The sequence below is a fragment of the Paenibacillus alkalitolerans genome, assembly GCF_016482785.1.
Taxonomy (GTDB): domain Bacteria; phylum Bacillota; class Bacilli; order Paenibacillales; family YIM-B00363; genus Paenibacillus_AE; species Paenibacillus_AE alkalitolerans.
Genome location: NZ_JAEMXM010000011.1, coordinates 56,914 through 172,256 on the forward strand (window position 1 = coordinate 56,914; position 115,343 = coordinate 172,256).

Annotated in this window: 119 protein-coding genes (2 of these 119 only partly in view); 110 read left to right on the forward strand and 9 right to left on the reverse strand. The window is 55.1% G+C overall.

Annotation, left to right across the window (positions count from 1 at the left end; all coding sequences use genetic code 11):
* From JET16_RS17240 to rsmB, 12 genes are all read left to right on the forward strand, one after another.
* A protein-coding gene (locus tag JET16_RS17240) for a calcium-translocating P-type ATPase, SERCA-type (protein ID WP_199617819.1) crosses the window boundary here: on the forward strand, positions 1–1,723 show its 3' portion. The gene continues 1,073 nt to the left of window position 1, outside the view; only the last 1,723 of its 2,796 coding nucleotides appear in the window; its start codon lies beyond the left edge, outside the window; the stop codon is at positions 1,721–1,723.
* Positions 1,724–1,856: 133 nt separating this feature from the next.
* Entirely contained in the window at positions 1,857–2,696 is an 840-nt protein-coding gene (gene dapF, locus JET16_RS17245; protein WP_199617821.1) for a diaminopimelate epimerase, read from the forward strand.
* Positions 2,693–4,606 carry a bifunctional homocysteine S-methyltransferase/methylenetetrahydrofolate reductase gene (locus JET16_RS17250; RefSeq protein WP_199617823.1) on the forward strand — a complete coding sequence of 638 codons (1,914 nt, stop codon included), beginning with the start codon at positions 2,693–2,695 and terminating at the stop codon, positions 4,604–4,606. The genes dapF and JET16_RS17250 overlap by 4 nt, the downstream gene beginning before the upstream one ends.
* Before the next feature lie 22 nt (positions 4,607–4,628).
* Positions 4,629–5,519, forward strand: a complete 891-nt coding sequence (locus tag JET16_RS17255; RefSeq protein ID WP_199617825.1) for a YicC/YloC family endoribonuclease — start codon at positions 4,629–4,631, stop codon at positions 5,517–5,519.
* An 89-nt stretch (positions 5,520–5,608) separates the two neighbouring features.
* Complete coding sequence (gene remA / locus JET16_RS17260; protein WP_199617827.1) at positions 5,609–5,869, forward strand: extracellular matrix/biofilm regulator RemA; 261 nt, start codon at positions 5,609–5,611, stop codon at positions 5,867–5,869.
* Between the two features lie 58 nt (positions 5,870–5,927).
* Positions 5,928–6,536, forward strand: a complete 609-nt coding sequence (gene gmk / locus JET16_RS17265) for a guanylate kinase (protein ID WP_199617829.1) — start codon at positions 5,928–5,930, stop codon at positions 6,534–6,536.
* A gap of 3 nt (positions 6,537–6,539) precedes the next feature.
* Positions 6,540–6,752 (forward strand): DNA-directed RNA polymerase subunit omega, encoded by a 213-nt coding sequence (gene rpoZ / locus JET16_RS17270; RefSeq protein ID WP_199617830.1) that lies wholly within the window; start codon positions 6,540–6,542, stop codon positions 6,750–6,752.
* 50 nt (positions 6,753–6,802) lie between these two features.
* A complete protein-coding gene (coaBC, locus tag JET16_RS17275) occupies positions 6,803–8,023 on the forward strand; it encodes a bifunctional phosphopantothenoylcysteine decarboxylase/phosphopantothenate--cysteine ligase CoaBC (protein WP_199617831.1) in 1,221 nt (406 codons plus the stop codon).
* Positions 8,020–10,476, forward strand: a complete 2,457-nt coding sequence (gene priA, locus JET16_RS17280) for a primosomal protein N' (RefSeq protein ID WP_199617832.1) — start codon at positions 8,020–8,022, stop codon at positions 10,474–10,476. Before coaBC ends, priA begins: the two co-directional genes overlap by 4 nt.
* Before the next feature lie 39 nt (positions 10,477–10,515).
* Positions 10,516–10,998, forward strand: coding sequence for a peptide deformylase (def, locus tag JET16_RS17285; RefSeq protein WP_199617834.1), 483 nt, complete (start codon positions 10,516–10,518; stop codon positions 10,996–10,998).
* Entirely contained in the window at positions 10,995–11,966 is a 972-nt protein-coding gene (gene fmt, locus JET16_RS17290; RefSeq protein WP_199617836.1) for a methionyl-tRNA formyltransferase, read from the forward strand. Before def ends, fmt begins: the two co-directional genes overlap by 4 nt.
* Positions 11,963–13,339, forward strand: a complete 1,377-nt coding sequence (gene rsmB / locus JET16_RS17295; protein WP_199617838.1) for a 16S rRNA (cytosine(967)-C(5))-methyltransferase RsmB — start codon at positions 11,963–11,965, stop codon at positions 13,337–13,339. Before fmt ends, rsmB begins: the two co-directional genes overlap by 4 nt.
* Before the next feature lie 185 nt (positions 13,340–13,524).
* On the opposite strand, the gene JET16_RS17300 is transcribed toward rsmB, so the two are convergent.
* Entirely contained in the window at positions 13,525–14,670 is a 1,146-nt protein-coding gene (locus tag JET16_RS17300) for an RNA-guided endonuclease InsQ/TnpB family protein (RefSeq protein ID WP_199617840.1), read from the reverse strand.
* 223 nt (positions 14,671–14,893) lie between these two features.
* On the opposite strand from JET16_RS17300, the gene rlmN reads away from it, so the two are divergent.
* The 6 genes from rlmN (at position 14,894) to spoVM (ending at position 20,621) form a co-directional block, all read left to right on the forward strand.
* A complete protein-coding gene (rlmN, locus tag JET16_RS17305; protein ID WP_199617842.1) occupies positions 14,894–15,964 on the forward strand; it encodes a 23S rRNA (adenine(2503)-C(2))-methyltransferase RlmN in 1,071 nt (356 codons plus the stop codon).
* A gap of 5 nt (positions 15,965–15,969) precedes the next feature.
* Entirely contained in the window at positions 15,970–16,704 is a 735-nt protein-coding gene (locus tag JET16_RS17310) for a Stp1/IreP family PP2C-type Ser/Thr phosphatase (protein ID WP_199617844.1), read from the forward strand.
* Between the two features lie 30 nt (positions 16,705–16,734).
* The gene (gene pknB, locus JET16_RS17315) at positions 16,735–18,825 is read left to right on the forward strand and encodes a Stk1 family PASTA domain-containing Ser/Thr kinase (protein ID WP_199617846.1); all 2,091 of its coding nucleotides are present in this window, start codon (positions 16,735–16,737) and stop codon (positions 18,823–18,825) included.
* A 4-nt stretch (positions 18,826–18,829) separates the two neighbouring features.
* The gene (gene rsgA / locus JET16_RS17320; protein WP_199617848.1) at positions 18,830–19,741 is read left to right on the forward strand and encodes a ribosome small subunit-dependent GTPase A; all 912 of its coding nucleotides are present in this window, start codon (positions 18,830–18,832) and stop codon (positions 19,739–19,741) included.
* Position 19,742: 1 nt separating this feature from the next.
* The gene (rpe, locus tag JET16_RS17325; RefSeq protein ID WP_199617850.1) at positions 19,743–20,405 is read left to right on the forward strand and encodes a ribulose-phosphate 3-epimerase; all 663 of its coding nucleotides are present in this window, start codon (positions 19,743–19,745) and stop codon (positions 20,403–20,405) included.
* Positions 20,406–20,540: 135 nt separating this feature from the next.
* Positions 20,541–20,621 (forward strand): stage V sporulation protein SpoVM, encoded by an 81-nt coding sequence (spoVM, locus tag JET16_RS17330; protein WP_138196790.1) that lies wholly within the window; start codon positions 20,541–20,543, stop codon positions 20,619–20,621.
* A 188-nt stretch (positions 20,622–20,809) separates the two neighbouring features.
* Here the strand turns inward: spoVM and rpmB are convergent, their stop codons facing one another.
* Entirely contained in the window at positions 20,810–20,998 is a 189-nt protein-coding gene (gene rpmB / locus JET16_RS17335; RefSeq protein WP_199617852.1) for a 50S ribosomal protein L28, read from the reverse strand.
* A 162-nt stretch (positions 20,999–21,160) separates the two neighbouring features.
* On the opposite strand from rpmB, the gene JET16_RS17340 reads away from it, so the two are divergent.
* From JET16_RS17340 to coaD, 9 genes are all read left to right on the forward strand, one after another.
* The gene (locus JET16_RS17340) at positions 21,161–21,520 is read left to right on the forward strand and encodes an Asp23/Gls24 family envelope stress response protein (RefSeq protein ID WP_199617854.1); all 360 of its coding nucleotides are present in this window, start codon (positions 21,161–21,163) and stop codon (positions 21,518–21,520) included.
* A gap of 16 nt (positions 21,521–21,536) precedes the next feature.
* A complete protein-coding gene (locus tag JET16_RS17345) occupies positions 21,537–23,288 on the forward strand; it encodes a DAK2 domain-containing protein (protein ID WP_199617856.1) in 1,752 nt (583 codons plus the stop codon).
* A 37-nt stretch (positions 23,289–23,325) separates the two neighbouring features.
* Positions 23,326–24,183 (forward strand): DegV family protein, encoded by an 858-nt coding sequence (locus JET16_RS17350; protein WP_199617858.1) that lies wholly within the window; start codon positions 23,326–23,328, stop codon positions 24,181–24,183.
* Complete coding sequence (gene recG, locus JET16_RS17355) at positions 24,183–26,234, forward strand: ATP-dependent DNA helicase RecG (protein ID WP_233531800.1); 2,052 nt, start codon at positions 24,183–24,185, stop codon at positions 26,232–26,234. The genes JET16_RS17350 and recG overlap by 1 nt, the downstream gene beginning before the upstream one ends.
* Before the next feature lie 886 nt (positions 26,235–27,120).
* Positions 27,121–27,411: a stage VI sporulation protein F gene (locus JET16_RS17360; RefSeq protein WP_199617860.1), complete on the forward strand. Its 291-nt coding sequence runs from the start codon at positions 27,121–27,123 to the stop codon at positions 27,409–27,411.
* A 120-nt stretch (positions 27,412–27,531) separates the two neighbouring features.
* A complete protein-coding gene (locus tag JET16_RS17365) occupies positions 27,532–28,812 on the forward strand; it encodes a DNA polymerase IV (RefSeq protein ID WP_199618057.1) in 1,281 nt (426 codons plus the stop codon).
* Between the two features lie 27 nt (positions 28,813–28,839).
* Complete coding sequence (locus tag JET16_RS17370; RefSeq protein WP_199617862.1) at positions 28,840–29,223, forward strand: YolD-like family protein; 384 nt, start codon at positions 28,840–28,842, stop codon at positions 29,221–29,223.
* A 286-nt stretch (positions 29,224–29,509) separates the two neighbouring features.
* Entirely contained in the window at positions 29,510–30,187 is a 678-nt protein-coding gene (rsmD, locus tag JET16_RS17375; RefSeq protein WP_199618059.1) for a 16S rRNA (guanine(966)-N(2))-methyltransferase RsmD, read from the forward strand.
* A complete protein-coding gene (coaD, locus tag JET16_RS17380) occupies positions 30,184–30,690 on the forward strand; it encodes a pantetheine-phosphate adenylyltransferase (protein WP_233531781.1) in 507 nt (168 codons plus the stop codon). Before rsmD ends, coaD begins: the two co-directional genes overlap by 4 nt.
* Here coaD and JET16_RS17385 read toward each other — a convergent pair.
* A complete protein-coding gene (locus JET16_RS17385; RefSeq protein WP_199617864.1) occupies positions 30,637–31,965 on the reverse strand; it encodes a nucleoside recognition domain-containing protein in 1,329 nt (442 codons plus the stop codon). The genes coaD and JET16_RS17385 overlap by 54 nt on opposite strands.
* An 88-nt stretch (positions 31,966–32,053) precedes the next feature.
* Between JET16_RS17385 and JET16_RS17390 the strand changes: the two genes are divergently transcribed.
* Positions 32,054–33,118: a SepM family pheromone-processing serine protease gene (locus JET16_RS17390; RefSeq protein ID WP_199617866.1), complete on the forward strand. Its 1,065-nt coding sequence runs from the start codon at positions 32,054–32,056 to the stop codon at positions 33,116–33,118.
* Here the strand turns inward: JET16_RS17390 and JET16_RS17395 are convergent.
* The 4 genes from JET16_RS17395 to JET16_RS17410 form a co-directional block, all read right to left on the reverse strand.
* Complete coding sequence (locus tag JET16_RS17395) at positions 33,073–34,371, reverse strand: nucleotidyltransferase (protein WP_199617868.1); 1,299 nt, start codon at positions 34,369–34,371, stop codon at positions 33,073–33,075. The two genes, JET16_RS17390 and JET16_RS17395, sit on opposite strands and share 46 nt — an antisense overlap.
* Positions 34,372–34,563: 192 nt before the next feature.
* A complete protein-coding gene (gene tatC, locus JET16_RS17400) occupies positions 34,564–35,295 on the reverse strand; it encodes a twin-arginine translocase subunit TatC (protein WP_199617870.1) in 732 nt (243 codons plus the stop codon).
* A gap of 23 nt (positions 35,296–35,318) precedes the next feature.
* Entirely contained in the window at positions 35,319–35,540 is a 222-nt protein-coding gene (tatA, locus tag JET16_RS17405) for a twin-arginine translocase TatA/TatE family subunit (protein ID WP_199617873.1), read from the reverse strand.
* Between the two features lie 137 nt (positions 35,541–35,677).
* Positions 35,678–37,351: a PhoX family protein gene (locus JET16_RS17410; protein ID WP_199617875.1), complete on the reverse strand. Its 1,674-nt coding sequence runs from the start codon at positions 37,349–37,351 to the stop codon at positions 35,678–35,680.
* Positions 37,352–37,473: 122 nt separating this feature from the next.
* On the opposite strand from JET16_RS17410, the gene JET16_RS17415 reads away from it, so the two are divergent.
* From JET16_RS17415 to ftsY, 13 genes are all read left to right on the forward strand, one after another.
* The gene (locus JET16_RS17415; RefSeq protein ID WP_233531783.1) at positions 37,474–38,091 is read left to right on the forward strand and encodes a histidine phosphatase family protein; all 618 of its coding nucleotides are present in this window, start codon (positions 37,474–37,476) and stop codon (positions 38,089–38,091) included.
* Between the two features lie 93 nt (positions 38,092–38,184).
* On the forward strand, positions 38,185–38,685 hold the full coding sequence (locus JET16_RS17420) for a YceD family protein (protein WP_199617877.1): 501 nt from the start codon (positions 38,185–38,187) through the stop codon (positions 38,683–38,685).
* A 39-nt stretch (positions 38,686–38,724) separates the two neighbouring features.
* Positions 38,725–38,901: a 50S ribosomal protein L32 gene (gene rpmF / locus JET16_RS17425; RefSeq protein WP_199617879.1), complete on the forward strand. Its 177-nt coding sequence runs from the start codon at positions 38,725–38,727 to the stop codon at positions 38,899–38,901.
* 128 nt (positions 38,902–39,029) lie between these two features.
* Positions 39,030–39,626: a transcription factor FapR gene (gene fapR, locus JET16_RS17430; protein ID WP_199617881.1), complete on the forward strand. Its 597-nt coding sequence runs from the start codon at positions 39,030–39,032 to the stop codon at positions 39,624–39,626.
* A complete protein-coding gene (gene plsX / locus JET16_RS17435) occupies positions 39,610–40,608 on the forward strand; it encodes a phosphate acyltransferase PlsX (RefSeq protein ID WP_199617883.1) in 999 nt (332 codons plus the stop codon). Before fapR ends, plsX begins: the two co-directional genes overlap by 17 nt.
* 1 nt (position 40,609) lies before the next feature.
* Positions 40,610–41,599: a beta-ketoacyl-ACP synthase III gene (locus JET16_RS17440; RefSeq protein WP_199617885.1), complete on the forward strand. Its 990-nt coding sequence runs from the start codon at positions 40,610–40,612 to the stop codon at positions 41,597–41,599.
* Positions 41,600–41,641: 42 nt separating this feature from the next.
* On the forward strand, positions 41,642–42,586 hold the full coding sequence (gene fabD / locus JET16_RS17445; protein ID WP_199617887.1) for an ACP S-malonyltransferase: 945 nt from the start codon (positions 41,642–41,644) through the stop codon (positions 42,584–42,586).
* Positions 42,587–42,654: 68 nt separating this feature from the next.
* On the forward strand, positions 42,655–43,395 hold the full coding sequence (fabG, locus tag JET16_RS17450; RefSeq protein ID WP_199617889.1) for a 3-oxoacyl-[acyl-carrier-protein] reductase: 741 nt from the start codon (positions 42,655–42,657) through the stop codon (positions 43,393–43,395).
* A gap of 86 nt (positions 43,396–43,481) precedes the next feature.
* On the forward strand, positions 43,482–43,715 hold the full coding sequence (acpP, locus tag JET16_RS17455; RefSeq protein ID WP_199617891.1) for an acyl carrier protein: 234 nt from the start codon (positions 43,482–43,484) through the stop codon (positions 43,713–43,715).
* A gap of 128 nt (positions 43,716–43,843) precedes the next feature.
* The gene (fabF, locus tag JET16_RS17460; RefSeq protein WP_199617893.1) at positions 43,844–45,082 is read left to right on the forward strand and encodes a beta-ketoacyl-ACP synthase II; all 1,239 of its coding nucleotides are present in this window, start codon (positions 43,844–43,846) and stop codon (positions 45,080–45,082) included.
* 14 nt (positions 45,083–45,096) lie between these two features.
* The gene (gene rnc, locus JET16_RS17465) at positions 45,097–45,804 is read left to right on the forward strand and encodes a ribonuclease III (RefSeq protein ID WP_199617895.1); all 708 of its coding nucleotides are present in this window, start codon (positions 45,097–45,099) and stop codon (positions 45,802–45,804) included.
* A gap of 667 nt (positions 45,805–46,471) precedes the next feature.
* Positions 46,472–50,044 (forward strand): chromosome segregation protein SMC, encoded by a 3,573-nt coding sequence (gene smc / locus JET16_RS17470; protein WP_199617897.1) that lies wholly within the window; start codon positions 46,472–46,474, stop codon positions 50,042–50,044.
* A 52-nt stretch (positions 50,045–50,096) separates the two neighbouring features.
* Complete coding sequence (ftsY, locus tag JET16_RS17475; protein WP_199617899.1) at positions 50,097–51,098, forward strand: signal recognition particle-docking protein FtsY; 1,002 nt, start codon at positions 50,097–50,099, stop codon at positions 51,096–51,098.
* A 724-nt stretch (positions 51,099–51,822) separates the two neighbouring features.
* Here ftsY and bioA read toward each other — a convergent pair.
* On the reverse strand, positions 51,823–53,175 hold the full coding sequence (bioA, locus tag JET16_RS17480) for an adenosylmethionine--8-amino-7-oxononanoate transaminase (protein ID WP_199617901.1): 1,353 nt from the start codon (positions 53,173–53,175) through the stop codon (positions 51,823–51,825).
* Positions 53,176–53,388: 213 nt separating this feature from the next.
* On the opposite strand from bioA, the gene JET16_RS17485 reads away from it, so the two are divergent.
* From JET16_RS17485 to JET16_RS17555, 15 genes are all read left to right on the forward strand, one after another.
* Positions 53,389–53,778 (forward strand): putative DNA-binding protein, encoded by a 390-nt coding sequence (locus JET16_RS17485; RefSeq protein WP_199617903.1) that lies wholly within the window; start codon positions 53,389–53,391, stop codon positions 53,776–53,778.
* Positions 53,779–53,818: 40 nt separating this feature from the next.
* Entirely contained in the window at positions 53,819–55,192 is a 1,374-nt protein-coding gene (gene ffh / locus JET16_RS17490; RefSeq protein WP_199617905.1) for a signal recognition particle protein, read from the forward strand.
* A 54-nt stretch (positions 55,193–55,246) separates the two neighbouring features.
* Positions 55,247–55,519, forward strand: coding sequence for a 30S ribosomal protein S16 (gene rpsP / locus JET16_RS17495; protein ID WP_199617907.1), 273 nt, complete (start codon positions 55,247–55,249; stop codon positions 55,517–55,519).
* Between the two features lie 23 nt (positions 55,520–55,542).
* The gene (locus JET16_RS17500) at positions 55,543–55,773 is read left to right on the forward strand and encodes a KH domain-containing protein (RefSeq protein WP_199617909.1); all 231 of its coding nucleotides are present in this window, start codon (positions 55,543–55,545) and stop codon (positions 55,771–55,773) included.
* 74 nt (positions 55,774–55,847) lie between these two features.
* A complete protein-coding gene (gene rimM / locus JET16_RS17505) occupies positions 55,848–56,372 on the forward strand; it encodes a ribosome maturation factor RimM (RefSeq protein ID WP_199617911.1) in 525 nt (174 codons plus the stop codon).
* On the forward strand, positions 56,369–57,112 hold the full coding sequence (trmD, locus tag JET16_RS17510; protein WP_199617913.1) for a tRNA (guanosine(37)-N1)-methyltransferase TrmD: 744 nt from the start codon (positions 56,369–56,371) through the stop codon (positions 57,110–57,112). Before rimM ends, trmD begins: the two co-directional genes overlap by 4 nt.
* Positions 57,113–57,270: 158 nt before the next feature.
* Positions 57,271–57,615: a 50S ribosomal protein L19 gene (gene rplS, locus JET16_RS17515; RefSeq protein WP_199617915.1), complete on the forward strand. Its 345-nt coding sequence runs from the start codon at positions 57,271–57,273 to the stop codon at positions 57,613–57,615.
* A 66-nt stretch (positions 57,616–57,681) separates the two neighbouring features.
* Complete coding sequence (gene lepB / locus JET16_RS17520) at positions 57,682–58,299, forward strand: signal peptidase I (protein WP_199617917.1); 618 nt, start codon at positions 57,682–57,684, stop codon at positions 58,297–58,299.
* A 24-nt stretch (positions 58,300–58,323) separates the two neighbouring features.
* Complete coding sequence (gene ylqF / locus JET16_RS17525) at positions 58,324–59,184, forward strand: ribosome biogenesis GTPase YlqF (protein ID WP_199617919.1); 861 nt, start codon at positions 58,324–58,326, stop codon at positions 59,182–59,184.
* A gap of 31 nt (positions 59,185–59,215) precedes the next feature.
* Positions 59,216–60,052 carry an MBL fold metallo-hydrolase gene (locus tag JET16_RS17530; RefSeq protein WP_199617921.1) on the forward strand — a complete coding sequence of 279 codons (837 nt, stop codon included), beginning with the start codon at positions 59,216–59,218 and terminating at the stop codon, positions 60,050–60,052.
* Positions 60,053–60,427: 375 nt separating this feature from the next.
* On the forward strand, positions 60,428–61,177 hold the full coding sequence (gene pyrH, locus JET16_RS17535) for a UMP kinase (protein ID WP_199618065.1): 750 nt from the start codon (positions 60,428–60,430) through the stop codon (positions 61,175–61,177).
* 82 nt (positions 61,178–61,259) lie between these two features.
* Entirely contained in the window at positions 61,260–61,877 is a 618-nt protein-coding gene (locus tag JET16_RS17540; protein ID WP_199617923.1) for a ribonuclease HII, read from the forward strand.
* A gap of 61 nt (positions 61,878–61,938) precedes the next feature.
* The gene (locus JET16_RS17545) at positions 61,939–63,786 is read left to right on the forward strand and encodes a hypothetical protein (protein ID WP_199617925.1); all 1,848 of its coding nucleotides are present in this window, start codon (positions 61,939–61,941) and stop codon (positions 63,784–63,786) included.
* Positions 63,783–64,106 carry an EscU/YscU/HrcU family type III secretion system export apparatus switch protein gene (locus tag JET16_RS17550; protein ID WP_199617927.1) on the forward strand — a complete coding sequence of 108 codons (324 nt, stop codon included), beginning with the start codon at positions 63,783–63,785 and terminating at the stop codon, positions 64,104–64,106. Before JET16_RS17545 ends, JET16_RS17550 begins: the two co-directional genes overlap by 4 nt.
* The gene (locus tag JET16_RS17555; RefSeq protein ID WP_199617929.1) at positions 64,103–64,474 is read left to right on the forward strand and encodes a YraN family protein; all 372 of its coding nucleotides are present in this window, start codon (positions 64,103–64,105) and stop codon (positions 64,472–64,474) included. Before JET16_RS17550 ends, JET16_RS17555 begins: the two co-directional genes overlap by 4 nt.
* A gap of 88 nt (positions 64,475–64,562) precedes the next feature.
* On the opposite strand, the gene JET16_RS17560 is transcribed toward JET16_RS17555, so the two are convergent.
* The gene (locus JET16_RS17560; protein WP_199617931.1) at positions 64,563–66,155 is read right to left on the reverse strand and encodes a YifB family Mg chelatase-like AAA ATPase; all 1,593 of its coding nucleotides are present in this window, start codon (positions 66,153–66,155) and stop codon (positions 64,563–64,565) included.
* A gap of 390 nt (positions 66,156–66,545) precedes the next feature.
* Between JET16_RS17560 and sucC the strand changes: the two genes are divergently transcribed.
* From sucC to rseP, 54 genes are all read left to right on the forward strand, one after another.
* The gene (gene sucC, locus JET16_RS17565; RefSeq protein WP_199617933.1) at positions 66,546–67,706 is read left to right on the forward strand and encodes an ADP-forming succinate--CoA ligase subunit beta; all 1,161 of its coding nucleotides are present in this window, start codon (positions 66,546–66,548) and stop codon (positions 67,704–67,706) included.
* A gap of 38 nt (positions 67,707–67,744) precedes the next feature.
* Complete coding sequence (gene sucD, locus JET16_RS17570; RefSeq protein WP_199617935.1) at positions 67,745–68,677, forward strand: succinate--CoA ligase subunit alpha; 933 nt, start codon at positions 67,745–67,747, stop codon at positions 68,675–68,677.
* Between the two features lie 103 nt (positions 68,678–68,780).
* Positions 68,781–69,866 (forward strand): DNA-processing protein DprA, encoded by a 1,086-nt coding sequence (gene dprA, locus JET16_RS17575; RefSeq protein WP_233531789.1) that lies wholly within the window; start codon positions 68,781–68,783, stop codon positions 69,864–69,866.
* 21 nt (positions 69,867–69,887) lie between these two features.
* Complete coding sequence (gene topA / locus JET16_RS17580) at positions 69,888–71,981, forward strand: type I DNA topoisomerase (RefSeq protein ID WP_199617937.1); 2,094 nt, start codon at positions 69,888–69,890, stop codon at positions 71,979–71,981.
* Positions 71,982–72,018: 37 nt separating this feature from the next.
* Positions 72,019–73,353, forward strand: a complete 1,335-nt coding sequence (gene trmFO, locus JET16_RS17585; RefSeq protein ID WP_199618069.1) for an FADH(2)-oxidizing methylenetetrahydrofolate--tRNA-(uracil(54)-C(5))-methyltransferase TrmFO — start codon at positions 72,019–72,021, stop codon at positions 73,351–73,353.
* Positions 73,354–73,428: 75 nt separating this feature from the next.
* On the forward strand, positions 73,429–74,334 hold the full coding sequence (gene xerC, locus JET16_RS17590) for a tyrosine recombinase XerC (RefSeq protein WP_199617939.1): 906 nt from the start codon (positions 73,429–73,431) through the stop codon (positions 74,332–74,334).
* A gap of 31 nt (positions 74,335–74,365) precedes the next feature.
* Positions 74,366–74,917 carry an ATP-dependent protease subunit HslV gene (hslV, locus tag JET16_RS17595; RefSeq protein ID WP_199617941.1) on the forward strand — a complete coding sequence of 184 codons (552 nt, stop codon included), beginning with the start codon at positions 74,366–74,368 and terminating at the stop codon, positions 74,915–74,917.
* Between the two features lie 5 nt (positions 74,918–74,922).
* Positions 74,923–76,329, forward strand: a complete 1,407-nt coding sequence (gene hslU, locus JET16_RS17600; RefSeq protein ID WP_199617943.1) for an ATP-dependent protease ATPase subunit HslU — start codon at positions 74,923–74,925, stop codon at positions 76,327–76,329.
* 23 nt (positions 76,330–76,352) lie between these two features.
* Positions 76,353–77,132, forward strand: coding sequence for a GTP-sensing pleiotropic transcriptional regulator CodY (codY, locus tag JET16_RS17605; protein WP_199617945.1), 780 nt, complete (start codon positions 76,353–76,355; stop codon positions 77,130–77,132).
* Between the two features lie 218 nt (positions 77,133–77,350).
* Positions 77,351–77,758: a flagellar basal body rod protein FlgB gene (gene flgB / locus JET16_RS17610; RefSeq protein WP_325176715.1), complete on the forward strand. Its 408-nt coding sequence runs from the start codon at positions 77,351–77,353 to the stop codon at positions 77,756–77,758.
* Entirely contained in the window at positions 77,758–78,207 is a 450-nt protein-coding gene (gene flgC / locus JET16_RS17615; protein WP_199617949.1) for a flagellar basal body rod protein FlgC, read from the forward strand. The genes flgB and flgC overlap by 1 nt, the downstream gene beginning before the upstream one ends.
* A 23-nt stretch (positions 78,208–78,230) precedes the next feature.
* Positions 78,231–78,548, forward strand: coding sequence for a flagellar hook-basal body complex protein FliE (gene fliE, locus JET16_RS17620; protein WP_407673161.1), 318 nt, complete (start codon positions 78,231–78,233; stop codon positions 78,546–78,548).
* 48 nt (positions 78,549–78,596) lie between these two features.
* The gene (gene fliF / locus JET16_RS17625) at positions 78,597–80,195 is read left to right on the forward strand and encodes a flagellar basal-body MS-ring/collar protein FliF (RefSeq protein WP_199617951.1); all 1,599 of its coding nucleotides are present in this window, start codon (positions 78,597–78,599) and stop codon (positions 80,193–80,195) included.
* 12 nt (positions 80,196–80,207) lie between these two features.
* Positions 80,208–81,230 (forward strand): flagellar motor switch protein FliG, encoded by a 1,023-nt coding sequence (fliG, locus tag JET16_RS17630; RefSeq protein ID WP_199617953.1) that lies wholly within the window; start codon positions 80,208–80,210, stop codon positions 81,228–81,230.
* Complete coding sequence (gene fliH, locus JET16_RS17635) at positions 81,223–82,047, forward strand: flagellar assembly protein FliH (protein ID WP_199617955.1); 825 nt, start codon at positions 81,223–81,225, stop codon at positions 82,045–82,047. Before fliG ends, fliH begins: the two co-directional genes overlap by 8 nt.
* Entirely contained in the window at positions 82,044–83,378 is a 1,335-nt protein-coding gene (gene fliI, locus JET16_RS17640) for a flagellar protein export ATPase FliI (protein WP_325176716.1), read from the forward strand. Before fliH ends, fliI begins: the two co-directional genes overlap by 4 nt.
* A gap of 8 nt (positions 83,379–83,386) precedes the next feature.
* The gene (gene fliJ, locus JET16_RS17645) at positions 83,387–83,824 is read left to right on the forward strand and encodes a flagellar export protein FliJ (protein ID WP_199617957.1); all 438 of its coding nucleotides are present in this window, start codon (positions 83,387–83,389) and stop codon (positions 83,822–83,824) included.
* Between the two features lie 37 nt (positions 83,825–83,861).
* Positions 83,862–84,776, forward strand: a complete 915-nt coding sequence (locus JET16_RS17650; RefSeq protein ID WP_199617959.1) for a hypothetical protein — start codon at positions 83,862–83,864, stop codon at positions 84,774–84,776.
* 48 nt (positions 84,777–84,824) lie between these two features.
* The gene (locus JET16_RS17655) at positions 84,825–86,306 is read left to right on the forward strand and encodes a flagellar hook-length control protein FliK (protein ID WP_199617961.1); all 1,482 of its coding nucleotides are present in this window, start codon (positions 84,825–84,827) and stop codon (positions 86,304–86,306) included.
* Positions 86,307–86,324: 18 nt separating this feature from the next.
* Complete coding sequence (locus tag JET16_RS17660; protein WP_199617963.1) at positions 86,325–86,783, forward strand: flagellar hook capping FlgD N-terminal domain-containing protein; 459 nt, start codon at positions 86,325–86,327, stop codon at positions 86,781–86,783.
* The gene (locus JET16_RS17665; protein ID WP_199617965.1) at positions 86,780–87,166 is read left to right on the forward strand and encodes a TIGR02530 family flagellar biosynthesis protein; all 387 of its coding nucleotides are present in this window, start codon (positions 86,780–86,782) and stop codon (positions 87,164–87,166) included. The genes JET16_RS17660 and JET16_RS17665 overlap by 4 nt, the downstream gene beginning before the upstream one ends.
* An 81-nt stretch (positions 87,167–87,247) precedes the next feature.
* Entirely contained in the window at positions 87,248–88,066 is an 819-nt protein-coding gene (gene flgG, locus JET16_RS17670; protein WP_199617967.1) for a flagellar basal body rod protein FlgG, read from the forward strand.
* An 80-nt stretch (positions 88,067–88,146) separates the two neighbouring features.
* Positions 88,147–88,371, forward strand: coding sequence for a flagellar FlbD family protein (locus JET16_RS17675; RefSeq protein WP_199617969.1), 225 nt, complete (start codon positions 88,147–88,149; stop codon positions 88,369–88,371).
* A gap of 5 nt (positions 88,372–88,376) precedes the next feature.
* Entirely contained in the window at positions 88,377–88,847 is a 471-nt protein-coding gene (locus tag JET16_RS17680) for a flagellar basal body-associated FliL family protein (protein WP_233531813.1), read from the forward strand.
* 47 nt (positions 88,848–88,894) lie between these two features.
* On the forward strand, positions 88,895–89,893 hold the full coding sequence (gene fliM, locus JET16_RS17685; protein WP_199617973.1) for a flagellar motor switch protein FliM: 999 nt from the start codon (positions 88,895–88,897) through the stop codon (positions 89,891–89,893).
* Positions 89,883–91,145, forward strand: a complete 1,263-nt coding sequence (fliY, locus tag JET16_RS17690) for a flagellar motor switch phosphatase FliY (protein ID WP_199617975.1) — start codon at positions 89,883–89,885, stop codon at positions 91,143–91,145. The genes fliM and fliY overlap by 11 nt, the downstream gene beginning before the upstream one ends.
* Positions 91,146–91,232: 87 nt before the next feature.
* Positions 91,233–91,595, forward strand: coding sequence for a response regulator (locus JET16_RS17695; RefSeq protein ID WP_199617977.1), 363 nt, complete (start codon positions 91,233–91,235; stop codon positions 91,593–91,595).
* 9 nt (positions 91,596–91,604) lie between these two features.
* Positions 91,605–92,186, forward strand: a complete 582-nt coding sequence (locus JET16_RS17700; protein ID WP_199617979.1) for a flagellar biosynthetic protein FliO — start codon at positions 91,605–91,607, stop codon at positions 92,184–92,186.
* Entirely contained in the window at positions 92,183–92,935 is a 753-nt protein-coding gene (fliP, locus tag JET16_RS17705) for a flagellar type III secretion system pore protein FliP (RefSeq protein ID WP_199617981.1), read from the forward strand. The genes JET16_RS17700 and fliP overlap by 4 nt, the downstream gene beginning before the upstream one ends.
* A gap of 22 nt (positions 92,936–92,957) precedes the next feature.
* On the forward strand, positions 92,958–93,227 hold the full coding sequence (gene fliQ, locus JET16_RS17710; RefSeq protein ID WP_199617983.1) for a flagellar biosynthesis protein FliQ: 270 nt from the start codon (positions 92,958–92,960) through the stop codon (positions 93,225–93,227).
* Positions 93,228–93,238: 11 nt separating this feature from the next.
* A complete protein-coding gene (gene fliR / locus JET16_RS17715) occupies positions 93,239–94,024 on the forward strand; it encodes a flagellar biosynthetic protein FliR (protein WP_199617985.1) in 786 nt (261 codons plus the stop codon).
* A 55-nt stretch (positions 94,025–94,079) separates the two neighbouring features.
* Positions 94,080–95,138 carry a flagellar biosynthesis protein FlhB gene (gene flhB, locus JET16_RS17720; RefSeq protein ID WP_199618075.1) on the forward strand — a complete coding sequence of 353 codons (1,059 nt, stop codon included), beginning with the start codon at positions 94,080–94,082 and terminating at the stop codon, positions 95,136–95,138.
* 36 nt (positions 95,139–95,174) lie between these two features.
* Positions 95,175–97,208, forward strand: coding sequence for a flagellar biosynthesis protein FlhA (gene flhA / locus JET16_RS17725; protein ID WP_199617987.1), 2,034 nt, complete (start codon positions 95,175–95,177; stop codon positions 97,206–97,208).
* Complete coding sequence (gene flhF, locus JET16_RS17730) at positions 97,205–98,500, forward strand: flagellar biosynthesis protein FlhF (protein ID WP_199617988.1); 1,296 nt, start codon at positions 97,205–97,207, stop codon at positions 98,498–98,500. The genes flhA and flhF overlap by 4 nt, the downstream gene beginning before the upstream one ends.
* The gene (locus tag JET16_RS17735; RefSeq protein ID WP_199617990.1) at positions 98,493–99,398 is read left to right on the forward strand and encodes a MinD/ParA family protein; all 906 of its coding nucleotides are present in this window, start codon (positions 98,493–98,495) and stop codon (positions 99,396–99,398) included. Before flhF ends, JET16_RS17735 begins: the two co-directional genes overlap by 8 nt.
* 49 nt (positions 99,399–99,447) lie before the next feature.
* Positions 99,448–100,551, forward strand: a complete 1,104-nt coding sequence (locus JET16_RS17740) for a protein-glutamate methylesterase/protein-glutamine glutaminase (protein WP_199617992.1) — start codon at positions 99,448–99,450, stop codon at positions 100,549–100,551.
* Positions 100,552–100,553: 2 nt separating this feature from the next.
* Positions 100,554–102,626: a chemotaxis protein CheW gene (locus tag JET16_RS17745; RefSeq protein ID WP_199617994.1), complete on the forward strand. Its 2,073-nt coding sequence runs from the start codon at positions 100,554–100,556 to the stop codon at positions 102,624–102,626.
* Positions 102,627–102,661: 35 nt separating this feature from the next.
* A complete protein-coding gene (locus JET16_RS17750; protein ID WP_199617996.1) occupies positions 102,662–103,132 on the forward strand; it encodes a chemotaxis protein CheW in 471 nt (156 codons plus the stop codon).
* A complete protein-coding gene (locus JET16_RS17755; protein ID WP_199617998.1) occupies positions 103,129–103,746 on the forward strand; it encodes a chemotaxis protein CheC in 618 nt (205 codons plus the stop codon). Before JET16_RS17750 ends, JET16_RS17755 begins: the two co-directional genes overlap by 4 nt.
* Entirely contained in the window at positions 103,743–104,240 is a 498-nt protein-coding gene (locus tag JET16_RS17760; RefSeq protein ID WP_199618000.1) for a chemotaxis protein CheD, read from the forward strand. Before JET16_RS17755 ends, JET16_RS17760 begins: the two co-directional genes overlap by 4 nt.
* 3 nt (positions 104,241–104,243) lie before the next feature.
* Positions 104,244–104,630, forward strand: coding sequence for a hypothetical protein (locus tag JET16_RS17765; RefSeq protein WP_199618002.1), 387 nt, complete (start codon positions 104,244–104,246; stop codon positions 104,628–104,630).
* Positions 104,631–104,646: 16 nt separating this feature from the next.
* Positions 104,647–105,438, forward strand: a complete 792-nt coding sequence (locus tag JET16_RS17770) for a FliA/WhiG family RNA polymerase sigma factor (protein WP_199618004.1) — start codon at positions 104,647–104,649, stop codon at positions 105,436–105,438.
* Between the two features lie 28 nt (positions 105,439–105,466).
* Positions 105,467–106,879, forward strand: coding sequence for a DUF342 domain-containing protein (locus JET16_RS17775; protein ID WP_199618006.1), 1,413 nt, complete (start codon positions 105,467–105,469; stop codon positions 106,877–106,879).
* Between the two features lie 55 nt (positions 106,880–106,934).
* Complete coding sequence (locus JET16_RS17780) at positions 106,935–107,249, forward strand: hypothetical protein (RefSeq protein ID WP_199618008.1); 315 nt, start codon at positions 106,935–106,937, stop codon at positions 107,247–107,249.
* A gap of 25 nt (positions 107,250–107,274) precedes the next feature.
* The gene (locus tag JET16_RS17785; protein WP_199618010.1) at positions 107,275–107,838 is read left to right on the forward strand and encodes a DUF6115 domain-containing protein; all 564 of its coding nucleotides are present in this window, start codon (positions 107,275–107,277) and stop codon (positions 107,836–107,838) included.
* Entirely contained in the window at positions 107,825–108,298 is a 474-nt protein-coding gene (locus tag JET16_RS17790) for a hypothetical protein (RefSeq protein ID WP_199618012.1), read from the forward strand. The genes JET16_RS17785 and JET16_RS17790 overlap by 14 nt, the downstream gene beginning before the upstream one ends.
* Before the next feature lie 159 nt (positions 108,299–108,457).
* Positions 108,458–109,156, forward strand: a complete 699-nt coding sequence (gene rpsB / locus JET16_RS17795; RefSeq protein WP_199618014.1) for a 30S ribosomal protein S2 — start codon at positions 108,458–108,460, stop codon at positions 109,154–109,156.
* A gap of 176 nt (positions 109,157–109,332) precedes the next feature.
* Positions 109,333–109,986 (forward strand): translation elongation factor Ts, encoded by a 654-nt coding sequence (gene tsf, locus JET16_RS17800; RefSeq protein ID WP_199618016.1) that lies wholly within the window; start codon positions 109,333–109,335, stop codon positions 109,984–109,986.
* A 195-nt stretch (positions 109,987–110,181) separates the two neighbouring features.
* Positions 110,182–110,904, forward strand: coding sequence for a UMP kinase (pyrH, locus tag JET16_RS17805; RefSeq protein WP_199618018.1), 723 nt, complete (start codon positions 110,182–110,184; stop codon positions 110,902–110,904).
* 3 nt (positions 110,905–110,907) lie between these two features.
* On the forward strand, positions 110,908–111,462 hold the full coding sequence (frr, locus tag JET16_RS17810) for a ribosome recycling factor (RefSeq protein WP_199618020.1): 555 nt from the start codon (positions 110,908–110,910) through the stop codon (positions 111,460–111,462).
* A 69-nt stretch (positions 111,463–111,531) separates the two neighbouring features.
* Positions 111,532–112,296 (forward strand): isoprenyl transferase, encoded by a 765-nt coding sequence (locus JET16_RS17815; protein WP_199618022.1) that lies wholly within the window; start codon positions 111,532–111,534, stop codon positions 112,294–112,296.
* A 22-nt stretch (positions 112,297–112,318) separates the two neighbouring features.
* On the forward strand, positions 112,319–113,116 hold the full coding sequence (locus tag JET16_RS17820; RefSeq protein ID WP_199618024.1) for a phosphatidate cytidylyltransferase: 798 nt from the start codon (positions 112,319–112,321) through the stop codon (positions 113,114–113,116).
* Positions 113,117–113,262: 146 nt separating this feature from the next.
* A complete protein-coding gene (locus JET16_RS17825) occupies positions 113,263–114,408 on the forward strand; it encodes a 1-deoxy-D-xylulose-5-phosphate reductoisomerase (RefSeq protein WP_199618077.1) in 1,146 nt (381 codons plus the stop codon).
* Positions 114,409–114,541: 133 nt separating this feature from the next.
* A protein-coding gene (rseP, locus tag JET16_RS17830) for an RIP metalloprotease RseP (protein ID WP_199618079.1) crosses the window boundary here: on the forward strand, positions 114,542–115,343 show its 5' portion. 479 nt of this gene lie beyond the right edge of the window; only the first 802 of its 1,281 coding nucleotides appear in the window; the start codon lies at positions 114,542–114,544; its stop codon lies off the right edge, out of view.

The following is a 115,343-nucleotide window of genomic DNA, read 5'->3' on the forward strand; positions in this document are numbered from 1 at the left end:
TGAGCCCTCGGGTGAAATCATAAACAGCGGAGACAAGAGCGATCCGCGCGACGACAGCATGCTCCGCAGATTGCTTCAAATATCGGTGCTGTGCAACAACTCGGAGCTGGTCGAAGAGCAAGTGGAGACGAATGAGAAGAAGAAGAAGAAGAAAAAAGGAAAAGTAACGATTAAAAATATTTGGGGCATCAAAGGCGATCCGACGGAAGGAGCGTTAATGGTGCTCGGCGCGAAAGCGGGCGTAACGCGGAGCAGCTTGGAAGGCTTGTATCGACGCGTAACGGAATTTCCGTTCGATTCCGAACGCAAGAGGATGTCCGTCGTTGTCGAGCATCAGGGCGGCCGCTTGCTCTGCGTGAAAGGAGCGCCCGACGTGCTTCTTGAAAAATGCAGTTACGTGCTTTGGGACGGCAAGCTGGTGCCGTTCACAGGGACCTTAAAGTCCAAGGTAATGGAAGCCAACGAGTCGTTCGCCGCTTCCGCGCTTCGCGTCCTCGGTCTTGCTTACAGGGATCTTAAGTCGTCGGAAAACGTATCCGCGTATGAAGAGGCTGAGCGGAACCTCGTATTCGTCGGATTGACCGGGATGATCGACCCCCCGCGCCGGGAAGCGAAGGAAGCGATTGTCACCTGCCGGCGGGCAGGCATCAAAACCGTAATGATCACGGGCGACCACCAGACGACGGCCGAAGCGATCGCGGATCAGTTGGGCATGATCCCCAAAGGCGGGAAGACAATCAGCGGCCAGCAGCTGTCCGCTATGTCCGACGATCAATTGGACCGGGTCGTCGACGATATTTTCGTTTATGCCCGCGTATCTCCCGAACACAAGTTACGGATCGTGAAATCGCTGCAGCGGCGCGGTCATGTCGCCGCTATGACGGGCGACGGGGTGAACGACGCGCCGGCGATCAAAGCGGCGGACATCGGTATCGCAATGGGCATTACGGGGACCGACGTATCGAAAGAAGCGTCTTCGCTCGTGTTAAGCGACGACAATTTTGCCACCATCGTCGCCGCCATCGAAGAAGGCCGCGGCATTTACGAGAACATCCGGAAGTTCATCCGTTACTTGCTCGCATCGAACGTGGGTGAAATATTGACGATGTTCATCGCCATGATGGCCGGCATGCCGCTTCCGCTCGTTCCGATACAAATATTGTGGGTGAATCTCGTCACAGACGGCTTACCCGCGATGGCGCTGGGCGTCGATCAGCCGGAGGCCGATCTCATGGAGCATAAGCCGCGGGGAGCCAAAGAAAATATATTCGCCCGCCGTTTGGGGTGGAAAATCATTTCCCGCGGCGTTCTGATCGGCATATGCACGCTCATTCCGTTCTGGATCGTACTGCAGCAAACCGGCGGGGACGCGGAGTCGCTGACGAAAGCGCAAACCGTGGCGTTCGCAACGCTAGTCATGGCGCAATTGATCCATGTATTCGACTGCAGGAGCTCGCGCTCCATCTTTCACCGCAACCTCTTTGAAAACAAATATTTGGTGCTGGCGGTGTTATCGTCCTTGCTTCTTCTACTCGGAGTCCTTTATATTGAAGCGCTGCAGCCGATCTTTAAGACGGTTCCGATCGGTTTGACGGAATGGGCGCTTGTGCTCGTATTCGCCGCCATCCCGACCTTGTTCTTCGGAGTGGGCAGCCTTCTGTCCAAACCGAAAAAGAAGCGCACCATTCGTTACGGTTCGAACGCGGGAGTTGCGGCGCGCTGAAGAAAATGGATATCCCGTTTTTCATATAAATCCGATAGAAACGCTATGCGTTTATCCTCTTTTGCGGTATGATATTGGCTAACCAATACGTGCCCCAAGAGGGGTTTTCTGTTTTTGCAATGGGGGATGGAAGATGAATTTTGTGAAAATGCACGGCCTGGGCAACGATTTTATCGTATGTGAGGAGCGCGAGGCGCCGGAAAATGCAAGCGAGCTCGCCGTTCGTTTGTGCGATCGTCATTTCGGCATCGGCGCCGACGGGCTCGTCTATATATTGCCGTCCGAAGCGGCGGACGCGAAGATGAGAATATTTAACGCCGACGGAACGGAAGCGGAGCAGTGCGGAAACGCCGTCCGGTGCGTCGCCAAATATGTGTGGGAACGCAATCCCGGCAATGGCGGAGACGGGCAATTAACGATCGAAACGAAAGGCGCCGGAGTGCAAAGCGTGCGCGTGTTTACGGAGGCGGGGAAAGCTGTGCGCGTTCGGGTCGATATGGGAAAGCCGGTATTGACCGGGTTGGACATTCCGACAACGATCGCGGCGGACCAAGTCGTGAACCGGACGTTGGAAATCGGCGGACACAGGTTTCTATTTACCGCGGTTTCCATGGGCAATCCGCATTGCGTCATTCCTGTCGATGATGCGGCGGCTTTCGATGTGAATTACTGGGGGCCGAAGCTGGAACGCCACGAATGGTTCCCGAACCGGACGAACGTTGAGTTTGTTACAGTGGAGAGGCCCGACCGTGCGGTCATGCGCGTATGGGAACGGGGAGCCGGGCAGACGCTCGCCTGCGGCACCGGCGCTTGCGCCGTATTGGTTGCGGGCGTTCTAGGAGGCACAATGGCAAGATCGGGAACGGTGTCGCTTGCCGGCGGGGATTTGCATATCGAATGGGACGAAGAGACGGGTCGCGTCTTTATGACCGGAGAGGCGGAGGAAGTGTATAAGGGGCGGTTGATTGTATGAAGAAAACAAATTTGCTCGATGCGTTGAAACATGAAGTGCTCGTAGGGGACGGCGCGCTGGGAACGTTTCTATATCAGCTCGGATTTCCCGTCGGCATCTCCTATGAGGAGCTGAATATAACCAGGCCGGATGTCATTCAAGACATCCATCGTCAATACCTGGAAGCCGGCGCTACAGTCATTGAAACGAACACATTTTCAGCCAACAGCGAGAAGCTGTCCAAATTCGGATTGGAAAACGAAGTGGAGCACATCAACCGCGCGGGCGTGGCCGCGGCGCGTGCCGCGGTCGGCGACGGCGCGTACGTTCTCGGCGCGGTGGGCTCCATTCGCGCAGGCAAACGGGGCAATGTAAGCGATTCGATCGTGCAAGAAGCGTTCCGGGGTCAGCTGGAGGCGCTCACCGACTCCGATATCGACGGAATCATGCTCGAGACGTTCTATGACGTGAAAGAGGCGCTCATCGCCCTTCGTTTGGCCAGGAAGCTGACGGACACGCCGGTCGTTTGCCAATTGGCGATCGAGACGGGAGGCGCTACTCAAGACGGTGTACCGCTGCAGCAAGCGTTTCGCATGCTGCGTGACGAAGGAGCGGATGTTGTCGGCTTTAATTGCCGGATCGGACCGTACGGCATTATCCGTTTGCTGGAGGGAATGGATCGGGCGGCACTCGAGCCGATATCCGTCTTCCCGAACGCCGGGCTTCCGGCCTATGTGGACGGACGATTTTCGTATCCGGCGGGACCCGAATATTTCGCGGAGAGCGCCCTGACGCTCGCCCGCCTCGGGGTGCGGATGATCGGAGGATGCTGCGGGACGACGCCTGAACATATTAAAGCCGTGAGCGAAGCGCTTCGGCATTTTCGGCCTAAGGAAGACGTCACACAACCGGAGGCGGCCAAGAAGCGGTCGGTCTCCCCCGCCATTGAAGTAAAAGGCGGCATCGGCAGCGATCGGTTGCAAAAGGAACAAACGCCGGATGATGAGCCGACGATTACAGATCTTGTGTCGAGGCGGCATACCGTTATCGTGGAGCTCGATCCTCCCCGGGATCTCAACATCGATAAATTTATGCGGGGAGCCGAGGCATTGAAGCAGGCCGGCGTCGACGCCATAACGATGGCGGACAATTCGCTTGCGATGACGCGAATGAGCAACTTGGCTCTCGGCTTCTTGCTCAAGGACAAGCTTGGCGTCCGGCCGCTCGTGCATATCGCGTGCCGCGACCGCAATTTGATCGGAACGCAATCTCATTTGATGGGGCTTCATGCGCTCGGTATCGATCACGTGCTCGCCGTAACGGGCGACCCTGCACGGTTCGGGGATTTGCCGGGCTCCAGCTCGGTTTACGATTTGACGTCTTTCGAGATCATTCGCATGATTAAGCAGTTGAACGACGGAATCGCATTTTCCGGCAAGCCTTTAAAGCAAAAAGCGAACTTTACGGTTGCCGCCGCTTTAAATCCGAACGTAAAGCATCTGAACAAAGCGGTGGAACGTTTGGAACGGAAAATAGAGGCGGGCGCCGATTATATCATGACGCAGCCGGTGTACGACCCGGCTCTCATCGAGCGGTTGCATGAAGCGACGAAGCATTTGAGCATTCCTATTTTTATCGGAATTATGCCGTTTACAAACGGACGGAACGCGGAATATTTGCATAACGAAGTGCCGGGCATCACCCTTTCGGAAGACGTACGCCGGCGGATGTCGGGATTGGAAGGGGAAGACGGTCGGCGCGTTTCGCTGGAAATATCGAAAGAGCTGCTGGATGTGGCGATGGAACGTTTTAAAGGCATTTATCTTATTACTCCTTTCATGGCATACGAAATGACCGCAGAGCTTACAAAATATGTGTGGGAACAAACGAAACGCCGTTTTCCACTTGTACCCACTATGGAAATCAAGTAATATATGAAAATGGAGTGAGAGCATGCTGCGAAGCATGACCGGTTACGGACAATCGATCCGCTCTTCGGAGCTGTATTCGTTCACGGTGGATATGAAGTCCGTGAACCACCGGCACCTCGATATTGTTTTTCGTATGCCAAGGGAATGGCAGCATGCGGAAGATCGGCTGCGCCGCCTCATACAGAAGGGGCTTCACCGCGGCCGAATCGACGTGTTCGTTGCGGCGGAGCGCATTGCCGGCCGTCCGCGCAAAGCCGTCATTGATTGGACGCTCGCCGAAGCGTATCGCGATGCGGGACGACAATTGACCGAAAGGCTTCAATTGCCGGCCGCGCGGGCGCTAAGCGTGAAAGATTTCTTAGCGTTCCCCGACGTGGTGCGGTTCGAAGAAGAGACGGACCCCGAACAAGGAACCGAAGAGCTGCTCGCATGCGCGGAAGAAGCGCTCGGCCGGCTGATCGCCATGAGGGAAGCGGAAGGGCGGTATTTGGCTGAAGATATCCGTCGCAAGAGCGCCGGCATCTCCGGAATCGTCGGCCGGATGGAACAGTTGGCGCCGGTCGTCGTTGAGGAGTACCGCTCCCGTTTGCAATCCAAATTGGAACAGTGGCTCGACGCGGAATCGGCGGGGGCCGTCGATCCGGGGCGGATTGCGATGGAGGCTGCCGTCTTCGCGGAACGGGCGGGCATCGACGAAGAATTGACGAGGTTGAAAAGCCATGCCGAACAATGCGCGGCTTTGACCGGCGGCGAAACGCCCGCCGGACGCAAACTCGATTTTTTGCTTCAAGAGATGAACCGCGAAGCGAACACGATCGGCTCGAAAGCGAATCACCTCGGGCTTTCCAATCTGGTTGTCGAGCTCAAATCGGAAATTGAAAAATTGCGCGAACAAGCGCAAAATATAGAATAATTATTCAAACCTTACGTACGGCGGTACGGTATGAGCCGCATCGGACAGGGCAACACTGCCTATTATTGAGGTGTTGAGGGGGAACCATCATGGCTATTAAACTTATAAACATCGGTTTCGGCAATATCGTTTCCGCAAATCGCATTATTTCCATCGTCAGCCCGGAATCGGCGCCGATCAAACGTATCATTCAAGAAGCGCGGGACCGTCACATGTTAATTGACGCCACTTACGGCCGAAGAACAAGAGCCGTGATCATCACCGACAGCGATCACGTCATCCTGTCAGCCGTACAGCCTGAAACCGTAGCTCATCGATTGTCCAACAAAGATGAAGACCACGACGAATAAGCATATGGCTGCTGCCGGTATATTGCACACCACCTTAAACAAAGCTGAGGAGCATTTCATGAAGAAAGGCTTATTGCTCGTCCTCTCCGGACCGTCCGGCGTAGGCAAGGGCACGCTGTGCGATCGTCTGCGCCAACTGTCGCCGGAACTCGTATATTCCGTGTCCGCCACAACCCGCGCTCCGCGCTCGGGAGAAGTGGAAGGGAAAAATTACTTCTTCACTTCCCGCGAACGCTTTCAGTCGATGATTGCGGAAGGAGAGCTGTTGGAATGGGCGGAATACGTGGGCAACTATTACGGAACGCCGAGAAGATTCGTGGAAGAAACCATCGCCGAAGGACGCGACGTCATTCTTGAAATCGATGTGCAAGGCGCAATGCAAGTGAAAGAACGTTTTCCCGAAGCGGTATTTATTTTTGTTCTTCCCCCGTCCCTGGAAGAGTTGCAGAACCGGATTCAAAGCCGCGGCACCGAAACGGAGAGCGCGATCCGCTCGCGGATGCAGGTGGCCGCGGACGAGATGAGGCTGATGGAACATTACGACTACGCCGTAGTAAACGATGTGATCGATCTCGCCTGCGCGCGGGTTCAAAGCATCATTACTGCGGAGCATTGCAAGCGGGAGCGAATGCTCCCCGCAGTTAAATCCTGGTTAAACGAGGTGTAAGAGATGTTGTATCCGTCGATTGATAAGCTGGTGGAAAAAGCCGAAAGCAAATATTTGCTCGTCGTTGCCGCTTCGAAGCGGGCGCGCACATTGCGCGACGGCGCGAAAAGCCAATTAAAGAGTCCGCGATCTCACAAGTACGTGGGCGTCGCGTTGGAAGAAATCCACCTCGATTTCATCAAGCACGAAAAGACAAATAAAGAAAGCGCGAAATAATGACGACAACCCTTGCGGTTGTTATTTTTTTCTCGGGGGAGTGAGTGGCGTTGCTGCAAGGAAAAACGATTGTATTAGGGATAACCGGCGGCATTGCGGCCTATAAAGCGGCGGCGGTATGCAGCAAGCTTTCGCAAAGCGGCGCCGACGTGCGCGTCGTAATGACAGAATCGGCGACAAAGTTCATCGCCCCGCTTACGTTTCAAGCGATTTCCCGCAATCGCGTCATCGTCGATACGTTCGATGAAGAAGACCCGTCGGTCATAGCTCACATCGATCTCGCGGACCGGGCGGATGCCGTTGTCATCGCGCCTGCCACCGCTAATTTTCTGGCCAAGACGGCGCTCGGATTAGGCGACGACATGTTAAGCACGACGCTGCTCGCCACACGCGCGCCGATTCTCGTCGCTCCCGCAATGAACGTTCATATGTACGCCCATGTTACCGTTCAAACGCACATGGAGCAGCTTCGAGCGCGCGGCGTCCGGTTTGTCGAGCCCGGGGAAGGGTTCCTGGCCTGCGGTTATACGGGCAAAGGGCGGCTGGCGGAGCCGGAGCACATCGTGGACGAGCTTATGCGAATGTTCAAGATGAAAAGCGAGCTTTCCGGCAAAAAGGTGCTGGTCACGGCGGGAGCTACGGTTGAGCGGATCGACCCCGTCCGATATTTGACGAACGATTCTTCAGGGAAAATGGGCTTCGCCGTCGCGGCCGCCGCCCGGGACCGGGGCGCCCGAGTCACGGTCATTGCGGGAAGGACAAGCGTAGAGCCTCCATCCGGCGTCGACGTCATCCGTGTGGAATCGGCGGAAGAGATGCTCCATGCGGCGCTGTCGAAATTCGGCGACGCGGATATTGTCGTCAAAGCGGCCGCGGTGGCGGACTATCGTCCCGTGCGTACGGAACAGAAAAAAATCAAGAAGTCGGAGCAGCATCTTTCTCTGGAATTGGAAAGAACGACCGACATTTTGAAAGAGTTGGGCAACCGGAAGACGCATCAAGTGTTGGTCGGTTTCGCTGCGGAAACTCATGAGCTGGAGCGGCAAGCGATGGCCAAAATCGCGTCCAAGCGCTGCGATCTCGTTGTGGCCAACGATGTGACGATACCGGGTGCGGGCTTTTCCGCAGATACGAACGAAGTTTCGATATTCGATACGAACGGATTGGTTGAAAAGCTGCCACTTCAATCGAAGCGCGACGCAGCCGAACGAATCGTTACGTTGGCGGCCGGCTTGCTTGCGGAGCGCAGCGGGGGGAAGCAGGGACGATGATCGCGAATGTCGTCGTTGACGTCTCCGCGCGTGAAACCGACCGCCCGTTCAGCTATACGGTGCCGGAGCCGCTGCGTCCTCTTGTCCGTCCCGGGGTCCGGGTCGGCGTGCCGTTCGGACCGCGCCTGCTTCACGGGTTTGTCGTGTCCGTCGCCGAAACGTGCGACACGCCGGCGGATAAATTGCGTCCGCTGAAGACGGTGCTTGATATAAAGCCGCCGATTACTCCGGAATTGTTGGAATTGTCGGCGTGGATGAGCCGGAAATATGTTTGTACGCTTCACACGGCGCTTTCCGCCGTACTGCCCGGCGCGCTAAAGACAAAAACCGAGACCGTTTACCGGCTTGCCGCGGAATCGCCGGACAGCGGCGGACAATGGCCGGGGGAAATCCGGGATATCGCGGCGTATGTCGAGCGCAAAGGCTCGGCAAAAGAAGAAGAGTTGATGAAAGCGTTCGGAGACCGCATGCAATTGCTCGCACGGGCGGTTGAGCTGGGCGTGCTTATCGAGGAAAGACAAGTAAGGGATCTTGCCCGCAAGAAGACCGCCTTGTTTGTGACGCCCGCGCAGCCTGCGGAACGATTGCGGGAAGGCGCGTCGGAGATCGGGGCGAAAGCTCCGAAACAAGCGGACATCTTGCTGCGGCTGTCCGACTGCGCCGATCCCGTTCCTCTCGCGGATTTGCTGCGCGACACGGGCGCGAGCGCGGCAGCGGTCCGTTCGCTTGAATCGAAAGGCTTCGTCCGCGTGGCGGAAACGGAGGTCGCACGCGATCCGTACGGCAACCGCCGGTTCGAAAAGTCGAATGCGCTGCCTCTGACCGCAACGCAAGCGAAGGCGCTCGAACCGATACGAGCCGCCGTGTCCGCTACCCGGCATGAAGCGTTTCTGCTTCACGGCGTAACGGGCAGCGGCAAGACGGAAGTGTATCTGCAGGCGATGCAAGCGTGCTTGGACGCCGGCCGGGAAGCGATATTGCTCGTTCCCGAAATCGCTTTGACGCCGCAAACCGTCGACGCCTTCAAAGGGCGGTTCGGCGATGACGTCGCGGTGATGCATTCGCGGCTGTCGCAAGGAGAACGGTACGACGAATGGAGAAAGATGGCTGAGAAGAAAGTCCGCATTGCCATCGGGGCGCGTTCGGCCGTGTTTGCTCCATTTACGAACATCGGACTTATCATTATTGACGAGGAACACGAATCTTCCTATAAGCAAGAAGAGTCTCCCAAATATCACGCGAGGGATGTCGCGCTGGAGCGCGGGAAGAGGCATGGAGCCGCCGTCGTGCTCGGATCGGCCACCCCTTCGTTGGAGACGTATATGGCGGCTCACCGCGGCCGTTATACGTTGTTGGAAATGCAAGAGAGGGTGGCGGGAAGGCCTCTGCCCAAAGTGCGGGTGGTCGATATGCGGTCGGAATTGAAGGACGGCAACCGCGCCATGTTCTCCCGCCCTCTGAAAGAGGCGCTTGAGGCCAGGCTTGCGAAGGGCGAACAGTCGGTGCTGCTGCTCAACCGCCGCGGTTACGCAACGTTCGTGCTTTGCCGGTCGTGCGGATACACCGCCCAATGCCCTCATTGCGACATCACGCTTACATACCATCGGACGAGCCGGCATTCGCGGTGCCATTATTGCGGGTACGCGGAGCGGGAAACATCCGTTTGCCCCGGCTGCGGAAGCGAGCATATCAGACAGTTCGGGGCCGGGACGCAGCGTGTGGAAGAGGAGCTCGCGAAGCTGTTTCCGGGGATACGGACGATCCGCATGGATGTCGATACGACCGCGGCGAAAGGCGCTCACGAGAAGCTGCTTTCGCAGTTCCGCAACCGGCAAGGCGACGTGCTGCTCGGCACGCAGATGGTTGCCAAAGGCTTGGATTTTCCGTACGTCACGCTCGTAGGAGTCATCAGCGCGGACACGGTGCTTCGGATTCCGGATTTCCGCGCGGCGGAACGAACGTTTCAATTGCTGACCCAGGTTGCCGGCAGAGCGGGAAGACACACGCTGCCCGGGGAAGTGATCGTACAGACGTACACGCCGGACCATTACAGCATCGTTCACGCATCGCAGCACGATTACCGCTCGTTCGCTCGGAGGGAATTGACGATTCGGAGAGAACTGGGCTACCCGCCGTACCGGCGGCTCGCATTGGCGACTTTGTCCCACGAAGACGTGTCGAAGCTTGTCCGCGCAAGCGAAGGCTTCGCCTCCGAAATCCGCTCGAGGTTTCGTCTCACGGCTTGGGATGGAGAACCCCCCGAGCTATTGGGTCCGGTTCCTTCGCCGATTCCGAAGCTGAAAGATAGATATCGGTTTCAATGCATGGTAAAATATCGGGGAGAATCTGCGGCAATCGACGCTTTGCGGGAAGCGGCCGATGCGTTTCGCGACGAGATGCGAAAATCAAAACTTAGCATACAACTGGATGTCGACCCGCAAATGCTGATGTGATCATATACTAGTGTCAAACGGAAGGAAGGAGCATCTCCTATGGCAATACGCATCATTGTGAAACATCCGGACCCGGTGCTGCGGGAAAAGGCGAAACCGGTCCCTCAAGTAACCCCGAATATCCAAAAGCTTCTGACCGATATGGCGGATACGATGTACGACGCACCCGGCGTCGGTCTCGCCGCTCCGCAAATCGGCATCTCCAAGCGGGTCATCGTGGTGGATATCGGAGACGAGCACGGTCTGATCGAATTGGTCAATCCGGAAATCGTCGAAGCGGACGGCGAACAAATCGGCCCCGAGGGTTGCTTGAGCATACCGGGCCTCCAAGGCGACGTGCGCCGTAAAAACCGCGTGAAGGTGAAAGGGCTGGACCGCAACGGGAACGAAATCGTCGTCGACGGCGAAGGATATCTTGCGCGCGCGCTTCAGCACGAAATCGACCATCTGGACGGTATTCTGTATGTCGATATTGCCGATCGCGTTTACGAACCGAAGGAAGAGGAAGAAGAAGGAGCATGACGTTGACGCAATCCCCAACGATCGTATTTATGGGCACGCCACAGTTCGCCGTCCCCTGTCTGCGCGCCTTGATCGAAGCCGGCTATACCGTCGCGGCCGTCGTGACGCAGCCCGACCGGCCGGTCGGCCGCAAGCGGGTGCTCACGCCTACGCCTGTGAAGGAAGAGGCGCTGCGTCACGGCATCCCCGTACTTCAGCCGCATAAGATGCGCGCCCCCGAAGCGGTGGCGGAGCTTGCCGCTTTCCGGCCCGATCTCATTGTGACCGCCGCGTACGGTCAACTGCTGCCTAAAGCGGTGCTCGACTTGCCGCAGTACGGCTGCATCAATGTGCACGGTTCGCTGCTCCCGAAATACAGGGGAGGAGCTCCGATCCAGCGCGCCGTCATGAACGGGGAGACGGTGACAGGCGTGACGATCATGTATATGGCCGAAGGATTGGATACGGGGGATATGATCTCCAAAGCTGAAGTCCCGATTGCGCCGGAGGACGACTCCGGCTCCATGTACGATAAGTTAAGCGAGGCAGGTGCCGGGCTGCTCGTTCCTACGGTGGCAGCGATCCTTACCGGCACCGCCGACCGTGTGCCGCAGAATGATGCGGATGCGACGTACGCTCCGAATTTATCGAGAGACGACGAACGCATCGATTGGAGGCGCGCCGCAGCCGAAATTCATAATCAGGTCCGCGGCTTGTCGCCCCGTCCCGGAGCTTTCACAACTTGGAATCAAGATGTTTTTAAAGTATGGCGCACCGCGATTTCCGCACGAAAGGCCGCGGAAACCGCCGCTGCTGAGCCGGGCACCGTTGTCGCTCTCGATGCGAGCGGCATTCATGTGGCGGCAGGAGGCGGAGTGCTCGTGTTGACCCAAGTGCAGCCCGCCGGCAAGAAAGCGATGCCCGCATCGGAATTTTTGAAGAGCGGCCAGTTGAAAGCCGGAGACCGGTTTGGGGGGGAGGAAGCGTGAACCGTTCCCGCCCTCCGCGCGTTCCCGGCGCCAGAGAGCTCGCCCTGCAAGCGCTGCTTGCGGTAGATACGGAGGGGGCATACAGCAACCTCGCTCTCAACGACGTCCTGCAGAAGCACCGTCCGGAGCCGAAGGAAGCCGCGCTCGCCACCGAGTTAGTGTACGGAACGATTCAGCGCCGCAATACGCTGGATGCGGTGCTGAACCGTTATATAAATAAAGGGATGGAGAAGCTGCAGCCATGGGTGCGCAGCTTGTTTCGTTTAAGCGCCTATCAACTGTTGTATTTGGACCGGGTACCGACGCATGCCGCCGTAAGCGAGGCTGTGGAAATCGCCAAGCGCAGAGGGCATCAAGGCATCAGCGGCATGGTGAACGCCGTGCTGCGCAACATTGTCCGCAATCCCGGCGCGCTTGAGCCTCCCGAGCGGCTGTCCCCCAGCGAGCGGATATCGTTCGTGCACTCTCACCCCGAATGGCTCGTTCGCCGATGGATCGAACAATTCGGGGAAGAGACCGCTTCGCGCATCGCCGAAGCAAACAACGAGCCGCCGCACGTCAGCGTCAGGGCGAACGTGCTGAAAAATTCGAGGGACGATCTGCTGGAACGTTTCATCCGCTCGGGGTTGGAAGCCCGTCCGTCCGAAGCGAGCCCCGCCGGCATCGTAGTGAAGGGGGCGGGCAATATGGCTCACTCGGACTGGTATAAGGAAGGGCTTTGCACAATTCAGGACGAGAGCTCGATGCTCGTCGCCGCCGTCGCGGATCCCGCTCCGGGTGCCCGCGTCTTGGATTGCTGCGCCGCGCCCGGAGGTAAGACGACCCATCTGGCCGAGTTGATGGGAGGAACGGGAACGGTCGTTTCGTGCGACATTCATCCTCATAAGAGAGAACTGATCGAAACCAACGTCCGCCGCCTCGGGCTCGCCAACGTCGAGACCCATACGGAGGACGCAACGCGGCTGGCGGACAAGTTTCCGGAAGAAAGCTTCGATTGCGTGCTGTTGGACGCTCCGTGCTCCGGCTTCGGCGTCATCCGCCGCAAACCGGATATCAAGTGGACGAAGACGCCGGAGGACGTCGGCGAGATCGCCCGAATCCAAAGCGACATCCTCCACAGCGTCCATCGCTTGGTGAAGCCGGGCGGCGTACTCGTCTACAGCACTTGCACATTGGAGGCGGAAGAGAACGAGCGTCAGATGGAACGGTTTTTGGCGGCGTTCCCCGAATTCCGTCCCGATGCTTCGATGCCGGGCACTATTCCGCAGATCGTGCTCGACACTTGTTCGGCAGGAGAAGGACAGCTGCGGGTGCTGCCGCATCATTTCGGCTCGGACGGATTTTTCATCGCCAGGCTGAGGAGACGGTCCTAAGCAAACAAGCATGTGGTGAACCTCCCCCACCTATAGAGGGTCGGGGCTTCTGAATAGCGTATAGGTTTCTGCCACCTGAGGTGTCAGTTATAGACAACGTGTTCAAAGGAACGGTGACAGACCCGACGTTCATTCAGCAACACGGTATACCCGCGGCCCGGTCCAAGGCATCTACTACTTCTTGCTTACGCAATCCGTAGATACTTGATTCGTTGGATTTGAGTCATCATCGGTTTGATTTCGCCGTATTTGTAGACAGACAATATATTACATCCACCGTGGATATCGCGGTGTTGTATGTATCCACAGGAACAGCGATAAATTCTACCCGATGGCTTTCGTTTACAGGTGCAGACAGGACATGTCTGTGTCGTGTTTCGCTCATCCTGTTTGGCGATCGCGATCCCATGTGCATGCAGTTTGTACTTCATATATTCGTACTGCTTGCCAAACTGCCACTGACTCATACGTTGATTGTGCTTTCTAGAGCGAACCCGTTTTCCGATCCTCCTTCTCTTTTTGTTTGATCGGTTTCGTTGCACGCCCTCCACATCGCCGACGACAACTTCTTGCTGAAGCTGACGCTCGCTTTTGGACAGAACATAATGGAGAGCGCGGCGGTACTTTCTCCATTGTCGGCTGCCTCTCGTGCACTTGGCCATCTTGCGGCGCAGCTCTTTCATCTTCTTGTTTCGCAGCCGTTTGACACTGCGCAGCTTGCGTCCGGTCACGATCAATGCCTCTCCATCTTCCGTGACGCATGCAACGGAATGGATTTCTCCGGGGTCTACGGCAGCGATTCGCGTTCCTTTCGCCATGGCAGGCTGGATGCCATCGTCATAGGAAATGGCTAACTGTAATCCGCGATCATAGATCAGTTCGATCTCTTTGATCACACCGTTTGGAACGCGCTTGACCCATACGACAATCGGCTTCTGCCGCTTGCATTGATAAATACCCGGACTGAGTTCGATACGCCCGTTGTCGTGTACTGTAAATCCTTGAGCCGCCCATTTCGTCGGAAAATGCTTCTTCGTTTTGTATGGATATCGGATGTGCGAATGACCCTTTTGTTTGGCTTTATGCGCATTGTCTCTCGCATGCAGATACTTGTGACAAACCGCTTGGATGCTCTGGCTGTGGATGGGATATTTCCCTTTGGTCGCTTTTTGCAGTTGTGTTTTATCGATCCATTCTCCGTGCTCCAAGAAGTGACTTTTGGCGAAGTGCAGACAATCGTTCCAAACATGTGCGGAGATGCGATTGCACGTAAACAGTCGGTCCAGGTCCTCTGAACTGGCATGGAACGACGTTTTCAAGACTCGAATCACATGACCCCTCCTTTACTAGAACATTTGTTTGGTTTTATTATACCATACATATGTTCGTGTTTGGAGGGGGAGAAGTGAAAACAATCCAAATATTTATCACTGCATTTTATCCAGAAGGCAACGATTCATCCCACTACCTTTAGAGGAGTGGGATGAATCGTTGCGATATGTTAAAATGTCGAAAGACAGATTACAATAGAGGTAAAAGTTAGGCAGGGATCCGATGAAAAAGACAGAGCAGCCGGGAAAACCGTTTATTTACGACTATACGCTGGAAGCGCTGCAGGAGTGGGTCAAGGAGAACGGCGAACCCGCCTTTCGCGCCGGACAAATTTACGATTGGCTCTACGTGAAGCGGGCAACCTCGTTCGACGAAATGAGCAACCTGCCCAAGGGACTGCGCGAGAAGCTGGACGCGCAATTCCAACTCAGCGCATTGTCCGAAATCACGAAGCTGGAGTCGAAAGACGGGACGATCAAGTTTTTGTTCGGCTTATGGGACAACAATGCGATCGAAACCGTCATCATGCGCCACAATTACGGCATCAGCATTTGCGTAACGACGCAAGTGGGCTGCAGAATCGGATGCACGTTCTGCGCTTCCACGCTTGGCGGGCTGAAGCGCAATTTAAGCGCGGGCGAAATAACCGCCCAAGTCGTTTACGCGCAAAAGCTGCTCGACGCCACGAACGAACGGGTCAGTTCCATCGTGGTAATGGGCTCGGGGGAACCTTTTGAAAACTACGACGCTTTGAAAGTGTTCCTGCAAACAATGATCCACGAGAAGGCTTTGAATATCGGGCAGCGTCACATTACGGTGTCGACGAGCGGCATTGTGCCGGGGATGTATGCGTTCGCGGATTGGAACACCCAAATCAATCTGGCGATTTCGATCCATGCGCCCAACGACGAGCTGCGCTCGAAGCTGATGCCGGTCAACCGCAGATTTCCGTTCGCGGAAGTGATGAATGCTTGCCGCTATTACATCGAGAAAACCGGAAGACGCATCACGTTCGAATACGCGCTCATCAACGGCGTGAACGACCGTCCGGAGCACGCGGAGGAGCTCGGCGACGTGCTGTCGAGCATGCTGTGCCACGTCAACTTGATTCCGGTCAACTACGTTCCGGAGCGCGAGCATTACGAACGGACGCCTCGAGAGGATATATTCAATTTCAAACGCATTCTCGAGAAAAAGGGCGTCAACACGACGATCCGCAGAGAACAAGGCCACGATATCGCGGCTGCATGCGGACAGTTGCGCGCCAAGCATATGGAGTCGACCGCGAGGTGAATGACATGTTAAAATCAGCCCAAAAATCGGACGTCGGCCTCGGTCGCAGCGTGAACGAGGACCGGGCCGTCGTGAAAGCCGATGTCGGCGGATGGACGCTTGCGATCGTTGCCGACGGAATGGGCGGCCATCAGGCCGGGGACACGGCAAGCCAACTTACGGTGGAGCTCGTCCAAGACGAGCTTCAGCGTCTGGACGGCGGGACTGCGGCTGGGGACTGGGCGGAATGTTTGAAGACGGCCATAAGAAAAGCCAATGCCAAAGTATACGAGATCGCATCGAAAAAAGAGCATTACCACGGAATGGGAACGACGCTCACCGTTGCGTTGGCCGACAGCGAACAGCTGTTGATCGGGCACATCGGCGATTCCCGCGCTTACTTGATCAACCGCGTTACCGTCACACAGCTTACGGAAGATCATACGCTTGTCAACGAGCTTGTCAAGAGCGGCCAGATTACGGCCGAAGAGGCGTTGATACATCCGAGACGAAATGTGGTGACGAGGGCGCTCGGTACCGATTCCGACGTCGAAATCGATATTTCGAAGGTGTCCTGGACTGCCGGAGATACGCTTCTTCTATGCAGCGACGGATTGTCCAACACGGTCGGATACGCCGAGATGCTCGAAACGCTCAACAGCGACGCGCCGCTTGACGAGAAAGCGGAGCGGCTCGTGGCGAGGGCGCTTGACGCGGGCGGCGACGACAATATTACGGTGGTGCTTTTGTCCAATGAATAATCATTTTTGCAAGAAACGAGGTGAAACCGGATGATCGGCACGCGACTGGCCGGAAGATACGAAATATTGGAACGGGTCGGAGGCGGCGGCATGGCGCTTGTATACAAAGCGCACGATACGCTGCTGCACCGAAACGTCGCAGTGAAAGTGCTCCGGCAGCAGTACGTCCATGATGAAGAATTTGTCCGCCGGTTTCGCAGGGAAGCGCAATCCGCCGCATCGCTGTCCCATTCGAACGTTGTCAGCGTATACGATGTGGGGCAAGAGGGCGAGACGCATTTTATCGTTATGGAATATGTGGAAGGCTGCAATTTGAACGATATCATCAAAGAGCAAGCGCCTTTGCAGGTGGACCGGGCGGTGCATATCGCCACGCAAATTTGCGACGCGCTGGGGTCCGCGCACGCCAACGGCATCATTCATCGCGATATTAAACCGCACAATATATTAATCGGAAAAAACGGCCGCATTAAAGTTACCGATTTCGGCATTGCGAGAGCGGCTACATCTTCATCCATCACTCAAACCGGTTCCGTTATCGGCTCCGTTCATTATTTTTCGCCCGAACACGCGAAGGGCGTGTCCGCCGGGGAAAAGTCGGACTTATATTCTTTAGGTATCGTGTTGTATCAAATGTTGACCGGTAAATTGCCGTTTTTGGGCGAGAGCCCGATTTCCGTTGCGCTGAAGCATCTGCAAGAAGACGTCGAAGAGCCCCGGGCGGTCAATCCGATGATCCCTCAAAGCGTCGAAAATATCATATTGAAGGCGATGCGGAAAAGTCCGGAGGAGCGTTACAGCACTGCGGGAGAAATGCTCCGCGATTTGGAGACGTGCCTTTCCCCGCAGCGGCTTAACGAGCCGAAATGGACGTACTCGAGCGACGGAGACGATGAGGAAGCGACGCGCGTCATGCCTGCGCTTCGGGTGGATGGGCAGAGCGGCGCGGGCGATGAGCTTCGGGCTTCCGCCGACGCGCCGGTTTGGCGCAACGGCAAATATGAGGACCCCGAAGAGGAAAAACGGTCTAATCCATGGATTAAACCGATCATATGGTTTGCCGTTCTTCTTGTGATGCTTGGGGGAGCATGGTACGGCGTGAAGGCGCTTCAAGAAATTCTGATCATACCGGAAGTGACAGTGCCGGACGTTACCGGCTGGCCTTTGGAAGACGCAAAAGAAAGACTGGAAGAAGTAGGTCTGGTCGTTGCGCAACCGATTGCTGAAGAACCGAGTCGGGATGTTGCCCTCAATCACGTGATCCGTCAAGACAAAAAAGATCCGGACACGGCGAAAGTAAACACGACGATCCGCCTTGTGGTAAGCACAGGGATAGAGATGGTTACGATTCCTCCGTTGGAAGGGAAAACGAAATCGGAAGCCGTCACCGCTTTGACCGATCTCGGGATCCCGGAGCTGAACATAGAGACGAAAGAGGAGTTTGACGACCGGCCGGCAGGAGAGGTAATCGAGCAGTTTCCGAGCGCGAACGATTCCGTCGACCCGATGACGGATTCGGTAACGCTGAAAATAAGCAAAGGGCCGGATACGGTGCCGATGCCCGATTTGATCGGCAAAACTGTCGATGAAGCCGAGGCGCTGTTGGAGAAGGAAGGCTTAACGCTGAAGAAAGAAAACATTGTTGAAGAACCAGCTTATTATCCGGCCGGGAAAGTATATGAACAATTTCCTTATAAACCGGGAAATCCGGTCAAGCCGCCGGGAGAAGAGATCATGATATATGTCAGCACCGGCCTTCCCGATGAAGCGCGCGTGACGACTTACAAAGTAACCGTCGGTCCGCGGCAGGAAGGTGCGGAAAGCGAAATCCGCATCGTCGTCAGCGACGCTATGGGCGACCGGAAGGAAGCGGCAAAGCGCAAAGTGAAACAGCAAGAGACATTCTCGTTCGATGTCGTCACGTCGCCGTCGAAGAACGCCGTTATCGAAGTGTTCCAGGACGACGTGAAGAACAACCACATTACATGGACCTACCAACAAGCAGGGGAGGCGGGAGGCAATGCCTCTTCCGGCGAAACGGCGGAAGAGACGCAGCCCGAACACCAGCCTGAGGGCGAACAACAATCCGACGATGAAATAACGGTACCGGGGGGCTTGTGATCGAATGCTAGGCGGCATGATCGTCAAAGCGTTAAGCGGATTTTACTACGTGAAGCGTGACGACGGCGACGAAGTCATCCAGTGCAGAGCCAGAGGCTTATTTAGAAAGCAAAGCGTTACTCCGCTTGTCGGCGACCGCGTCATGATCGAGTTATCGGATGACGGCAGCGACGGGACGGTGATTGACGTGCTGCCTCGGGACACTGAGCTGGTTCGTCCGCCGATCGCAAACGTCGATACGGCGCTGCTCGTATTTTCCGTCGCCGAGCCGGCACTGAATTTGCAGCTGCTGGACAAGTTTTTGGCGCATGCCGAATTGGCGCGTCTGCACCCGGTCATCTGCCTCACGAAGGCGGATTTGCTGGAAGGGGACGATGACGAAACCGCCGGCCTTCGCGCGCAATTGGAGTCCGTTCAATCGTTGTACGAGGCGATCGGCTATCCGGTCTACTTCACAAGCTCCCGCGCCGCATCCGGCATCGGCAAGCTGCTTGGCGTGCTGGACGGGCGGGTCACGGTATTCGCCGGACAATCGGGCGTAGGGAAGTCCTCTTTGTTAAACCGCCTCGTTCCGGGATTAACTCTCGAGACGAATGAAATCAGCCGCAAGCTCGGCCGGGGGAAGCATACGACGCGCCACGTGGAGCTGTTTCGTCTTGGAGAGCGCGGTTTGGTGGCCGATACGCCCGGATTTTCGCAGCTTGAATTTCCGGAGATGGAACCCGAGCGGTTGTCCGGCGCGTTCCCGGAGATGGCCGCGCTCGCGCAGGAGTGCAAATTCCGCGGCTGCCTTCACAGGAGCGAACCGGGCTGCCGTGTGCGGGAAGCGTTGGGCTCGGGCGAAATCGCATCGTCCCGTTACGAACATTACGACGTATTCTTGACGGAGATCAAGGAACGGAAGCGGAGGTACTGATATGGCCATTATAGCGCCGTCGCTCTTGGCGGCTAATTTCGCCGCGCTTGCCGACGAGGTGAGCGAGGTGGAAGCGGGAGGCGCCGATTGGCTTCATTTGGACGTGATGGACGGACATTTTGTGCCGAACATTACGTTCGGTCCATTGGTCATTGAAGCGCTGCGCCCTCGGACTTCCCTGTTTATGGACGTCCACTTGATGATAGAGCGCCCGGACGCGTACATTCAGCAATTTGCGGCTGCCGGCGCGGATCTGATAACGGTGCATGCGGAGGCGTGCGTACATCTTCACCGCACCGTTCAAGTGATTAAAGATCACGGGGCGAAAGCGGGTGTGGCCGTCAACCCGGGTACGCCCGCGGAATGGATTTTGCCCGTTCTTCCGGATGTCGATCTCGTGTTGGTGATGACCGTGAACCCTGGATTCGGCGGCCAATCGTTCATCCCGTCGACATTGGACAAAATCGCGCAAGTTCGAAGATGGATCGGAGAGCGGGGACTTCAGGGCCGGGTGGAGATTGAAGTGGACGGCGGCATCGCCGAACAAACCGCCAAAGCGGCGACCGATGCCGGGGCGTCGGTGCTTGTCGCCGGCAGCTCCGTATTCGGGAAGAAGGACAGGCAGGCGGCGATTGCCGCGCTCCGTTCCGCGGTACAAGGCTAACGTTGAAGTTTTTCTTTACCTCCGTGCAAAAATAGGCACATTTAGCGGATTCCGTGAATACAATAAGCTATAAACACTGTACAAAGGGTACGTGGCGGTGTGCGAGCGGCGGAATCTTTGCGAGGAGGGGTAGACATGAAGTTCTATACAATCAAACTACCTAAATTCTTAGGCGGCTTCGTCAAAACGTTGTTGAACGCGTTTAACAAAAACTGATGTTCGTTATTGTTGCGTCGGATCGGCATGAGGACAGGCTGAGGGAGTTTGAGGCGTATAAGGTAAAAGCACCCGGGGGGTGCTTTTTGTCTTGCAATTGCGAACAATAAGAAAACCTCTTTCGAGTTATAAAGAAATCGCCCCGTTTCCAAAATCGAAACAGAGCGATTTCCGCTTATTACCCATAATTATACACGGGTTACCTTACCGGATTTCAATGCGCGAGTGCTTACATAAACGCGCTTCGGCTTACCGTTCACGAGAATCCGAACTTTCTGTACGTTAACGCCCCAAGAGCGGCGGTTGCGATTATTCGCGTGAGAAACGTGGTTTCCCGTTCCCGGGGCTTTGCCGGTCACGAAACATTTGCGAGCCATTACACACACCACCCTTCCGTGGCAAACATACCTAAAAGTATAGCACATGCCAAAAGTGCGCGTCAATGCGATCAAATGCGAGAAATCGGATTTATTTCTGCGAATATATATAGTACAATGAGGTTCAGTCCATAATATGACATATCAAAGGAGAGGTAGAAGATGCCCATTCAAATCGAAACGGACAGAGGGAAAATACACGTAACTGACGAAGTCATCGCCACCATCGCCGGGTCCGCCGCATTGGAATGTTATGGACTTGTGGGCATGGCCTCCAAGAACAAGCTGAAGGACGGACTTGCGGAGCTGCTGCGAAGGGAAAATCTCGGCCGGGGCGTCGATGTCCGGCGCGAAGCGGACGTCGTTCATATTGACTTATACATTGTGGTCAGCTACGGAACCAAAATATCCGAGGTTGCCCATAACATTCAAGCGAAAGTAAAATACGTATTGAACGATATCGTTGGTCTGCATGTTGATTTCGTAAATATTATCGTGCAAGGTGTTCGCGTTTCATCATAAGGAAGGAGAATGACTTTTGAGTAAGCGCTTTATTGACGGTACGGAATTTACGGCGATGGTGTTTGCGGCTGCCGAACGCCTGAATGCGGGAGTGCAGCGGGTGAACGCTTTGAACGTGTTTCCCGTGCCGGACGGGGATACCGGGACGAATATGAATTTGACCCTGACCTCCGGAGTGGACGAACTTCGGAAACGGCCTTCCGTGCGGATCGGCCAAGCGGCGGAAACGCTTGCAAGAGGGTTGTTGATGGGGGCGCGCGGCAACTCGGGCGTCATTCTCTCCCAATTGTTCCGCGGTTTTGCCAAAAGCGTATCCGCTCTCGAGAAAGCAAGCTCAACAGAATTCGCCCAAGCGCTGCAGCAAGGCGTGGAAACGGCGTATGCCGCCGTTGTTAGGCCTGTGGAAGGAACGATTCTTACCGTTTCGAAGGAAGCGGCGAAAGCCGCGGTTAACTCCGCGCGCCGAACGGCCGAAGTGGATGCGGTTATGCGGGACACGCTTAAAGCCGCTAATGAAGCGCTGGCGCGCACGCCGGAGCTTCTTCCCGTGCTCAAGCAGGTCGGAGTCGTCGATTCCGGCGGACAAGGCCTCGTTCTTGTTTATGAAGGATTTCTTGCCGCGCTGACAGGAGAGGCGATAGACGGTCCGCCTATGCAGGACGGCAACGCCAAGACGGATTATTCGGTAATACCGGCGGAAGTTCTTCAGAAGGCTAAGAAATCGGACTTCGTTCCCGTGCAGGCGCATATGGAAACGGAATCGATCGAACACGGGTATTGCACGGAATTTATCGTTCGTTTGACACCAGGAGGCAGAATTCCCGGTTTAACGTTCGACGAACCGGATTTCAGACGCGAATTGGAAACAATGGGCGATTCTCTCTTGGTCGTCGCAGACGAAGATTTGGTCAAAATTCACATTCATGCGGAATATCCCGGCGAAGTAATGAATTTCGCGATGCAATACGGCGATCTTACCCGCATTAAGATAGAAAACATGCGTGAGCAGCATTCTCATATCATCTCGCAGGACTACGGAGTTCCTGCGGCCGTTGCGGCCGTATCGGGCGGGGCGCAAGCGGAAGACGCGAATCTCAAGACGGCGCCGAAGAAGCCGTACGGCATGATTGTGGTGGCCGCGGGCGAAGGGTTGTCGGAAATCTTTACGAGCCTCGGCGTCGATTACGTGCTCGCCGGCGGCCAAACGATGAATCCGAGCACGGAAGACATTCTTAACGCGGTGGAGCAAGTGAATGCGGAGCATATTTTCGTGTTCCCCAATAACTCGAATATCATCATGGCCGCGGGACAAGCGAGGGATTTGGCCGAAACGCCCGTATTCGTCATTCCGACCAAGTCGATTCAACAAGGACTGGCCGCCGTATTGGCGTTCCAGGAAAACGAAGACGTCGACCGAAATGCGCAAATGATGGAGCAAGCGGCAAAACGCGTCAAATCCGGACAAGTGACGCATGCGGTGAGAGATACGTCCATCGATGACATTGAAATCCGCGAAGGGGAATATATCGGCATTCTTGACGGGAAAATCGTCGTGTCGAATCCGGATTTGTTCACCTCGTGCTCGGAGCTGCTCCGGTCCATGCTGGAAGGCGGCGAAGAAATCGTCTCCATCATTACGGGCGCGGATGCGGAGGACGCCGTTACCGATCAACTGGCCGAATTCATGAGGAAGCAATATCCGAATGCGGAATTCGAGCTGCTTCCGGGCGGTCAGCCGGTATATTCGTATCTGTTTTCAGCAGAATGACTGCAATATCTATTGACTCGTAACGAGGTGAACCTGAATGGCTAACGTGAGGATCGTCGTCGACAGTACGGCGGACATCCCCCTTGAGGAACGGCGGCGCTTAGGTATTGAAATGGTGCCGCTTAAAGTCCATTTCGGCAAGGAAACGTATTTGGATTCCGTAACGATTACATCCGAGCAGTTCTTCGATAAGCTTGCCGCGGCGAAAGATATGCCGACCACCTCGCAGCCGTCGCCGGCGGATTTTCTGGAAACGTACAAGAAGCTGTTGGAGGAGCCGGATACCGCTATTATTTCAATACATCTGTCTTCTGCGTTCAGCGGAACGTACCAATCGGCCGTGCTTGCGAAATCGCTGCTCGGGACGGAAGCCGACATACGAATCGTCGATTCCAAGAGCGCTTCTCTCGGCTTCGGATTGTTGGCGATGGCGGCGGCGGAGGCGGTGCAATCGGGCAAAGATATAGACCATTGCATGCGTCTGATCGAAACGTTGAAAGCCAATACGCGTCTGTATTTCTTAGTGGACACGCTCGAATATTTGCACCGGAACGGCCGCATCGGCAAAGCATCGGCTGTGTTCGGCTCGCTGCTGAACATTAAACCTATTCTTTCCATCGACAACGAAGGGATGATCTATCCCGTCGATAAAGTCCGGGGCAGCAAGAAGGCGATGAACCGGATCGTCGAACTGTTTCAGAACGATTTTTCCGGCAAAGAAGTGGATGTGACTATCGTGCATGCGAACGCCGTGCCCGCCGGTCAACAATTCGAAGCGGTGTTGCGGGAACATTTTTCGGTTCGGAACACGTCCTATTACACGCTTGGGCCTGTTATCGGCACTCACGTAGGTCCGGGAACGCTTGGAGTGTTCGTAACCGCCGTATTATCATGATGCAAGACGTTTTTCAAATCCCGGTGGATCAGGTGCGCGGTATCGGCGAAAGCAAAGCCCGCGATCTGGTGTCCCTCGGGATTGTTTCTGTCGGCGATCTTTTGGAGTTTTTTCCGCATCGCTACGAGGATTTTCGCATCAGGGATTTGACGGAGGTTGCAGACGGCGACCGTGCGACTGTGGCTGCCGTCGTCATCGGCGAGCCTTTCGTTCAGATGTTCGGCCGTAAAAAATCGCGCATGGTGTGCAAAGCCGCGGCCGGGACGGTTACTTTCACGGCGGTTTGGTTCAACCAGCACTATTTAAAGGACAGGCTTACGTACGGAACGGAAGCGGTCATGACGGGGAAATGGGACCGCAACCGCAGGCAGCTGACCGTATCCGCGTGTGAATTTGCGAATTCGAGAAACCCGCGGGCGGGCACTGTGAAACCGGTGTATACCGTAGGCGGCGAGTTCACGCAAGCATGGATGCAAAAGATCGTGTCGACGGCGCTTGAGCAATTCGGAGCGATGATCCCGGAGACGCTGCCTGAAGAGTTGGTCGTGAAATACCGGTTTATGCCGAGAAGAGAAGCGATTACGGCGATTCATCAGCCTGCTGACGCCAATTCCGGCCTGGAGGCGCGGAGAAGGCTTGTATATGAGGAATTGTTCTTGTTCCAGCTGAAATTGCAGGCGTACCGCGCGATGACGCACCGCAGAAAGGACGGCGTCGCGCACCGCTTCGACCGGGAGGAAGTGAGGCGGTTCGCGCGGGCGCTGCCTTTCGAGCTGACGGACGCACAGAAGCGGGTGATCGCCGATATTTTGCGGGATATGGAAGCGCCCCACAGCATGAACCGGTTGCTGCAGGGCGATGTCGGCTCGGGCAAAACGGTTGTCGCGGCCGTAGCATTGTACGCATGCGTGAAAGGCGGATTGCAGGGTGCGCTGATGGTTCCGACGGAAATATTGGCGGAACAGCATGCGCGGTCGGTCGCCCGGTTGTTCGAAGGGTTCGGTGTGGAAGTCGCTCTGCTGACCGGATCGCTAACGGACCGGCAGCGGCGCGACGTGCTGGCGGGGCTGCAGAGCGGTCTGATCGATATCGTTGTCGGCACGCACGCGCTCATCCAAGAGGATGTGTACTTTCGCGGGCTTGGTCTTGTCGTCACGGACGAGCAGCACCGGTTCGGCGTTCAGCAGCGAAGCGTCCTTCGGAGGAAAGGGTTGAATCCCGACGTGCTTACGATGACGGCGACTCCGATCCCGCGAACGCTGGCGATCACCGCCTTCGGCGATATGGACGTCTCCACTTTGGACGAGCTGCCGAAAGGGCGGCTGCCGATCAAGACGTACTGGGTGAAGCACGACGCGATGGACCGCGTATTGGGCCTCATCCGGCGGGAGCTCGATGCGGGGCGCCAAGCGTATGTTATTTGCCCGCTCATTGAAGAATCGGACAAGCTCGATTTCGAGAACGCGCTCGATATGTTTGCGCGCCTGCATGGCGTGTTCGGTCCCGAGGCGGTCGGTTTGCTGCACGGACGGTTGCCGGCGTCTGATAAAGAGGACGTCATGAAGCGGTTTTCTTCGCGCCAGGTGGGCGTGTTGGTGTCGACCACCGTCGTCGAAGTCGGCGTGGATGTGCCGAACGCCTCGGTGATGGTGGTGTACGACGCCGAGCGGTTCGGCTTGTCGCAGCTCCACCAGCTTCGGGGCCGCGTCGGCCGTGGCGAGCACCAGTCGTATTGCGTGCTGGTCGCCGATCCGAAATCGGAGCAAGGCCGCGAGCGGATGCGCGTCATGACGGAGACGAACGACGGCTTCGAGGTGGCCCGCCGGGATTTGGAGCTTCGGGGGCCCGGCGATTTCTTCGGGACGAAGCAAAGCGGCGCGCCGGAGTTTCGTTTGGCGGATCCGTCGGCCGATTTTGCCCTGCTGGAGGCGGCCCGCGACGACGCGGCCGCGCTGGTGCGCGACGGGGAGTTCTGGACGGCGGCGGCATATGCGCATTTGCGCTCTTTCTTGCTGCGGCAGCAGATGTTCCAGGGCGAACTGTTGGATTAAGCCGCCTTTCGATCCGTTTCGGGCGGCAGGCAAGCACTGCGCAGCTTTAGGGTCAGAAATGGACCCTAATTCGCTGCATAGGTGCAGATTTTGACCCTAATTTACCGTGAGGAGGGTAGCCGCGGGGCGGATAAGACCCGAAATTGCCCTTACGCTCGTGTCTTGCTGACCGTCGACGGATATTTTGCAAGGTATAAGCTCAGAAACTGGCCTTATTCGTTCGGATACGGTCAATTTTTGAGCTTATTTGTTAGGGCTCCTTCATGGGAGAGGAGAAACCGGACGAAGAGCTTTTAGGAAATGTAACTCTTTTTGCTCCGGAAGAAAATGTTCAAGGGCGAATTGTTGGATTGAGGGTATTGACCCTATTTCGATATATGTAGCGGGAGGGATGTTTTTGCTCATGCTGCTTCTCGACGTCAGTATTGTTAGAACTGCTCTTGCCGCGTAACGTTCTTCAAACACTTTAGGGTCACCAAAGCCTCGTATGACGCGTGTGACCGCTTCTTGACTTGCTCCCCCTCGCTTGCTTTACTCCCGTGAACGGTTGCAGAGACCGTTAATACGGCCTTTCTCTTTCTGTACGACGCTAAGAACGGTTCATAAGATCGTTAGTGAACGCCCTGCACCCGGATTTTGCCCTATTTTCTTGTTTTCGGACGTTATTAAGAACCTTTCCGACCGTTACTTTTCGAATTTCACCTAAAAATTTCCAAATGGGCGGTCATTTTCATCCTTAAGGGTATCAGCCTTGTTGATGCGTGCCGCCCCGGCTCATGCGAGTTAGTCTCTTTTTCCCGTGTCCAGGCAGTTTACGCATCCATCCCTCATACAATAATGAATGACTTCCCGGCACGAGGGATCCGGGGATCTAGGAGGAGAGAGTATGCCCGGCTACGAGAAATACGGGATCAGCGTCGAGCTGGTCGAACGCGTGAAGGCCAAGATGAAAGATCCGGTCGTCAAGGAACGAGTGAAAACGGTCCTCAACAACGTTACGAAAGTCGATTTGCAAGATCGCGCCAAGGTCCGGAAGCTGCTGGGATTGACGTCCAAAGCGCTCGGCGAGAAATTGAGCGAGCAGCAGGCGGACAACGTCGTGCGTTTCGTGCTGGCGCAAAAAATCGATCCGAACAATGCGCTGCACTTGATCAAATTGTGGAATATGTTTCGATAACCGCGTTTGGGGATGGATAGGAATATACGTTCGGTGTATAATAGGAATAAAAGCCGAACATATATTCCTGTTTTTTGTTTTCGGCGGATTCGATATGGCCAGGTGATGTCCATGACGATGATGATCGGCGGCGGCGGCTCGCCGCTCCCGGAGGGCGCCGGGAAGAAGCGGGGAAAGCCTCGCGTCGTAATAATGGCCGACATGCAAAGTTTTTACGCCAGCGTAGAGAAGGCGAGCCGCCCGGAGTACGCGAACCGGCCAGTCGTCGTTGCGGGCGACCCGAAGCTTCGCTCCGGGATCGTGCTTGCGGCGTGCCCCCTCGCGAAGCGGCGGGGCGTAACGACGGCGGAGAGGCTCGGAGAAGCGATGAACAAGTGCGCGGATCTCGTTGTGCTGCGCCCCCGCATGCAGACGTACATCAACGTGTCGATGCAAATTACGCGCATTTTGGAGCGGTATGCGGACGCCGTGGAGCCGTTCTCCATCGACGAGCAGTTTTGCGAGTTGACGGGGAGCCTCCACCTGCACGGCGAGCTGAAGCAGACGGCGCTGCGCATTCAGCGCGACATAAGCGAGAAGACCGGCGTGTTCGCGCGCATCGGCATCAGCGACAACAAGGTGCTTGCGAAGATGGCGTGCGATCAGTTCGCGAAGAAGAATGCCGAGGGCGTGTTCCATTTGCCTCAAGCGCTGGTGCAGGAGAACCTGTGGCCGCTGCCGGTGCAAGGCTTGTTCGGGGTAGGCAGCCGTATGATGCGCCATCTGAACCGGATGGGTATATACACGATCGGCGATCTCGCCCGTACGCCGCTCGACGCGTTGAAGCGGCGCTGGGGCATCAACGGCGAGGTGCTGTGGCGCATCGCGAACGGAATCGACGATTCGCCGGTGACGCCGGGCACGCATGACGGGGCGCAGCAGGCGATCGGGCACGGCATGACGCTGCCCCGCGATTACGGAGACAAGCGCGACATAGAGACGGTGCTGCTCGAGCTTTCGGAGGAAGTATGCCGCCGGTGCCGCTTTCGGGGCGTCATGGGCCGCGTGTTGTCGGTCGGCTGCACGGGGGGCGGCTTCGAATTCGGGTTCTCCCGCCAGACGACGCTGCTGCAGCCGACGCACGTCACGAATCACGTCTACCGCGCGGCGGTCGGGCTGTTCCATCAGTTTTGGAACGGTCAGCCCGTGCGGCAGCTTTATATCGCGCTCGGCGGCCTTGTCCGCGACGACGTGTACCAGCTCGAGTTCGACGACGAGCGCGAGACGTACCGGGCATTGGAGCTCGCTACAGACGAAATCAAAGACCGGTTCGGCGTCTCGGCGATCGTCCGCGCCGTCTCGGCGGGCTCGGGCGGCCAAGCGTACGGGCGCGCCGCGAAGATCGGAGGACATTACAAATAACGCATCCAAGAAAGGAACGATCGAGACATGACCCAACGCGGCAAAAAATTGCGCGGCAACGGCATCTGGGAGGCGTCGCGCATGATGCTCCCCCAACATAAAGACGCGATTCGCAGCCACCGCACCGGGCTGAAGGCCAGGCCTAAGCCGGAGCTCGACGAACAGCGCATGGAGGAGCTGTCCTTGGCGCTTGCCGAGGCGCTCGAATGCGGCGCGGACACCGCCGTCACGGTATACGGCGTCTACGAAGACGAGACGAGCGTGGGGGTGGTGGAGAAGATCGACCCGATCGGCCGCTACGTAAAGCTCGTCGGCGAGCAGGAGACCGTGTGGATTCCGTTCGGGGACATCGTTCATGTGGCGCTGCTCAAGTCAAAGCCGCGTATGCGCGGCGGCAAGCAGGCGCATTGACGCCCGGACGGCATAGGCTGTCCGGGCTTTTCTATGAACAAAACAAAAAACCGCAACCCCGTAAATCAACGGCCGTTGCGGATATCAAATATTCGAGCCTCGTCTCGCGACGAGGCTCTTCATGGGAGAGGAGAAACCGGACGAAGAGCTTATGGGGAAACGTAAGTCTTCTCCGCGGTTGTCTACGACATACGAGATGTCGTTACCTACATGATTGCCGAATTCGGAATATATATACATGTGCGGCGGAACATTTTTCACTAAAGGCGAATTTATGTTACGATGAATCGAGAAACAACCGACACGGGTACAGCAATCGGAGGAAGCCGCAGTGAGAGTCATATCGGGCAGTGCGAAAGGAAGACCGCTGAAGGCGGTACCGGGAACGGGGACGCGGCCGACGACGGATAAAGTGAAAGAGGCGCTGTTCAGCATGATCGGTCCGTATTTCGACGGAGGAGAGGCGCTCGATCTGTTCGCCGGAAGCGGCGGGCTCGGCATAGAGGCGTTAAGCCGGGGAATGGACAAGGCTGTGTTTATCGATATCGATAAGAAGAGCGTGGACACGATCCGGGATAATGTACAAGCCGCAAAGGTGGAGGAGCGAACGGAAATATTCCGCTCCGAAGCTGCGAAAGCGCTGCGCGCGCTCGCGAAGAGGAGCAAAGCGTTCGATCTTGTCTTTCTCGATCCGCCTTACCGGATGAAGGATATACCGGACTATCTCGCGTATATGGAGGAGAACGGCCTCGTTCGCGACGGCGCGACCATCGTCGTCGAACACGAGGCGTCCTTCGAATACCCCGAGGAAATTTGCTCGTTCAGGCTGAGAAGACGCGCGCAGTACGGAGATACTGCCGTCAGCCTTTACGTATTTCGCCCGGGTCCGTCTGGGCAACATATGGTTCAAGAGGATGAGGTCGGGCAAAAAGCGGCGGCAGAACAGGAGATGGAACGCAAATGACGAAGGCGGAAGAACGAGGTATGAAAATCGCGGTTTACCCGGGAAGCTTCGACCCGGTTACATACGGTCATCTGGATATTATTCACAGAGCGGCCAAACAATTCGACCGGTTGATCGTGGCGGTGCTGAACAACACGTCGAAAAATCCGCTCTTTTCATTGGAAGAGAGGAAGCGGCTGCTTGCCGACGTGACGAAAGACTTGCCCAATGTGGAAGTCGACGGGTTTCGCGATCTGCTTATCAACTATATGAAACAAAGGAAAGCCCATGTTCTCGTGCGCGGCTTGCGAGCCGTGTCGGATTTCGAACATGAGCTGCAGATGGCGTCTATGAACCACAAATTGAGTGAAGATATCGAAACGTTCTTTATGATGACGAATCCGGCCTATTCGTTCCTGAGCTCGAGCATTGTGAAGGAAATCGCCAAGTTTCACGGTCCGATATCGGATTTAGTTCCTCCTGAAGTCGAACAGGCCCTTCGGGAGAAAAACGCGAACAAATAAAGACAATCCGGTTGCTGCGAGAAGGAACAGCGCCATCAGTTTCAAAGAACCGCCGTACTGCGGCCAGACGGTAACGATTTCGGCCGCATCGGGAACAATGGAATCCGGCAGAGGGGAAAACGCCGTCTCCCCGGCCGAGCCCGGAAACAGCCAACGCCGCATCGGCTCCCAGAGAACGAACGTTACGATTATGGAGAGCGCCGAATGCAATATCCGGGCGGCCAGGAACGGCGTATACCGCAAGTCGGTGCCGGCGATCAAGCTCTTCACTTGGGCGTGAACCGACAGCCCTCCCCAGCCGATAATCGAGCTTAGAATCGCCGCGCCCCATACGCCGGCGTCGCCGCTTTGGCTGATGCTGTACGCGCCCAGATGCACTTCAAACAGAGCGGTAATCGCTCCCTCGGACAGCTGCGGCGGCATTCCCCACGGTATAAGAAGCGCTTGGACGACGAGCTGCAAGCCGCCGGTGACGCCGGAGACGGACAATAGCTTCAGCAAAACCGAAAACAAGATCATAAACCCTCCGATGACGAGCAGCGACTGCACGGAGGAGCCGACCGCTTCACCAAGCAGTTTGCCGATGGTGCGGCCGTCTTGCCGCTGCGCCATGAGCATGCTGTCGAGCATCCGGCGCGGAAGGGCAGGCCTCAGTCTTCTCCGCAAAAGCAGCATCGCTTCCTCTTCGGGAGAGGTGGCCGGAAGCGGAGGACGGCGGCTCCTCCCGTACATCCGTTCCGCGGCCGGCAAGACGATGCGGGCGGTAATGAGGCCCGTAATAAGCGCGGACACAAGATGAATAATGATAAGCGGCAAACCTAATTCCGCATGGCCCCAAAATCCGACCGCGACGACGCTGGTCAGAAATACGGGGCTGCACAGATGGGATAACGCAAGAAGGCGGTTCCCTTCCTGCCGGCTGACGAGGCCTTGTTTCCGAAGGTCGGCCGCCGCTTTCGCTCCTGCCGGGAAGCCGATCGTAAAGCTCATTGCAACGGCCCAGCCCCCGGCGCCGGGCAGCCGAAACAGCAGCCTCATGAGCGGCTCCAGCAGTACGCCGACGGCGTGGATCATCCCGAGGCCAAGCAATAATTCGGACAGGATAAAGAACGGGAGCAGCGCCGGAAACACGAACTCCCACCATACTTGCAAACCGGAAAGAGAAGCGGTGAACGCTTCGGAAGGGAAAGCGATGATCATGCCGACAAGCGTTACCGCCGAAATTCCGAACAGAGCGGACATCCATCTGCTGTTTCCGATGACCGTATCATCCATGCGAGAGCCGCCCCCGATCCAGTGGTAGAATGGTACATGTGTACGCTTGGACGCATTCGTTTAGACCAAGCCCCGGCAGGAGAGGAGCGTGGTTCATTTGCAACGCCGGCATCTTGGGCTTGATAATACGCGATCGTTTTTGCTCGGTCTCGCCGCTTCCGTCATCGCCGTTATTTTGTTGGCGTTAGTGCCGGTGCCTTACGTCGTATACGAGCCGGGCACGGCGGAAGACGTTCGGCCGATGGTGAAAGTCGCGGGAGCGAAGGACAAAGAAGAAGGAGCATTCGTGCTGACGACGGTTGAGGTCACCTTCGCCAACGTGTTCAAGTTTGTGGCGGCGGGGTTCAATCCTAATGCGCAATTGTTCCGGCAAGAAGATATTTTGCGCGGGCGTACGAGGAACGATTACTCCGCCAGGCAGAAGCTGACGATGAGAACGTCGCAGTCGAACGCCATCGAGGCGGCATATAACGCAATACACATTCCTTATGAGGTGAAGGATTCGGCCATCGTCGTTACGAACATCGTACCGGGAACGGGAGCGGAAGGAGTGCTGCGTCCGGGCGACGCGCTGCTTGCGTTGAACGGGAAACAAATCCGCTCCGCAGACGACGTGCCGGCATCGATAGAAGGTTTAAGCGACGGGGATAAAATTACGGTGAAATTCAAACGCGGCGATGCAACGCGGGAAGAGGAAATACAATTGACACCATTGCCCGGCTCCGAGCCTCCGCGCTCCGGTATCGGAATCGGTTATGCCGCATTGCAGCGAGTCGTAAGCGCCGATCCGGCAAAACAGGCCGATATCGCGGTTGGCCATATCGGAGGGCCTTCGGCCGGACTGATGTTTTCCCTTGAAATTGTAAACCGATTGACGGCCGGCGATATTACGAGAGGCCGCATCGTTGCCGGAACCGGAGAAATTACGCCGAAAGGGGAAGTATTGCCGATCGGCGGCGTGCGGCATAAAGTAGTGGCGGCCGATCGGGAACGTGCGGCGGTGTTTTTCGTTCCCGCGGACAATGCGGCCGAGGCGGAGAAGAAAGCCCGCGACATCGGCAGCGGCATGGCGATCGTCCCGGTATCGACCATCCAAGACGCGCTTCGCTATTTGGAGTCGTTGGAGCCGGAGGCTTCCGCGGAAGGCGGTTGAACGGGGGAGGCGTAGAAATCGCCGTTCCAATCGGTTGCATCGGCGCATGCCGACGCCGCGGAAGGATAGCCAAGCACATAGGCTGCCGTCGCCGCGGTATCGAGCGAGAGCATCGGGTGCGCGTCCCGACGACCGACGCCGGTCAGCACCGGGACGCGCGCCGTTCGTTTCATCCGCTTCAACAGCGCGCGCCCGCGCTCCGAAAACCCCAGCACCCTGAGATAGGGAACGCCATTACGCAGCGTATCGGGGCAAAATTGATCTTTCCTGTGCTCCAAATAGATCGAGGTCAACATGCGCTGCAGTTTCGTTCTCGTGTAGCGCTTTGTTTTAAGCGCCTCCAGCAAGCGCTCCACCGTTGCCGGCCGATCGAGCGCGGAGAGCGCTTTTTTGATGCGGTATTCGAGCCCTTCCGTCACTTCGCGATAAGCCGCGAGCTGCTCGGCCGGTTGAACCAGCAGCCGGTGAAGGAGCGGGAGGCGGTACCGTTCCCAGTGAACGGGTCCTCTTCCTTCATCGATTTCACGCTGCAGCACCGCCAACGTTGTATTTGGTACGTAAGAAGCGATCTCGCATAGCGAATCGCGATCCGGTCGTTCGGAGCGCAGGAGCAGCTTTCGGATGGCGGTCGCGCTTGCAATCGATTCGTCGGAGATGTCGGCTTGCGAGTAGCCCGCCTTTACTCGTTGAATCGTGTATGGCCGGATGGCGCTGCCCATGCGAAACAACGAGAGCAAGTAGTGAAAGCCCAATGAATTGTTCGGTTGGGCCAGAAGGCGCGCCGTCTCCTGATCCGCGGACAGCGTCTGCACGGCGGAAGCGTATGCGGCAGGATACGGAACGCCTTTCTTCAATTGCTCGCGAATGATGTCCCGGAATATGTCCGGCTCATCCCGCATCCGTTCGGCGACGGCCATCAGTGCGTCGGCATCCCCGAGCTCGCTCCCGAAACAGACGGCATCGACGACGCCGGTCGCTTCCAGCGCCGAAATCGCGCCGAAGGCGAACCATTCCGCCGGCTGTGTGCTGTAAGCGACAGGAAGCTCAATAACGAGATCGATTCCGGCCGCGACGGCCATCTCCGTCCGAGCGCGTTTGGACACGAGCGCCGGCTCCCCCCGTTGAAGCCAATTGCCGCTCATCACCGCAACGATCGTCTCCGCCCCCGTGGCGCGGATCGTCTGTTCCAGATGATAGGCATGTCCGTTATGAAAAGGATTATATTCCACCACAATGCCCGCCGTTATTCCCATATGTCCCTATCCGTCCTTCGCGGCGAAAAATTTATATATAGATTAACATATTGATGATATCAACAAGAAGATGGGGAAAAAATGACCGTTATTAACGCCTTTACCCGCAGGATTCCGCGATAGGACGTAATAACGGTCATTTTAGTGAACTTATATATTCGGTACAGCGCTTGAAACCGGCTTTCGCGACCATCACAATTTGGCAGCCGCGTCCAGTCTTGCTTGCCTTCTGACATATACGAAACGCGATAATCCGACGCTGATTTCATACAGAAGAAATAACGGGACGATGACGAGCACGTCCGACACGATATCGGGCGGAGTTATGGTAACGGCGACGATCGTCAAGACGAAATAAGCAAGCTTCCGCGCTTTGGCAAGCCGGACCGGATTCAATATGCCGAGCGTCGTCAAAAACATGACGACAACCGGCATTTCGAACAAAACGCCGAACGGTACGGTCATGTTGATCATAAACCGGAAGTATTTTTCCGCCGTATAATTCGTTTCGAAGGTGCCGGCGGCCAAGCCGTTCAAGAAAGAGAGAACCATCGGATAGATGACGAAATAGCCGAACGATATGCCGATTACGAACAGCACGGCCAGCGCAGGGATGTATGCCAGCGACGCCCGCCGCTCGGTCGGCTTCAAACCGGGCACGACGAAACGCCAAATTTGGTAGCCTGCGACCGGGATCGTTACCGCTATGGCGAATACGCCGGCAATCATGAGATATACCCATAGCACATCGGTGGGACCCAGCGTTTGCAGTTTCGTGTCCAAATCGCGGGTCAGCCACTTATATATTTGTTCTACATAAATAAAAGCACCACAAAGGGCGGCCAGAAAGACGCCCAGTGTGATGAGAATCCGCTTGCGCAATTCCGCAAGATGCTCCGTGAGATGCAGCTCTTGTTCTGTCATCTTTTCCCCCGGGTAATGAAGGTTTACTTATTGTCCGCGGACAATTGGCCTTGCGGCTTGTCCGCTTTGTCTTCGTCTTTGTCTTTGTCGCCGCCCGACACCAAATCGCGGGTAGCCGACTTGAATTCGCTTAGCGTGCGTCCGAATGCGCGGCCGAGCTCCGGCAATTTCGACGGACCGAAAATAATGAGCGCAATAATCAAGATTAATATCAAGCCGGGGATGCCTATACTTCCGAATGGCATATGCTGCACAACTCCCTCTAATAAAGATGGTACGCGAAAAGCGGCAAGACCGCCTTCCGCGTAAAGTTTCAAAGGTCAAACAAGCCAAAACACTCGTACTGGACATTATACCAAAATGAAGATCGAAAGTGTATCCGTTAACCGAATTTGAACCCGCTGATCGCAACAACGCCGCAGCGCGCTTTCTTATCGCCCGGACGGTGCGGCCACAAGCTGGTCGGGTTGTTCAAGTCTTCGGTCATTTCCCCCGGATGCTGCACCGACAAGAACAATGTTCTTTCGTCCGGAGTAAAGAACGGGCCGGTCAACTCGCTGTCGACAGGTCCGGAAGCGAACTGCATCGCTTCGCCCATGTGCTTGCCCGTCGTCGGGATTACGAAGAGGCCGTTGTTCATGAAGGATTTGTACACGCCTTTGTTATGGCTGCTTGTGGAGATGTCAGTCACGACCCACAGGTTGCCGTTCGAATCAAACGCCAGGTTGTCCGGGGAGCTGAAGCCGGATTGGCGGCCGCCGGCGGCAAAGATTTCGAAATCAAACCCGAGAGAGCCAAGGTCATTTTCATTTTCGAAGATGCGGGTAATGTGGCCGTGGATGTTGCCGTGAGTATCGTTATTCGTATGGCAGATAAACACGGTGTTGTCAAACGGCGAGATCTCGATATCTTCAGGACGGTCGGTAGGTGTTCCTCCGACAAGAAGCGCAGCTTCATGGCAATTGACGACGACGTCGGCTTGGCTCTTGAATTTAGCCTGAAGCTCTTCGCGAGTGTCTTTCACGCCGTAAGGCGCTTTAAATTTCTCGCTTGCCAGCACCTTGGATACCGCTTCGTAAGTCACTGCAACCCATGCGCCTTTCTTCAGATTAGCGACGTATAGCGTGCCGTTCTCCAGCAGTGCGGAGTTTGCGCGTCCCTTGGAAGGGTCATATTTGCCGTTGCTGATAAACTTGTAAACACAAGCGTCTTTCTTGTCGTCGCCCATATACACGACGACACGCTTGTCCGCCGTTAAGCCCATAGCGGTATTCTCGTGATTGAATCGGCCGAGGGCGGTATGCTTCTTCAAAAATTTGCCGTCAAACGGATCGACTTCCACAACCCAGCCGTAATGCGATTCCGGCAAATTGTTTTCCTCTGCCGTATCGATGAAGTTTTCTTCGCAGGACAGCACGGTGTTCCAGAACGTCACGCCGCCTGAGCAGTTCGCGAACGTGCCTTGCGCGGTAGTAGCGTTATTCATCGCGGCGGAGCCCTTCGCAGGTCCGGTTACGTCGAACTTCGTGAAGCCGGTGATGCGGCGCGCGTGCTTCGAAGACGTGTCCATCTTCCAAACGCCGTCTTTATCTTGATACACCTCGATCACGGACATGCCCTGATAATACAAATCCTTTTCCTTCTGCTCTTTCGTCTTCCCGCTGTCCGCGATCGGACCTAACAAGAACATATTCGTATATTCGTGATTTGTAACCAGCAGCCCGCGCGTATTCGAGCCGTCAATCGGGAAGAATGCATTGTAGTCGGCGCCTTGACCGAATTTTTCGCCGGCTTTGTTGATGACGTCGTCAAATGCGGCCACAACGTCGTACCTGAAGCCTTCAGGCAATACCAGCTTGTCCTCTTTAGAAGGTTGGATGGGCTTGAAATAACCGCTTACTTTGTTCGTCTTGAAGCCGAACAGGTGATCGGCGGCCGGAGACATGGCGGATGCTTTGCCTTCCAATACGCCAAGCCCTGCGGAAGCTGCTGCCAGCGCTGCCGCGCCCGTTCCCAAGTAAGACAAAAATGTGCGGCGATCCAGTTTCTTTTCCATATTTACACTCCCATGCAAATAATATTTTACAGGGTGAATCATATGGTTCGAATGTTTTCGCAGCGTTAATCGCATATTAAGGTTTTGTAAATGTACATTTGCGGCAAACAAGGAGATCACCGATGAGAAGTGTCTGTTGCACCGTGTTTCTCGCTTTGCTCATGCTTTTATCGACACAATCGGCGGAGGCGGAAATCAGCCCTTCATTAATAAACGCTATGCGCGAGGGCGGTTATATTCTATATGTCAGACATGGAGAAGCGACGGCAGGAGCCGATCTACCGATCATCGTCTTCAGCGATTGTTCGACGCAAAGAAATTTGTCGGAGCCGGGCAGGAGGCAAGCTGCGGCATACGGGAAGGCGCTTCGCAGCCTAAACATCCACCTCGATTTACCGGTATCCGCGAGTCCCTTTTGCCGTACAAGGGAAACTGCCGGATTGGCATTCGGCGAACAAAATGTCCGAGTCGATGACTTCTGGATTAATATCTATAGATTAAGCCGCGGACTTCCTTCTGCTGAGCAAGAAAGTGTGCTGAATGCTCTCACAACGGTGCTGGAAATGAAGCCGCCTGAAGGTAAAAACAAAGTGATCGTCGCCCACAGTTTCCCGCGAGGATTGGCGCTCGGTCACATTCCAAATATGGGTACGGTTGTGATAAAGCCGCTCGGGCGGGGAAACGGATATGAGGTTGCAGCCGAAATATCATTCGAGGAGTTGGAGGAGTTCGTCAGATAAACTCTTGCATGCTGACAAGCGCGACATACTTTTTGTTGACAACGAGCAAACTGAATGGATATAATAGTCTTTGTTTGTTTGGGGTGATCGCACGTGATCTTGAATTTACGCGAACTGGCTTCGAAGGACGGTCCGGTTCAACTCCACGGTATGCTGGATATGTCCGAGCTCGTTTCCGGACGCAGGGACATTCGCATCGAAGAGCCGGTGAAAGCCGACTTGACTGCGCTATGGGATGCGGGACTGGCGAAGGTGGAAGGGACGTTGAAGGCGAAGCTTGAGCTCGTTTGCTCTAAGTGTCTGAAGGCGTTCACCGAGGACATCGGATATCCGGTCGGAGAGATGTTTACGCAGCAGCGCAGCATCGCGGACAAAGACGAGGACGTCCATCTCGTGCACGATGAGCGCGTGGACTTGGTTCCTCATCTGAAGGACTCGCTTCTAGTCCAACTGCCGCTTGCACCCTCGTGCGACACGGCGTGCGAAGGGTTATGCCCCGTTTGCGGAACCGATCGCAATGCGCAATCTTGCGATTGCGAACAGGAAACGATTGATCCCCGATTGGCGGGATTGAAAGATTTTTTTAATCGATAATTATGAGACGAGAGAGCACTCTTGCAAGGAGGTGGGAACATGGCAGTACCATTTACGAAGACGTCCAAACAGCGCAAAAACAAGCGCCGGACCCATTTCAAATTGGAAGTCCCGGGCATGGTGAAATGCGACCATTGCGGCGAATTGAAATTGGCCCATCACGTTTGCAAAGTGTGCGGAACATACAAATCGCGCGATATCGTAAAGCAAGGCTAATAAACGAATGAAAAGCATCTCGCAGACGAGGTGCTTTTTTTGTTGTCATATGTACACCAAGTACTATATACTGCTATTAGGACTTGGTACTAATCCCAGCGTGGTTGGAGGTGGCCCCCATCGAACGATTGCCGAAACCGGTGCGGCAGGAACGGCTGAAGGAACGCATCCGGACAAACCCTTTCATTACGGATGAAGAATTGTCGCTGCAATTCGGAGTCAGCATTCAGACGGTGCGGCTGGACCGGATGGAGCTCGGCATCCCGGAAGTGCGGGAACGCATTAAACTAATGGCCGCAGAATCCCAGGGGGTGGCGAAATCGCTGGGAATGGATGAAGTGATCGGTGAAGTCATCGACCTCCAGCTTGACAAATTCGGCATATCCATTCTCGAGATCGGGAAGGAGCATGTTTTCGCGCGTACAAAAATTGCCCGGGGGCACCATATATTTGCACAGGCAAATTCTCTGGCGGTGGCCATAATCGACGATGAAGTGGCGTTGACCGCTTCAGCCGACATCCGCTTCATTCGGCCGGTCCGGCTGGGAGAGCGGTGCGTGGCCAAAGCGTACGTCCGCTCTGCGCCCGGGGACAAGGGGAAAGCGAAAGTGGAATTATTTACATACGTTGGCGACGAACTTGTATTTCAAGGACATTTCGTAATTTATCGGTCCGCCAAACATACGGAGGAGAAAGGAGCGGCGGAAAATGCGGATATCCGTTGACGCGTTCGGCGGCGATCATTCGCCGGAAGCGGCCGTGGAAGGAGCCGTTGCGGCGGCGAAAGAATGGCCTGACGTGACGATTACGCTTGTCGGAGACGAAGCCCGGATCCGCGGGCTGCTTTCGGAAGCGTCCGCTCCGTCGAACGTTCATGTCCGGCATGCGCCGGAAGTCATAGCCCCGGATGAAGAACCGGTTCGCGCCGTGCGGAGAAAGAAGGATTCATCGATGGTTGCGGCGGCCGCCATGGTCCGTGAGGGCGAGGCGGACGCGTTCATTTCCGCGGGAAATACCGGAGCGCTAATGGCTTCGGGGCTTCTCGTCGTCGGCAGGCTTTCCGGAATCGAACGTCCTGCGCTTGCGCCGATGATTCCGACGATGGACGGCACGGGCGTATTGGCGCTCGACCTGGGAGCGAATATGGACGCGACGGCGGAGCAGCTTACGCAATATGCCGTAATGGGCAGCATATATCGCCGCAACGTGCACGGGATCGATGAACCGCGCGTCGGCTTGCTCAACGTCGGCACGGAGCCCGGCAAAGGCAACGAACTGACGAAGGCTGCGTATCCGCTGCTGGAGCAAGCGCCGATCCGCTTCGTGGGCAACGTGGAGGCGCGCGACGTACTTAACGGGGTCTGCGATGTGCTCGTATGCGACGGGTTCGTCGGCAACGTGCTGCTCAAAGCGCTCGAAGGAACGGCGTCCGCCGTATTCTCGGCGCTGAAGACGGAATTCACCCGAAATACGATTACTAAACTGGCTGCCGCGGTGCTGCGTCCGGGTCTTCGGTCATTTCGGGACAAACTGGATTATAAGGAACACGGAGCGGCGCCGATGCTGGGGCTTTCCGGTTTGGTGATGAAATGCCACGGCTCGAGCGACGCCCGTGCGATAAAGAACGCCGTCAGGCAAACGCGGCTTGCGATTGCGAAGGATGTAGTCGGCACGATCGCCGCGGAGCTTGGGAAAGGGGAAAAGTAACATGATCGGAAGACCGGTGGGTGTGCATGGAACGGGCAAATACGTGCCCGAGCGCATATTGACGAATCAAGATTTGGAACAGATGGTGGAAACGAACGACGAATGGATCGTTACGCGGACCGGCATTAAGGAACGGCGTATCGCATCCGAGCAAGAGGCCGCTTCCGATCTGGCGTATGAAGCGTCCAGGATCGCATTGGAGAACGCGGGGATCGGCCCGGAGCGGCTCGGATTGATTATCGTCTCGACAATGACTCCCGACGTGGCGTGTCCGTCGACTGCCTGCATATTGCAGGAGCGGCTCGGCGCGAAGAACGCGGCCGCGTTCGATTTGTCGGCCGCTTGCTCCGGCTTCGTGTACGGGCTTGCAAACGGGGCGAATTTCATCGCTTCCGGCATGTATGATTACGTGCTTGTGGTAGGGTCCGAAGTGCTGTCGCGCGTGACCGATTATACGGATCGGAATACATGCATCTTGTTCGGCGACGGCGCGGGCGCGGTTGTACTCGGCCCGACGGAAGAAGGACGAGGTTTCCTCTCTTTCGAGCTCGGCGCCGACGGCTCCGGAGGGTCGCTGCTACGCGGAGGCTGCGTCGGAGGCTCGCGCTACCCTAAGGAATCCGATTTGCCGGAAGGAATGACGCCGCACATCTGGCAAAACGGGCGGGAAGTGTTTAAGTTCGCCGTGCGCATCATGGAAACGCTCACGGAAAGCGTGCTTGCGAAAGCCGGGAAGACGAAGCGCGATATCGATCTGCTCGTTCCGCACCAGGCGAACATCCGGATTATCCACGCGGCGATGGAGAAGCTGGAGCTTTCGGAAGATCAAGTGATGATCAACGTCGACCGCTACGGCAACATCTCGGCGGCGACAATCCCGATCGCCCTTGCGGAAGCGGTGGAAGAGGGCCGTGTGAAGAAAGGCGACACCGTCGTGCTCGTCGGCTTCGGAGGCGGGCTCACGTGGGGCGGCGCGGTGTTGACTTGGTAATGGAAGCAATTGGATAATATAGTCAGGGAGGAGCGGGAAAACTTGGGAAAGACGGCTTGGGTGTTTCCCGGACAGGGAGCTCAGACGGTCGGAATGGGAAAAGACGTATGGGAAACGAATGCGGAAGCCAAGAAATTGTTTGAAGCGGCGGACGCCTCGGTAGGCTTTGATTTATCCCGCATCGCGTTCGAGGGTCCGGACGCGGAGCTGAAGCAGACGGCGAACACACAGCCGGCGCTGCTCACCGCGAGTCTCGCATATCTTGAAGCGTTCAAAGCCGCGGGAGGCGCGGAAGCGCGTCCGGATTACGTGGCGGGGCACAGTCTCGGGGAATGGACCGCGCTTGCCGCCGCGGGGGCGCTTTCCCACGCGGACGCTGCACGCCTTGTCCATATGCGCGGCCGCTTCATGGAAGAAGCTATTCCGGGCGGGAAGGGCGCGATGGCGGCCGTGCTCGGCGCGGAGCGCGAAGCGTTGGCGGCGCTTTGCGAAGCCGTATCGGCCGAGGCGGGGCGCGTCGAGCTCGCGAATGTAAATTGCCCGGGGCAAATCGTCGTCTCCGGCACGCGCGAAGGCGTGGAGGCGGTGACGGCCCGGGGCAAAGAGACGGGGGCGAAACGGATCATACCGCTCGAAGTGAGCGGACCGTTCCATTCGTCGCTGATGAAGCCTGCGTCGGAACGGCTGAGCGAGCTGCTGGAGAGCGTCGTTATTCAGGCGCCGGCCGTGCCGTTGATCGCCAACGTTACGGCGCGGGAAACGTCCGACCCTTCGGACATTCGCAGTCTGCTCGTCCGTCAGGTGTTTTCTCCGGTGCTGTGGGAAGACAGTGTGCGCAGGTTGATCGAATTGGGCGTCGACACGTTCGTGGAGTTCGGACCCGGTACGGTGCTTGCCGGACTTATCAAGAAAATCGACAAAGAGGTTCGTACGATTTCCGTGAACAGCGCGGAATCCGCGAAGGAAGCGGTTCCGGCACTGCTGTAAGCCGTTAAGGAGGCAACCGAAGGTTGTCCGCGATAACGAATCGTTGAAGCAAGTGAGGAGGAATCGGTATGTTGGAAGGGAAATCGGCGCTCGTCACCGGCGCGTCCCGAGGAATCGGAAGGGCGATCGCCCTGGAGCTGGCTGCATCCGGCGCCGATGTCGCGGTAAATTATGCCGGCAACGAAGCCGCGGCTCATGAAGTGGTGGCTGCAATAGAAGCGATGGGGCGCAGGGCTTTCGCGATCCGGGCGAACGTGGCCGACGCCGCGCAAGTGGAGGAAATGGTGTCGGTTGCGCTGGAACGTTTCGGCAAAGTGGACATTTTAGTGAATAATGCCGGCATCACTCGTGATAACCTATTGATGAGAATGAAGGAAGAAGAATTCGACGAGGTCATCGACACGAATTTGAAAGGCGTCTTCAACTGCATCAAAGCGGTAACGCGGCCGATGATGAAACAGCGGAGCGGCCGCATCGTCAACATCTCTTCGGTCGTCGGCGCGCTCGGAAACCCCGGGCAGGCCAATTATGTCGCCGCGAAAGCGGGCGTTATCGGATTGACCAAGTCGGTCGCGCGCGAGCTCGCTTCCCGGAGCATTACGGTAAACTGCGTGGCTCCCGGCTTTATTGAGACGGACATGACCGACAAATTGAGTTCGGAAATGAAAGAAGCGATGCTGAAGCAAATTCCGCTCGCGTCGTTCGGCCGCCCCGAATCGATCGCGAAGGCCGTTCGCTTCCTCGCTTCCGACGACGCTTCATACATGACCGGACAGACGCTTCACGTGGACGGCGGAATGTATATGTAACATCTTCGGGTCCCGGTCATTGGAATGGACACGTTGTGGCATTTTTGCCGTCATTTTCGTATAATACCAGATAGGAGGTGAACCGGATGTCCGACGTTTTGGACCGTGTTAAAAAAATTATCGTCGACCGCCTCGGCGTGGACGAGGCCGAAGTGACGCTTGAAGCTTCTTTCAAGGACGACTTGGGCGCCGACTCTCTCGACGTCGTCGAGTTGGTAATGGAGCTGGAAGATGAGTTCGATATGGAAATCTCCGATGAGGACGCGGAGAAGATCACTACGGTGGGAGAAGTAGTGAATTACATACAATCTCATACGTAAGATGGAGTTTCGGGTCCCGTTTTCGCAAGGAACGGGACTTCTCCACATTTAGAGATTATAAAGGCCGTCATTGCGCCTTTAACATATGTCTTTATCATGACATCGTATATTGATCGAGGTGGGTTGAAATGAAACATCGGGTCGTTATTACGGGGATGAGCGCGGTAACGTCGCTCGGCCGCGATTTGGATACGTTTTGGAACAATTTGATGGAGGGCAAGTCGGGAGTTTCAACGATTGAAGCATTCGACGTAAGCGAGTATTCGACACGCATTGCCGCGGAAATCAAAGATTGGGACCCTGAGCTTTATATCGAGCGCAAAGAAGCCCGGAAGATGGACCGGTATGTTCAATTTGCGGCGGCTGCGGCGCAATTGGCGTTGAAAGACGCCGACTTGTCGATTGCCGAGGATACGGACCCCGAACGGGTAGGCGTCTACATCGGCTCCGGAATCGGCGGCTTGGGCACGTGGGAAGAACAGCATAAAGTGTTGCTTGAGAAAGGGCCGAAGCGCGTTTCGCCGTTCTTTATTCCGATGATGATCGCAAATATGGCGTCGGGCCACGTATCGATCATAACCGGCGCGAAAGGGCCGAATTCGACAACCGTCACCGCCTGCGCGACCGGATCGCACACGATCGGAGATTCGTTCCGCCTGCTCCAGAACGGCGAAGCGGACGTCATGTTATGCGGAGGAGCCGAGGCGACGATTCGTCCTACCGGACTGGCCGGCTTCTGCGCGATGAGGGCAATGTCCACGCGCAACGAAGAGCCCCAACGGGCGAGCCGTCCGTATGACGCGGATCGCGACGGCTTCGTCATGGGCGAGGGCGCGGGAGTGTTGATCTTGGAATCGCTCGAGCACGCGCAAAAGCGCGGAGCGCGCATCTATGCGGAAGTGATCGGATACGGCATGAGCGGCGACGCCCATCATATGACGGACCCCGATCCGAACGGGGCGGCGCGCTGTATGAAGAAAGCGTTGGCCGACGCCGGGTTGAAGCCGGAAGACGTGGATTACATTAACGCGCACGGCACGTCCACTCCTGTGGGCGACATTTCGGAGACGAAGGCGATTAAAGAAGCGTTCGGCGAACAAGCGTATAAACTTGCCGTGTCGTCCACCAAATCGATGACGGGGCATTTGCTCGGCGCGGCCGGGGGAGTGGAAGCCGTCATCTGCGGATTGGCGTTGACTCACGGCACCATGCCCCCAACGATCAATTTGGATAATCAAGATCCCGAATGCGACCTCGACTATGTGCCCAACAAGCCGCGCAAAGCGGATATCAAAGTGGCATTGTCGAATTCGTTCGGGTTCGGCGGTCATAACGCGACGATAATTTTGAAGAAGTTCGAGGGTTAACGGAGAATACGATTATGAGTTCTGGCGACTGGGAACGGCTGCAAACCGAACTTGATATCCGTTTCAACAATGCGGAGCTGCTGCGCGAGGCGTTCACTCACTCGTCTTACGTAAACGAACACCGCGACGCCACGCATAACGAGCGGCTCGAATATTTGGGGGACGCCGTTCTGCAGCTGGCCGTTGCGGAGCATCTGTTTCGCGTATATCCGCAATGGCCGGAAGGCAAGCTTACGTTCGTCCGGGCGGCCATCGTCCGCGAAGGAGCGCTCTTCAGGCTGGCCAAAGGACTGTCTCTCGGTTCGTACGCGCTGCTCGGCAGGGGCGAGGAGCTATCGGGGGGGCGGACCCGTCCGGCACTGCTTGCGGATATGTTCGAAGCGCTCGTCGGAGCGATTTATTTGGATTCCGGCTGGGATGCGGTGCTCCGGTTTTTGCACAAGCACATGTTTCCGGAGATTGAATCTTATGTGGCCCGCGGAGTGATCGACGCGAAATCGCGGCTGCACGAACGAGTGCAGCAGGAAGGCTTGGGCGCGATCGAGTACGCGGTCGTCGAGGAGCGGGGTCCGGCGAACGACCGGCAATTTGTCATCGAGACCCGGTTGAACGGCAAGACGTGGGGGAGCGGCGTCGGAAGAACGAAGAAAGAGGCGGAGCAGGAAGCTGCCGCGGAAGCGATCATGCGGCTCGACCGCGAAGCGTTCGGGGCGAAACGTTAACGGTGTTGCTATCCCGGCGAAAAGCGTCGGTTAGAGTCCAATAAGCACATCGATGTTCCGCTATTTGTTGCCCGTTGCGCCGGTAATAGCGGAAAACAAGTATCTTTTTTAGAGCAATCAAGGCTTGACCGTTCAAATAGTATAAAATGATGTGCCTTTTTTATTTTTTTCGCTCTGTCACACGCCTGGGGTTACCGCCTCGGTTCTACTATGGCAATAGCATGTTCGTAACTTGTCTTAACAGAGCCATTTTTCCGTGTTCTTTAGTTGCGTATTTTCAATTATGGCAAATCAATGTTCATAAAATGTTGTCCAGGCAACTGGATATAAACAGTTTGTTGCCAAAACCGTTTGATACGCAGGTTGAATGCTGGGAATAATGGTAACGAAGGAACGATTTATGAACAGAACATTGCCATAAACCGGTTCGATATATAGTCAAGGACTTCAATGACGGGGAAATTGCCGAACAATGAACCGAACTTTCAGAAAGAATGTCACAAGGGATATCGGGTCGAAATCCGGATATCCTTTTTTTAATGCATGAATAATTTCATCCAATTGGGGCGGTCGTTCCTCTTTGTCGTCCCCGACGCAGTCGCCTAACGTGTAAAAAGGATGCGCCCCGCTTGTCCTTTTATGCTACAATATTGTGGGGTGATATTTTTTGTTTCTCAAAAGATTGGAACTGGCCGGATTTAAATCGTTCGCGGATCGGACGGAGCTCGAGTTCGTCACCGGCATTACGGCGGTCGTCGGCCCGAACGGAAGCGGCAAGAGCAACATCTCCGACGGCATCCGTTGGGTGCTCGGCGAGCAAAGCGCGAAGAGCTTGCGCGGAGGCAATATGCAGGACATTATTTTCGCCGGCAGCGACGCGCGCAAAGCGGTGAATTACGCTGAAGTGTCTTTGACGCTGGACAACGGCGACAATGCGCTTCCTCTCGATTTCAGCGAGGTTACGGTCACCCGGAGAATACACCGCAGCGGTGAAAGCGAGTATTTCATCAACAAACAGTCGTGCAGACTGAAAGATATAACCGAATTGTTTATGGATACGGGCATCGGCAGAGAAGCGTACTCGATCATCGGCCAAGGCCGGATCGAAGAAATTCTCAGCACGAGGTCTGAAGACCGGCGCGGCATTTTTGAAGAAGCGTCAGGCATCGTAAAATATAAATCGCGCAAGAGAGAAGCGCAGAAGAAGCTTGACGAAACCGAGGCGAACTTGGTGCGGATTCACGACCTTGCTTCGGAGCTCGAGGACCAGCTGGAGCCGCTGCGCATCCAATCGGAGAAAGCGACCGAATACAAATCGCTGAAGGAAGCGCTAAAGACGAAGGAAATATCGCTGTATGTCCACAATATCGGCGAGCTGCACCGTTCTTGGACGGAAGCGAACAACGCGTTGAACAAGCTCAAAGACGAAGAACTGACGCTATCTTCCGTCGTTTCGGCTCATGACGCGGAGCTCGAGACGCACCGTTCGGAGCTGCGGAAGCTGGAAGAGAAGATCGAGGAGTTTCAGGCGGAGCTGCTGCGCACGAGCGAAGAGCTGGAGAAAAGCCTCAGCGTGGGCGAAGTGTTGAAGGAGCGGCGCAAGCATTCCGAAGAAAACATCGCCAATCTGCAGGAGACGATCGGCTCCCTTGAGGAAAAACTGCAAGAACGCAGGGCGGAAGAAGAAGCGTTGCTGAAAGAACGAGGTGCCGTTTCGGCTCAATTGGACGAGCTGCAAGCCGGCATCCGCAGCGAAGAAGACCGGCTTATCGCCGAATCCGGCGGAACGGCCGGCGAGACCGAAGAGCGGTTGAAAGCGGAGCTGCTGGACAAATTGAACGAGCTTGCCTCCGCGCGCAACGAATTGAAATACATAGAGACGCAGGCGGAGCAGGGCGAACGGCGTTTCGCCCGGTTGAGCGAGGAGAGGGGTAAGGCCGAGACTAGAGTGCTCGAGCTTGACGGCGCGCGCTCGGATTGGACGCAGCGGCTGGAGGCGCTTCAGGCCGAAATCGAGGGCGAACGAAACCGCTATATGGAGCTTGGGCAAGCGATTCATGAAAAACAAGGCTTGCTGGAGGAAGCTCAAGCGACCGTGCGCAAATGGGAGCAAAAAGTCGACTCTCTCGTATCGCGCCGCGAAACGATCCGCGAGCTGCAGAACGATTACGACGGTTTTGCGCTCGGCGTCAAGGAAGTGTTGAAAGCGAAGCAGCGCAATTCACTTACGGGCATCCACGGCGCCGTGGCCGAGTTGATCAGGGTGAGCGGGAAATACGAAACCGCGCTGGAAACCGCGCTCGGCGCCGCGCTGCAGCATATTGCGGTCGAGAATGAACCGAGCGCTCGGGAAGCGATTCAATACTTGAAAGGACGGCAGCTCGGGCGCGCCACGTTCCTGCCGCTCGACGTCATCAAAGCGCGGTCGATTCCGGAGAATGAGCGCAAGACGGCATCGGGTACGGAAGGCTTCGTCGGCGTGGCGTCGGAGCTCGTGCAATATGAGGAAACGTACTCCGCGATCGTCGGCAGCTTGCTCGGCAATGTGGTTGTTGCCGATACGTTGGAGCACGCGAACCGCATCGCCGCGAGGCTGAACTACCGGTACCGGGTGGTAACGCTGGAAGGCGACGTAGTGAACGCCGGCGGGTCCATGACGGGCGGCAGCTTGCAGAAGAAGAACGTATCTCTGCTCGGCCGCCAGCGCCAATTGGAGGAGCTGGGGCAAGAAATCGAGGCGGCGGAACGGCAAACCGACGAGCTGCGAGAGCGCGTGCAAGGCTTGCGCGATGAGCTCGCGCAAGCGCAAAAAGCGCTCGAGGCGTGCCGGGACGCCGGCGAGCGCAAGCGTCGCGAGGAAACGGAGGCGCGGGCGGAGCTAGGGCGCCTTAACGCGGAGCTGCGCAACGCGAAGGAGCAGCTGGAGTTGTTCGAGACCGACATCGCCGGCATCGCGGAAGAGCGCGCCGCAGAGTCGGATAAGCGGGCGGAGCTGGCCGTGCGGATCGAACGGCTCGCCGGGGAAGAAGCCCGGCTTACCGATTCGATCCGCGAAGCCGAGCTGGCGCGCAAAGCGGCGCAGTCGGCGAAGGAGGAGCTGCAGCAGCTTCTTACCGATTGGAAGGTGAAGGCGGCATCGGCTTCGCAGGAGAAGCAATCGCTTGACGCTCAGCTGGCGCGGCTTCGCACGGAATGCTCGGGGCTGACGGGTGAAATCGGGGAGGCGGCAGGCAACGTTGCGCGCTTGCAGGAGGAGCTGGCGGCGCTCGAGCGGGAGATGACCTCCCGAATCGAGCAGGGGAACGATCTTCGTATCCTCAAAGAACGGTGTGCGGAGCAGCTTGACTACAAGCGCGCGGAACGCGCGGAGCTGGTCGCCCGCCTCGACCGGGAAGAAAGCGCGACGCGGGAAGAGCGCAACCGGTTGAGAGCCGTCGAAGAGCAAGTGCGGCAAACGGATATCCGCGTAAACCGGTTGGACGTTGAGCTCGAGAACTTGTTGAAGAAACTGGCCGAGGAGTACGAGTTAAGCTATGAGCTGGCCAAAGACCGGTATCCCGTGCCGGACGACGTGCCGGCCGTTCAGAACGAGGTGCGCGATTTGAAACGCGCTATCTCAGCGCTCGGCGAAGTGAACCTCGGCGCAATAGAAGAATACGCTCGCGTTTCGGAACGTTGGGAATTCCTCTCCGGCCAGAAGAAAGATTTGATCGAAGCGAAGACCGCTCTGTACGGCGTCATCCGCGAAATCGAAGACGAGATGTCCAAGAGGTTCCTGCATTCGTTCCAAGCGATCAGGGAGCAGTTTACGGACGTGTTTTCCCGATTGTTCGGGGGCGGGCGGGCGGATCTCGTCTTGTCCGAACCGAACAATTTGCTCGAAACGGGCATCGATATCGTCGCGCAGCCGCCGGGCAAAAAACTGCAAAACCTGCAGCTGCTTTCCGGAGGAGAGCGCGCATTGACGGCGATCGCGCTGTTGTTTGCAATTTTGCGAATCAAGCCGGTTCCGTTCTGCGTGCTTGACGAAGTGGAAGCTGCGCTGGACGAGGCGAACGTCGCAAGGTTTGCCCAGTATTTGCGGGAATTTTCGGGTCAAACTCAATTTATCGTCGTTACGCACCGGAAAGGCACAATGGAGGAAGCCGACGTGCTGTACGGCGTGACGATGGAAGAGGGCGGCGTGTCCAAGCTTGTGTCCGTCCGGCTTGATCAAGACGATGAGCCGATGACCGCCTAGCTGCATGGCTGCCCGGTTGTAGTATAGAACGAAAAAAGTGGAGCGTGAAACCTTGAGTTTTTTTAAGAGGCTGCGTGAAAGTATCTCTTCGAGAGCCGAAGAGGTGACGAGCAAGTTTAAAGATGGGTTGTCCAAAACCCGGAACGCTTTCGTCGGCAAGGTGGAGGATTTGTTCCTGCGACGCAAAAAGATCGACGAAGCGTTCTATGAGGAACTGGAAGAAATATTGATCGGCGCGGACGTCGGCGTCAACACGGTGATGAGCCTGATCGACGACCTGCGTGCGGAAGTGCGCAAACAGCGCATCGAGGAGCCTTCCGAGCTCCGTCCGGTACTGTCGGAAAAGCTTGTCGGACTCCTCGGAGGGGATGACGATCATGATGCCGGCACTCTTCGGTTGGCCGACACCGGGTTAACCGTCATTCTTATCGTCGGCGTGAACGGCGCCGGAAAGACGACGACCATCGGCAAATTGGCGCACCGGTTCAAGCAGCAAGGTAAATCGGTGCTGCTTGCCGCAGGCGACACGTTCCGGGCGGCCGCCATCGAGCAGTTGGAAGCATGGGGCCAACGGGCCGGCGTCGATGTCGTTAAACAATCGCAAGGCGCGGATCCCGCGGCCGTCATCTTCGACGCGCTGCATGCCGCGAAAAACCGCGGATCGGATATTCTTATATGCGATACGGCCGGCCGGCTGCAAAACAAGGTCAATTTAATGGAAGAGCTGAACAAAATATACCGCGTCATCCGCAGGGAAGTTCCGGAAGCGCCGCACGAAGTGCTGCTTGTGCTCGATGCCACTACGGGACAAAACGCACTCCAGCAGGCAAAGCTGTTCGGCGAGAAGACCGGGGTCACCGGTCTCGTGCTGACAAAGCTGGACGGGACCGCGAAGGGCGGCATCGTCATCGCCATCCGGCAAGAGCTGAAGCTGCCGGTGAAATTTGTCGGTTTGGGCGAGAAGATGGACGATTTGCAGCCGTTCGACTCGGAGCAGTTCGTGCATGCGTTGTTTTTGAACTCCGCGGAGGATGAGGCTCAGGAACAGAAGTAAAAAGCGCCGATTCGCGGCTGTAAATTCAGCCGGCGAGTCGGCGCTTTATTCAGTACGGAATTGGACTTTGTAAGCGAAGAAAATTCGCTTACACGTCCGCAAAAGCCGGAATTAGACGATGTAAGCGAAGAGATGAGACTGTCGATTCATTGTTGACACGAACTTGCAGTCGCTAATTTTTCGATTACAGCGTATTTACCCGGCACTTTCGATCCGCTGCGCATTACTAACCGGAGAAAGTCCGATTAGAGCGCTCATTTTCGGCCCGTTGAGCCCTTTTAACCGGAGAAAGTCCAGTTACGGCGCTCATTTTCGGCCCGTTGAGCCCTTTTAACCGGAGAAAGTCCAGTTACGGCGCTCATTTTCGGCCCGTTGAGCCCTTTTAACCGGAGAAAGTCCAGTTACGGCGCTCATTTTCGGCCCGTTGAGCCCTTTTAACCGGAGAAAGTCCAGTTACGGCGCTCATTTTCGGCCCGTTGAGCCCTTTTAACCGGAGAAAGTCCGGTTACAGCGCTCATTTTCGGCCCGTTGCACCCTACTAACCGGAGAAAGTCCGGTTACAGCGCTCATTTTCGGCCCGTTGAGCCCTCTTAACCGGAGAAAGTCCGGTTACAGCGCCGGAAAGCGGCTTTCAACGCTTGTAACCGATTAGTGGAGCTATTGATCAAATTTTGTACAAATGCGACACACTCTGACCGGACAATTCGACCCGGTCAGGGAAAAATCACTGTTCCGTCACTTCGCCGATCGCCCGCTTCATAATGGCGAGCATCTCGGATAGCTCTTCCTTCGTGCTTGCAAGCGGCGGCATAAACACGACGACGTCTCCTAGCGGGCGGGTCAGCACGCCCAATTCGCGCATGTAAAGCGTGGCCCTGTATCCGGTGCGTCGCGCCCATTCGAACGGCTCTTTCGTTCGGCGGTCGCGTACCAGCTCGATGCCGGCCATAAAGCCGAGACGGCGGATGTCTCCGACGTGCGGAAGCTCTTCGAAAGACGATAGTTCCGCCCGCAGCCATTGCGACTTTTCTTGAACCGACGCCAGAACGCCTTCTTTCTCGAACAAACGCAAATTGGCAAGCGCCGCGGCGCATCCGAGCTGGTTGCCAGTGTACGAATGGCCGTGGAACAACGTCTTCAACTCCGTATAATCCGCGTAGAACGCTTCATATATGCGCTCGGTGGTCATCGTTGCCGCAATCGGCAAATAGCCGCCGGTAATTCCTTTGGCGACGGTCATAATATCCGGAGTCACGTCCTCGTGTTCGCAGGCGAACATCGGTCCTGTGCGGCCGAACCCGGTGGCGACTTCGTCGGCGATCAACAACACGTCGTATTTGCGGCACAATTGCTCGACACCTTTGAAAAATCCGGGAGGCATGACGAGCATGCCCGCCGCTCCTTGGATCATCGATTCGACGGTGAGCCCCGCGACCTCGTGCGCATGTTCGGCTAACAGCGCCTCCAATTGCCGCAAGCAGTCATCCCGGCATGCTTCCGCATCGCCGCTCGGGTGACGGTATACATACGGGTAAGGAACTTTGTAGCTGTCGAATAGCAGCGGCCGGTACATCTTATGGAATATATCGATATTGCCTACGCTGACCGCTCCGATCGTATCCCCGTGATAGCCGCCGCGCATGGTGACGAACTTCCGTTTCTCCGTCCGCCCGACATTTTGCCAATATTGAAACGCCATCTTCAACGCGATCTCGACCGCTTCAGCCCCGCTGTCCGAATAAAAGACGCGGGTAATTCCTGCCGGAGCGATCCGCACCAGCTTGTCCGCCAGTTCCGTCGCGGGCACGTTCGTCATACCAAGCAGAGTGGAATGGGCGATTTTGTTCAGCTGCTCGCGGACCGCTTCGTCGATCTCCGCCTTCCGGTGGCCGTGCACGTTTAGCCACACGGATGAAAAAGCGTCATAATACCGTTTGCCCTGCGTATCCCACACAAACACGCCATCGCCTCGCTCGATAATGAGCGGGTCGCGGTCGTAATCTTTCATCTGGGTAAAAGGAAGCCATAGCCGCTTCTTGCTCAATTCTACCAACGTTTCGTGCTCGTTCGGCGTCATCGTTTTTCTCCTCCTCCAACGATAAAATGATATCGCACGCAGGAATCGGGGGCAAGCCTGTGACAGGTATCTACGCAAAAGCCGCCATCAGCCACTTCAACAGTACACTATCAAGGCGATTACCTTGACATCGTCTCTCGAATGCACTATACTAACCAAGGTGACTGTAAAGTGTTTTCCCTTGACGGGATAGCTGCGGAAGGAGCCGTTGGGATGACGGATCGTACGGAGAAGACCGAACGCGCCGAACGCGCCCGACGGGCGGAACGCGACGCGCTGGCTAAGACGAACCGCATCAATGTGCTGTTTGACTTCTACGAGGGACTGCTCACCGAGAAACAGCGGACGTTTCTGAAATATTATTTTCACGACGATTATTCGCTTGGCGAAATTGCGGAGGAGTTTTCCGTGTCGCGCCAGGCGATTTACGAACATATAAAGCGGGCTGAGACGACGCTCGAGGAATACGAGGACAAGCTGCGGCTGTTCGCGAAATACGAGCGCAGGAGACAGCTTGCGGAGGAAATCGGCTCCGAGCTCGAGAAAGCGGCGCATCCGGAAGCGCAACAACGGATCCGGGCGCTGCTGGACGAGATGGTGTAAGGCAGCAAAAGTAACTAACGGCATAGGAGGTGAGCTTGTCGTGGCAGCATTCGAAGGATTGTCGAGCCGTCTGCAAAGCGTGTTCGGGAAATTGCGCGGCAAAGGGAAATTGACGGAAGACGACGTAACCGAAGCGATGCGCGAGGTGCGTCTCGCGCTCTTGGAGGCGGACGTAAACTTCAAGGTCGTGAAGGATTTCGTCGCGAAGGTGAAGGAACAGGCGATCGGCCAGACGCTGGAGAAGGGCTTCAACCCCGGGATGACCGTCGTCAACATCGTAAATAAGGAACTGACCGAGCTGATGGGCGGAACGCATGCGAAGCTGGCGCGGTCGAACCGGTCACCGACGGTCATCATGATGGTCGGCTTGCAAGGCGCCGGTAAAACAACGACTACGGCCAAGCTTGCGAAGATGCTCATCAAGCAAAACCACCGCCCGCTGCTCGTCGCAGCGGACGTATACCGGCCTGCGGCGATCAAGCAGCTCCAAGTGCTGGGCGAGCAGGTGAAAGCTCCCGTGTTTACGCTCGGAGACAAGGCAAATCCCGTCGACATCGCGAAGCAAGCGGTCGAGCACGCGAAAGAGCACCATAACGATTATGTGATCATCGATACGGCGGGCCGCCTACACATCGACGAAACGTTGATGGGCGAGCTGCACAACATACGCGAAGAGACGAAGCCGGACGAAATTTTGCTGGTCGTCGACGCGATGACCGGGCAAGACGCAGTGAACGTGGCGGAGCACTTCAACGGCCAACTGGAAATAACCGGCGTCGTTCTCACCAAGCTCGACGGCGACACTCGCGGCGGAGCGGCGTTGTCGGTCAAAGCCGTGACCGGCAAGCCGATCAAGTTCGCGGCGCTCGGGGAGAAGGTCGACGCGCTTGAACCTTTCCATCCGGAGCGGATGGCGTCCCGGATTCTCGGCATGGGCGATATGCTGTCGCTCATTGAGAAAGCGCAGGCGAACATCGACGAGGATAAGGCGAAAGAGATGGAGCGCAAATTCCGGAAGGCGGAGTTTACGCTGGAAGATTTCCTCGAGCAGATGCAGCAGGTGAAGAAGCTCGGTCCGCTTGAAAACATTCTCGAGATGCTGCCCGGCATGGGTAACATGAAGCAGCTTAAGGACGCAAAGATCGATCCGAAGCAGATGGCCCGTGTGGAAGCGATCGTTCTTTCCATGACGAAAGCGGAGAAGCAAAAGCCGGAAATTCTCAACGCGAAACGTAGACAACGGATTGCCAAAGGCAGCGGAACGACGGTGCAGGATGTCAACCGTCTCCTGAAGCAATTCGAAGAGATGAAGAAAATGATGAAGCAATTTTCCGGCATGATGGGCGGCAAAGGCAACAAAATGCTCAAAAAAATGGGCAAAGGCAAAGGCGGCATGCGGTTCCCGTTCGGATAATCGCAATAAGTCGCAAGTCCGGTCATTCCACTCTTTGAAGGAGGTGAAAGTTTCATGGCAGTACGTATCCGTTTGAAGCGTATCGGCGCTCACAAAGCTCCGTTCTATCGCGTAGTCGTATCCGACTCCCGTTCTCCGCGCGACGGCCGGTTCATCGAAGAAATCGGCACTTACAATCCGGTAACCCAACCGGCTCAAGTGACGATCGACGAAGAAAAGGCGTTGAAGTGGCTGCAAAGCGGCGCGCAAGCGTCCGACACCGTTCGCAACTTGTTCAGCAAAGCGGGCATCATGACAAAATTCCACGAATCCAAGCTGCAGAAATAATCGCTTCGGATCGGAGGTGCGCGATGGAACAGTTGGTGCGCACACTTATCAGAGGATTGGTCGACCATCCTGACGACGTCCGCGTGGAAGTGACCGAAGACGAGCAATCCGTTCTGTACGAGTTGTTCGTTCACCCCGATGACGTCGGCAAAGTAATCGGCAAAGGCGGCCGCATCATTAAGGCGGTGCGGACCGTCGTCACATCCGCGTCCGCGCGGAGCGGCAAGCGCATTGCCGTCGAAATCGTTTCGTAACGCGGAGGGTTAGGACTCGTTCCTAGCCCTTTTGCAATCCTGAAAGCGTCCAAGCCTTATGCGGAGGTAACGTCATGAAACCGAAATATTTGTTGGTAGGCAAAATCGTCAATACGCACGGCATACGCGGAGAAGTGAAAGTGTGGCCTGAAACGGACTTTCCCGAGCAGCGTTTTCGCACAGGAAGCGAGCTGCTTATCGTTCATCCGGAAGAAGAAGACCGGACGGCCGCCGTCACCGTTGCGCAAGCCCGCGAGCAAAAAAACGTTTATATCGTAAAGCTTCGGGAGTTCGACAGCATCAATGAGGTTGAACCGTATAAAGGGTGGCTTCTCAAGGTGTCGTCGGACAAAAAAGCGGGACTCGCGAGAGACGAATTTTACTTCCACGATATTATCGGATGCCGCGTGGTGACGGAAGAAGGCGAGAACGTCGGAACCGTTGCCGACATTCTTCGCCCGGGAGCGAACGACGTGTGGGTCGTTGCGCGGGAGAAAGGGAAACCGGTCTACTTGCCGTACATCGACGATGTCGTGCTGTCGGTGGACGTGCCGAACAAGCTTGTGACGATTCGCGTCATGGAGGGTCTCCTCGAATGAACATCGACGTGCTCACTCTGTTTCCGGAGATGTTCGCCGGCGTGTTCGGCTCCAGCATATTAGGGAAGGCGCAGGAGAAAGGAATCGTAAGCCTCCGCGCGGTCAATTTCCGCGAATTTGCGGGCAACAAGCATAATACGGTCGACGACTATCCGTACGGCGGCGGCGGAGGCATGGTGCTCAAGCCGGAACCGATCTTCTCCGCGGTTGAGCATGTCGCGGGAGAGGGAGAGAAGCCGCGCGTCATCCTTATGTGCCCGCAAGGAGAAACATATACGCAGCGCAAGGCGGAGGAGCTGTCGAAAGAACAGCGGCTCATACTTATTTGCGGACATTACGAAGGCTATGACGAACGTATTCGGGAATTCCTCGTCACCGATGAAATATCGATCGGCGATTATGTGCTGACCGGCGGGGAGATCGCGGCGATGGCTGTGATCGACAGCGTGGTCCGGCTGCTTCCCGGCGTTCTTGGCAACGAACGATCCGCAGTCACCGACAGCTATAGCACGGGACTGCTTGAATATCCCCAATACACCCGTCCCGCGGAGTTCCGCGGCTGGTCCGTTCCGGACGTGCTCCTCTCCGGGCATCATGAGAATGTGACGCAGTGGCGGCGCCGGCAATCGCTGTACCGGACATGGAAGCGGCGTCCGGATTTGCTGGCCGGTGTCGAGCTCACTGAGCGGGAGCGGAAGTGGATTGAAGAGTGGGAATCGGACGGCAATGGGAAAATGTAACGCGAATGCCGGAACGTTTTCCTTGTCAAAGACGTGTTTGTATGATATTATTTCCTTTGTGTGTTTGTCGGATTATCGGGCGGTCCTCTGCCGGCATTGAACGGAACCGTACGGTTCCCGGAGCGGTATGAACGCCTAGGGCGGAAGGAGGGAATTCCATGAGCAACTTGATTCAAGAAATTACTCGCGAGCAGCTTCGCAGCGATTTGCCGAGCTTTCGTCCAGGAGACACTCTTAGAGTGCACGTGAAGGTTAAAGAGGGTAACCGGGAGCGTATCCAGGTATTCGAGGGCGTTGTCATTAAGCGTCGCGGCGGCGGAATCAGCGAATCGTACACGGTTCGTAAAATTTCGTACGGCGTAGGCGTTGAGAGAACGTATCCGCTGCACAGCCCGCGCGTTGACAAGATCGAAGTAATGCGCCGGGGCAAAGTGCGTCGCGCGAAACTTTACTACTTGCGCAATCTCCGCGGCAAAGCGGCTAGAATTAAAGATATTCGATAATTGGAAGCGGGGGCTTGGGTCGGTTGGACCCGGTCCTCGTTTTTGCATACGAGGGGAGCAAGAGCTATGGAAGAACGGTTGGATTCGAAGCTTCCGGCGGATGCGGCGGACACGGACGGAACGGAGAAAAACAAGACTTCCGGTTGGAAATCGGAAGCGGTCGATTGGGTAAAGGCTCTGGCTGTCGCCGGCGTACTCGTCATCGTTATTCGGTTTTTCCTGTTTTCTCCGTTTATCGTCGAAGGGCCGTCCATGTCTCCGAATTTTTATACGGGGGAGCGGTTGATCGTCAACAAAATTTTGTACGATATCCGGCCCCCTCAACGCGGAGAAGTCATTGTTTTCCATTCCCCGTTCAATGCGGATTACATTAAGCGGATCATCGCGCTTCCGGGCGAAACGGTCGAGGTTCGAGGGGATACGGTGCTCGTCAACGGCGAGCCGGTTCCCGAGCCGTACTTGAAGGAAGCCGTGGATAACGCCGCCGAGGCCGGGTTAACATACAACAATAAGGACTATGCCCCGCAGTCGGTGCCGGATGGCCATGTGTTCGTCTTGGGCGACAACCGCTCGAATTCCCAGGACAGCCGGGATATCGGGTTTGTCCCGTACGGCGATATTGTCGGCAGAGCGGACCTTATCATTTGGCCTCTTTCGGAAATCAGATTCATACCGCATTCGTAAAATCGTGGAGAAAGGCTTATTCCGATGAGCATTCAATGGTTTCCCGGGCATATGACGAGAGCCCGGCGGCAAATCGAAGAAAAATTGAAGTTAATCGATGTGGCGATCGAATTGTTGGATGCGCGCTTGCCCGTATCCAGCCGGAATCCGATGGTGAACGACATACTCGGCAACAAGCCCCGGCTGGTGCTGCTCAACAAGAGCGATCTTGCCGATCCCGCCGTCACCGAGCGCTGGGTAAAGCTTCTGGCGGCGGACGATATAAGCGCTCTGCCGATTGATGCCGCAAGCGGCACCGGCGTTAATGCGATTTTGCCGCGGTGCCGGGAGCTGATGGCCCCTAAGTTCGAAGCCTGGGCGCGCAAGGGAATGTCCCCGCGCGCGATCCGCACGCTGATCGTCGGCATACCGAACGTCGGCAAGTCCACGCTGATCAACCGGTTGGCCGGCAGAAGCGTGGCGGCGACGGGAGACAGGCCGGGCGTGACGAAGGGCCAACAATGGATCAAGGTTGGAGCGGACATGGATTTGCTGGATACGCCGGGCATTCTGTGGCCAAAGTTCGACGATGCGAAAGTCGGCTACCGGCTGGCGGCTACGGGAGCGATTCGCGACGAAATATTGCATTCGGAAGACGTAGCTTTCTATTTGGTGAAGCACTTGTTAACGCATTACCCCGGCGTTTTCTCTGAGAGGTACGGGATAGACGAGCTGCCGGACGATGCGGAAGATCCGCAGCAGGTGGTCGCATTGATGGAAGCGGTGGGAAGACGCCGCGGCTGTGTGATGAGCGGCGGCAAAATCGATATTTCGAAGGCGTCCGACGTTCTTCTTCGCGATTTGCGCACGGGCAAGCTCGGGCGCATCTCGATGGATATACCGTAACGGGACATATACGGGAGCGGTTGGAGACGACATGATTCAATGCAAAAAGGCACAGTACACGATATTTCAAAGCGCATTATACGCAACGACCACGACCGTGATCCGGACGGAAGATCTGGTCATCGTCGCCGATCCGACATGGCTGCCGGATGAAGTGGAGCAAATCCGGCAATACGTATCATTTATTCGCGGCGACCGGCCGCTTTATTTATGTTTCACGCATTCGGATTGGGACCATGTGCTCGGTTTCGGCGCATTCCCCGACGCGGTTACCATCGCTTCAAGGAAGACGGCGGAACATCCGGATCCTGAAGCGGTAATCGAACAAATTGCATCCTTCGATGAGAAATATTACCTGGTTCGAACGTATCCCCTTGCCTATCCCCGGATCGATATTGCGGTGGAGCGGGACGGTCAGCGGCTAACGGTTGGCGGTACGACGCTCACGTTCTATTTGGCGCCCGGACATACGGCCGACGGATTGTTTACGGTCGTCGAACCGCCGGGTATATGGATTGCCGGAGATTATTTGTCGGATATCGAATTCCCGTACATATATGACGGAAGCGCCGCTTACGAAGAGACAATGGCGAAAGTGCCCTTCATCTTGGACGGGCACAACGTGACGTTGACGGTTCCCGGTCACGGCGCCGCCGCCGCGTCCAAGGACGAGGTGCTGGAGCGGCGCCGGAAATCGTTGGAATATATTCGGGAAACGAGGGAAGCGGTGGCGGTTGGCCGCGAACATGAGACGTTCGCACAGCTTGCGGAGTACCGTTTCCCGAGAGGGATGAAATCGTTTCACGAACAGAACATTCGGGTATTCCGGCGCGAATTGGGTCTTGACTTTACTTCGGCCGGCGAATAAGATACTGATGATATTATGAGTTCGGGAAGGGATGGGAGTATGCGGGATGAGCCGGTCGCCGCGTGCAAAACCGAATATTCTCATGTGACACGGAACACTAAAGCTATTTGCTTTAGTGTTTTTTCTTCTTCTGAAGGAGCTGCCCGCTTCCTTGAGTAGGCTTGAATGTACCTCGATAGAAGGTTTTCATTAGAGATCAGAAAGTATAAACTTCGAAACAGCCGCATCCTGGTCTCGGAACAAAAACTTCCGATGTTCGTTGGATTGGAGTTGATATTGAGGGAGCTTTTTTCGCTGCAAAGTTTTTTCGGAAATTCGATATGTATAGCGAAATAATTTTCGCTGCAGCAAATATAACATCTACATGGAGGTATTATCATGAAATACGAGAGAGTGTTGATCAAGCTTAGCGGAGGCGCGGTGGCGGGAGGCAGCGAGTTCGGATTCGCTCCGGAAAAACTGGAGCACATCGCCAATGAGATCATGTCCGTAGTAAACATCGGCGTAGAGGTATCGATCGTCATCGGCGGGGGCAATATTTTTCGGGGAAATATGGGGGAGAATTGGGGAATCGACAGAGCCGAAGCGGACAACATCGGCACTTTGGCAACCGTAATAAACAGTTTGATGCTGAGAGGCGTTTTAAAAACAAAAACAAATAAGGAAGTTCGCGTCATGACCGCGATTCCGATATCTTCGGTTGCCGAGCCGTACATAAGGCTGAGGGCGATACATCATTTGGAAAAAGGTTACATCGTCATATTCGCAGGGGGAAACGGACAACCGTTCGTAACGACGGATTACCCGTCGGTGCAAAGGGCGCTCGAAGTGAAATCCCAGGCGCTGTTGGTGGCGAAGCAAGGAATCGACGGCATTCTGAGCGCGGATCCGAAGCACAACGCCAATGTGAAGATGTTCAAATCGCTTCATTATAACGACGTGCTCCAACACGATTTGAAAGTGATGGATCAATCCGCGTTTATTTTGGCCCGTGATTACGGCCTTCCGATCCATGTGTTCAACTTCGACAGGCCCGGTTCGATGAAAGAAATATGCGAAGGAAAGCATGTCGGAACGATCATCAGCAACGAATCGAAGCTGGAAATTTTGAAGATGTCTATATGATTATGGAAACATTTTGCCAAAAATGGTGAAAGGGTTCGGATTCCGTGCTACAATTTCGTCATTGCGGGAGGCGGAATTATTCATGAATACATACGAACTCGACATATGGTCGGCAGGGTATGCGCGTATCGCCGGGGTCGACGAGGTCGGCCGCGGCTGTTTGTTCGGCGACGTCGTCGCCGCAGCGGTCATATTGCCCGTCGGGCTGACAATCGACGGAGTGGACGATTCCAAGAAATTATCGGAAAAACGCCGCGAGGAACTATACGAAATCATTATGAACGAGGCAGTATCCGTCGGTATAGGCAGGGTGGATGCGGAAACGATCGACCGCATCAACATTCGCCAGGCGTCGCGTTTGGCGATGAAGCAAGCGGTGGAAGCGTTGAACCCGGAACCGGATTACTTGTTGGTCGATGCGGAAACGGTGGATGCCGCTATGCCGCAGCTGTCTATCATTCATGGCGACGCGCTATCCCAGTCGATAGCGGCCGCTTCGATCGTTGCGAAGGTGACCCGGGACCGGCTTTGCGTCGAACAATGGGACGCCTTCTATCCCGAATACGGAATTGCCTTACATAAGGGGTACGCCACGAAATCACATAGGGAAGAACTGCTTGTGTACGGGGCTTCTCCGATGCATAGAAAATCTTTTCTCGGCAAATTGTTTGCGGAGCAGATGGAGCTGTTTTTGGACTGAAAAAAATTCCCGTTTCCGCCGATATAACTAATAACTATATTGGTGAGCGGAGGGATTTGCGGTGGATGTGAGCGGCATTGTTCGCGCGCTGATAGGCGCTCCGCAGCCGTCCGAAGGGAAATTGGTCGAGCTGAAGGCAGGCCAAGTCGTTCGCGGCGTTGTGTTAAAGCTGCTTGCCGAATCCGAAGCCCTGATGAACATTATGGGCACAACGGTGCGGGCGCGGCTGGAAACGCCTCTTGCACAGGGGCAGTCGACTTTGCTGCAAGTGCAGCCGGAGACGGCGGGAGGACTCGTTGTGCTGAAACCGCTCGCATCCTCCGTTGTGGATATTGTACCGGAGTCGCTCCCCGGCGTGTTGAAATCGGTCGGATTGAAGGACACGCCGGTGAACCGTATGGTCATTCGCGCATTTCACAGCGAGGGCTTGCCGCTGACGAAGGAATCGGCGGAAGAGGCGGCCAAGGCTGTACAAGGCGCGGGCGCGGACGGGGAGGAGTCCGCTGTGAAAGCGGCCGTGATCGCCGCCCGCCGCGGATTGCCGCTAAGCGCCGAAACAGTGGGAGCGCTTCGGACGGCTATGTTCGGGGAAGGGCTGGGCGGTCTGGTCGGCCGGTTGGAGAAGGCGGCTCGAGAGTTATTCGCCGCTTCGCGGCCGGACGAACCGTCTTATCCGGCCGTAAAGCGGCTGCTTGACGTGCTGTCGCGGAAGGATGCGCTGGCAAACAGCTTGTTGGGGCCGCTCGATGAGTTAAATACGATTGAACCCGCCAAGGCCGCGAAGCCTGCGCCAACGCCTTCTGGAGGTGTGGCATCAACGATTGCAAGTGCGTCTTCGTCTGGAATTTCGGAAGGCTCATTACGCTCTCAGACGGCGGCTCCGGTTCAATCGCATGCGCAAGCTCAAACGCAATTTCCGGCACAAACCGCTTCACAAGTGCTTGCTGATTCTCAAGCTGCTGCGACGCCCCGCGGGTCCGAACGACCGCCTGTCCTTGCCCTGCTGCAATGGCTCGGTGTCGACATGGAGCGTCAAGTCGCGAAAGCCGTTAACGCGGCCCCGTTCCGTTCGGCCGATGCCGCATCGCCTCAACCGGTTGTTTCCTCGCAGACCTTGCCTGTTTTAACCGAGAGCGATGTGGAGGAGCAACCGGACAGGAGACGGTCCGCACCGCTTCGCCCGGAAGCTTTGCCTGCTTCCGCTGCCCCTGGCAACGGCACCTTAGCCTGGAAAGAGCGGCAATCTCGGGCGGCACCGGAAGCAATATTGCTTACCGGACTCCAGGCGAGTCCGGAAGGGGATGTTCCGGAACGGACTCCGGCATCCTGGACGGACACGTTGAAGGCAGCTTTGCTGCAGCTTCAAGCGTCGGACGATATCCCTGCGCCATTGAAGGAAGCCGCGCAGCAGACGGTCCAGTGGATTACCGGACAGCAGCTGCTGCTTGCGTCGGACAGGAGCTTGCCGTTCGCATATGTGACCATGTTCATCCCTTTTGCCGGCGGCCGGGACGGCAACGGATCCGCATCCGTGCATATCCAAACGCGCAAAGGCAAACACGGTGAATGGGATGCGGAAAACTGCCGGTTATGGTTCGATTTGCGTTTATCGGAGTTGGGAGAGACCGGGATCGATGTGCAGGTGACGAACAAAATCGTAACCCTCCATGTGTTTAATGATCATCCTGCCTCTTTGCAGCTGATTGAAGGCAGTAAAGAAGAGATCGAGCTTGCATTGGAGCGAGTCGGGTACCGGCTTTCCTCGCTGCGGGCTTCCCCCGTTCCGCAGACGCCGGCACATTCAGGCGAACAGCGGGGCGGCGCCGCGGCGGGAAGCTTCCGGACAGCGGCGAATGCGGCATCCGTTTACGGAGGGCCGGCTTACAGAGGAGTCGATGTACGGATATGACAGCAGGCAGCGGGGAGCATAAAACCGTGCAACCGGCGAAGAAGGCGGTCGCTTTGACTTACACGCCGGAAAAGAACGCCGCGCCGGTTGTCGTAGCGAAGGGAAGAGGCGCGGTAGCCGAGCGAATTATGGAGACCGCGCTGGAACACGGTGTTCCCCTTCAAGAGGACGCCTCTCTTGTTGAGGTGCTTTCGCAGCTCGATATCGAACAAGAAATTCCGCCCGAGCTGTATAAATTGGTCGCGGAAATTATGAGCTTCGTATATCGAACGGACCGGAAGCTCTCGGGCGTTCGAGCGAAAGAAGAGGACGAGCGATGACGAAAAGCAGGAAAGCGGCGGGTACCGAAGGCGAGCGGTTGGCGCAGGAGCATCTGGCTTTGTACGGATATGAAATATTGGATGTCAATTGGCGCTGTAAAGCGGGCGAGCTTGATATCGTCGCCAAAAAAGACGGCACGTTGATCTTTGTGGAAGTGCGTGCGCGAACGGCTTCGTCCATGCATGCATTCGGCGCCCCGCAGGAATCCGTCGATTATAGAAAGAGGATGAAGCTGCGCCGGCTTGCGGAAATATATTTGCTGCAAACCGGCCGCTCGGGCGTCCCGGTTCGATTCGATGTCATTGCCGTCACCCTTGCTTCGATTGGAGGGGCTTCCGACATTCGGCATATTCAGAATGCACTGTAAGATGCGGAAGCTGTACGGGAACGTTGCCGCCGATTCGACGCTGTAACGGGAGCCGCCGTTGTACGCAATCGGCGGCCAAAACATTCGCTTACACGACCGTTGTCACCGGCTTATCAAGCGACCGGTATTGCAGCGCTTCGGCCACGTGCTCTCCTTCAATCCTGTCGCTGCCCTCCAAATCTGCAATCGTGCGGGCGATTTTGACGATGCGATCGTGCGCTCTCACACTCAAACCCATGCTCTCGCACGCATCGGCGATCATTGCAGAAGTGGCCGAATCGAGCTTGCAGTACGCACGAAGCGCTCTTCCCGAAAGCTCCGAGTTGCAGCGGATGCCGCTTCCCGCGTAACGCTTCGCTTGCCGGGCTTTCGCTTGAAGCACCGCCGCGAGCATACACTCCGAGTTAAGTTGACGTTTACCGCTGCTCTTCGGTGTATTGCCGCCGTCTGCACGATACGCTTCATGCAAATTCAGCCGAGGGACTTCTACATGGAGGTCGATGCGGTCCAACAGCGGGCCGGACAGTCTGGACCTGTAGCCGGCGATTCGGTTAGGGTTGCATGTGCATGAACGGTGAGCGTCATTGTGACCTCTATAACCGCAAGGGCAAGGATTCATCGATGCGGCCAGCATGAAAGAAGCGGGAAACGTAAGCGACGTCCGCGCGCGCGAGATCGTCACCTTCGCATCCTCCAACGGCTGCCGAAGCACTTCCAACACGTTGCGGGAAAATTCCGGCAGTTCGTCAAGAAATAATACGCCCCGATGAGCCAAGCTGATTTCACCCGGCTTCGGAACTCCGCCTCCTCCCACAAGGCCGTTAGGCGATATGGTATGATGCGGCGACCGGAAAGGACGTTTGCGCACGAGCGCGCCCCGTTCGGACAGCAGACCGGCCGTGCTGTAAATTTTCGTTACCTCAAGCGCCTCTTCATCCGTAAGCGGCGGCATGATCGACGGCAGTCTGCGGATGAGCATCGTCTTTCCCGAACCGGGCGGACCGATCAGTATGATGTTATGCATACCCGCGGCCGCGATGGTTAGGGCCCGTTTCGCGCCGTGTTGTCCGAGAATATCCGCGTAATCCTCATCCTCTTGCCGAACGGACTGTCCTTTCGGCGTACCTGCCCGAAATCCAAGCGGAAGAGGCGCTTCCCCCGCCGATTGACCGGTTCCCTTATTCCCCCCGGTCAAGTCACTCAAATGATCCACAGTCACCACTTCAACGCCGTCGATTAACCGCGCTTCGCCCGCGTTGGCACTCGGCACGAACACTGTCGTTAACCCCGCGGATTTCGCCGCATGCACCATGGACAAGACGCCCGGCACCGGGCGAATTTCTCCGTCAAGCGCCAGTTCCCCGATGAAGACGGAGCCTTCGGCGATCCGGGCCGGAATTTGGCCTGATGTCATCAAGATACCGGCGGCGATCGCCAAGTCGAAGGACGACCCTTCTTTGCGGACGTCGGCCGGCGCCAAATTAATCGTAATCCGTTTGAGTGGGTAGTCGAACCCGCAATTTTTAATGGCGGCCCGGACCCGTTCCGCAGATTCCCTGATCGAACTGTCGGGCAGGCCGACGATCGAAATCATCGGCAGGCCGTTGGACAAATCGACCTCCACCCGGATAATGGCGCCTTCTATGCCGTGTACGCAAGCGCTCCAACATGTTCCGAACATAAAAACACCCCGTTTCCGATATGATCGTTCCTTCAGCGCGTGCGCGCCGCGGATCGGATCGGAACCGAGGTGCTTCCCCAGCCATTCCAAGTTGATTTTCATTGTAGCAGGGCAATGGATTTTTAGCAATGAAGCGCGTTCATTTCCCGCGGAATTATATTTTTCGAGCCCGATCGTCTTGTTTCGTCACGAACCGTGAAGTTTATGTTCGAAATGTCGAAAAAGTCGCGAGAACGTGTTACAATGGAAAAGTTGGCGCATCGCGGACATGCATGACGAATCTACGGAATGTTTTGCGTTCGTTGAGCGAAACCATGTACGGTCGGGAATACATAGACATTCCTCGCCGGTTCGGAAAGCGCCGGAGAGAATCGAATAGGAGGTTTCTAGATGAACATTCACGAGTATCAGGGGAAAGCTGTGCTCAAACAGTACGGCGTGAAAGTTCCGGACGGACACGTCGCTTTTACGGCCGACGAAGCGGTTGAAGCGGCGAAGAAGCTCGGTACGCCTGTAACGGTTGTGAAAGCGCAAATTCATGCCGGCGGCCGCGGCAAAGCGGGAGGCGTGAAGATCGCGAAGAGTCTCGACGACGTCCGCAACTACGCGTCGGAACTGATCGGCAAGACGCTTGTAACGCACCAGACGGGACCGGAAGGAAAAGAAGTGAAGCGGCTGCTCATCGAGCAAGGTTGCGACATCAAGAAAGAGTATTACATAGGTCTTGTTGTCGACCGCGCTACGGGACGCGTCACCATGATGGCTTCCGAAGAGGGCGGCACCGAAATCGAAGAAGTCGCGGCGCATACGCCGGAGAAAATTTTCAAAGAGGTCATCGATCCTGCAATCGGACTTGCGCCGTACCAAGCGCGCAAACTTGCTTACGCGATCAACATTCCGAATGAGCTTGTGAACAAAGCGGTGAAATTCATGACCGCTCTCTATCAAGCGTTCGTTGATAAAGATTGCTCCATTGCCGAAATCAACCCGCTCGTCGTAACGGGCGACGGCGAAGTCATGGCGCTCGACGCGAAGCTCAACTTCGACTCCAATGCGTTGTTCCGCCACAAGGACATTGTCGAGCTTCGCGATCTGGACGAAGAAGATCCGAAAGAAATCGAAGCGTCCAAATTCGACCTGAGCTACATCGCTCTTGACGGAAACATCGGCTGTATGGTCAACGGCGCCGGTCTTGCCATGGCGACGATGGATATTATCAAGTACTATGGCGGCGACCCTGCGAACTTCCTTGACGTGGGCGGCGGCGCTACGACGGAGAAAGTGACGGAAGCGTTCAAGATCATTCTATCCGACTCGAAGGTCAAAGGGATCTTCGTCAATATTTTCGGCGGCATTATGCGCTGCGACGTAATCGCCAACGGCGTCGTCACCGCTGCGCGCCAAGTCGGGCTTGACCGTCCGCTTGTCGTACGCCTGGAAGGCACAAACGTCGACTTGGGCAAGAAAATATTGAACGAGTCCGGATTGAACATCGTTGCAGCCGATTCGATGGCTGACGGGGCGCAAAAAATCGTCGCTCTTGTGAAGTAGACCCTCATTACAGACCAAAGGATGTGAGGAAGTAAGCCATGAGTATATTGGTAAACAAGAACACGAAGGTGATTACGCAAGGCATCACCGGTTCCACCGGGATGTTCCATACGAAAGGCGGCCTCGAATACGGCACGCAGATGGTCGGCGGCGTTACTCCGGGTAAGGGCGGAACGAACGTCGACATTACCCTCGACAACGGAAACACGGTATCTTTGCCCGTGTTCAACACGGTAGAACAAGCCAAGGCGGCGACAGGCGCAAACGCGTCCGTAATATACGTTCCGCCGGCGTTCGCGGCGGACTCGATCATTGAAGCCGTCGATGCGGGAATTGAACTCGTTATTTGCATTACCGAAGGCATTCCGGTACTTGACATGGTGAAGGTGAGCAAGTACATGGAAGGCAAAAACACCCGCCTCATCGGGCCGAATTGCCCCGGCGTCATCACTCCGGGCGAGTGCAAAATCGGCATTATGCCGGGCTACATCCACTTGCCGGGTCATGTCGGCGTCGTTTCCAGAAGCGGAACCCTCACTTACGAGGCCGTTCATCAGCTTTCGACGCGCGGCATCGGCCAATCGTCCGCAGTCGGCATCGGCGGCGACCCTGTCAAGGGCTCGGAGTTCATAGACATCTTGAAGCTGTTCAATGAGGACCCGGATACGTACGCGGTCATCATGATCGGCGAAATCGGCGGAACCGCGGAAGAGGAAGCCGCCGAATGGATCGCAGCCAACATGAAGAAGCCGGTCGTCGGCTTCATCGGCGGAAAGACGGCTCCTCCGGGACGCCGGATGGGCCACGCTGGCGCGATCGTCTCCGGCGGCAAGGGAACGGCCGCGGAGAAAGTCGCCACGATGGAGCGCTGCGGCATCCGCGTCGCTCCGACGCCTTCGGAGATGGGTTCCACACTCGTCGCGGTCCTCGAAGAGAAGGGCCTGCTCGAGAAGTGCATCGTAAAAAAATAAGAATACGTTATAACAGAATAACAAGGGTAGGTAAGCAACCTTCCGAATCCGGCAATGTCCGGGTGCGGAAGGTTATTTTTTTTCAAGCGAAAGGGGAAATGTTATGAATATAGACGAACGGGCGGTATTGATCGCTCTGCACGACGTGAAAGGTGTCGGATGGGAAACGATAAACAAAATTATGACCGTGACTCCCGATCTGACCGCGCTGCTGGACGAACCGGATCAACTGCTGAAGAAGGCCAAATTGCCGCCCAATCTTATTAGGGATATTTCGCCGGTTTTGACGAATTCGAATATAGCGGGTAAACTTAACTTCTATGAGACCTGTGACGTCCGATTCGTCACATGGTTCGATCACATGTATCCTCCGCTGCTCCGGTACATTCACAAACCGCCGTGGGTTTTGTACGCACAGGGAAATGTGAACCTGCTTACGATGCCGATGCTTGCGATCGTAGGCACCCGGCATCCGACGCCGTACGGCCGGCAGGTTGCAGAATGGTTCGGAGCGGAATTATCGGCTGCGGGGTTCGCGGTCGTAAGCGGACTTGCGCGCGGGATCGATTCATGCGCGCACGAAGGAGCGCTTCAAGCGAAGGGGCCCACGATCGCCGTGCTCGGATGCGGGCTGAACGTTAAATATCCGCCTGAACACTATGCACTGCAGCAGCGAATTGCCAATGCCGGTCTCGTCTTGAGCGAATACCGCTGGAATACTCCTCCTAACAAGACATCGTTTCCTTGGCGAAACCGGATCATTGCCGGAATGAGCAGGGGGACGGTGGTGGTGGAAGCGGCAGAGCGAAGCGGTTCCCTCATTACGTCGGATTTCGCAATGGAAACCGGTCGGGACGTGTTTGCCGTACCCGGTTTAATAACGTCACCGATGAGCGCGGGATCGTTTCAGTTGATACGGGACGGTGCGAAGATGGTTTCGAAACCCGCGGACGTTCTTATTGAATACCATGCGAAAGCAAGCCGGACTTCACAAGAAAATGAGCGTCCGCTTTCCGAAGAAGAGGACGAATTGCTTGCGGTGATGGGAGCCGAACCGGTTACGGTTGACGCTTTGTTGGATCGAACGGACCACACGTTTGGACATTTGCACACCATTTTGTTATCGTTACTGATGAAGAAACGGATTCGGGCATTGCCCGGATCGGCGTATATTGCAAGATTGATATGACGGAAGAGGGGTGTAGGGGAGATGACAGCCGAAACGCTAGTCATCGTGGAATCTCCGGCCAAAGCCAAGACAATAGGAAAATATCTGGGAAGCAAATATATTGTCAGAGCATCGATGGGCCATATCCGCGATCTTCCAAAAAGCCAAATCGGCGTGGAAGTGGAAAACGGTTTTACACCGAAATATATTACGATTCGCGGCAAAGGGGACGTACTGAAAGAATTGAAAGACGCCCGTAAGAAAGTGAAGCGGGTATTTCTAGCGGCCGACCCCGATCGTGAAGGAGAAGCGATTGCTTGGCACCTTGCGCATTATTTGGAAGTGAGCGAAGAAGAACCGTGCCGGGTCGTATTTAATGAAATAACGAAGCAAGCCGTGAAAGAGGCGTTCAAACACCCTCGAAAAATCAATATGGACCTAGTGAATGCGCAGCAAGCCAGAAGAATTTTGGATCGGTTGGTCGGTTACAAGATCAGCCCTCTGCTGTGGAAGAAAGTAAAGAAAGGGTTGTCCGCCGGCCGCGTTCAATCCGTTGCGGTGAAATTGATATTGGACCGCGAGAAAGAAATCAAAGCGTTCGTGCCGGAAGAATACTGGTCGATTACGGCCACGTTGACCGCGGACGGCACCGCGTTCGAAGCGAAATTTTACGGCGTCGGGGGAGAAAAGAAAGAACTCGGCAACGAGGCGGAAGTCAACAGTATCTTGGAGACGATCGGAAAGAAAGCGTTCGTTGTGACGGAGATAAGGGAGCGCGAGCGTCAACGCAACCCTTCGCCGCCGTTCATTACGAGCTCCCTTCAGCAGGAAGCGGCGCGAAAGCTGAACTTCCGCGCGGCCAAGACGATGCAAATCGCTCAGCAATTATATGAAGGGGTTGATATCGGGAAGGAGGGCACCGTCGGTCTTATTACGTACATGCGTACCGACTCCCCCCGTATCTCGCCTGTTGCGCAGGAAGAAGCCCGCTCGTATATTGAGGAAGTTTTCGGGAAGTCATATGTGCCGGAAACGCCTCGCAACTACACGAAGAAGGGCGCCAACGCGCAAGACGCGCACGAAGGCATTCGCCCGACGTCGGCCGTCAGAGATCCGGAATCGGTGAAGCCTTATTTATCCCGCGATCAGTTCCGGCTGTATAAATTGGTTTGGGAACGCTTCATCGCAAGCCAAATGTCGTCCGCGGTACTCGATACGGTTACCGCCGACTTCGACGCCGGCGGGACGACGTTCAGAGCGGTCGGCTCGAAGGTGAAGTTTCCGGGCTTTATGAAGGTATACGTTGAGGGCAACGACGACGGAGTGACCGACGATGACAAGCTGCTGCCACCGCTTGCCGTGGGTCAATCGTTAAAGACGAACAAAATCGACCCGAAGCAGCATTTCACGCAGCCGCCGCCGAGGTATACGGAAGCGCGGCTTGTCCGCACACTGGAGGAGCAAGGGATCGGCCGTCCGAGCACTTACGCGCCGATCTTGGATACGATCCAAAGACGCGGTTATGTGGCGCTGGAAGAAAAAAAATTCGTTCCCACGGAGCTCGGCGAGCTGGTGATCGAGTTGATGGAGCAATTTTTCCCTGAAATATTGGATGTGGATTTCACATCGCATCTGGAAGAGGACCTGGACCATGTCGAGGAAGGCAAAGTCGACTGGGTGAAAGTGCTCGGCTCATTTTACGAATCGTTCGAACAGCGGTTGGAAGTGGCCGAGGACGAAATGAAAGAGGTCGAGCTCCAAGACGAGGTTTCGGATGAAGTATGCGAGAAATGCGGAAGGCACTTGGTATATAAGATGGGGCGGTTCGGCAAATTTTTGGCGTGCTCCGGTTTTCCGGATTGCCGCAACGCAAAGCCGATTGTGAAAGATATCGGCGTGACGTGCCCGACCTGCAAGAAGGGCCGCATCGTGGAGCGCAGAAGCAAACGCGGCCGTCTGTTTTACGGCTGCGATACGTATCCGGGTTGCGAATATGTGTCGTGGGATCAGCCGGTGGCGCAGCCGTGCCCGAATTGCGGTTCGTTGATGGTGTCGAAAAAAACGAAAAACGGCGTTACAGTGCAATGTACTGCTTGCGATTATAAAGCGGAAGTGCAGGAAGAAGACGCCGAATAACGGATATAATGAACGATATGCGCAACTGGAAAGGGGAATCCTCGTGGAACAACGCGTCACCGTCGTAGGCGCAGGACTGGCCGGGAGCGAAGCAGCGTGGCAAATCGCGGAAAGCGGCGTGCCCGTCACGTTGTACGAGATGCGTCCTGTAAGGCGTACGCCCGCCCATCATACCGACCGGTTCGCCGAATTGGTGTGCAGCAACAGTTTGCGGGCCAACGGTTTGACGAATGCGGTCGGCGTATTAAAGGAAGAAATGCGGATTATGAATTCGCTGATCATGAGCTGTGCCGACCGCAATGCGGTTCCTGCGGGAGGCGCGCTCGCCGTGGACAGGGAAGGTTTCTCCGGCGATGTGACGTCTACGCTGCGCGAGCACCCGCTCATCGACGTGAAGACCGGGGAAGTGACGGACATTCCGGAGGGAATTGCCGTCATCGCTACGGGTCCGCTTACGTCGCCAGAATTGTCGGATGCGATCAAGCGGCTGTCGGGCGAGGAATACTTTTACTTTTACGATGCGGCCGCTCCGATTGTGGAGAAAGATTCGATCGACATAAACAAGGTGTTTCTCGCTTCCCGTTACGGCAAGGGAGAGGCGGCATACTTGAACTGTCCGATGAACGAAGAAGAGTTCGACCGGTTTTATGAGGCGCTTATTCACGCGGAGACGGCGCCGTTGAAAGAGTTCGAGAAAGAAATTTATTTCGAGGGCTGCATGCCGATCGAAGTGATGGCGAGGCGCGGCAAACAGACGGTGCTGTTCGGACCGATGAAGCCTGTAGGCTTGACCGATCCAAGGACGGGCAAGCAGCCTCATGCGGTCGTTCAATTGCGTCAAGACAATTCCGCTGGGACGCTGTTCAATCTCGTCGGTTTCCAGACGCACCTGAAGTGGGGCGAGCAAAAGCGCGTCTTTTCGCTCATCCCGGGGTTGGAGAACGCGGAAATCGTACGATACGGAGTTATGCACAGAAACACGTTCATCAATTCCCCGAAGCTGCTGCGGCCGACGTACCAATTGCAATCGCGGGACGAGCTGTTTTTCGCGGGACAGATGACGGGCGTTGAAGGGTATGTCGAGTCGGCGGCGTCCGGATTGATTGCCGGGTTGAATGCCGCCAGATTCGCTCGCGGATCGGAGCCGTTGATCTTCCCCGAGGACACGGCTCTCGGATCAATGGCCCGCTATATTACGACCGCCGATTTCCGGCATTTTCAACCGATGAATGCGAACTTCGGGTTATTCCCTCCGCTCGAATCCCGCATCCGAAACAAGAAAGAGAAGAATGAAGCGATCGCGCAGCGCGCACTGGAGAAAATTCGGAATTTTTCGAATATTTCCAACCGCGGACAAGCGCCCGCCTTGTAAATGGAAACTCCGCTATGTTACGATATGGAAGTCTAAGCTAACCACACGGTTCCGTATCGTAATTGAGGTGTTGTCATGGAATCGGCTCAATGGATCCAACGGTTTTTGCTCTCACTCGAAATCGAGAGCAACGCTTCGCCATATACGATCCGTCACTACGCCTCCGATTTGGCGCAATTTGACGAATTTTTGCAGCAGCAGCGCATTCCCGGGTTTGCTGCTGTTTCTTATGTAACGGTTAGGACATTTCTGGCCGGACTCCACGGCAAGCAGTATGCCAAGCGAACGGTCGCCCGGAAACTGTCGGCGCTTCGCAGCTTTTACGGTTACCTTATGAAAGAGGGACTCGTCGAATCGAATCCGCTGCAGGAAGTGAAAACCCCGAAATTGGATAAACCGCTGCCTAAATTTCTGTACTTGGATCAAACGCTGCAGCTGTTGTCCAAACCGGACGCCTCGACGCCGGCCGGGCAGCGCGACCGTGCTTTGTTTGAGACGTTGTACGGCAGCGGCATTCGGGTAGGGGAGCTTGTGGGGTTAAACGTGGGTTCGGTACGGCTTGACCTCGGCATGGCGCTTGTGTTCGGCAAAGGCGGGAAAGAGCGGTGGGTCCCATTGGGGGAACATGCGGTTGAAAGTTTACGCGTATATATGGGAATAGGGCGGTGCCAGTTATTGGGATCACGGGCGGCGGCGTCGTCAACGGACGCTTTATTTCTGAACCGGGACGGAACGCGGCTAAGCGACCGGAGCGTCAGGCGCATTCTTCATAAATATGTGGAAACGATAGCCGATATGAATCGTATAAGTCCACATACGCTGCGCCATACGTTCGCCACGCACATGCTTGAAGCCGGAGCCGACTTGCGCACGGTGCAAGAGCTGTTGGGTCACGCGCATCTGTCCACCACGCAAGTGTACACGCACGTGACGAAGGATCATCTGCAATCCGTCTACAATCGCGCCCATCCCAGGGCGTAATGTTATTATAAAAATAGGGAGGACGATAGTCATGCAATCATCGTTCCATGCTACGACGATATTCGCGATTCGTCACAACGGCAGAGGCGCCATTGCGGGAGACGGTCAAGTGACGTTCGGAAACGCAATGGTGATGAAGCACGGCGCAAAGAAGGTGCGTCGCTTGTATAGAGGTAAAGTCATTGCGGGATTTGCGGGTTCCGTGGCGGATGCCGTCACTCTCTTTGAAAAATTTGAAGCGAAGCTCGAAGAGCACAGCGGCAATTTACAGCGCGCGGCGGTGGAGTTGGCCAAAGATTGGCGTTCCGATCGGGTGCTGCGCCGTCTTGAAGCGATGATGATCGTCATGGATGCTCAATATTTGCTTCTCATTTCCGGAACCGGAGAAATCATAGAGCCTGACGACGGCATTCTGGCGATCGGTTCCGGCGGAAGCTTCGCGCTTGCCGCGGGGAGAGCATTGAAGCGGTACGCGGGACAACATATGAATGCGAAAGAAATTGCTCATGCCGCCATGACGATGGCTGCGGACATTTGCGTATATACGAACCATAACATTATTGTGGAAGAATTGGAGGGGTAGCAAGGATGGAGTCGAGAGAAGCGTTAACCCCCAGGCAAATCGTTGCCGAGTTGGATAAATACATCGTCGGACAGAAGAACGCGAAACGTTCGATGGCCGTGGCGCTGAGGAACCGGTATCGCCGCAGCTTATTGGACGAAGCGATGAAAGACGAAATTATGCCGAAAAATTTGTTGATGATCGGGCCGACTGGCGTCGGAAAAACCGAAATCGCCCGCCGCTTGGCGAAGCTGGTGAACGCGCCGTTCGTCAAGCTAGAAGCCACGAAATTTACGGAGATCGGGTACGTCGGCCGCGACGTGGAGTCGATGGTGCGCGATTTGGTTGAAACGGCGATCCGTATGGTGAAGACAGAGCGAACCGAAAGTGTGAAAGATAGAGCCGAAGCGCTTGCCAACGACCGGATCGTCGCCATCTTGGCGCCTTCGCCGCACAAGGAGAAACCGATGCGCAACCCGTTGGAGATGATCTTCGGGAACGCCGGCGGAACGCAGCCGGCGCAAGAGGCGGTCGAGACGGATCCGTCGTTGTCGGAACGCCGGACGGAATTGAAACGCAAGCTTATGGCCGGTCAATTGGAGAACGATACGATTGAAATCGAAGTGGAAGAGAACGCGCCGAACATGTTCGATATGCTGGCGGGGCAGGGCGGCAACGAGCAGATGGGTGCGAACATGCAGGAGATGTTCGGCAGCTTCTTGCCGAAACGGACGAAACGCCGCAAGTTAACCGTGAAGGAAGCCCGAAAGGTGCTCACCCAAGAGGAAGCCCAAAAGCTGATCGACATGGACGATGTGATCCAGGAATCGATTCGGAGAGCGGAGCAGTCGGGAATCATTTTTATTGATGAAATCGATAAAATTGCAAGCTCTTCCCGAGGAGCGGGGCCCGATGTGTCGAGAGAAGGCGTTCAGCGGGACATTCTCCCCATTGTGGAAGGCTCCACGATCATGACGAAATACGGTCCGGTAAAAACCGATTACGTTCTGTTTATCGCCGCCGGCGCATTCCATGTGGCTAAGCCGTCCGATTTGATACCGGAATTGCAGGGACGGTTTCCGATCCGGGTGGAACTGAGTTCGCTCACCCAAAGCGATTTCGAATTAATATTGAAAGAACCTCAGAATGCGCTGACTAAACAATATACGGCTCTTCTCGAAACGGAAGGGATCGGGATCGAATTTTCCGATGCGGCTATTTCGGAAATTGCCAGGGTTGCGGCCGAGGTAAACCAGAACACCGAGAACATCGGCGCGAGAAGATTGCACACGATTTTGGAAAAGCTGCTGGAAGATTTATCGTTTGAAGCCCCCGAAATCACGTTGGAGCATATCGTCATCACCCCGGAATATGTTCGTGAGAAGCTCGGCGAAGTGGCGAGAAACCGCGACTTAAGCCAATATATCTTATAAACTCGAGAGGCATGTAGAATAGAATGAACTTGTTGACGAAAACAAGGCGGTTGAACAAACTGCTGCAAAAAGCGGCCGGCACCTCGGTAAATTTCATGGAGATGGGAGAGGTGTTACGGGATATTATAGGCGCAAATATCTACGTCGTTAGTCGCAGAGGGAAAATATTAGGCTGCGGATTGATCCGGGAGCCGGAGGAGCAAGAGTTTCGTCGAATCGTGTCGGAAGAGCGGCGGTTTCCTCCAGAAGTGAACCACTGGTTCATGAACATTGACGACACGACATCCCACTCCGAGGAAAATAGTCCGTATAGGGCGCTCGTGGCAAAAATCCAAGAGGTCATCCAAGAACAATACGTGACCGTCGTACCGATTCTTGGTGCGGGGGATCGTATCGGCACGCTTGTCGTCTCGCGGGAAGACCGTCCGTTCGGCGAAGACGACCTCATTCTCGCAGAATACGGTTCGACGATCGTTGGAATGGAGATATTGCGGGAACGAGCGGAGGAAAGCGAGCAAGAGGCAAGAAGCAAGGCTGTCGTCCAGGTTGCCGTCGGGAGCTTAAGCTTTAGCGAACTGGAGGCGGTCGAGCATATTTTCGACGAGTTGAACGGGAAGGAAGGACTGCTTGTCGCCAGCAAAGTGGCGGACCGCGTCGGAATCACCAGGTCGGTCATCGTCAATGCGCTTCGAAAATTGGAGAGCGCAGGAGTCATTGAGACCCGGTCCTTAGGGATGAAGGGAACGTACATTAAAATATTGAACGACAGGCTTATCGACAAAATTGTTAAATCGAGAGCCTAACAACTTATGTAAACAAAGGGCTTTAGTTCTAAATACCTACAACACTTTGCTGTTGTAGGTTTTTTTTTCATTTTTCCACATCATTTCTCATAAAAAAATTGTCGAAATAAAGCAGGATTATTTTCGACATATGTTGAATAAGAATATCTGACTATTTTTCAGCTTCTAATTACATAATCGGAGAATGGGATTTGATTTGCATGGGAAGGAGGACCCCTGTGATCGGTTTAACCGGGAGTCATTTTCGTTTGCTTGAACGAACGTTGGATGCGGCCAGCTTGCGCCAATCCGTTATTGCGAACAACATTGCGAATTCTGACACGCCTTATTACAAGAGGGCCGAAGTTCAATTCGAGGACTTGCTTCAACAGCAAATGGGGAACTCTGTGCGAACTCTTAAAGGACGTCGCACCGACCCCCGCCATATTTATATCGGCGGCCAAGGGCCGAATGTTGAGCCCCAAATAAAAATCGATCGAAATACGGTGATGAACAACAACTTAAACAATGTCGATATCGATGCGGAGATGGCGCTCATGGCGAAAAATCAGCTTCGTTACAATACGCTAATTCAACAGGTATCGCATGAAATCAAGATGACTCGTACCGCGATGGAGGGCAGATAATGCGCATCACGAACGGATTTGATATCAGTTCTTCGGCATTGACTTCCCAACGGCTTCGTATGGACGTCATCTCCTCGAACATTGCGAACGCCGAGACGACGCGCGGCAAGCTCGTGAATGGGAGATGGGTCCCATATCAAAGAAAGCTTGTAGTTATGGAACCGAAGGCTAACGTCTCTTTTGCCGAAATGTTGAGAGGGAAGATGGGAAACTCGGCGGGCGAGGGCGTCAAGGTTTCGAAAATTTACAACGATCCGGAGCCGTTCAAGCAAGTTTATAATCCGGCGCATCCCGACGCCGACGAGAACGGCTTCGTCTTAATGCCCAACGTGGACGTAATGAAAGAGATGGTGGATATGCTGTCCGCCACCCGTTCATACGAAGCGAACGTAACGGCGTTGAACGCATCGAAAGCATTGATCACGAAAGCTCTCGAAATCGGAAAATAACATGTTGAAAGGGAAGATACGCAGTGGAAGTATCCGAAATCCGCGCAAACCCGTTACAATTTGTGACAGCCAAGAATAACGTTACTCCGATCGCAGAGAGCAAAGGGGCGGCCGAAATTGCCGGCTCGTTCGGAAAAACGCTTGCACAAGCTTTGAACCAATTGGAACAACAAGAACAAAACGTTCGAGTCCTTAACGAAGGATTCGTTACCGGTCAAGGAGTGGATGTTCATACTTTGATGATCGCCTCGGAAAAAGCGCATCTCGGTCTGCAGTTAACCGTGCAGGTCCGCAACAAAGTTATTGAAGCGTACCAAGAAATCATGAGAACGCAGCTGTAATTTTGTTGTGATCAACTTATGGGCTTGCGAGATTAAAGAGGTGACATCGTGAATGAGACGCTTGTCCGGTACCGGGAGTCTTTCGTACGGTTCTGGAATCAATACAGCCAAAAGCAGCGAATTTTTTTCATCAGTGCGTTTATTCTAAGCGTCGCGACCATTGCTTTGCTAGTCGTACAATTTTCAAAAACCGAATATTCCGTCGCTTTTACGGATTTGAATCCTGCGGACGCGGCGAACGTCAAGGCATATCTGGAAACCGCGGGCGTGGATTACAAGCTTAGCAGCGACGGGAGGACGATCGGTGTTCCAAGCACGATGGTTTCTTCAGTAAAGATTGATGTGGCATCGCAAGGACTTGTTACAAACGGGTCGATCGGATACGAAATTTTCCGGGAGAACATGAGCAGCTGGAGCATGACCGACAAGCAGTTCGACGTGCTGAACAACGGTGCGAGAGCAGGAGAAATTCAACGGCTGATCAATCAGATAAACGGAGTAAGAAGCTCTCAGGTTCTCATTAATGTGCCGAAGGAAAGCGTCTTCTTGCCGGCAGAAGGCGCGGAACAGCGAGCGTCTGCGTCGGTTGTCGTCAATTTTCAGCCGGGGCAGCCTCCGGACCAGGCGAAGATCGATACGATTTACAACCTGGTAGCGAAGAGCGTGCCCGGACTGGCGCTCGAGAACATAACGATTTCCGACCAGAACGGGGAATTGCTTCCCTCCTCGAAATTAGGCGGAGGTTCAGGCGCGGCGGCCGGCATCATCGAGAAACAGCTGCAAATCAAGAAGCAGTTCGAGCTTGACCTGCAGCGTAATATCAACGGGTTTCTCAGTACTCTGTTCGACCGCCAGAACGTCGTTGTCAGCGTATTTTCCACGTTGAACTTCGACAAGAAGACGAGCGATCAAAACATCGTTCAACCTTTCAATGAAGAAGACGGAACAGGGGTCGTTATTTCGGAAGAGGATAAACAAGAGACCGTCAACAGCGACGGGGTTCAAACCGGAGGCACGCCGGGAACGGGCGAATCCGATATTCCGAATTATCCGGGGGCTGCGTCCCAAGGCAATTACGAGTCCGAAAACATCGAAAGAGTCCGGAATTACGAAATTACCAGAATACGCAATCAAATCGAATCAAGCCCTTATGTCGTTCAGGATTTAACGATTTCAGTGGGAATTAACTCGAATGAGAACGGACCGAATCCGGTTTCGCCCGAGACGCTGCAGCAAATCGAGAACGTGCTTACCAATATCGTCGGCGCTTCGCTTGCAAATAACGGACTTACGTTGACCGATGATCAACTTCGATCGAAAGTGTCCGTCATCTCGCGTAACTTTGTAGGCGCTCCGGTTCCCGACGACGTGCAAACTTCGGACCAAATGTTGTTATACGGTTTAGGCGGAGCGGCGGTCGTCGCGCTCTTGGCCGGCGGCGGGTATGCCGTCATGCGCAGAAGAAAGGCGAAAGCGGAAGAAGCGGCAATGATCGAAGCGGCGTTCCAAGCCGAGAAGAAAGAACCGGTGCTCGATATCGAATCCGTGAACAACGAAAATCAAATTCGCAAACAGCTGGAGAACTTGGCAAAGCGCAAACCTGAAGAGTTCGTGAACTTGCTGCGCACATGGATTGTGGATGAATAGAGGTGTTAGTACTTGGTGAAAGGGCAGCAACAGCAGCACGTATTATCCGGACGACAGAAAGCGGCCATTCTGCTCATTACGCTCGGACCGGAAGTGTCCGCTCAAGTATTCAAGCAATTGAGAGATGAAGAAATCGAACAATTGACTCTCGAAATAGCCAACGTGCGGAAGGTGGACAACGCCGAGAAAGAAGCGATTATGACGGAGTTTCACCAAATCGCCCTGGCTCAGGAGTATCTCACGCAGGGCGGCATCAATTATGCGAAAGAAATTTTGGAAAAAGCGCTCGGTACGACCAAAGCGATGGAAGTCATCAACCGGTTGACGGCAACGCTTCAGGTCAGACCTTTCGATTTTGCAAGAAAAGCCGATCCTGCTCAAATTTTAAACTTTATCCAGAACGAAAACGCGCAAACGATCGCGCTTGTCTTATCTTACTTGCTGCCGGAGCAAGCGGCCGCCATCCTGTCTTCATTGCCCCAAGAAAAACAGGCGGACGTGGCCAAACGGATCGCTTTGATGGACAGCACTTCACCGGAAGTCATTTCTCAGGTTGAGCGCGTATTGGAACAGAAGCTGTCGGCGACCGTAACGCAAGACTATACATCCGCCGGTGGCATCGAAGCGATCGTGCAAATCCTTAACGGCGTCGACCGCGGAACGGAACGCACGATCCTCGATTCGCTGGAGATACAAGATCCCGAATTGGCGGAAGAAATCAAGAAGCGGATGTTCGTGTTCGAGGATATCGTCAATCTCGACAACCGTTCGATTCAACGGATCATTCGCGATATCGAGAACGCGGATCTGCAGTTGGCGTTGAAGGTGGCGAGCGACGAGGTGCGGGAGGCGATTTTCCGAAACATGTCCAAGCGTATGTCGGACACGTTCAAGGAAGAGATGGAATACATGGGCCCCGTCCGTCTCCGCGACGTCGAGGAAGCGCAAACGCGGATCGTCGCGACGATTCGCAGGTTAGAGGAATCCGGAGAAATCATTATCGCCCGCGGCGGGGGAGACGATATCATTGTCTAACGTAATCAAACCGCATGCATACGTATCGATGGACGAGAAGCAGAAGATCGAAGCGTTCGTCTACTGCCCGCCGGCCGCGCCCGCCGTTGTTGAAGCAGACACGCAGTCAGCCGGCCGGGATCATCCTATTCAGGCGGAAATGGCGGATAAGATGCTTGCCGACGCGAAGCTAGCCGCTGAAGAGCTGCTAAAGCTTGCCGCCGAAGAAACTGCACAGATGCGCGAGCATGCCGCCGCGGAAATCGATGCTTGGTGGAACGAACGGCGAATCGAGGATTTAAGGGTTATCGAAGAGAGCCGGCAGAGCGGATTCGAAGCGGGATATCGCGAAGGGCTTCAACAAGCCGAGCGCGAGATCAGAGAGCGATATGAGGCGCTGCTCCATGAAGCCGGGCAATTAATCGAGCACGCCCATCGGGTCAAGGAGGCGACCATTTCCGAAGCGGAGCCGTTTCTAGTCGAGCTGTCGCTTGGAATCGCGCGGAAGATCATCGGCCGTCATGTCGAAGGTTCTCCCGAATGGACGGTCGCTCATGTAAAGAAGACGCTGGAACGGCGAAGGGAGAAAGGAATCGTTACGCTGTGCGTCGCCCCGTCCCAGTTCGGCAAGATGCAGGACGCCCGGGCCGAGTTGTCGCTTGCGATCGATTCCCAGGCGGAGCTTCAAATCGTGCCCGACAATACCGTCGATGAAGGCGGTTGCGTGGTACGCACTTCTTTCGGGAGCATCGACGCGCGAATCGACACCCAATTGGCCGAAGTGAAGAAAGCGCTGTTGGAAGTCGCTCTATCAGGCGAAGAGGGTGACCGGATTTGAACACATCCAAATCCTCACCGCTCGATGTGAAGAAGTACTTGGAAGCAATGTCGCAGCTCGACCCCGTCCGGGTGAACGGGAAAGTGACGCAAGTAATCGGTTTGACGGTAGAATCCGAAGGGCCGGATACGAAGCTGGGCGATATTTGTTACATTTACCCCGGTAAAGGCGCGCCTCCGGTACAGGCCGAGGTCGTCGGATTTCGCAATAATAAAGTCATTCTAATGCCTCTTGGCGAACTGCACTCCGTCGGCCCGGGCTGCGATGTCGTCGGTACCGGCAAACCGTTGACGGTGAAAGTCGGTCACGAGCTGCTCGGCAAAGTGTTGGACGGTTTGGGAGTGCCGCTGGACGGCTCGCCGTTACCTGCGCGAATGCAGGAGATGCCGGCAAATAACGCGCCGGTCAGCCCGTTGAAGCGGGCGCGCGTACTGACGCCGCTCTCGGTCGGCGTCCGCTGCATCGACGGGCTGCTCACGATCGGAAAAGGACAGCGGGCCGGCATCTTTGCCGGTTCGGGCGTAGGCAAGTCGACTTTGCTCGGGATGATAGCGCGCAATACGGCCGCCGATGTCAACGTGATCGGCCTTATCGGGGAACGCGGCCGTGAAGTGCTCGACTTCATCGAACGGGATCTCGGTCCGGAAGGATTGGCCCGTTCCGTCGTCGTCGTGGCCACTTCCGACCAACCGGCATTGATTCGTATGAAGGGCGCTCTCATCGCGACGGCGATCGCGGAATATTTTCGGGACCGGGGATTGGACGTCATGATGATGATGGATTCCGTGACACGGTATGCGACGGCGCTGCGCGAAGTCGGTTTGGCAGTAGGCGAACCGCCTGCGACCAGAGGGTACACCCCTTCGGTGTTCGCAAACTTGCCGAAGCTGCTGGAACGTGCAGGAACCGGACCGAAAGGTTCGATCACCGCGTTCTATACCGTGCTCGTAGATGGAGACGACATGAACGAACCGGTGGCGGATGCCGTCCGCGGCATTCTTGACGGTCACATCGTTCTTGACCGCCGCTTGGCCGGCCGGGGCCATTATCCGTCGATCGACGTGCTTTCCAGCGTATCGAGGGTGATGAGCGAAGTGGCCGCGAAAGAACAAATACAGGCGGCCAATCAATTCAAGAAGCTCTTGTCCGTCTATAGAGAATCCGAAGATTTGATCAACATCGGCGCCTACAAGCAAGGTTCCAGTCCGGATATCGACACGGCGCTGCAGTATATTCAGCAAATTTGGGAATTCAGCAAACAAGACGTTGACGAGAAAACGACGCTTCAAGAAGCCCGCGAACGGCTCGTACAACAGTTTCACGGAGGTTGATCCGCAGCATGCGATTTGCATACCGATTGCAAAAAATCGTCGATTTGAAGACGAATGAGAAGAAGCAAGCCGAGTCCGGGCTGTCCGCGGCCATCACCGCGTTGAACGAGGAAGAGCGCAGACGCAGCGGGTTGGTTGACGAGAAGCTCTCGCTCCAAGAACAAATTTCGGGAGGCGCGGCCGGTTCGCTGCCCGTATCGGAGCTGATGCTCATCCAGCGGTATATCGATCACCTTGACGATCAAATACAGCGCTCGGAACGAAATATCGATTCGGCGCAGAGAAACGTTGAGCATAGCAGGCAGCACTTGACGGAGCGGATGGTCGACGAAAAAGTATGGGCGAAAGTAAGGGAAAAAGCGCACGTCGCCCATACCGCACGTGTCGAAAAGCAATCGCAAAATCAACTCGATGACATGGCCGCCGTGCGGGCCCGCAACGCGTAGCGGCACACTACCGAGATCGGAAAGGGAATGAAGAGCAATGCCGGAACTTGAAACCGAAAAATCGTACGGATGGTTCGAACGATTCCTCTTCTATACGCTGCCGGTGCTCTTCGCGCTGCTGCTTACGGGGGTGCTTCTCACCGTGTTCGGATACGACGTTATGAACGAAGTGCTTCGAGCGGCCAATAAAATTCCCGTCGTTTCCGAAGCGGTTCCCGATCCGCTGCCGTCCGAAGCCGAGCTGCGGGAAGCGATCAAACATTCGGCGGAACAAGCGGCTCCGGAAAAGAGCTACTCGGAAGAAGAGGTGCTCGCTCTAAGGACTTCTATCGAGGAAAAACAAACGCTCCTCGATCAATTGGGTTCGGAAAGCGAAAAGAAGGACGAACTAATCGCTCAGCTGTCTGAAGAGGTGAAGAAGCTCCAAGCGCAGCTCGAGGATGTCACGTTGAGCGATGAAGAATACGATGTCGGCATTCAAAATTTAGCGGAAGTGTACGCGAACATGTCTCCGGGCAAAGCGGCCCCGGTGTTGGAAAGCTTGACGATTCGTGAGCGCGTTCTTGTGTTGAGCCGGATGAAGCAAGACGATCAAGTCCGCATCTTGGAGAAGATGGAACCGAAAGCTGCGGCGGAGACGTCGATCCGGTTGAAAGACGTCATTCCGGCGAAGGATCTTCAAATCGCCGCGCTGCAAGAGCGGCTGGAGCAAAGCGGCAACCCGCAGGCGGCATCCGCGGCCGGCTTGACGAAAAGCGAGGTAAGCGAAACGTTCGCAAGGATGTCGCCGGACAATGCGGCAGCCGTATTGCTTGAGATGTCCAAATCGAATCTTACGCAAGTCGTTGCCATTCTGAGGCTGATGGAAGCCGGCGCGCGCGCGTCCGTCCTTAACGCTTTAACGGAATTATCCGAGGAGCAGACGGCAAAAATTACGGCGAAGCTCGGGTAGCATTCATATGCGCCGGGGGTGCTCCTCTTGAAAGGAGGTGAATATAAGATGAATCCGATGATGATTACCGCAAACGCAACCATTGGAAATATGACGGCAACTTCCGTTAACTCCGCTCTTGCATCGGCGTCCGCCGCGAATGGCCAGAGAGCCTCAGCAACCGATTCGCAGCTTCCCGCTTTCGCATCGCTTCTGCTCGGTTTGTTTTCCGGCAGCGCTTCCGACACTGCAAAGACTACGGAACTCCCGTTGACTCTTCATGCGAATCCGGCTGCGGATAGCATATCTTCCGCGGCAGAGGCAGAGGGGGAAGAGGGAGAGACCGCGGAGGAGATGCTTTCACAGCTTCTGCAGCTGCTTGAAGCGATGCCTGCCGAATGGAAGCAATCTTTCGAGTCGTGGGTCCCTGCCCGGCAGTGGATATCTGCAGCCAAGGCGGAATTGGCCATAGCGACAGGCGACGTGATAGTGCCGGCACAACCTGCGCTCACCGGTCAGCCGCTTTCGGAAGGCGAATCTGCAGCGGGTGGGACGAATGACGAATTCCGTTCTCTCTTGACGCGGCTTTCGGAAGTTCTTTCCAAAGAAAGCGGAAACGCACCGTTGCTCCGCACGGCGGCAGAGGCGAAACAAGCGGTGAAGCAGTTTATCTCGGCAATGAAAACCGCGCCGAATGAACAGGCAGCGGTGCATGACGAGACGGTTCCGTTACGCAACGGCGCCGCGCAACGCCTTGTTGACGGTTCTGCTGCACATGTAATATCGCGCTCGGGCATTACCGCCATGCTGACACAGCTTAACGGCAAACTGTCAGGCGCTTCCGAGAGCGGAGTCAGCGTTGCCGCCGCAAATCCAAACCCGCACCTGGCGGCAATGGATTCGAAGTTCGCAGCCGTTCGATTGTCGGTCATTCACGAGCCTTCGCAAATCGTTTCACCGGAGCCGGTTACTTCGACGGAATCGAAACCGCCGACGGAAGGTACGAGTTTGTTCCCGGCCGCTGCCGAAAGCTCGAAAGGCGCTTCAAGCGAAGCTTTGCAGCGCAGCGATGCATCTCCCCGGCGGATGAACGCAGCCGCCTTCTCGGATGAGATGACGGAATGGATTATGAGGCAAACTGCGGGCGGGAGAACCGGATCGGTGACCGAAGCGAAAATATCGCTCTTCCCCGAACATTTGGGGCAGGTTGAAGTGAAGCTCACGGTTCATAACGGGCAGTTGACCGCGTTGTTTACCGCGGAGTCGCCGATGGCGAAAGACATGCTCGAAGTCAACTTGGCGACGCTTCGCTCGAATTTGCAGAATCAAGGCGTACATGTGGAAAAATTGGAAGTTTCCCAACAAGCGGCGCTCGGCTCCGGAATGTTCCAAGACGGTAAGCAGCGGCGTCCGGCCGAACGCGATTCCCGCCAAACCAAACAGCGTGACGGAGAGGGAATCGAAGAGCGGACCGATTCAAGCTTGCGCTTGGATGAATCGGAGCACAGCCGCATCCGAACATATGGAAGCTCGTTCCACGCCACAGCGTAACAGGAGGTGAGTGCTCATATGGCAAATCAGACAAGTGTAACGGGCACGAAAAATGTTTGGCCTTATTACGCGAAAGGAAACCTTCCTCCAAGCAAAAGCAGCGGCGGAAACGAGTTGGGGAAAGATCAATTTCTACATATTTTAATTACTCAGCTCCGGCATCAAGATCCGATGCAGCCTATGCAGGACCGGGAGTTCATCGCGCAGATGGCCCAGTTCTCCACCGTGGAACAAATTATGAATATGGGCAATGAACTGACGATGCTGCGGCAGTCGTTCGGATTTTCATCCGGATTGATCGGGAAGACGGTCACGTGGAACGTCTACGACGCCAGTGGAAAAATCAGCGGAACGAAGACGGGCATCGTCGATGCGATCGTCATGAAAGACGGGAAGCAGTATCTGAAATCCGGGACGAATGAAGTGCTGTTGGAATCGATCGTGAAAATCGAGCAAGGGGAGGTCGCAGCCGAATGACGAATACGTTTACCGTCGGCCGATTGTACCCTCAGCCGATGCCTTCGAAACCGGTGACGCCGGCAGGGAAACCGGGCGCGTCGTCAGGCTCTGGCGCATCCTCGTTTCACGCCATATTGGAAGAGAAGCGTGTTTCTTTCAGCCACCATGCGGAGCAGCGGCTTCAGCAAAGAGGCATTCGCCTTGAACCCGAGCAGCTCGCCAAGCTGGGAGGAGCGATCGACAAAGCGGCTTCCAAGGGTGCGAAAGATTCGCTCGTATTGTTCCAAGATATGGCGTTTATCGTGAACGTAAAAAACAGGACGGTTGTGACGGCAATGGATGACGCCGCGATGAAAGACCATGTGTTTACGCAAATCGACAGCACCGTAGTGGTGCGGTAGGGGTTGGCCCGATAAGGAAACCCCGTCACGCCGAACGACCGAAGCGTGACAAACATTCAAATTTTGGGAGGACTGCTTTACATGCTTAGATCCATGTATTCGGGCATTTCGGGTATGAGAGGCTTTCAAACGAAGCTTGACGTAATCGGCAACAATATCGCGAACGTAAACACCGTCGGTTACAAAGCGGGCAGGGTTATGTTTAAAGACATCTTGAGCCAGACCGTCTCCGGGATCACCGCTCCGGAAGAAGGAGTACGCGGAGGCGTGAACGCAAGGCAAATCGGTCTCGGCGTCACGCTCGGCGCGATCGATACGGTCCATACGCCCGGAAGCGCCATGACAACGAACGTTGTCACGGACTTACGCATAGACGGAGACGGTTTTTTTGCAGTTAAAGCTTCTGAGGATCAAGATGTTCCTTATTTGACTCGCGCAGGCAACTTTACACTTGACGGAGCCCGCCAGCTCGTAACGGCGGACGGATTGTTCGTCCAAACGGAAGGTGGCGGCAACATCGTAATGGGTGACGAAGTAACAGCGTTCTCGATCGCGCAGGACGGTACGATCATCGCCGTGAACGCCGACGGCACGAGCGCTCCTACCGATTATAAAATCGGTGTTGTGAAGGTAGCGAACCCAGGCGCGCTGGAGAAGCTCGGAGGCAACCTGTACCGGCCAAATACAAACTCCAATCCTGACGAAGTCCAAATCGAGTCAGCCGGCGACCCCGAACTCGGAACAGGCGCAATCATATCCGGCCAGCTCGAGATGTCCAACGTGGACTTGACGAACGAATTTACGGAGATGATCGTCGCCCAGCGCGGCTTCCAAGCGAACTCCCGCATTATTACGACATCGGACGAAGTGCTTCAGGAAGTCGTGAATCTGAAACGATAATTTTTCGTAATCCGGCATTCCGTGCAAGAGGAGGATAGCCTCCTCTTGTGCGTGCCGGGTAACGCCGGAGGGAAACAAACTTGATAACCGTTACCCGCCTCAACGGTTCAAGAGTGACCGTAAACGCTCTTTTTATAGAAATGATCGAAGAAACGCCCGACACGATACTGACGCTCACAACAGGCAAAAAAATCGTCGTCACGGAAAAAACGGCGGAAGTGATCCAGTTGATGCAAACGTATTTGCGCGGTATCGGGGTCGCCAGAGCTATCGTGGATTTTCAACATTCGGAGGGGTCCCAGTGAGAAAGATGCTGCCTTGGCTCATCGTGATTCTGCTCGCCGTTACGCTCATTATCGGCGCCGCGTTCTTGTTATGGAATATGTTCGAGCGTCAATCGACGCCGGAAGACCCGAGAGCCGCGGCGAAAGAACATGCGGAGTCGGTTAAGGCGGAACACGTGAACGCCGAGGATCTGAAAGAAATGACGTTCGCGATCGACGAAATTATTACGAATCTTTCCGATCAGACGTATTTTGTCAATGCAAGTTTTACGTTCGAGATGGACAGCAAAGAAGCGAAACACGAATTCGAGCTGCTCGAATTCAAGATGAAGGACGTCATTAACACCACCCTTTCCGACATGACGCCTCAGCAAGTGAAGGGAAGCGCCGGTATCGACGCAATCAGTTCCGCCCTATTGAACAAGTCGAACGAATTGCTTCATGAAGGTAAGGTAAGGCATGTTTACGTCACAAAATTCATCGTTACCGAACAATAATATTAACGTGCCTATCCGATTCCGTTCAAAAAAGAGGGTGACCCCCAATGGTTGACGTACTTTCGCAAAACGAGATAGACGCCCTGTTAGCGGCTTTATCGTCGGGCGAAATGGACGCGGAAGAACTGAAAAAAGAAGATACGCAGAAGAAGGTTCGTTCTTACGATTTCAAGCGTGCCGTACGTTTCTCGAAAGACCATATACGAAGCCTTACCAGAATCCATGAGAACTTCGCCAGGTTTTTAACGACGTACTTTTCCGCGCAGCTTCGAACATTCGTGCAGATCAACGTCGTTCAGGTGGAACAGCTTCCATACGACGAATTCATACGATCCATCCCGAAGATGACGATCTTAAACATCTTTGAGGCCGAGCCTCTGGAAGGCCGTATGGTGCTGGAAGTTCATCCGAACGTCGCATTCGCCATGGTTGACAGATTGCTGGGCGGCACCGGAACCTCGCCGTCCAAAATTGCCAGCTTGACCGAAATCGAAACGATCGTAATGGAGCGTATTTTCAGCAAGGCATTCGATAGTTTGCAGGAAGCTTGGAAGACGGTGATCGATCTTCAACCGCGGCTGGAGGCATTGGAGACAAATCCTCAGTTTATGCAGATCGTGTCTCCGAACGAGACGATCGCACTCATCTCCCTGAGTACGAAAATCGGCGACACGACGGGGATGATCAATCTTTGTATCCCGCACGTCGTGCTGGAGCCGATTATGCCTCGGCTGTCCGTAAACAATTTGTTTTTCTCGCCAAAGAAAACTCGCGCCCCCGAAGAAATGGAAGTTCTCCAAGAGAGACTGCACCGGGCCAAGCTGCCTATTATTGCCGAACTCGGGACTTCCCAAGTTACGGTTCGGGAATTTCTGAATTTGGCGGCGGGAGACGTCATTGCATTGCAAAAACCGATTGACGCGGGGCTTGACATAAAGATTGGTGACCGTTGGAAATTCGTAGGGACGCCGGGAACGGTCAAGGGCCGTCTCGCGGTCCAAATTACGGACATCGTGGCCGAAGGAGAAGAGACGAATGACGAATAAAGATTATTTATCGCAGGAGGAAATCGACGCGCTGCTTCGTCAGTCTTCCGAATTGTCGGACGCCGACATGTATGCTGACGCCGGCTCGTCTCCATCGTTAGATGAACTTCTGACGGAAATGGAAAGGGACGCGCTCGGAGAAATCGGCAACATTACGTTCGGCAGCGCTGCGACCGCGTTGTCGACGTTACTCGGCCGCAAGGTTGATATTACGACTCCGAAAGTTACCGTCATACCGAAATCCGAGCTTTCCAACGAGTATCCGAAGCCTCATGTGGCCGTTCATGTAAACTACGTCGACGGATTCCAAGGCATAAATATGCTCGTGATCAAAACGACGGACGCCCAAATCATCGCCGATTTAATGCTTGGAGGAGACGGCAGGCCGAACGAATCGGATGAACTGAACGAGATTCATATCAGCGCCGTACAGGAAGCGATGAATCAAATGATGGGCTCTTCCGCCACGTCGATGTCGACGATCTTCAACCGGTTTGTGAACATTTCGCCGCCGGGCATCGACATCCTTAGCTTCGACAACGGCGAAGATACCCGCTTCAGCACGGAAGAGGCGCTGGTGCAAATCAAGTTCCGGCTCATCATCGGGGATTTGATCGATTCCAACATCATGCAGCTGCTGCCGATTTCTTTCGCGAAAGAAATGGTATCCTCGCTGATGGGCGGAGGGATGGCCGCAAGCGAGGCTGCCCCGGCGGCGATGCCGCAATCGCCGGCCGCTCCGCCGGTTCAACCCGCCGCGCCGAAACAGCCGCAGCACGACCCGCTACCGCCGCCGGCTGCGAATTACGGTTACGAACAAAGCGATGCGCCGGGGTCCGCATATGCGCCGAATGCGTACCAGCAGCATATACCGCATTCGCCCGGCCCGCATCATCAACAACCGTCGCATTACGGGCAAAGCCTGCCGCAAAGGAACGTCCAGCAGGCACAGTTTTCAGATTTGGTTTCGGGCGGCGCCGCGCTCCCCGATGTTCCCAATTTAAACTTGTTGCTGGATATTCCGCTTAAAGTTACTGTTGAGTTGGGAAGAACGCAGCGCCTGATCAAAGATATATTGGAGCTCTCTCAGGGCTCGATTATCGAGCTCGACAAACTTGCTGGCGAGCCGGTCGACATCTTGGTGAACAACAAGCTGATCGCCAAGGGCGAAGTCGTCGTTATCGACGAAAACTTCGGCGTTCGCGTAACCGATATTGTCAGCCAGTGGGATCGTATTCAAAAATTACAGTAACATTAGCGGGATTCCTTTCGAGGTAGTTCTCCGGCAGCCAGATTTACGATAATCGATAAAATTCGCGCAAAGGAAGGAAACAAACTTATGGCAAACAAGATTTTAGTAGTGGATGATGCAGCGTTCATGCGGATGATGATTAAGGACATTTTGACGAAGAACGGATATGAAGTGGTCGGCGAAGCGAGCGACGGCGTTCAAGCGATCGAGAAGTTTAAGGAATCCCGGCCCGATTTGATCACGATGGACATCACGATGCCGGAGATGGACGGAATTACGGCATTGAAAGAAATCAAGAAAATCGATGGCGGCGCAAAGGTTATCATGTGTTCGGCGATGGGGCAACAAGCGATGGTTATCGACGCGATTCAAGCCGGCGCGAAAGATTTTATCGTAAAACCGTTCCAAGCCGACCGCGTCATTGAAGCCATTAAGAAAACGTTGGGATAAACGGAAAGCATGCTTCGTACGTTATCGTCAATTTCTTATCTCGGCGTCGAACCGGATCCGGGGGCCGCACCCGGGATCGATGCGGCTTCCTTCTACGGAAGCTTTGTTCAAGTCATTATTACTCTCGTTGTCATTATCGGCATTATTGTATTGCTTATCCGATTTTTGGCGAAGAAAAACAAGATGTGGTCCGGCGATCGTTCCATGCGGGTGCTTGGAGGCGTCACGCTCGGCCAGCACAAATCGATGCAGGTCGTTGAAATCGGCGGAGCCCTCTATATCGTCGGTGTCGGTGAAAACATCACGCTGATTGATAAAGTTACGGATCAAGAAGCTTTGGAAACGGTGCTGCTTTCCTTGGAAGGCGGCCGTCCGTCCGGTCGTTCCGCAGTTTTCCCTGAGCTGTTCCGGTGGTTTTCCTCGCGGAAAACAGGCAAACAGGAGCAAGCTTACGGAGACGACGCGCATTCGGCGGCTGCGTTCAAGGACTTGCTTCAAACGAAGCTTAAGAGTGTCGCGAACCGCAAAGAAGCGCTTCGGGAATGGATGGACGGCGAAGATGCGCAAAGGCGGTCGAAAGACACACGATGAAAACAATTGCAATAATAATTGCGGCTGCGGCGGTAATATGGAGCTTCGCGCCTGAAGCTCAAGCGTCCTCTCCGATTCCGGGAATCGACGTCAACATCGGCACGTCGGAAGAACCCTCCGACGTCTCGTCGACGTTAAGCATCGTCCTTCTGATTACGGTGCTAAGCTTGGCGCCGGCCATTCTGATCATGATGACAAGCTTTACAAGAATCGTCATAGTGCTTGGTTTCGTACGAACGTCGCTCGCAACGCAGCAGATGCCGCCGAATCAAGTGTTGATCGGATTGGCGTTGTTTCTGACCTTGTTCGTAATGGCGCCGACGATCGGAGAAATTAACGAAACGGCGGTGCAGCCTTACTTGCAAGGAGAACTGGGCCAGACGGAAGCTTTGAACAAAGCGGCGCTTCCGCTGAAGGAGTTCATGTGGAAACATACGAGGCCGAAAGACTTGAAGCTGTTTCTCGACTATTCGAAAGCACCGAAGCCGACGTCTTATAAAGATACTCCTTTGACCGCGTTGGTTCCGGCGTTCGCGATAAGCGAATTGAAAACCGCTTTCGAAATGGGTTTTATGATCTTTATTCCGTTTCTCGTCATCGACATGGTCGTATCAAGCACCTTGATGGCGATGGGGATGATGATGCTTCCGCCGGTCATGATTTCGCTGCCTTTTAAAATATTGTTATTCGTCTTGGTGGACGGATGGTATTTAATCGTCAAATCGCTGCTGTTAAGCTTCAACACATAATACGATTCGGAGTGAAGCGAAAGTGAGATCGGACACGGTCATCCGCATTGCCGGAGAAGCGATATATACGGTGCTAATGGCCAGCGCTCCGATGCTGGTGCTTGCGCTCGTCGTAGGTCTAGTCATCAGCATATTTCAAGCCACAACTCAGATTCAAGAACAGACGCTCGCTTTCGTGCCGAAAATATTGGTCGTGTTGTTGTCCGTCCTCTTTTTCGGTCCGTGGATCCTGTCCAAATTAGTCGATTTTACGTTCCATCTGTTCGACAATTTGTACTTGTACATCAGTTAAGGTGGATTTGCATGGAGCTGGCGCTTACCTTTTTTCCGAATGCATTGCTTATATTTTGCCGAATTACCGGCTTTTTCGTGACAGCGCCCGTGTTCTCCGCTCAAAATAACGTTCCCGTACAATTTCGCATCGGAATATCGGTATTTCTTACACTGATTGCTTTCTTCGGGTCAGGCACGCAAACTCCGGTTCCGTGGGACGGCGCATTTGCTCTATATGCGATTCGGGAGACGTTAATCGGAGTGCTGTTGGGATTTTTGGCTTATCTTTTTTTCACAGTCGTACAAATCGCCGGCTCGTTCATCGACATGCAGATGGGCTTCGGCATTGCCAACGTCATCGACCCGATGACCGGCGCGCAAAGCCCGATTTTCGGCAGCTTCAAGTTTATCGTCGCGATGCTGATTTTCTTAATGATCGACGGTCATCATTACTTGATTGCGGCAATTTTGGACAGCTACCAGGCGATACCGCTAAACAATTCGTTTTTCGAAAAAATCGCTTCAGGCACCGTTACCGAACTTCTGGTCCGGAGCATGTCCGTCGGATTTACGCTGGCGTTCCAGATGGCGGCGCCGATCGTCGCCTCGATGTTTCTGGTCGACGTGGCGCTCGGGATATTATCGAAGACGGCGCCCCAATTCAACATATTCGTTGTGGGAATGCCTCTTAAGATATTAATAGGATTAATGATCACATTCTTGTTGGTGCCCGGCTTTCTCGTTTTGTTCCAGGAATTGTTCGGCACGATGTTCGACCATTTGTTCGAATTGCTGCGGCGGCTGCGCGAGGATTGATCTTATTCGGAGGAGGATATTTGTGGCGCGTTACGCACACGTTCTCGATTTGCAGATGTTCGCGCAAGAGAAGACGGAACCCGCCACGCCGAAGAAGAGGCAGGAAGCGCGCAAGAAAGGTCAGGTCGCCAAGAGCATGGAGCTGCCGGGCGCTTTGATCATGCTGGGCGGTTTCGCTTTGTTCGCCGTGTACGGAGCGTTCATGGGAGACGGCTTGACGAGAATGTTCGCGGCCGCATTTCACGAATATATGCTTTGGGAGGTAACCCCGCAGAACGTAATTACCGTCTTTTCGCAGCTTATGCGTCAAGGTCTGCTCCTTCTGCTGCCGGTCATGGGATTGGCCGTAGTTTTAGCCGTCGTGTCCAATTATATGCAAGTCGGATTTTTGGCAACAGGCGAGCCGTTAAAGATGAAATTGGAAAAACTCAATCCGATCCAAGGCGCGAAAAACATTTTTTCTTTAAAAGCGTTCGTGGAGTTCGTAAAATCGGTGGTCAAGCTGCTGATCATCGGCCTGATTGCTTTCATTACGATATGGGGCGAGCAGGACAAGCTCTTGACGCTCGGTAGAATGCCTCTGGAATCGATGTTCATATATGTTTCGGGAATTACGCTTCGCCTCGGTCTTCTCATCGGTGGGGCTCTCGTCGTCTTAGCGGTGTTCGATTACGCATACCAACGCTTCGAATTTGAGAAGAGCATCCGCATGTCGAAGCAGGATATCAAGGATGAGTACAAGAAAACCGAAGGGGACCCGCTCATCAAGAGCAAAATTCGCGAGAAACAGCGAAGAATGGCGATGCAGCGCATGATGCAGGAGGTTCCGAAAGCGGACGTCGTCATTACGAACCCTACGCACTTTGCCGTGGCGATTCGTTACGACGCATCGGAAATGGAAGCGCCGCAAGTGATCGCCAAAGGCGCGGACTACGTAGCTTTGCGGATCAAGCAGTTGGCCAAAGAGCACGGAGTCGCGCTGATGGAAAACAAACCGTTGGCGCGCGCGCTGTATGCGCAAGCCGACATCGGTGAGACGATTCCGCAGCAGCTGTTCCAGTCCGTCGCGGAAGTACTCGCTTACGTATATAACCTGAGAAAGAAAAAGTTCTAGCGCATGACAAGTACGAAGAGAGAGGAGGGGAAGTAGATGAAGGCGAGTGACTTGGGCGTGTTAATAGGCATTATCGGCATCGTTCTCATGATGGTGGTGCCGATTCCGCCGCTTTTATTGGACTTTCTGTTAATTATCAATATCTCGCTTGCGCTCACGATGCTTCTTGTGGCAATGAACACGAAAGAAGCTCTCCAATTTTCTATATTCCCGACTCTCTTGCTCATTACGACTCTGTTTCGCTTGGGGCTGAACGTTTCGACGACGCGAAACATTTTGGCCGAGGGACATGCCGGAGAAGTCGTAAAGACGTTCGGCTCCTTCGTTGCGGCAGGAAATATCGCGGTCGGATTCGTCGTGTTCCTCATTCTTGTCATTGTGCAGTTCATCGTAATAACGAAAGGCTCCGAGCGCGTTGCGGAAGTCGGAGCGAGATTTACGCTCGACGCGATGCCGGGAAAGCAGATGAGTATCGACGCCGATCTCAATTCGGGATTGATCAACGAACAGCAAGCGAGGGAACGGCGAAAAAAAATCGAGCAGGAAGCGGACTTTTACGGAGCGATGGACGGCGCAAGCAAATTCGTCAAAGGCGACGCCATTGCATCCATCATCATTCTTATCATCAATCTGATCGGCGGTTTGATCATCGGCATGAGCATGAACGGGGAACCGTTCCAAGAAGCGATCCAGAAGTACTCGATATTGACGATCGGGGACGGGCTTGTCAGCCAAATTCCCGCGCTGCTCATATCGACGGCCGCCGGCCTCATTGTGACGCGCGCCGCATCGGAAGGAAACTTGGCGCATGACATCACGGGGCAAATATTTTCATACCCGCGTCTTCTTTACATCGTTGCCGGAACTTTGGCCGTGCTCGGCTTGTTCACGCCGATCGGTCCGATGCGGACGTTACCGGTAGCGGCGGTGCTGGCCGCAGCCGGTTTCCGGATGGATCGGGCGCTTATGAGAAAAGCGGCCAAGGAAGAGGAGCTTGTCGAAGAGCAGCAAATCGAAGAAGTTCGAAGCCCCGAAAGCGTCGTTACCTTGCTGCAGGTCGATCCGATCGAATTCGAGTTCGGATACGGTCTCATCCCGCTGGCGGACGCTCAACAAGGCGGCGACCTGCTGGACCGCATCATAATGATCCGCAGGCAATGCGCGCTTGAACTCGGCATCGTCGTTCCCGTTATCCGTATAAGGGACAACATCCAATTGCGGCCGAACGAATATGTGATCAAGATCAAAGCGAATCCGATTGCGCGAGGCGAATTGCTGCTGAATCATTATTTGGCGATGAGCCCCGGATTCGACGATGACAGCATTACCGGCATCGAAACGACGGAACCGGCATTCGGCTTGCCCGCATTATGGATTGACGAACAGACGAAGGAGCGGGCGGAATTATCCGGTTATACGGTCGTCGATCCGCCTTCGGTCGTCGCCACTCACTTGACGGAGACGATCAAACGCCACGCGCATGAATTGATAGGCCGTCAAGAGACGCGCGCGCTGATCGACAATTTGAAGGAATCGTATCCGGCGATCGTTGACGAATTGATTCCGAACGTGCTCTCGGTGGGGGATGTGCAGAAGGTTCTGTCAAAGCTGCTGAAAGAGAAAGTGTCTATACGGGATCTCGTCACCATATTTGAGACGCTCGCGGATTACGGAACCTATACGAAAGATCACGACATATTGACGGAATATGTAAGACAAAACCTGTCGCGCCAAATTACGCAGCAGTACGCGCCTGACGGGGACACGCTCCGCGTCGTAACGGTCGGCCCGACGCTCGAGAAGAAAATCGCCGAGGCGGTGACGACGTCCGAACACGGCAGTTATTTGGCCTTGGACCCCGCCAGCTCGCAGTCCGTTGTGCAGAAAATCGCGGAGCAAGCGTCCAAGCTCGTGCAAACGGGCAATACGCCGATCATTCTGACGTCGCCGACGATCCGGATGTACCTGAAGCAATTGCTCGAGCGGACGATGCAAGATATTACCGTGCTGTCGTACAGCGAGCTTGAACCGAACGTGGAAGTTCAAAGCGTAGGGGTGGTGAACGTATGAAGGTAAAGAGGTACGTCGTCGATACGATGCCGGATGCTTTGCAGAAAATCAGGAGCGAGCTCGGGAAAGACGCCGTAATCATTAATACGAAAGAGATTAGGGTAGGCGGCATTCTGGGGATGTTCTCCAAGAAAAAGATCGAAGTTATTGCGGCAGCCGACACGTTCCCGGAATCGAATCAGCCGGCTGTGCCTGTAGTCCGCCTCAGCGCAGGACCGGCGGCTTCCGCGGGCGCGCCGGTTGCACGCCAGCCTGCCGAGCCGGAGCAGCGGGCGGCTGTATCGATTTTGACGCCTCCTCCGAAACCGTCAGCCGGCGTCAAGCTTGAACGGGAGCCGGAAGCGGGACAGAGGAAAGAATCGATGCTGTCGTCCGTCCCGCTTCGCATGCCGTCCGCTTCATCCGAGAGAGAAGATGCTCTTCTAGAAGAGATGAAGCAGATGAAAGAGATGATGCGGAAACTCGCTGGCGCCGAATTTATGGCGGAAGCCGAGGCGCCGGTACCGGAAATGTTCGATCAGTTGAAACAACGGCTTGTAGAACAGGAGGTTCGCCCCGAGCTCGCACAGGCGCTCATTGAAGCGGCTGCGGCCGGACAGCCTCCGGACGAACGGACGGAAGCGGATTTGCGTAACCGGTTAAAGGACGAGCTCACGTCTCTGCTCGGAAGGCAGCCGGTGGAGCCTATTCGCACCGATACCCGGATCGCGCATTTCGTCGGTCCGACCGGGGTCGGCAAAACGACGACCATCGCCAAGCTGGCGGCCGAGCAAGTACTCAAATTTAAGAGAAGCGTAGGGTTCATCACATCCGATACGTACCGAATCGCCGCTGTAGAGCAGCTTCGGACGTACGCCAACATTTTGAACGTACCGCTGGAGGTTGTGTTCTCTCCGCTGGATTTGCCGAAGGCGTTTGAAAAGCTCGGCGATCGCGACATTATATTTATGGATACGGCCGGACGCAATTTTCGCAACGAAATGTACGTCTCCGAGCTCAATTCGCTTCTCAGGACGGAGGAGCGCCGCGAAACGTATCTGGTGCTTAGCTTGAGCATGAAGTACAAGGATATGCGCGCGATTACGGAAAATTTCTCCAAGTTCGGCCTTCACAAGGTGTTGTTTACGAAGGCGGACGAAACCGTAACGTTCGGATCGATCGTTAATTTGTTGTACGATTTTCCAATCTCGCTTTCATATATTACCGACGGTCAAAACGTGCCGGACGATATCCGGCCGGCGGATGAGAAACAGCTGGCCGAACGGCTGTTGGAGGAACCGCGAAATGAATGACCAAGCGCATGCATTGCGGAATTTGGTTCAACATCAAGAAAAAGTGTCCCCAGCCGACGGAACCGCTAAGAAGCAAGCGCAATCGAAAACACGAATTTTGACGGTGACAAGCGGTAAAGGCGGTGTCGGAAAATCGAATTTCACGTTAAATTTCGCTCTTGCTCTTCAAGAGCGCGGTTACCGGGTGCTCGTCTTTGATGCGGACATCGGCATGGCAAACATCGATGTGTTGATGGGCGCTTCCCCTCAATATAATTTGTACCATTTGCTGAAGAGGGAAAAGTCGATCTTCGATATCGTCCATCAAGGCGCGAACGGGCTGCAGTTTATTGCCGGAGGGTCGGGATTCAGCGATCTGTTGTCATTATCCGCAGAAGAATTGAACTACTTCTCGGAACAGGTGAATTCGCTGAACGGGTCGGTGGACTTCATTCTGTTCGATACGGGCGCCGGCTTGTCCAAAGAAACGTTAAAATTTATTGCGGCCGCGGAACAGACCGTTGTCGTCACAACGCCGGAACCGACTTCGATCACCGATGCTTATGCGATTATTAAGATGGTCCATTCAATGGAGCCCGACGTCCGCTTCCAGCTCGTTGTCAACCGGGTAACCGACGCAAGGGAAGGCAAGCAGACCGCGGACAAAATCAGCATGGTCGCAAAGCAGTTCCTGCAAGTGGATATCCCGACGCTCGGGTACGTTCCCGACGACGCGAACGTTTCGAAAGCGGTAAAGAAACAAGTTCCTTTCTCCGTTATGTTTCCGGAAACCCCGGCCACCTACGGAGTGAAAGAAATAGCAGCCAGGTTCATCTCCTCTAAGCCGCTTGCGGACGATGATGCCGGCGGCGGGGGCGTGAAGCGTTTCCTTCATCGGATGCTGAACTTCCTGAAATAACGATCAAACAACGCCGGCAAGGTAAGGAAATTCCCGAGGAGGTGCGTTCATGCCGCCTTATCGAGTGTTGGTGGTAGACGACTCCGCTTTCATGAGAAAGTTTATAACCGACTTGATAGCGGAAGATTCGAGATTTACGGTGGTCGCGGCTGTGCGCAACGGCCGGGAAGCCGTTGAAAGCGTGATGCGGCTTCGGCCGGACGCCGTTACGCTGGATGTGGAGATGCCGGAAATGAACGGGTTGGAAGCGTTGGACGCCATTATGCGGGATCATCCGACACCGGTCATCATGTTAAGCACTCTTACGAAGCAAGGCGCGTCACAGACGATGAGGGCGCTGGAAATCGGCGCATTCGATTTCGTTCAGAAACCGTCGGGATCCATCTCTTTGGATTTGCATCTCGTGAAGGAGGACTTACTGGAAAAGCTGCACGCCGCCGCTGCAAGCGGCTCGGCTGCCGCAAGACGGACAGTCCTCCCGCAGCGCGCCATGCGTGCGGACGCCGGGAAGCCGCCGGATAAAACCGTCGCTCGCAGGCCGGGCGGTATGGGAGAACCGACGGCAAGACGGGGGTTGGTAGCGATCGGAACGTCGACAGGCGGACCGAAGGCGCTCCAGCTCGTGCTGACTCAGCTCCCGTCGGACTACCCGTTCCCGATTGCAATCGTTCAGCATATGCCGCCCGGATTTACGAAATCGCTCGCACAGCGGTTGGATTCTCTTTGCGAGATTCAAGTTCGGGAGGCGGAGGACGGGATGCGGCTTGAACCCGGCACCGCTTACATCGCTCCAGGCGGCCGGCACATGAAGGTGGTGCGGGAGATGGAGCGGTTGACGATCAGGCTGTCCGGCGAGCCGCTGCGAAACGGCCACCGGCCGTCGGTGGATGTGTTGTTTGAATCGATCGCGCCGCTTGCCGAGTTTGAGCGAACGGCCGTGATCATGACCGGCATGGGCAGCGACGGCGCGCGCGCAATGAAGCTGCTCCGCGACAGCGGCGTGACAAATACGATCGCCGAAGATCAAAGCACATGCGTTGTATATGGTATGCCGCGCGCGGCGGTGGAGATGGGATGCGCGAAAGCCGTCGTCCCGCTGGACCGGATACCGGACCGGCTGCTCAAAGCCGCGAATGATTTCGAGGAGGTGTGAGAGTGGAAACTAATCAGTACTTGTCAATGTTTATCGATGAATCGCGTGAACATCTGCAGGCGATGAACGATAACATGCTTGCCCTTGAGAGTGCTCCCGACAATATCGGCATCGTACAAAATATGTTCCGTTCCGCCCATACGCTCAAAGGGATGTCCGCTACGATGGGGTATGAGGATATCGCTTCTCTTACGCATGAGATGGAGAATGTGCTGGACGCCGTCCGTAACAGGAAATTATCGATGGACGAACATATTTTTGACGTTATCTTTCAAAGCTTGGATGCTTTGGAGGCGATGGTCGGCGATATTGTCGAAGGCGGTTCGGGGAAGGCCGACGTCGCGTCAATCGTCGCGGATTTGAAACGGATCGTATCCGGACAATATATGTCCGGCAACGGCACTGGCGCGTTGCAGGCACCGGGACAGGCGGCAGCGTCATCGTCAGGCGCGTCGGAAAGCGGCATCGCTCTCGACGAGTTCCAGCTGTCCGTCATACGGCAATCGATGGAGTCGGGACATCAAGGATATTTCCTTCAAGTTCGAATCCGAAAGGATTGTATCTTAAAAGCGGTTCGCGCATATATGGTGTTCAACACGTTGGAGAGCATCGGAGAAATCATCCGGTCGAATCCGTCCGTTGAAGACATAGAGGCCGATAAATTCGACTTTCATTTCTCATTGATATACATAACCAAGGCCGGCCAAGAGGAAATCAGCGCCGCCGTCTCCGGTGTCTCCGAAGTAGAGAGCGTTGCGGTAATGCTCCTTGACGCCGGTTCATTGCAGGAGCTTGCTCAAAGCGAGCGAACGGGACCGGTCGCCGACGCAAAACCGAAATCCGTCCAAGAGTCGGGAGAAGCCGCAGCGCGCAAACCGTCCGCCCCATCTTCGTCCGCCGCCGGAAAGAATGCCGCCGCACAAGCTTCGCGAACGATCCGCGTCGATATCGACCGGTTGGATGCGTTAATGAACCTGTTCAGCGAACTGCTCATCGACCGGGTGCGATTGGAGCAGCTGGCAAGCGAAATCAAACGCGGCGAATTGACCGAAACGGTCGAGCATATGAGCCGCGTAGGCGCCGACTTGCAAAACATCGTGATGAAGCTTCGCATGACGCCGATCGACTCCGTGTTTAACCGGTTTCCGCGAATGGTGCGGGACCTTGCCAAGACGCTGGACAAGAAAGTGGATTTCGTCATTACAGGGGCAGAGACCGAATTGGACCGCACCGTGATCGACGAGATCGGCGACCCGCTTGTTCACCTGCTGCGCAACTCCATCGACCATGGAGTCGAACCGGTTGCCGACAGGTTGAAATCCGGTAAGCCCGAGACGGGGACCGTCCATCTGCGGGCGTTCCATAGCGGCAACCATGTTTTCATCGAGATCGAAGACGACGGCAAAGGCATTAACCGTACGGTCATTCTCAATAAAGCCGTGAATAACGGGATCATTACGGCCGATGATGGAGAACGGATGACAGATGAGGAAGTGTATCAGCTTCTGTTCGCATCCGGCTTTAGCACGGCAGAGGTCATTTCGGACATATCCGGCCGCGGCGTCGGTTTGGACGTGGTCAAGTCGAAGATCGTGTCGCTTGGCGGAAACGTGCAAGTGACGTCGCAGTTAGGCGCCGGCACCAAATTCTCGATTCAACTGCCGCTCACCTTATCCATAATATCGGCGATGATGGTGAAGCTCGGTTCCGAAAAGTATGCGATCCCGCTATCCAGCATTGTGGAGACGGCCATCGTCACTCCTGAAATGACGCGAAGCGTTCACGGTATGAAAATGTTCAGCTTCCGCAATTCGGTCATTCCGCTTGTAAGTTTAAGCCGTCTGCTGGACGTCACCGGTTACAGCGAAGAAGGAGAGCAGGAGACGGAAGTCGTCATCATTCGCAAAGGCGACAAAATGGCGGCATTGATGGTGGACGAATTGATCGGCCAACAAGAGATCGTCCTTAAAACTCTCGGGAAATATTTATCGAAAGTGTTCGCGGTTTCCGGAGCAACCATCTTGGGAGACGGCCAAGTCGCGTTAATTCTCGACCCGAACGCCATCATTAAATAAAGACAATAACATTTTGAAGCAGGGAGGATTGTCCTATGGGCGCAGAGTTGAAGGTTATTGTGTTCTCGTTAGGCTCGGAGGAGTACGGTATCGAGGTGGAGCATGTGAAAACGATCGAACGCATGCTGCCGTTGACCCGGGTTCCGAAAACGCCGGATTTCGTTAAAGGCGTCGTCAATTTGCGCGGTGTCGTCGTCCCTGTCATACACCTTGCCGGACGGTTCGGATTGCCCGAATCCGAAATCTCCGAAAATACGAGGATCGTTATGATATCCGCGGGAGATATGGATATCGGGTTTATCGTAGACGGCGCGAACGACGTGACCGATATCGATTCGGACACGATTGAAGCTCCTCCGGAAATTGTCGGCGGCGTCCGCGCGAAATATTTGCGCGGCGTAGCCCGTGTCGGACAAGACCGGCTGCTGGTGCTGCTGAATTTGACCGAAGTATTGAATAAGAGCGAATTATTACAACTAGAGCAAATAGGGACGGAATCACATTGAGCCATATCGGTCGACTCGGAGACTACCAATTGGATGTATTGAAAGAAGTAGGCAACATTGGCGCGGGGCACGCGGCAACCGCATTGTCAAGCTTGCTTCAAAAGCCGGTGGATATGCTGATACCTCGCGTCAATTTCGTGCCTTTCGATGAAATTGCGGACCGGGTCGGCGGATCGGAGGCGGTCGTTGTCGCCGTCTTCCTCCGGGTGGAGGGCGATGCGCCGGGAAATATGTTTTTTATCGTTACCGCCGAATCCGCAAGGCGGCTTCTTTCCAGAGTATCGCCCAACGGCAGTTCCGGGGACTCGATGTTTTCCGAGATGGAAATATCGGCGCTTTCGGAAATCGGCAATATTCTCGCCGGCTCGTATTTATCTTCTTTGGGAGACTTTACGAGATTGCGAATGTCCCCAAGCGTTCCGTCGCTCGCCGTCGATATGGCCGGCGCGATACTTGCGTACGGTCTGCTGCAATACGGTCAGATGGGAGATCATGCGCTGTTGATTGAAACCGCATTTCTCGAAGACGGCGACCAAGTCGACGGAAATTTCTTTCTCATCCCGGACCCCGAATCTTACGCTATTATCTTTCGCGCCTTAGGGGTGGCCGAATGAATTGCAATACCGTTATAAAAGTGGGCATGGCGGACCTCAACGTCGCGCGCCAAGGGCATTGCTTGCGGACGACCGGTTTGGGCTCCTGTGTCGGGGTCACCTTATTCGATCCCGTGGCGAAAGTCGCCGGCATGGCCCATGTGATGCTCCCCTATTCGGAAATCGCCCGCGAAGGGAACATCAATATTGCGAAGTATGCGGATACCGCAATACCGGAGATGGTTCGATTGTTATTGGCGCAAGGCGCGAAAATGTCCAGACTGGAGGCGAAGCTTGCCGGAGGCGCCCAGATGTTCATGTTCACCTCCGCCGGCGGCGACACGTTGAGGATCGGACCGCGCAACGTAGAATCCTGTAAGTTCAGTCTGAAACAGCTTAACATTCCTGTGAAGGCGGAAGATACGGGCGGGAACTATGGACGAACGATCGAGTTTCAATGCGATACAGGAAAGCTGTATATACGCAGCGTTCAATACGGAGATAAGGAATTGTAGTCTATGATCGGAACGATTCTTTGGAACATTATCGCCGGTTTATCGGGCGCCGCACTCATATTTCTTTTATCGTTCTCGGGCAATCCGCTTTCTACGGCCGGTTTCCGTGCGATGTACAGCTTTTTCATCCTGTTTGCCGTAACTTTCGCGGTCCGATGGCTGCTGTATCTTGCCGCTAACGGCGAAAGGAAAGCTTCCGGCTCCGAAGCGCAAGCTTCCGCCGGAGAGCGGCACGAAGACACCGCAGCAGGCGGCACCATCGATTTGTCGACTCCGGATGACGATCTCCAAGCAAGCTTCTCTGCGCTGGATCCTCCAAAGCTTGCAAGTGTGAATAAGCTCGACCCGGAGCATCTTGCGAAAGCCGTAAGGCATATGTCGGAAAAGTAAGGACGGTGTTACGAACGTGGAACTTTCCTCCTCCGCATCCGTGTCGAATGAAACGTCGCCGCTTTGGCGCCGATGGAAAGAAGACGGCGATCCCGAAGCGAAGAAGCGGATCATTGAGATATATACGGGATTGGTCGATTTCGTTACTTCCCGGCTGGCTATCGGTTTGCCGAGAAGTGTAGCGAAAGAAGATTTAACCAGCTATGGTATAATGGGGTTAATCGACGCCGTTGAAAAGTTTGATTACCAAAGAGGTCTGCAATTCGAAACGTATGCGTCTTGGCGCATTAGAGGCAGTATTATTGACGGCATGAGGCAGGCGGATTGGGTTCCGCGTTCCGTACGCGAAAAGGCGAAGCGCATAGAGGACGCCTACCAGAAGTTAGAGCAGCAATATTTGCGTTCCGTGACCGATTCGGAAATAAGCTCATATTTGAATGTGCCGGAACAAGATTTTCATCATATGGTTCAAGAGGTTTCCGTAACGTCCATCTGTTCTTTGGAAGATCCGATTCGGGAAGAAGAAACGGAAACGAGAGCTTCGCTGCTCGTCGACGATCGCGCGGTTAAACCGGAAGAGAGCGTCAGGAATATTTTCGTGAAAGAAAGTTTGGCTAAAGCGATCGAAAAGCTTACGGACAAGGAGCGAACGGTTATATCGTTATTTTATTACGAAGAATTGTCCTTAAGCGAAATTGCAGAGGTAATGTCGCTCTCACCTTCCAGAATCTCGCAGTTGCATTCCAAGGCGATATTGCGGCTCCGCGGAAGCTTAGGCCGAAACAAGCATTACTTGATGCAAGAGTAATGCTTGAGACTGAAGGGAGAGTTGGGTTATGACAGCCGAATATGCCGGATCGCCCGAATCGTCGGTTGCGTTATCGTTGTCGGAAGATAAGATGTCAGCCTATCTTCAAGTGATGGAAGCCGATGACAATACGCGATTTTCCGTTGAAGGCTTGGAGAGGCTGCTGAAAGCCAACGGAATCGTGTTCGGCCTCATTTCTGAAGTTTTAGCGAATTTGGCGGGCGCACCGAAATCTTTTTTTGCTTCTAATGTAAAAGTCGCGCAAGGAAAGCCGCCGCAAAACGGAGAAAACGGATCGATCCGCTTCTTATTCGATTTGGACAACGAAGATTCCGGACCGGCGGTCATGGAAGACGGCAAAGTGGATTACCGGGAAATCAGGCGGTTGAATAACGTATCGAAGGGTCAGCTCATTGCCGAAAGATTGCCGGCAACGAAAGGCGTTCCCGGAATGAACGTGCTCGGGGAAACGGTGATGGCGAAGGACGGGAAAGAGGCAAGATTCGCTCTTGGCAAAAACGTCGTAACCGATCCCGAGCGCAGCCGGCTATATGCGGTCATCGACGGCCTCATCACGTTGACGGAACGCAATAAAATCAACGTATTTCCCGTGTACGAAGTGAACGGCGACGTTGATTATCACACCGGAAATATCGATTTTATCGGCACGGTCGTTATTCGCGGCAACGTGTTGACCGGGTTTCGCGTCAAAGCGGCCGGAGACATACGCGTTACCGGAGGTGTTGAGGGGGCCGAATTGGAGGCTGAAGGCTCGATCGATATAAGCGCCGGCATTATGGCCGCGAACAAAGGGCGCGTCAAGGCCGGCCGCAATGTGAAGAGTTCATTTATTCAGGAGGGTATTATTGCAGCAGGCGAAGACGTGATCGTCAGCCAAAGCATTATGCATTCCCAAGTGAGCGCGGGAAGAAGCGTAATATGCAAAGGCGCCAAAGGATTGATCGTCGGAGGGCTCATACAAGCGGGAGAAAAAATCGAAGTCCGCACGGTGGGCAACACGATGTCGACTCCGACCGCACTTGAAGTCGGCGTGGCGCCGGAGCTGCGCAACGAATTGACCCAGCTCAGGCAATCGATCAAAACGATTGCGGAAAATATCGAAAAGACGGATAAAGCGTTGATCATTTTGGACGGTCTGGCCGCATCGGGATCGCTAACCCCCGAAAAGCTCGAGATGCGGACGAAATTATCGCATACGAAACGGAACGCGAATGAGGAGCTGGCGGCCGCAAAGGAGCGAGTTTGGGAAATCGAAGCCGCGCTGGACAACATCGAGAAGGCGCATGTGAATGTCGTCGGCACTGTGTACGCCGGTTCGAAGGTCGTGATCGGAAGATATACACGCTTCGTGAAAGATTCGACGACTCGCGTTTCCTTTCGGCTTTCGGACGGGGACATATCGCTCGTATCGCATTTCTAGCACCCACATTTCACCGGTCTGTTCCCGCATACTGTAATTATGGGAGGGATGACGGATGAGCTTGAAGTCCATCGAAATGCAAATCGCGGTTCCGCGCACGAATGAGGCTTCGAACGTACAAAATCAATTTCACCAGAAGCCGATGCATGACCAATCGGCGCTTGCCGAACATGCAGTGAAACGAGCGGAAGCCGAAAGGCAAAGGAGCGGCGAAGTGGAGGAATCGGCGTTCCTAAACGTGAAAGGCGACGGTTTCAAAGGAGGCGGCGGCCAACCGGGCTCGGGGAAGCGCAACAAACAACCGCCGAAAAACAAAGCCGTTCCTCAGGCGCACCCGTACAAAGGAAAGCACATCGATATTTCACTTTAATACAGACAGGTCAGGTGAACGAAGGTTGGAAGCGTGGGTCGTCATAGTTCTGCTCGGCGTCGTCATTTTGCTGTATGCGTTCTTGCTTCCGAAGGCGGCTCCGCGAAAAATGGCCGGAGAAGAAGTGCTGGATACCGTTGAGGGTACGCTCCAGCAATTCGTCGAGGAGATGGAACAGGAAAACAGGGAATTTGCCCAAATGGTCGCAGAGATGAAGCGGGAGCACGAACGAAAAACATCCACGCTGCTTGACCGGATCGAGTTTCTGGAACGAAGGACGGCCATGTTGACGGAGCCGCCGGTACAACAAACAACAAATTCGGCACTGCTTGCTTCGCCGCCCGCATCGGCGCCGCAGCCGGTGCAGGCGGAAGCGGCGGAACGCGTATCGGAGCAGGTTACTACCGGAGAGCAGCTCGCCCGGCCGGCAGCCGACACGGTCAGGTCGCGTTACAAAGAAATTTTCGGTCTTTACGACAACGGAAAATCGATTGAATATATTGCGAAAAAACTTGGAACGAATAAAGGCGAAGTGCAATTGATTATCCAATTGGCCAAGCGGGAGGAGCAAGCCGATGCTTCGAAATAGAACGTATCTGTTCGGTCTCGGCACCGGTTTAATCGCAGCCGCGCTTGTGCTTCAGCTTGTGTTCGAAGCGGAGAAAGTATCCTTTCGCGACACGGACGAACCGGAAACGCCGATCGGTATAGAACAAGTGCAAGAAGCGGCAGCAAAGCTCGGATATGAAGTGTACAAACGGGACGAGCCGGTATATACGTCCGATGAGGTGGAACAACGGGTGCAGGACGCGCTGAAGAAGGAATCCGCCGAAAAGAAGCAGTCGTATGCGTTCAGCATCGGTCCCGGAACGGATGTCTCTTCGATCGCTCATATGCTGGTTGAGATGGGGCTTGTCGGCGATTGGCGCCTATTTGTGGATGAAATCGAGAAACGGAGTCTCGCGGACAGCGTGCAGGCCAGGTACTATATATTTGAAGAAAAACCGGATATGAAAAGCCTTATAGCAGAATTAACCAGTCCGCGGTAATTGTTGCGCAATCGATTTGAATTGTGGTATATTAGTTGTCGGTGTGAAAAAACACACGCCTGTTCAATTTCCGGGAGGGTGCTGCCGTATACATGCGTCAGTCTTTCGGAAAGCCGCGAACGGGCGGAGGAAAAACCATTTTAAAGGAGGTGCGGGAAGATGGCAGTTATTTCCATGAAGCAATTGCTGGAAGCCGGCGTACACTTTGGTCACCAAACTCGTCGCTGGAATCCGAAAATGGATAAATACATCTTCACCGAACGTAACGGGATTTACATTATCGACCTTCAGAAGACGGTCAAGAAAGTGGAAGAGGCGTACAACTTCGTGAAGCAGGTGGCGGAGAACAACGGAACGATCTTGTTCGTCGGCACGAAGAAGCAAGCGCAAGATTCCGTGTCGGAAGAAGCGGCGCGCTGCGGTATGTACTTCATCAATCAACGCTGGTTGGGCGGTACGCTCACGAACTTTCAAACGATCCAAAAGCGGATCGACCGCTTGAAGCTGCTTGAGCGTATGGAACAAGACGGAACGTTCGACGTATTGCCGAAGAAAGAAGTTATCTTGCTTCGCAAAGAGCAAGAGCGCTTGGAGAAATTCCTCGGCGGCATCAAGAACATGCGCCGTCTGCCGGACGCTTTGTTCGTGATCGATCCTCGCAAAGAGCGCATCGCTGTTGCGGAAGCGCGCAAGCTTGGCATCCCGATCGTCGGTATCGTTGACACGAACTGCGATCCGGACGAAATCGATTATGTCATTCCCGGCAACGACGACGCGATCCGTGCGGTCAAGCTGCTCACTGCAAAGATTGCGGACGCCGTAATCGAAGCGAATCAAGGCGAGCAAACCAGCGCATAATGGAATAAGATAAGAAGAAGCAAGAGGCGGCCGAAGGTTGTCCGCGCAGTAATAACGATCAAGCAACAAAAGGGAGGGTGCGGGTTGACATAACCGGTCACTCCCCTTTTTTTGGATATGACGCTACATAAGGCGTTGTTATTAAAGCAACGAGCAAATAAGGAGGAACCTGACAAATGAGTGCTGTATCGGCTAGCTTGGTTAAAGAACTGCGCGAAAAGACAGGCGCAGGTATGTTGGATTGCAAGAAGGCTTTGGAAGAAGCTAACGGTGATATTCAGAAAGCTTCAGAATTGCTGCGGGAGAAAGGCTTGGCCGCCGCTGCGAATAAAGCGGGCCGGATCGCGACCGAAGGTTTGGTTGAATCTTACATTCATGCTAACGGACGCATCGGAGTGCTTGTTGAAGTAAACTGCGAAACCGACTTCGTCGCAAAGACGGACTCGTTCCGTGAATTCGTTCGCGACGTAGCGATGCAAATCGCCGCGGCAAGCCCGAAATATGTCCGCCGCGAGGAAGTGCCGCAAGAAGATCTTGAGAAAGAAAAAGAAATCTTGAAGGCTCAAGCTTTAAACGAAGGCAAGCCGGCGCACATCGTCGAGAAGATGGTGGAAGGCCGCATGGGTAAATTTTACGAAGAGTATTGCTTGCTTGAGCAGCAATTCATCAAGGATCAGGATAAGACGGTCCAGCAGCTTGTGAACGAGAAGATCTCCACGATCGGCGAGAACATCTCGATCCGCCGCTTCGTCCGTTTCGAGCTTGGGGAAGGCTTGGAGAAGAAGCAAGACAACTTCGTTGATGAAGTTATGGCGCAAGTGAAGCAGTAAACTCTAGATTGCCGTATATGCCTTCTAGATTAAGGGGCGCCTCCTTTAGATGTTATAACAGTAGGACGATTTAGGGGGAACACGACGTGTTCCTTCTTTTTCGATAAAGTCGGAAAGGAAAGCAACGGAAGAAAGTTCCGTTGCACGACTAAGCAGTTTGTGTGTGTCGCAGTATCGAATGGAGGGTGTGACAACTTGACTCAACCGGTTTTCAAGCGGGTCGTACTGAAATTAAGCGGAGAAGCGTTGGCGGGACAGATCGGTTACGGAATCGACGCCGCCACCATTTCCGTCATTGCCGAGCAGGTGAAAGAAGTCGTCCGGTTGGGCGTAGAAGTGGCGGTTGTCGTCGGCGGCGGCAACATATGGCGCGGCATATCGGGCAGCGCGAAAGGCATCGACCGGGCAACCGCGGATTATATGGGAATGCTTGCGACCGTAATGAATTCCCTCGCTCTTCAAGATGCGCTGGAGACGCTGGAAGTGCCGACTCGCGTGCAAACGTCGATCAATATGCAGCAAGTTGCCGAGCCGTACATTCGCCGGAGAGCGATCCGGCACTTGGAGAAAGGACGAGTCGTCATCTTCGCCGCCGGCACCGGCAATCCGTACTTCTCGACCGATACGACCGCAGCGCTGCGTGCCGCCGAGATTGAAGCGGAAGTCATCCTCATGGCGAAAAACAAAGTGGATGGCGTATATTCCGCCGATCCGTTCGTGGACAAGTCGGCTATAAAGTTCGAGACATTGACTTATATGGAGATGTTGAATAAAAATTTAGGCGTAATGGATTCAACGGCCTCTTCGTTATGTATGGACAACAATATCCCGTTAATCGTATTTTCCATTTCGGAGCAAGGAAATATCAAACGTGCCGTACTCGGCGAGAAAATCGGCACGATTGTTAAAGGAGTGTAATGTATGCCGCAAAGCGTGAAGAAGAACGCTGAAGAACGGATGGAGAAAGCGGTGGCGGCGCTGAGGAAAGAACTTGCCGGCCTGCGTGCGGGCAGGGCGACTCCCGCGCTGCTGGACCGAGTTCAAGTAGAGTACTACGGCGCCTCGACGCCGGTTAACCAGCTTGCATCCGTGAACGTTTCCGATTCCCGCACGCTCACAATCCAGCCATGGGACAAGAGCGCCATCGGGGCGATCGAGAAGGGGATTTTGAAATCGGACCTCGGGTTGACGCCGACGAACGACGGCTCCTCGATCCGAATTTCCTTGCCGGCGTTGACGGAAGAACGCCGCGCCGAACTCGTGAAGACGACGAAGAAATACGGAGAAGAAGCGAAAGTTGCCATCCGCAACATTCGCCGCGATGCGAACGACGACATAAAGAAATTGGAAAAGGACCAAATTTCGGAAGACGAATCGAAGCGTCACCAAGAAGACGTGCAGAAATTGACCGACCGTTTCGTTGCCGAGGTGGATAAAGTGTTGGCTGCCAAAGAAAAAGAAATCATGGAAGTATGATTGATGCAAAGAACCCCCGGAAACATACGGATGCGGGGGTTTTTCGTCATCTGTTTGGGGGAAACTTACATGAACCGTCTGTTCGGTTGGTTCGGAGCGAAAAATCCGGATCGGGAGATGCCGGCGCATAGCCGCGAGAACATTCCGCAGCACGTGGCGATTATTATGGACGGAAACGGAAGATGGGCCAAAAGCAAAGGCATGCCCCGCATCGCCGGGCATCGGGCCGGTATGAAAAATGTGAGAACGATAACGATGGCCGCCAATGAATTGGGGGTCAAAGTATTGACGTTGTACGCGTTTTCCACCGAGAATTGGAAGCGTCCGAAAGAAGAAGTCGATTTTCTCATGAAGCTGCCACAGGAGTTTTTCCCGCTCGAAATCGACGAATTGAAGAAGAACAATGTTCGCATTCGGATGATGGGGAGCAAAGAAGGGCTGCCCCGTCACTCTTTGGATGCGGTTGAAGCGGCGATTGAGGAGACGAAGGACAACACCGGTCTCATTCTGAACTTTGCGTTGAATTACGGCGGACGCAGGGAGCTGCTGCTGGGCATTCGCAGGCTGGCCGAACATATACGAGACGGTGAAATCACCCCTGACGACATATCAGAGCAATTATTCGATTCTTATTTGCAGTCGGAAGGGCTGCCCGAACCGGATTTGCTTATACGCACAAGCGGAGAAGTGCGAATCAGCAATTTCATGCTGTGGCAGCTCGCTTACACCGAACTATGGTTCACGGATGTATTTTGGCCTGAATTTTCGCGGGAACATTTTTTCGAGGCGATCCGTTCGTACCAAGGCCGCGCGCGGCGTTACGGGAAGTTATAAAGCTTGAAGGAGGATAAGGCGGATGCAGCAACGAATCATCACCGGTTTATTTGCCGCTGGGTTCTTTCTTTCCATGTTGGTTGCGGGCGACGCCTTGTTCGCTTTGCTTATTCTCGTGCTCGCTCTAATCGCTTATTACGAGTTCATGCGCTTGAACGGCGCGAAGGCATGGGAACCGTCATCCGTCGTCGGGTTTGCCGGCATCATGTTTCTTTCCGTTCCCTGGAAGCAGCTTGCTGCGGATCTGCCCGTTCCTCCTCATACGTCGGTAGTGTGGCTGCTTATGTTTTTGTTTTTCGCCATCACCGTCTTTTCGGAAAACCGGACAAGCATCGATAAAATCGCGCTTCAGTTCATCGGAGTCATATACATAGGCGTCGGGTTTCACTATATGATTTATACGCGGTTATTGGATAACGGACTGTACTGGACGCTGCTTCTGTTCGGATGCATTTGGCTTACGGACGCCGGCGCGTATTTCGCGGGCAGGGCGTTCGGGAAGCATTTGCTTTGGCCGTCCATTTCTCCGAAAAAAACAATTGAAGGCGCCGTCGGCGGCGTTGTCGTTTCCGTCGCGACGGCTTTGGCTTTCTCGCTAATCGATCCGGGCGCTTTATCGGTCAATGAAGCGGTAGTGATCGGCGTCATCGTATCCGCGCTCGGACAATTGGGAGATTTGATTCAATCGGCTTACAAGCGGATCCGGGGCATCAAGGACACCGGCAACATTTTGCCGGGCCACGGAGGCATTCTAGACCGCACGGATTCGTGGATTATCGTGTTTCCGTTCGTGCATTTATTAGGACTGTTGCCTAACTGATAAGGAGGCAACCGAGGGTTGTCCGCGAAACTATTGATGTAAGCAAGGAGGCAACCGAAGGTTGTCCGCGAAACTATTGATGTAAGCAAGGAGGCAACCGAAGGTTGTCCGCGAAACAATTGACTGTAAGCAAGGGAGGATGCGGCTTGAAGAAGATCGCCATACTCGGCAGCACCGGATCGATCGGCACGCAAACGCTCGATATCGTCGCGCACCACCCGGAACGGTTCCGCGTGGAGGCGCTTGCGGCGGGCGGCAACGTCGAGCTGCTTGCCGAGCAAGCGCGCGCGTTTCGCCCGTCCGTCGTTTCGGTCGCCACGAAGGAGGCGGCCGAACGGCTTCGCCCGCTGGTGCCGGAAAGCGTTGCCGTGATGTGGGGAGACGCCGGCTTGCATGCAGCCGCCGCGGAAACGGACGCCGACACGGTCGTCGCCGCAATGGTGGGCAGCGCCGGCTTGAAGCCGGCGCTTGCCGCGATCGACGCCGGCAAGCACATCGCCTTGGCGAACAAAGAAACGCTCGTCACCGCCGGACATATCGTCACGCGCCGTGCGGCCGAGAGGGGCGTTCCGCTCATTCCGGTCGACAGCGAGCATTCCGCCGTCTTCCAAAGCTTGAACGGCAGCCGCATGGAGGATGTCGCCGCCATTACGCTCACCGCGTCGGGAGGCAGCTTCCGGGATCGTACGCGCAATGAGCTCAAAGACGTTACGCTCGAAGATGCGCTGAAGCATCCGAACTGGTCGATGGGAGCGAAGGTGACGATCGATTCGGCCACGATGGCGAACAAGGGGCTTGAGGTCATTGAAGCGCATTGGCTCTTCAACATCGGTTTCGACCGCATTCGGGTGCTCATTCACCCCGAGTCGATCGTCCACTCCTTCGTCGAATTCAACGACCGCAGCGTGATCGCGCAGCTCGGGCTGCCGGACATGCGCGTACCGATTCAATATGCCCTTACATACCCGGAGAGACCGCATTCGCCGACACGTTCGTTGGATCTTGCGGCCGTCGGAAAGCTGCATTTCCGCGAAATGGATTTCGAACGGTTCCCCATGCTGCGGCTCGCTTTCGAGTGCGGCCGATTGGGCGGCACCGCTCCGGCGGTATACAACGCCGCGAACGAAGCGGCCGTCGGCCGGTTCGTTCAAGGGGAGCTGCCGTTTCTCGATATCGAAGCTGTAGTAGAAGAGACGCTCTCGAAGCATGAAGTCACCGCCGGCACGACGTTGGACGAAATATGGGCCGCGGACGCATGGGCGCGCGAACAAGCGAAAAAGTTGAGAAAATAGGCATTTTTCCGTTCTCTTGAACGCTTCGGACGAATAATGGTAAGCTAAGGACATACTGCCTCGGGCAAGCGGCCATTCAATGATGAGGCCGGCACAGCCGCCCGGAAGCGCATAAGGAGGAACGGCTGACTTGATGACGCCTCAGTTGACGCCGCAAGGTATTATCCTTACGGTGCTCCTGTTCTTTGTGTTAGTGACGATACACGAATGGGGCCACTTTTACTTCGCGAAGCGCGCAGGCATTCTGGTGCGCGAGTTCGCCATCGGCTTCGGGCCGAAGGTGCTTTCGTTTCTTCGCGGAGAGACGAAATATACGCTTCGCATGCTTCCGCTGGGAGGGTATGTCCGCATGGCCGGAGAAGATCCGGAAACCGTGCAGGTTCAGCCCGGACAGACGATCGCCGTAGACGTGCGCGGAAACAAGGTGAAGACTCTTTACTTGGACCGTCTCGACGAACGGATCGACGCCGTGCGCGGCGAAGTGAAGTCGATCGATCTGGAACGCCGCCTGACCGTCACGCTTGACGTGGACGGATCGGACGAAACGTACCGCATCGATCCCCAAGCGAACATCGTAGCACGCAACCGCGAAATGCAGATCGCCCCGTGGGACCGCCAGTTCGGCAGCAAGACGGTCGGCCAGCGGGCGATGGCGATATTCGCGGGTCCGCTAATGAATATCGCGCTCGCTCTCGGCTTGTTTATCGGGTTCGCTTTCATGAGCGGCATTCCGGTAAACATCGCGGTGAACCAAGTGTTTAAAGATCAGCCGGCCGAGGAAGCAGGTTTGCAAGCAGGCGATGTCATCCTCTCCATTAACGGACAGACGATCGGCGCCGACAGCTCAAAAATTACAGAGCTAGTGAGCCGGTCAGCGGGGAAACCGATGGAGTGGATCGTCGGCCGCGACGGTGAGCAAGTACGTATTGAAATAA

Excerpts from the sequence above, each read along its gene's own strand:
- dapF (WP_199617821.1), top strand. The coding sequence starts at position 1,857 with ATGAATTTTGTGAAAATGCACGGCCTGGGCAACGATTTTATCGTATGT.
- JET16_RS17250 (WP_199617823.1), top strand. The coding sequence starts at position 2,693 with ATGAAGAAAACAAATTTGCTCGATGCGTTGAAACATGAAGTGCTCGTA.
- JET16_RS17255 (WP_199617825.1), top strand. The coding sequence starts at position 4,629 with ATGCTGCGAAGCATGACCGGTTACGGACAATCGATCCGCTCTTCGGAG.
- remA (WP_199617827.1), top strand. The coding sequence starts at position 5,609 with ATGGCTATTAAACTTATAAACATCGGTTTCGGCAATATCGTTTCCGCA.
- gmk (WP_199617829.1), top strand. The coding sequence starts at position 5,928 with ATGAAGAAAGGCTTATTGCTCGTCCTCTCCGGACCGTCCGGCGTAGGC.
- rpoZ (WP_199617830.1), top strand. The coding sequence starts at position 6,540 with ATGTTGTATCCGTCGATTGATAAGCTGGTGGAAAAAGCCGAAAGCAAA.
- priA (WP_199617832.1), top strand. The coding sequence starts at position 8,020 with ATGATCGCGAATGTCGTCGTTGACGTCTCCGCGCGTGAAACCGACCGC.
- def (WP_199617834.1), top strand. The coding sequence starts at position 10,516 with ATGGCAATACGCATCATTGTGAAACATCCGGACCCGGTGCTGCGGGAA.
- fmt (WP_199617836.1), top strand. The coding sequence starts at position 10,995 with ATGACGTTGACGCAATCCCCAACGATCGTATTTATGGGCACGCCACAG.
- rlmN (WP_199617842.1), top strand. The coding sequence starts at position 14,894 with ATGAAAAAGACAGAGCAGCCGGGAAAACCGTTTATTTACGACTATACG.
- JET16_RS17310 (WP_199617844.1), top strand. The coding sequence starts at position 15,970 with ATGTTAAAATCAGCCCAAAAATCGGACGTCGGCCTCGGTCGCAGCGTG.
- pknB (WP_199617846.1), top strand. The coding sequence starts at position 16,735 with ATGATCGGCACGCGACTGGCCGGAAGATACGAAATATTGGAACGGGTC.
- rsgA (WP_199617848.1), top strand. The coding sequence starts at position 18,830 with ATGCTAGGCGGCATGATCGTCAAAGCGTTAAGCGGATTTTACTACGTG.
- rpe (WP_199617850.1), top strand. The coding sequence starts at position 19,743 with ATGGCCATTATAGCGCCGTCGCTCTTGGCGGCTAATTTCGCCGCGCTT.
- spoVM (WP_138196790.1), top strand. The coding sequence starts at position 20,541 with ATGAAGTTCTATACAATCAAACTACCTAAATTCTTAGGCGGCTTCGTC.
- rpmB (WP_199617852.1), bottom strand. The coding sequence starts at position 20,998 with ATGGCTCGCAAATGTTTCGTGACCGGCAAAGCCCCGGGAACGGGAAAC.
- JET16_RS17340 (WP_199617854.1), top strand. The coding sequence starts at position 21,161 with ATGCCCATTCAAATCGAAACGGACAGAGGGAAAATACACGTAACTGAC.
- JET16_RS17350 (WP_199617858.1), top strand. The coding sequence starts at position 23,326 with ATGGCTAACGTGAGGATCGTCGTCGACAGTACGGCGGACATCCCCCTT.
- recG (WP_233531800.1), top strand. The coding sequence starts at position 24,183 with ATGCAAGACGTTTTTCAAATCCCGGTGGATCAGGTGCGCGGTATCGGC.
- JET16_RS17360 (WP_199617860.1), top strand. The coding sequence starts at position 27,121 with ATGCCCGGCTACGAGAAATACGGGATCAGCGTCGAGCTGGTCGAACGC.
- JET16_RS17365 (WP_199618057.1), top strand. The coding sequence starts at position 27,532 with ATGATCGGCGGCGGCGGCTCGCCGCTCCCGGAGGGCGCCGGGAAGAAG.
- JET16_RS17370 (WP_199617862.1), top strand. The coding sequence starts at position 28,840 with ATGACCCAACGCGGCAAAAAATTGCGCGGCAACGGCATCTGGGAGGCG.
- coaD (WP_233531781.1), top strand. The coding sequence starts at position 30,184 with ATGACGAAGGCGGAAGAACGAGGTATGAAAATCGCGGTTTACCCGGGA.
- JET16_RS17385 (WP_199617864.1), bottom strand. The coding sequence starts at position 31,965 with ATGGATGATACGGTCATCGGAAACAGCAGATGGATGTCCGCTCTGTTC.
- JET16_RS17395 (WP_199617868.1), bottom strand. The coding sequence starts at position 34,371 with ATGGGAATAACGGCGGGCATTGTGGTGGAATATAATCCTTTTCATAAC.
- tatC (WP_199617870.1), bottom strand. The coding sequence starts at position 35,295 with ATGACAGAACAAGAGCTGCATCTCACGGAGCATCTTGCGGAATTGCGC.
- tatA (WP_199617873.1), bottom strand. The coding sequence starts at position 35,540 with ATGCCATTCGGAAGTATAGGCATCCCCGGCTTGATATTAATCTTGATT.
- JET16_RS17410 (WP_199617875.1), bottom strand. The coding sequence starts at position 37,351 with ATGGAAAAGAAACTGGATCGCCGCACATTTTTGTCTTACTTGGGAACG.
- JET16_RS17415 (WP_233531783.1), top strand. The coding sequence starts at position 37,474 with ATGAGAAGTGTCTGTTGCACCGTGTTTCTCGCTTTGCTCATGCTTTTA.
- rpmF (WP_199617879.1), top strand. The coding sequence starts at position 38,725 with ATGGCAGTACCATTTACGAAGACGTCCAAACAGCGCAAAAACAAGCGC.
- plsX (WP_199617883.1), top strand. The coding sequence starts at position 39,610 with ATGCGGATATCCGTTGACGCGTTCGGCGGCGATCATTCGCCGGAAGCG.
- JET16_RS17440 (WP_199617885.1), top strand. The coding sequence starts at position 40,610 with ATGATCGGAAGACCGGTGGGTGTGCATGGAACGGGCAAATACGTGCCC.
- fabG (WP_199617889.1), top strand. The coding sequence starts at position 42,655 with ATGTTGGAAGGGAAATCGGCGCTCGTCACCGGCGCGTCCCGAGGAATC.
- acpP (WP_199617891.1), top strand. The coding sequence starts at position 43,482 with ATGTCCGACGTTTTGGACCGTGTTAAAAAAATTATCGTCGACCGCCTC.
- fabF (WP_199617893.1), top strand. The coding sequence starts at position 43,844 with ATGAAACATCGGGTCGTTATTACGGGGATGAGCGCGGTAACGTCGCTC.
- rnc (WP_199617895.1), top strand. The coding sequence starts at position 45,097 with ATGAGTTCTGGCGACTGGGAACGGCTGCAAACCGAACTTGATATCCGT.
- bioA (WP_199617901.1), bottom strand. The coding sequence starts at position 53,175 with ATGACGCCGAACGAGCACGAAACGTTGGTAGAATTGAGCAAGAAGCGG.
- JET16_RS17485 (WP_199617903.1), top strand. The coding sequence starts at position 53,389 with ATGACGGATCGTACGGAGAAGACCGAACGCGCCGAACGCGCCCGACGG.
- rpsP (WP_199617907.1), top strand. The coding sequence starts at position 55,247 with ATGGCAGTACGTATCCGTTTGAAGCGTATCGGCGCTCACAAAGCTCCG.
- JET16_RS17500 (WP_199617909.1), top strand. The coding sequence starts at position 55,543 with ATGGAACAGTTGGTGCGCACACTTATCAGAGGATTGGTCGACCATCCT.
- rimM (WP_199617911.1), top strand. The coding sequence starts at position 55,848 with ATGAAACCGAAATATTTGTTGGTAGGCAAAATCGTCAATACGCACGGC.
- trmD (WP_199617913.1), top strand. The coding sequence starts at position 56,369 with ATGAACATCGACGTGCTCACTCTGTTTCCGGAGATGTTCGCCGGCGTG.
- rplS (WP_199617915.1), top strand. The coding sequence starts at position 57,271 with ATGAGCAACTTGATTCAAGAAATTACTCGCGAGCAGCTTCGCAGCGAT.
- lepB (WP_199617917.1), top strand. The coding sequence starts at position 57,682 with ATGGAAGAACGGTTGGATTCGAAGCTTCCGGCGGATGCGGCGGACACG.
- ylqF (WP_199617919.1), top strand. The coding sequence starts at position 58,324 with ATGAGCATTCAATGGTTTCCCGGGCATATGACGAGAGCCCGGCGGCAA.
- JET16_RS17530 (WP_199617921.1), top strand. The coding sequence starts at position 59,216 with ATGATTCAATGCAAAAAGGCACAGTACACGATATTTCAAAGCGCATTA.
- JET16_RS17540 (WP_199617923.1), top strand. The coding sequence starts at position 61,260 with ATGAATACATACGAACTCGACATATGGTCGGCAGGGTATGCGCGTATC.
- JET16_RS17550 (WP_199617927.1), top strand. The coding sequence starts at position 63,783 with ATGACAGCAGGCAGCGGGGAGCATAAAACCGTGCAACCGGCGAAGAAG.
- JET16_RS17555 (WP_199617929.1), top strand. The coding sequence starts at position 64,103 with ATGACGAAAAGCAGGAAAGCGGCGGGTACCGAAGGCGAGCGGTTGGCG.
- JET16_RS17560 (WP_199617931.1), bottom strand. The coding sequence starts at position 66,155 with ATGTTCGGAACATGTTGGAGCGCTTGCGTACACGGCATAGAAGGCGCC.
- sucC (WP_199617933.1), top strand. The coding sequence starts at position 66,546 with ATGAACATTCACGAGTATCAGGGGAAAGCTGTGCTCAAACAGTACGGC.
- sucD (WP_199617935.1), top strand. The coding sequence starts at position 67,745 with ATGAGTATATTGGTAAACAAGAACACGAAGGTGATTACGCAAGGCATC.
- dprA (WP_233531789.1), top strand. The coding sequence starts at position 68,781 with ATGAATATAGACGAACGGGCGGTATTGATCGCTCTGCACGACGTGAAA.
- topA (WP_199617937.1), top strand. The coding sequence starts at position 69,888 with ATGACAGCCGAAACGCTAGTCATCGTGGAATCTCCGGCCAAAGCCAAG.
- xerC (WP_199617939.1), top strand. The coding sequence starts at position 73,429 with ATGGAATCGGCTCAATGGATCCAACGGTTTTTGCTCTCACTCGAAATC.
- hslV (WP_199617941.1), top strand. The coding sequence starts at position 74,366 with ATGCAATCATCGTTCCATGCTACGACGATATTCGCGATTCGTCACAAC.
- hslU (WP_199617943.1), top strand. The coding sequence starts at position 74,923 with ATGGAGTCGAGAGAAGCGTTAACCCCCAGGCAAATCGTTGCCGAGTTG.
- codY (WP_199617945.1), top strand. The coding sequence starts at position 76,353 with ATGAACTTGTTGACGAAAACAAGGCGGTTGAACAAACTGCTGCAAAAA.
- flgC (WP_199617949.1), top strand. The coding sequence starts at position 77,758 with ATGCGCATCACGAACGGATTTGATATCAGTTCTTCGGCATTGACTTCC.
- fliJ (WP_199617957.1), top strand. The coding sequence starts at position 83,387 with ATGCGATTTGCATACCGATTGCAAAAAATCGTCGATTTGAAGACGAAT.
- JET16_RS17650 (WP_199617959.1), top strand. The coding sequence starts at position 83,862 with ATGCCGGAACTTGAAACCGAAAAATCGTACGGATGGTTCGAACGATTC.
- JET16_RS17655 (WP_199617961.1), top strand. The coding sequence starts at position 84,825 with ATGAATCCGATGATGATTACCGCAAACGCAACCATTGGAAATATGACG.
- JET16_RS17660 (WP_199617963.1), top strand. The coding sequence starts at position 86,325 with ATGGCAAATCAGACAAGTGTAACGGGCACGAAAAATGTTTGGCCTTAT.
- JET16_RS17665 (WP_199617965.1), top strand. The coding sequence starts at position 86,780 with ATGACGAATACGTTTACCGTCGGCCGATTGTACCCTCAGCCGATGCCT.
- flgG (WP_199617967.1), top strand. The coding sequence starts at position 87,248 with ATGCTTAGATCCATGTATTCGGGCATTTCGGGTATGAGAGGCTTTCAA.
- JET16_RS17680 (WP_233531813.1), top strand. The coding sequence starts at position 88,377 with ATGCTGCCTTGGCTCATCGTGATTCTGCTCGCCGTTACGCTCATTATC.
- fliM (WP_199617973.1), top strand. The coding sequence starts at position 88,895 with ATGGTTGACGTACTTTCGCAAAACGAGATAGACGCCCTGTTAGCGGCT.
- fliY (WP_199617975.1), top strand. The coding sequence starts at position 89,883 with ATGACGAATAAAGATTATTTATCGCAGGAGGAAATCGACGCGCTGCTT.
- JET16_RS17695 (WP_199617977.1), top strand. The coding sequence starts at position 91,233 with ATGGCAAACAAGATTTTAGTAGTGGATGATGCAGCGTTCATGCGGATG.
- JET16_RS17700 (WP_199617979.1), top strand. The coding sequence starts at position 91,605 with ATGCTTCGTACGTTATCGTCAATTTCTTATCTCGGCGTCGAACCGGAT.
- fliP (WP_199617981.1), top strand. The coding sequence starts at position 92,183 with ATGAAAACAATTGCAATAATAATTGCGGCTGCGGCGGTAATATGGAGC.
- fliR (WP_199617985.1), top strand. The coding sequence starts at position 93,239 with ATGGAGCTGGCGCTTACCTTTTTTCCGAATGCATTGCTTATATTTTGC.
- flhB (WP_199618075.1), top strand. The coding sequence starts at position 94,080 with ATGTTCGCGCAAGAGAAGACGGAACCCGCCACGCCGAAGAAGAGGCAG.
- flhA (WP_199617987.1), top strand. The coding sequence starts at position 95,175 with ATGAAGGCGAGTGACTTGGGCGTGTTAATAGGCATTATCGGCATCGTT.
- flhF (WP_199617988.1), top strand. The coding sequence starts at position 97,205 with ATGAAGGTAAAGAGGTACGTCGTCGATACGATGCCGGATGCTTTGCAG.
- JET16_RS17735 (WP_199617990.1), top strand. The coding sequence starts at position 98,493 with ATGAATGACCAAGCGCATGCATTGCGGAATTTGGTTCAACATCAAGAA.
- JET16_RS17740 (WP_199617992.1), top strand. The coding sequence starts at position 99,448 with ATGCCGCCTTATCGAGTGTTGGTGGTAGACGACTCCGCTTTCATGAGA.
- JET16_RS17750 (WP_199617996.1), top strand. The coding sequence starts at position 102,662 with ATGGGCGCAGAGTTGAAGGTTATTGTGTTCTCGTTAGGCTCGGAGGAG.
- JET16_RS17760 (WP_199618000.1), top strand. The coding sequence starts at position 103,743 with ATGAATTGCAATACCGTTATAAAAGTGGGCATGGCGGACCTCAACGTC.
- JET16_RS17765 (WP_199618002.1), top strand. The coding sequence starts at position 104,244 with ATGATCGGAACGATTCTTTGGAACATTATCGCCGGTTTATCGGGCGCC.
- JET16_RS17775 (WP_199618006.1), top strand. The coding sequence starts at position 105,467 with ATGACAGCCGAATATGCCGGATCGCCCGAATCGTCGGTTGCGTTATCG.
- JET16_RS17780 (WP_199618008.1), top strand. The coding sequence starts at position 106,935 with ATGAGCTTGAAGTCCATCGAAATGCAAATCGCGGTTCCGCGCACGAAT.
- JET16_RS17790 (WP_199618012.1), top strand. The coding sequence starts at position 107,825 with ATGCTTCGAAATAGAACGTATCTGTTCGGTCTCGGCACCGGTTTAATC.
- rpsB (WP_199618014.1), top strand. The coding sequence starts at position 108,458 with ATGGCAGTTATTTCCATGAAGCAATTGCTGGAAGCCGGCGTACACTTT.
- tsf (WP_199618016.1), top strand. The coding sequence starts at position 109,333 with ATGAGTGCTGTATCGGCTAGCTTGGTTAAAGAACTGCGCGAAAAGACA.
- frr (WP_199618020.1), top strand. The coding sequence starts at position 110,908 with ATGCCGCAAAGCGTGAAGAAGAACGCTGAAGAACGGATGGAGAAAGCG.
- JET16_RS17815 (WP_199618022.1), top strand. The coding sequence starts at position 111,532 with ATGAACCGTCTGTTCGGTTGGTTCGGAGCGAAAAATCCGGATCGGGAG.
- JET16_RS17820 (WP_199618024.1), top strand. The coding sequence starts at position 112,319 with ATGCAGCAACGAATCATCACCGGTTTATTTGCCGCTGGGTTCTTTCTT.